The organism is Micromonospora sagamiensis (assembly GCF_014680085.1).
In the GTDB taxonomy this organism is placed as follows: Bacteria; Actinomycetota; Actinomycetes; order Mycobacteriales; family Micromonosporaceae; genus Micromonospora; species Micromonospora inyonensis.
In genome coordinates this window covers 461372-576714 of record NZ_AP023438.1, presented here as the reverse complement: position 1 = coordinate 576714, position 115343 = coordinate 461372, and the positions used below count along the sequence as shown (strand labels likewise).

The window sequence follows — 115343 nt, the reverse complement described above, 5'->3', positions numbered from 1 at the left end:
GACGCGTTCGACCGGGAGCCGCCGGAACCGTCGGCCCTGCTCGCCCATCCCCGGGTGGCGCCGACGCCGCACCTGGGCGCCGCGACGACCGAGAGCGTCCGTCGTGCCTCCGACGCCGCCGTCGACAACCTGCTCGCCGCCCTCACCGCCCTCGGAATCCGGGGTACGTAGGGGCGCTCGCGTCGGGCGACGCCCACCCCGTCGATCATGGAGTTGTGGCGCACGATTCGCGGCTGTTGTCGAGGTTTGGTTGGTACCCGAACTCCATGATCGGCCTTTCCGACGGAGGCCGGCGGGCCAGCAGACACGCCTGCTGGCAGCTCGTTCCCTCGGTGACCAGTCGCGCGGTGACGGTGAACCCGGCCTGCTCCAGCAGCCCGGTGACCCGCTCGGGCGGGTGCCGGTAGGACTCGACGGTGACCGGGTGGCCGTAGGCGTGGTCGCGGCGCACCAGTTCGTCCCCCACGTGGAACCCGAGGAGCAGGTGCCCACCGGGCGCGAGGGTCCGGTGGAACTCCGCGACGACGGTTGGCAGGACCTGCGGCGGGGTGTGGACGATCGACCACCAGGCGACGATCCCGCCGAGCCGCGCGTCGGGCAGCGGCAGGTCGGTCATCGACCCGACCTCGAAACGCAGGGCGGGGTGGGCGCGGCGGGCGACCGCCACCATCGCCGGCGACAGGTCGATGCCGGTGACCGACAGGCCGAGCGCGGCCAGGTGGTCGGTGACGTGCCCCGGCCCGCAGCCGAGGTCGGCGACCGGTCCTCCACCGTCGGCCCGGACCAGGTCGGCGAAGGCGCCCAGCATGCCGCGACCGACCGCGTCCTCCGCGAACCGGGGCGGAACGAGGGCGTGGTAGCTCTCGGCGACGGTGTCGTACAGCACGCGGACGGTGTCGAGGTGGTGGTCGGTCACCGCCCGACGATACTCACGCCCCGCTCCCGCGGACGTCGTCCGGCTGTCTCTCCGGTGGCGGTAGCCGGTAGCCGGGCGGGTCGGCGAGGGCGGCGGTGAGCTGGTCGACGTACTCGGCGCACCAGCGGGCCACGGTGGAACGGTCGTACAGGTCGGTGGAGTACTCCACCACCCCGCGCAGCACCGGCCCGGCGGGCGAGACCACCACCCCCAGGTCGCGGCGGGCGCAGGCCAGACCCAGATCCACCACCTCCGTGTCGAGCCCCGGCAGGCGCAGCGACGGTACGCCCGGGTTCCAGCCGAACAGCGCGGTGCCGACCGGCGGTGGCTCCCCGGGACGCCACTGCGGGTCGACAGCGGAGTAGATCGCGGCGATCGGGGCCGGCTGGTGGCGCAGCGCGTCCAGGAACATCCGGTCGGTGCGGGCCACCAGGTCGGCGAAGGAGACCGCCCCGGCCAGCGGCACCCGCAGCGGGACGACACTGGTGAACAGGCCCACGACCGGTTCGACGTCGGCGGCGTCCCGGTGCGCGTACGGGGCGGCGAGCACCACGTCGGTCGTCCCGGTGAGCCGGCCGAGCAGCAGCGCCCATCCGCTGGCCAGGACGGGCAGGACGCTGCCGGACGGTCCGGCGGCCCGGTGTACCCGCTCGGTGAGGACGGCGGAGAGGTCGAAGGCGTACTCGTCGCCGTCGCCGCTCAGCTTCGCCGGCCGGAGCCGGTCGGTCGGCAGGGACACGCTCCTCGGCGCGCCCACCAACTGCTTTCGCCAGTACCGCCGGACCGGCTCCGGCGTGCCCGCCTCCCGCTGCCGGCGGGCGTACCCGGTGTACCGGAGGCCACCGGCCCGCTCCCGGGGGAGGGGTCGACCGGTCCGCACCGCCGGGTACGCCTCCTCCAGTTCGCGCAGCAGTTGCTGGATCGACCAACCGTCGCCGTTGAGGTGGTGGACGACGAGCATGAGCACGTGCCGGTCGCCGGCCAGCCTCGCCAGCCGGGCCCGCAGCCACGGCCCGTCGTCCGGGAACGGTTCCCGGCCGGTCGTCACGCACCAGGCGTCCACGTCCGACTCGGGCACGTCCGTCACGGGCAGGACCAGCGGCCGGTGGGGGAGCACCTCCTGCGTCAGCGTGCCGTCCCGCTCGACCAGGCGGGTCCGCAGCGCGCCGTGCCGGGCGACCAGGGCGTCCAGGGCCGCGCGCAGCGCCGGCACGTCGAGGTCGCCGGTGAGGGCGACCCGGACCGGCATGTGCACGGCGGCCGGGTTCGGGGCCCGTCGCTGCCCGTGCCACATCAGCTCCTGCTGGTACGTCGCCGGCGCGCTCTCCTCGACCCGTGTGCTCTCCCCGACCCGTGTGCTCTCCTCGACCGGCGTGCTCCCCCCGACCGGCGTGCTCTCCCCGACGGCCGCGGTGCCGGTGAGGGCGGTGGCCATCGCCCGGATGCCGGCGGCCTGGAGGACCCGGTGTACGCCGATCTCGGTGCCGAGCAGCCCGGTGAGACGGTTGGCGAGCCGGACGGCGGCCAGCGAGTGTCCGCCGACGGTGAAGAACGGCGCGTCCAGCGGCAGCCGGGCCACCCCCAGCTCGGCGCACCAGGCGTCGTGGACGAGCCGCTCGACACCTGCCTGCGGGGCCTGGTCGCCGACCGGTGCCTCCGGTGCGGGCAACCGGGCCACGTCGACCTTGCCGGTCTCCCCGAGGGGCAGCGCGCCCAGCAGCACCCATGCCCGGGGCACCAGGTACGGCGGCAGGCGGTCGGCCAGGGCGGCGGTCAACCGGGCCTCGCGGGCGGCCGGCGGTTCACCGTCGCCGGCGGGTACCACGTACGCGGCGAGGTACGGCTCGTCGCCCCGGTCGTACCGGGCGACGACGGTGGCCTGCCGGACGCCGGGCAGCCCGGCGAGCACCCCGGCGGCCTCGCCCGGCTCGACCCGGTGACCGGCGATCTTGACCTGGTCGTCGAGGCGGCCGAGGAACTCCAGGGTCCGGTCGCCGCGCACCCGTACCCGGTCCCCGGTGCGGTACATCCGCGCCCCCGGCACGGGGGAGTACGGGTCGGGCGGGAAGGCGGCGGCGGTCTCCGCCGGCCGGTCGAGGTAGCCCCGGGCCAGCCCGTCGCCACCCACGTACAGCTCACCGGCCGCCCCGGGCGGGACGGGCCGGCCGTGCGGGTCCAGCACGTACAGGCGGTGCGCGGCAACCGGCACGCCGATGTCGATCGGGCCGGTGCCGTCGGCAGGGACCGGCCCGGCGGTGGTGACGATGGTGGCCTCGGTCGGGCCGTACGCGTTGACGACGGTGGCGGGGAACCCGGCCGGCGGCCGGCGGCGCAGCTGGCTGCCCCCGACCACCAGGGTCCGCAGCGTGGCGGGAGGCGGCACGGGCGAGGCGAAGACCAGCTCCGCGAGGGGCGCCGGCAGGAACGCCACGGTGACGCCGTGTCGCGCCCACCAGGCGCAGAGCGCGGCCGGGTCGGCGCGGACCTCGTCCGGTACGAGCTGGACGGCCGCTCCGGCGGCGAGCGCCGGCCAGATCTCGGCGAGGTTCGCGTCGAAGCCGAGGCCGAGCCCGTGGGCGACGACGTCCGCGCCGGCCAGCCCGAGCGCCTCCGCGTGCCAGGCGACGGACCGGACGGCCGAGCGGTGCGGCACCGGCACCCCCTTGGGGCGGCCGGTGGAGCCGGAGGTGTAGACGCACCAGGCCAGGTGCTCCGCACCGGGGCGGGTGCCCGGGGCGGTGCCGGCCGGTGGACGCGCGTCGTCGGCGACCTCCTCGACCAGCAGGCGGGGCGGGTTCGCCGGGTGGTCGAGCGTCGCCGAGGTGACCAGCAGTCGGGCCCCGCTGTCGGCGAGCAGGGCGGCCAGCCGGGCGGGCGGCAGGTCGGGGTCGAGTGGCAGGAAGGCGGCCCCGGCCAGCAGCACCCCGAGCTGCGCCGCGACCAGCTCCGCCCGGCGGGGCAGCAGCACCGCGACCAGGTCGTCCGCGCCGACTCCGGCGGCGGCGATCCGGCCGGCCAGCGCCTCGGCCCGTACCCGCAGGTCCCGGTACGTCCAGCGGGTCCCGCCGTCGACCACCGCCGGAGCGTCCGGCGTCCGGGTGGCCTGCCGGAGGACCAGGTCGTGCAGCCGCTCCGCGGTGGGTGCGGCGTACGGCCCCGCGTACCCCTCGACGGGTTCGGGCAGCCGGGACAGCGGGACGTCCGGTTCCCGGGTCAGCCGGTCGAGCAGCCGGATCCAGTGGTCGAGCAGCCGCCGTACGGTCACCGGGTCGAACACCTCGGTGCGGTACTCGACGTGGCAGCGGACGGTGTCGTCGTGCGACAGGTAGACCATGAGGTCGACCGGGGCCTTGTCCAGCCCCACCGGCAGCGGTTCGGCGGTCACGCCGGGCAGGTCGAAGGCGAACGCCCCGCCGGTCTCGTACTCGACGACGACGTCGAAGAGCGGGTGCCGGCCGGCCTCCCGGTCCGGGGCGACCGCACGGACCAGGGCGTCGAACGGCACGGCGGCGTGCTCGTAGGCGTCGGCGGCGCTGGCCCGGACGCGGGTGAGGATGTCGCGGAAGGTCGGGTCGCCGGTGAGGTCCAGCCGTAACGGCAGCGTGTCGACGAAGAAGCCGACCAGGTCGGCGGTGCGCTCGTCCCGGCCGTCGAATCCGGTGCCGACCACCAGGTCCGGTTGCCCGCTGAACCGGAACAGCGTGACGCCGAAGGCACTGAGCAGCGTGGTGAAGGGGGTGACCCGTTCGGCCCCGCTGAACCGCCGGATCCGGGCGGTCAGCTCGGCCGGGATCTCGGTGAGGACGCTCCGGCCGGCCGGTGTGGGCAGGGCCGGGCGGGGCAGGTCGGAGGGGAGGACGAGGGTGGGCGGCGGCGGGTCGAACCGGTCCCGCCAGTACCGCAGGTCCCCGTCGTCGACCGCGTCGCGGCGGGCGGCGGCGGTCCGGGCCAGCTCCGGATAGCTGACCGGCAGCGCGGCGAACCGCGGGGTGGTGCCGGCCACCCGGGCCCGGTAGGCGGCCGAGACCTCCCGGGTGAGGACGGCGTACGAGCCGCCGTCGGTGGACAGGTGGTGGAACGCCAGCACCAGCACGTGCGCGGTAGCGGAGAAGCGCAGCAGGGTGAACGCGAACACCGGCCCGTCGGCCAGGTCGAAGACCCGCCGGCTCTCCCCGGCCATCGCCTCCGCGACGGCCGGCTCCTCCGCCCGCCCGGTCAGGTCCCGCACCGGCAGCTCGACCGGCACCACCGGCCGGACGACCTGGCACGGTTCACCGTCGACCTCCCGGTAGGTGGCGCGCAGCGGCGCGTGCCGGGCCACCACGTCACCGAGCGCGTCGCGCAGCGCCGCGACGTCCAGCGGGCCACGGAGCCGCACCGCCACCGCCTCGGTGTAGGCGGGCGTGCCCGGATGGAGCTGTTCGACCAGCCACAGCCGGCGTTGGCCGGGCGTCAGCGGAGCAATCTCCTCCCGGCCCACCTGAGGCGGGGTACGTCGGCGCGGCGTGGCCCGGCGCAGCGCGTCGATGAAGGGCAGACCGGCGCGGACGGCGGGGGCGGGCAGGCCGAAGTCCACGAAACAGGCGATCTCGTCGGCGCCCGCGTCGAGCACCGCGTCCAGCACCGGGCGGCAGCTCTCCGGGGTGCCGATCAGCGCCCGCTGCTCGCAGTACCGCCGGTACGCCCGGGACAGCACGAACCGGACGTCCTCGTCCGGGGTGCCGGCCAGGTCGATGCTCAACCCGAGGCTGTTCACCACCTGCCCGAGCAGGCTGAACGACGACCGCAGGTACGCGCAGAACGGGTCGAACGCCTCCTCGCGTACCCGGTCGAGGTCGTCGCCGAGGTACGTGTGCAGCAGCACCACCACCCGACCGCCGGCCGGGTCGAGGCCGTGCTCGGCGCGGGTCCGCCGGTACAGGGCGACGTTCTCGGCGAGCTGGGCGACGTCCTGGGTCATCAGGTTGGTCACCACTCCGACGTCGCGCCGGGCGGCCTCCCGGTAGCTGTCCGGGTTGCCGACGATCGCGGTGAAGAACGGCGGGGCGTCCTGCACCGGCCGGGGGAAGAGCCGGACGTCGACCGGGTCGCCGCTGCCGGACCGGGCGGCGACCGCCTCGCCCCGCCAGAGCCGGCGCACCGTCTCCAGGTGCTCGTACATCACCTGCTTGTGCCGGCCGAAGTTCTCCGGTTGGAAGACGAAGTCGTTGGCGTGCCAGCCGGGTGCGCAGCCGAGCCCGACCCGGCCGCCGGAGAGGTTGTCCACCATGGACCACTCCTCGGCCACCCGGACCGGATGGTGCAGGGGCAGCACCACCGAGCCGGCGTTGAGCCGGATCCGGCTGGTCCGTACGGCGAGCGCGGCGGCGAGCACCGACGGGTTGGGGAAGATGCCCCCGAACGAGTGGAAGTGCCGTTCCGGGAACCAGACGCCGTGGAAGCCGTGGGTGTCGGCGTACTGCGCGGCGTCCAGGATCAGGCCGTACCGGTTGTCGGCGCGCTGGTCGGGGTAGTCGCCGAAGAAGTACAGACTCATGTCGACGGTGTCCCCGGCCACCTGTGGCGCGTCCACCCGCGCCGCGTCCGCCTCGGCCGGGTCTCCGGCGGTCGCCGCTGTCGGTGCGGGCACCGGCACCGCGCCGAGCAGGGTGAGTTGCTGCTGCATCAGGTCGAGTTGGCGATGGACGATCGCGCTCAACTCGTTCCCCGGCACCACCTCGCCGACCGCTCCGCGTCCCACCGTCTCTCCCGGCCGCGCGTCACCCCCTTGAGCCACGCCAGGTGCGGTAGGTGGGGGTGTCCCGGCGATGATTCGCTCGGCGAGTCGGCGCGGCGTGTCGACCGTCTCGAAGAGTTCCCGGATCGGGACCCGCACCCCGTGGGCATGGTCGATCTCCCGGGACATGCTGATCAGCAGCAGCGAGTCCGCGCCGAGGGCGAAGAAGGTCTCGTCAGGGCCGACCGCCGTGACGTCCAGCCCCAGCTTGCCGGCGGTCAGCGCACGGACCCAGTCGAGCACCGTCTCGTCGACCATCGGCTCTCCGGCCACCGGGGCGGAGCCCTCGGTGGCGGTGACGGGGGCCGGGGTGGTGGTGTTGGGTGCGGCGTCCTGTCGAGCTGCCCGCACCGTCGGGGCAGGGCTGCCCGGTGCCGGGGCCGGGTTGGGGTCGATCCAGTACCGGCGGCGCTGGAACGGGTACCCGGGCAACGACACCCGACGTCCGCCACAGTCCTCGGTGAGCGCTGTCCAGTCGACCGGCGCACCGGCGCAGTACAGCTCCGCCACGGCCTGCCAGACGCCGTCGACCGGGTCGAGTCCGCGCCGCTGGGAGGGCACCCAGGTCCCCGTGGACCGGGCCGCCCGGGCCATCCGGGTGAGCGCGGCCTCCGGTCCTGCCTCCACGAACGTCCGGCAGCCCTGGTCGACGGCCGTCCGGACGGCGGCGTGGAACTCGACCGTCCCGCGCGCCTGCCGGTACAGGTGCTCGGCGTCGGGCCGCCAGCCCGGCTCGCGGACCCGCCCGTCGACGGTGCTGACCACGGGCACCCGGACCGGTCGCAGGTCGACCCGTCCGGCCAGGGCGTACAGCCGGTCCCGCAGCGGTTCGATCGCCGCGCAGTGGAAGGCCCGGGTCACCGGCAACCGCCGGGTCGACAGCCCGCGCCGCGCGGCCCGGGTGGCCACGGCGTCGACCTGGTCGGGCGGCCCGGCCAGGACGTGCCGGTCGGGACCGTTCACTGCGGCCACCTCGACGGGGTGACCCGCGACCAGTTCGTCGACGACCACCCGCTCGGCGAGCACCGCCAGCATCGCGCCCGGCCCCAGCTCGTCCTGCATGAGCCGGCCGCGCCAGGCGGCGAGGCGTACCGCGTCGGCGAACGGGAGCGCGCCGGCCACGGCCAGGGCGGTGTACTCGCCGACGCTGTGACCGAGCACGTGGTCGGGGGTGAGGCCCCAGGAACGCCAGAGTTCGGCCAGGGCCAGCCCGACGACGACCAGCACCGGCTGGGCCAGGTCGGTGTCGACCCCGGCGGGGCCCGGGACCTCCCGTAGCCGGGCGACGAGATCGCCGCCGACCGCGTCCCGGTACGCGGACGCGGCCTCCGTCAGGACGTCCCGGACCACCGGGAACCGCTCGGCGAGCGGCAGCAGGACCGGCCGCAGGTCGCCCTGCCCGGGGAAGGCCAGGGTGAGTGGCCCGGTGACCGCCGACCCGGTGACCAGTGTGTCCGGCGTGCCGGTGCCGGCGACGAAACCGTCCAGGGCCGAAGCGAGGGCGGTGGGGGAGCCGCCCCGTGCGACGAGGCGGTGGCGCAGGTGCCGGCGACCCCGTCCCACGGTGGTCACCAGGTCCGCCAGCGCGAGGTCCGGGTGGGCGCGCAGGTGGTCCCGGTGGCGGGCAGCGAGCGCGGTGAGCGCCGCCGGGTCGGCCGCCGAGAGCGGCAGCAGTCCGGGGGCGGTACGCGTGCCGGCGGCCGGCGGGGCGACCTCGGCCGGTGGCTGCTCGACGATGACGTGGGCGTTGGTGCCGCCGACGCCGAGGGCACTCACCGCAGCCCGACGTGGCACGTCGGAGACCGGCCACCCGGTACCGGTGGTGGTGACGGTGAAGGGGGTCAGGTCGACCGCCGGCCGGGTGAAGTTGACCTGCGGGGGGATCCGGCCGGTCCGGACCGCCAGCACCGCCTTGACCAGTCCGGCCATGCCGGCGCAGCTGTCCAGGTGGCCGATGTTCGCCTTCACCGACCCGAGGAACGGCCGGGCCGACGCGTACGCCTCGGCGAGCGCGTGGTGTTCCACCGGGTCACCGAGGGCGGTGCCGGTGCCGTGCGCCTCGACGTAGCCGACGGACGCGGCGGGCACGGCGGCGTCCCGCAGCGCCTGCCGGATCACCTCGACCTGGCCGGTCACGCTCGGCGCGGCGAAGCCGACCTTGCCGGCACCGTCGTTGTTCACCGCCGAGCCGAGGAGCACCGCGTACACCGGATCACCGTCGGCGACGGCACGGGCGTACGGCTTGAGCACCACCGCCGCGACCCCGTTGCCGCCGACCGTGCCGTCGGCGGCGGCGTCGAAGGGCCGGCACCGGCCCCGTGCGGAGAGGATCGAGCCGGGGGTGTGCCGGTAGCCGGTGACCTGGGGGACGTGCACGGCGGCGGCACCGGCCACCGCGAGGTCGGCGTCCCCGGTGAGCAGTGCCCGGGCCGCCAGGTGCACCGCGACCAGGGACGTGGAGCAGGCGGTCTGCACGGTGATCGCCGGCCCGGTCAGGCCCAGCCGGTACGCCACCCGGGTGGCGAGGAAGTCCGGCTGGTTGCCCAGCGCCGCGCCGACCACCGTGGCCGGGTCGTCGGCGCGGGTGGCCGCGTCGAGGTTGTTCCGCAGGTAGGTGTGGTGGGTGTAGAGGTTCATCCCGCCACCGGCGAAGAGCCCGACCCGGGCCCGGTCGGCGTCACCGGCGTACCCGGCGTCCTCCAGCGCGTGCTGGCAGGTCTCCAGGAACAGCCGGTGCTGCGGGTCGAGCAGCTCGGCCTCGCGGGCGCTGATGCCGAAGAAGCCCGCGTCGAAGCCGGCGACGTCGTCGAGCACACCGCTGGCCCCGACGAAGTCGGGGGCGTCCGCGCCCGGCACGCGCGCGGCGGCCAGTTCGTCGGGGGTGAAGAAGCGGACGCTCTCCACCCCGGCGAGGAGGTTCGACCAGAATTCGTCGACGCTGGCGGCACCGGGGAAGCGGGCCGCCATGCCGATGATCGCGACCCGGTGGTCCCGGTCGACCGGGACCGGGCCGGTGGAGGCGGCGGGGGCGGTGTCGGCGAGGTGCCGGACGAGTGCGTCGACGGTCGGGTGCGCGAAGAACGTCGGCGGTGGGACCGGCCGGCCGAGGGCCTGTTCGAGCCGGGCCCGGAACCGGACGATCTCCACCGAGCCGATGCCGAGTTCCCAGAACGGCCGGTCGGTGTCGACCGGACCGTCGAGCAGGTCGCCGAGCGCGTCCAGGACCGCCCGGCGCACCGCCGCCCGGGACGGCGGCGCAGCCGGATGTGGGGACGTGGCCGGGTGCGGCGGCGGTGCGGCGGCCGGTGGGGGAGCGGCCGGGGCGGGTGGTGTGTCGGCGGCCGGGGTCGCCTGGTGCTGGTCGGTGTCGACGTCACGGGCGGTGAAGCGGCGGCGCAACGCGTCCCGCTGGATCTTCCCCCCGGTGGTACGCGGGAACTCTCCGGCGGGCACCGCGACGACCCGGGCCGGCGCGGTGCCCCAGCGCCGCGCGACGGCGGCGGTGACGTCCCGCGCCACCTCCCGTGCCGACCGGCCCGCCTCGGGATCCGGCACGTGGAAGACGACCAGCGCCTCGGTCCCGGTACGGGGATCCGGTACGCCGCAGGCGGCGACCAGCCCGGCGGCGACCCCCGCCACCTCCCCGGCGACCTGCTCGACCTCGTGGCAGGGCAGGTTGTGCCCGTTGATGATGATCAGGTCCTTCTCCCGGCCGGTGACGGTGATCCCGCCGTCCACCATGTACGCCAGGTCGCCGGTGTCCCACCAGCCGCCGGGTCGCAGAGCGGCGCGGGTCGCCTCCGGGTCGGCGAGGTAGCCGGGGGTGAGCCGGGGCGAACGGACCTGGAGCCGTCCGATCCGCCCCTCGGGCAGCACCTGGTCGTCCCCACCGACCACCCGCAGGCTGGCACCGGGGGCGGGCACGCCGACGGAGAGGAAGTCGACGCAGTCGGCCGGGTCGTCGTCGGTGGTGGCCCACACCAGATCGCCGTCCAGGCTGGCGGCGCGGACCCGTTGCCGGCAGCCCGGCTCCCCGAGGGACGCGAAGGTGATCCCGGTGCAGGTCTCGGACATCCCCCAGGCCGGGGTCATCGCGGCGGCCGGCACCCCGGTCGCCGCCACGAACGCGTCGAAGGTCTCCGGCCGGCACTGCTCGCCGCCGCTGACCATCCGCCGTACGTGCGGCAGGTCCCACCGGCGGTCCGGATCGCGGGCCACCGCGTCGGCCACCAGCCGGAGCCCGAAGTTCGGCGACCAGCTGTGGGTGACCCGGTGCCGGCGCATCAGTTCCAACCAGCGCAGCGGATCGGCGAGCACCCGCTCGGTGTGCACGTGGACGCTGGTCGCGCCGAGGAACACCCCGCCGAGGTGGTAGAGGAGCAGCCCGGCGACGTGGTCCACCGGCAGCCAGTTGAGCAGCACGTCACCGGGGCGGACGTCGAGCATCTCCCGCGCGCCGACGGCGTACTGGGAGAGGCCGAGATGCGTCAACGGGATGATCTTCGGGGTACCGGTGCTGCCGGAGGAGAGTTGCAGCAGGGCCACCTCCTCCGGCGCGGCGCGGTGGTCGGCGTCCGGCACCGGCCGGTGGCCGTCGGCCAGCTCGGTCACGGTGACCACCCGCCCACCCGGCGACAGGCGGCGCAGTCCGGCCGCGTCGGCGGTCCCGGCGACGACGACCGGCTCACCGAGCGTCCGCCAGGCGTGCCGGAGCGCGTCGAGCGCCGGGGAGGAGTCCCCGGTGCCCTCGGGAACGGCGGCGGTGGTCAGCGGCGCCACTCCGGCCAGCACGCAGCCGAAGAACGCCGGCCAGTACTCGACGGCCGCGCCGATGCGCAGGATCGCGTACCCGCCGGGGGCCACGCCCCGGGCCCGCAGTCCGTCGCGGACCGCGCGGGCCCGGTCGAGCAGGTCGGGGTGGGTCAGGAAATCGGTGCCGCCGTCGGCGGCGACCAGGTGGAGGCCGGCGTCCGGGAACCGCTCCGCCGCGCGGGCCAGCGCCTCACCCAGGGTCCGCGGATGCTCCGGGTCGTCGGGCAGGTCACCCCCGTGGCTGACGGCGGGACGGCGGCCGGACGGGTGGGGAACGGTCACGGGGCTACCTCGGCTGGTGGTCGGCGTGCTGCGGCCCGGAGGCGGACGTGGACGACGAGGAAGGCGAGCGCGGCGGCCAGCGCCAGCCCGTGGGCGACCCCGACGACCGGGAGTGGCGGGAACCGGTCCAGCAGCACGGCGCAGATGATCATGCCGAGTCCGAAACCGGCGTTCTGCGCCGCGCTGGCGAAGCCGAACAGGCGGGCGCGCAGGTCGGCGTCGACCGCCTGGAGACGGGTGGTGTAGTTGATCTCGGCGTACCCGTCGGCCGCGCCGGCCGCCAGGGTCACCGGGACCAGCAGCCAGACCGGCAGGCCGGTGAAGGCGAGCACGAAGCAGACCGACATCAGGCAGGTGGCCACGCCGAAGGGCAGCTCCGTCGGGCCCCGTCCGACCCGTCGCGCCCGCCGGGCGGCCCAGCGGCCGGCGAGCAGGCTCCCCGCCGCCCAGGCGGTGGTGAAGACGGCGGCGAACGTGGCGGGGGAGTCGGGCCGGACCAGGGTCGCGTACACCGGCAGCCCGACGTTGTGCGACGCGGAACCGAGGGCGTCCGCGGCGCGTACCGCGATCATCGCCGGCACCACCGGGGCGACGGCCCGCAGCAGGCCGAACCGACCGGGTGCGCGGCCGTCGACGGCGGGACGCCCGGCGGTGGCCGGCCGGCCGATGGCGGCGGTACGCCGGGCCACCGGCAGCAGGAGCAGGGCGGAGAGCAGGTAGGTGGCGGCGTCCACCAGGAACGCCACGTGGTAGCCGAGCCATCCGACGAGCACGCCCGCCGAGGCGAACCCGAGCAGCATCCCCACCGAGCGCAGCGTGACCACCAGGCCGTTGGCCCGGGTCAACCGGTCCGGACCGACCATGGTGGGCAGGTGCGCACGCATCGCCACGCCCCAGAGCGTCTGGCCGGCACCGAGCGCCACCGCGAGTCCGTACAGGACGGTGGTCCGCGCGTCGGCGGGGGCCGTGACGAGCAGGACGAGCATGCCGGCCGAGACCAGGTCGGCGCCGATCATCAGGTACGGGCGACGGTGGCGACCGGCGAGCCGCCCGGCGACCGGCCCGGTGAGGAACCCGGCGGTCAGGCGGACGGCCATGAAGGCGCCGGTCTGCACCGTGGAGCCGGTCAGGTGCAGGACGAACAGGCCCAGCGCCACCAGGTTCAGGAAGCTGCCGAAGGTCGACACGGCGTGTGCGGTGGCCACCAGCCGCAGGTCGCCCCACGCCCGGTCCACTCCCGTTGCCTTGCCCAAGACCGGCCCGCCCCCCATGTGCGTGTGGGACATGATGCCGCGTCCGGTGAGCCACTTCAATGCCTCGATCACGGGTTGTACGCGCAGTCAGCCCATCGACACGTTCCCGGTCGGGGCTGGATTCCGATCCCCCGGCGGAATGCCGCGCCGGGCGGGTGCCGAACGTGGGTGACGGTCCCTGATGGATGCATGTCACAATCGCCGCGTGACATCGCCTCCGTCGCCAGGCATGCCCGATTGGCCCGGTGCGACTCCTGCGGAACCCGGCTCGGTGGCACCGCCCGGCCACGGATATCCGCCACCGCCACCGACCTATCCCGCCCCCGGTGTTCCGGGAGCACCGGTGCCTGGCATGCCGCCATTCCCGCCGGCGGCACCGAAGAGCAAGGCACCCCTCGTCATCGGTCTGGTCGCCGCTCTGCTGGTGCTGTGTCTGCTCGGGATCTGTGCAGTCGGGGTACGCGCGGCGATGGTCTACAACTCCGCACGGGAGTCGCCGGGTGGATCGGCCGGCGTCGCCCAGCCCGGTCCGTTGCGCACGACACCTCCACCTCCGTCGGTCGGGGACACCTACTCGCCGCCGGAGCCGATCCCCACGACCAGCGCGCCGGCACCGCTGCCGGCCCGGATCGGGCAGTGCGTCAGCGTCAGCGCGACCGGCTCGTTCCAGGGGATCGGCAACTGCAACGGCACCATGGGCACCTACCGGGTGGTGTCGGTGGACGCCGCCCAGAACGCCTGCGCCGACCCCCGGTCCGCGTACACCACGGCGAACGGTTACCGGCTGTGCCTGGAGCTGCACCTGGTCCGTAACCGTTGCTACAGGTTCCCGAACGGTAACGGCTGGGTCGTCGGCGCCCCGAAGTGCAAGGCGAAGGGCACGGTGCACGTCATCGACATCGTCCCCGGCGCCTCGAACGGTGACCGGTGCACCCGGGACTACCGGTGGAACCGCTGGTACCGGTTCACGAACCCGACCGTCGTCTACTGCGTCATGAAGTACTGACGACCCGCGCCGGGCGGGGCGGAGGGCTGCCTCAGTCGTCCCGCCCCAACTCCCAGAACGTGACCGCCGCCGCGGCGGCGACGTTCAGGGAGTCGACACCCCGGCGCATCGGGATCACGACCCGTACGTCACTGGCCCGCATCGCCGCCTCGGTCAGCCCGGCACCCTCCGCGCCGAGGAGCAGGGCGGCCCGCCGTCGCTGCTGCTCAGCCAGCCGCTGGATCGGCACCGCGTCCGGGGACGGGGTGAGCGCCAGGACGGTGAACCCGGCCGCGCGTACGTCGGTCAGGGCCTGTGGCCAGGGATCGAGTGTGGCGTACGGGATCGCGAACACCTCACCCATGCTGACCCGCACACTGCGGCGATACAGTGGATCGGCGCAGGTCGGGGAGAGCAACACGGCATCGATCCCCAGAGCGGCGGCGCCCCGGAAGATGGCGCCGAGATTCGTGTGGTTGTTCACGTCCTCGAGGATCGCGACACGGCGCGCACCGGCGAGGATGTCCGACGCCGACGGTAGGGGCCGCCGGTGGAAGCTTGCCAGCACACCCCGGTGCACGTGGAAGCCCGTCACCCGCGCCAACACGTCCGGCGCGGCGGCGTACGCGGGGGCGTCCAGGTCGAGCAGGTCCGCGAGTTGATCGGCTCGTTTGCCATCGAGCAGGAACGAACGCGGACGGTAGCCGGCGCGCAGGGCACGACGCAGGACCAACTCACCCTCGGCGATGAAAAGCCCGTGCGGGGGTTCCCAGCGGGTACGCAGTTCGACGTCGGTCAGGGCGTGGTAGTCGCCGAGGCGGGGGTCGTCGGGGTCGGTCACGGTCACGAGCGGCACGGGCCGATTCTCCCGGAGCGGCCGACGAGCCCGCGTACCAGGGCGGCCGATCCGGCCGACCGGTCCCGCCCCCGTCAGTGCTGCACAGGAGGCGGTGTCACGCAGGGTAGCGTGTCGCCCGTGTTCCCTACCGTCCGTGAGGTTCTGGCGCTGGACCCGGTCCGGCACGGTGCGCCGCGCCTGGTCGCCGGGGAGCGGGCGGTGGACCGGCGGGTGCGCTGGGTGCACGTCGCCGAGGTACCCGACATCGCCACCCTGCTGCGCGGCGGCGAGCTGGTCCTGACCACCGGCATCGGACTGCCCGCCGACGACGCGGGCCTGCGCGCGTTCATCGACACGCTCGCCGAGGTCGAGGTCTCCGGCCTCGTCGTCGAGCTGGGCCGCCGGTACTTCGGCGGGGTGCCCCGCGTGATGGCGGCCGCCGCCGCGCGACGCGGGCTGCCCCTGGTGGAACTGCGCCGGGCCACCCCGTTCGTCCGGATCACCGAGGCGGTGCACGCGCTGATCGTCGACGCCCAGCTGCACGAGCTGCGCGCCACCGAGGAGATCCACCAGCGGTTCACCGAACTCTCGGTCTCCGGGGCGGGTCCGCAGGAGGTGGTCCGGCAGGCCGCCGAGCTGGCCGGCTGCCCGGTGGTGCTGGAGAACCTCGCCCGCCAGGTGCTCGCGTACGACCCGGCGGGGGAGAGCGCCGAGCTGCTGCTGGACGGCTGGGAACAGCACTCCCGACGGATCCAGCCCGCCGGGCGGACCGCGTACGACGCGGACAGCGGCTGGCTGGTCACCACGGTCGGCGCGCGGGAACAGGACTGGGGTCGGCTGCTGCTGCGCTGGCCCGGCGGGGAGGCGGCCACCGCACCGCCCGGCGGGACCACCCCGCCGACCCGGTTGACCATCCTGGTCGAACGGGCCGCCTCCACCCTCGCCCTCGGCCGGCTGATCCGCCGGGACGCCGAAGGACTGGAACGGCAGCTGCACCGGACCCTGCTCACCGCCCTGCTCGACCACTCCCGGCCGGTCGACGAGGTGGCCCTGCGGGCCCGTGCGCTCGGGGTCACCCTCGACCGGCGACACCTGGTCGGCGTGGTCGTCCGGCACCGCGCCGACCACGAGGACGGTCCGGAGGAGGCCGGCCCGGCGCGGCTGCGCGACCTGGCCGAGGCGGTCGGTCAGGCGCTGCGGGAGGCGAAACTGACCGCGCTGACCAGCGCGCTGGACGACCAGGCGGTCGGGGCGCTGCTCGCGCTCGCCGACCCGGCGGCCGAGGCGAAGGCGCTCGCCGCGTTCGCCACCGCGCTGCGCCGGGTACGCGTCGACGCCCGTCCCGCCCCCGGCACGCCCGGCGCGGTGATCGTGGCGGCCGGTTCCGGGGTGGGCAGCCTCCGCGAGGCCCACCGGTCGCTCGTCGAGGCCCGGCAGGTCGCCGACGCCGCCCGCCGGGACCGGCGGGACCTGCCGGTGTTCCGGCTGCCGCACGTGGGCCTGGCCGGGCTGTTGCACCTGCTGCGGGAGGATCCCCGGGTGCAGACCTTCGTGGAGCGGGAACTCGGGTCACTGCTGGCGTACGACGCCCGGCACCCCCGGGACCAGTTGCTCGGGACACTCCGTGTCTATCTGGAGCAGGGCCGGAACAAGTCCGCCGGGGCGGCCGCCGCGCACCTGTCCCGGCCGGCGTTCTACGAACGGCTGGCCCGGATCGCCCGGATCCTCGACGTCGACCTCGACTCGGTCGACGCCTGCCTCTCGCTGCACGTCGCCCTGCTCGCCCTGGACGCCGTCCGCACCCGCTGACGACCGTCCCTGGGGCTGATCACGTCAGTGCGTCGAGGGCCTTGGCGTACGCCGGGGGGACGAAGTTCGGCCCGCCCGGGGTGAACACGTCAGAGTCCGCCGCCGCCGACCAGGCGGTGCCCGGGACCGCCTCGACCAGGGCGCGGACCACCGGCGCGTCCCGCCACTGCTCCTGCTCGGCCAGCAGGCTCAACGCCACCACCGACTCCTCGACCTCGCCGACGCACTCGAACGGCTTGTGTCCGTCCACGCCGAGCAGTTCCCGGTAGCCGGGGATCTGCGTGTCGTCGGCGAGCAGGTCGCCGCCGAAGATGTGGGTGATCCGCTCCCGGGGCACGAACGGGGCGAGGGCGAGGAAGACGAACCGGCACTTCGGGCAGTTCCGGCACCAGCGGGCGCTCGGGTCGTGCAGCTTGAACGCGGCGTTGCAGCTGGTCACCACGTCGTCGTACCGGGTGAAGGCGGCGAACAGGCGGGCGATGTGCAGCTCCGACAGGGAGCGCAGCAGCGAGAAGTACGGCTCGGTGAGCCCGGCGTGCTCGGCGAGCGCGGCGCGGAGCAGCCCTTCGGCCTCGACCCCCTTGGACCACTGGTGGTTGATCTCGTGTCCGTTCCAGACCAGGTTCGGGTCGGAGGCGGAACGCTCGTTCGACATCACCACCGGCCCGAGTCCGTGCAGGACGGCGGTGGCGACCGCGATCAGCGAGTTGATCGCGGTGACCGGGATGTGCCCGTTGCGGGCGCCCGCCTTGTTGAGGGCGAACAGCGTCGGGTCGAGCCGCCGCCGGGCTGCCAGCGGGGTCAGCCCGGACGCCGCGTTCACCGCGTCGATGACGTGGTTGGGGTTGACCGAGAAGGGCACCGGGTCCATGCCGGCCCGGCGCAGCGCCTCCAGGCTGACGATGGAGTCCTTGCCACCGCCGACCGCCGAGAGGGGACGCCGGTCGGTGGTGTCCACCGTGGCCGCCGGCGGCACCGAGCCGGTCGGGATCTCCGGGGTCAGCTCCAGCACGTACGGCAGCTGGTTGCGGTAGGCGTACTCGGCGAGGCCCTTGGTGTAGACGGCGGTGAGCCAGCCGGCGGCGGCCGGGTCGAGCGGCGCGGGCGCGACCAGGCGGGGCGGGGCGGCGGCCTTGTAGTAGCTCACCCCGGCGGCCAGGTGCAGCAGGTCCAGCACCCGGTCGAGGGCGGCGAGGGTGGCCTGCGACGGCGGCTCCGGCGGTGGCGGAAGGGTGATCACCTCGGTGAAGCGCAGCTCGCCGTCCGGGCCGGTCAGCGCGTAGTCCAGCCGTACCTCACCGGTGGCCGGGTCGATCGAGCGGGACGGGAAGGTGAAGGCGTCCATCCGCCGGAGCTGTTCGTTGGGCACACGCCATACTAGGCCGTGACAAATGAGCCCGTACCCGGCTGGAGGAGATCCCCTGTGCGCCTGTCTGACCTGCGCGGACGTTCCGTCGCCGTCTGGGGCACCGGCCGGGAGGGCCGGGCGGCGGTGACCGCCGTCGCCGCCCACGGCCCGGCGGAGCTGGTCGCGGTCGACGACAGCGCGAACTTCCTCTCGCTGGACTGGTCCGGCCCGCTGGCCGAGGCCGCGCCGCTGGTCACGGGGGAGGAGGGCTTCGCCCGGCTGGCCGCCGCCGACGTGGTGGTCCGCTCGCCGGGTGTGCCACAGACCCACCCGTGGCTGGTCGAGCTGCGCCGCCGGGGGGTCACCGTCACCGGCGGCAGCGCGCTCTGGATGGCCGACCACGCCGCCCGCACCGTCGGGGTCACCGGCAGCAAGGGCAAGAGCACCACCTCCAGCCTGATCAGCCACCTGCTGACCGCACTCGGCCGGCCGAACGTCTTCGGCGGCAACATCGGGGTGCCCCTGCTCGACCTCCCCGAGGCCGAGCTGTACGTGCTGGAGCTGTCCAGCTACCAGTGCAGCGACCTGACCGACTCGCCCCGGGTCGCGGTGGTCACCGCGCTGTTCCCCGAGCACCTCGACGCGCACGGCGGCGAGCGGGAGTACTACCGGGACAAGCTCAACCTGCTCGCCCACGGGCCGGAGACGGTGGTGGTCAACGGCACCGACGAGCGGCTCGCCGCCGAGTTGGGCGACCGTCCGGCGGTGCGCGCCGGCCGCCCCGACGGCTTCCACGTCGCTCCCGGCCCGGACGCCACGCCGTGGTTCCACGCCGCCGACCGGCCGCTCTTCCCGCGTACGAGGCTGCCGCTGGTCGGGCGGCACAACGAGGGCAACCTGTGCGTGGCCCTGGCGGTGCTCGACGCGCTCGGCGTGGACGTGCCGGCCCAATCCGACGAGGTCGCGGCGGCGGTCGCCGCGTTCCGGGGACTCGCCCACCGGCTCACCGAGATCGCCGACCCGTCCGGGCTGACCTTCGTCGACGACACCCTCGCCACCAGCCCGTACGCGGCGATGCACGCGATCGACGCGTACGAGGCCCGCCCGTTGACGGTGATCGTCGGCGGCACCGACCGGGGCCTGGACTACACCCCGCTGCGGGAGCACCTGGCCGAGCGGGAGATCACCGTGATCGGCATCCCGGACAGCGGTCCCCGGATCGTCGAGGCCCTCGCCGGGCTGCCCCGGGTGCGTACCGAACTCGCCGACGACCTGGTCGCGGCGGTCCGGCTGGCCCGCAAGCTCACCCCCGCCGACGGGGTGGTGCTGTTGTCACCGGCCGCGCCCAGTTACGGCCGGTTCCGTAACTTCGAGCACCGCTCCGAGGTCTTCGCGGAGGCCGTCCGAGACACCGCCTGACCTGCCCTTTCCGCCCTCCGGCATGATGGGCGCGGTCGGGCGCCGGGAGACCCGGCGGTTCCGGCGGGAGGGGGACGATGTGGGGGTCGCGGTGGTCGACCAGGACTGGCCGAAGGCCCGGCGGGCGGTGCTGGCCGACGCGGCCGGGGTCGGGGTGGCGGTCGGTGCGCTGGGGCTGTCGTTCGGGGCCCTGGCGGTGGTGTCCGGGTTCTCGGTCTGGCAGGCGTGCGCGCTGTCGCTGCTGATGTTCTCCGGGGCGTCACAGTTCGCGGTGATCGGTGTGCTGGCGGCCGGCGGCGGAGCGTTCACCGGCGCGGCCACGGCCACCCTGCTGGGCGTGCGCAACGCCCTGTACGGGCTCAATCTCTCCTCGCTGCTGCGGGTACGCGGCCTGCGCCGGCTGTTCGGGGCGCAACTCGTCATCGACGAGAGTTCGGCGATGGCCATGGCCCGTGACGAGCCCCGGCAGGCCCGGCTGGCGTTCTGGGCCACCGGCGTCTCGGTCTTCGTGCTCTGGAACCTGGCCACCCTGGCCGGGGCGTTCGGTGCGCAGGTGCTGCCCGACCCGGAGGCGCTCGGGCTCGACGTGGCCGCTCCGGCGGCGTTCCTCGCCCTGCTGATGCCCCGGTTGCGGGACCGGCGGCTGTGGGCGGTCGCCGTCGCCGCCGCGGCGACGGCCCTGCTCACCGTTCCGGTGCTGCCCGCGGGTCTGCCGGTCCTGGCGGCCGGACTGGTCGCGGTGGTCGTGGCCCTGCGTGGCCGGCGCGACCGTCCCGGCGCTGCCGCACGCGGCGCGGATCAGCGCGAGGGTGCCGAGGTCGCATCGGTGCCGGGCGCGGGTCGGGGTGGTGACCGCTGATGTGGACCGCGATCCTGCTCGGCGCCCTCGGCGTCTACCTGCTCAAGCTCGTCGGCCTGGCTGTGCCCCGGTCGGTGCTGGAGAAGCCCCGGGTGGAGGAGGCCTCCGCCCTGCTCCCGGTGGCCCTGCTCGCCGCCCTCGTCGCCGTGCAGACCTTCGCCACCGGGCCGCACCTGGTGCTGGACGCGCGGGCGGCCGGCTTCGCGGTCGCCCTGGTGGCCGTGCTGCTGCGCGCGCCCTTCCTGCTTGTGGTCGCGCTCGGCGCGGGCACCGCCGCGCTGCTGCGCCTGCTCACCTGAGCCGGTGGACGCCGACCTCAGGGCAGGTCGAACGGGGGCGCGGCAGCCGGGGTGAACTCGGCCACGATCTCGTCGCCCTCGGCCGCGTCGGTCGGCGTGAAGCCCGCCGACTCGTAGAGCCGTCGTGCGGCGGTGTTCTCCGGGTGGTACGACAGCCGGATCACCCGGCACTCCGGCTGCCCCGCCAGCCACGCCGTGACGGTCCGCAGCACGGCACGCCCGAGTCCCCGGCCCTGCTCGGCGGCGTCGATCAGCATGCCCCCGAGCCAGTACGAGCCGTCCTCGTCGTCCACGCCCCACATGACGTGCCCGACGACGGTGTCGTCGGCACAGACCGCCAACGACGTCCAGACGTCCTCGCGCGTCGAGAGCAGCAGGTAGCGGGCCGCCAGGGCGGCGACGAAGGCACGTTGGTCGTCCCGGGGCGCGACGTCGGCGACGGCACGCCAGTTCCCGTCGTCGACGTCGCGCAGGGTGACGCGTCGTCCGGTCCGGTCGTGGAGCCCGTGGTCGATCATCGGCCGATGCTAGGCCCGGTCGGGTGGCGTCCGCGAGCCTTATCCGGCCCGCTGCCACGCTCCGGCCGGCACGGGGGACGTCTCATCGGCCCGGCACCTGCCCGACGGGCGGTTGCCGCCGACGGTCGGCGGCGGCCCGGTCCGGCGGCGGCCACGGCCGGATCCGCGCCCTGAGCATCTGCCTGAGCCGCGACACGCCTCCACGCTAATTGTCCGGGATTCACGTACGGTGCTTTGTCGCGGAGCGGAGCAGCCGCAGCAGACCCGCCCCCACCAGGTACGCCACCAGCGCGGCGACCGGCAGGCCCAGTGGCTCGGGCGCGTCCTTCGGGGTCACCGCGTTGACCACGAGGGCGGCGACCACGGCCCCGAACCCGACCCCCGTCAACCCGCCCCGGACGCGTCCGCCCGCGTCGCCCCCGCCGGCCCGGTGCCGCGCGCCGGCCGGGCCGCCGCCGCGCCGGCCGGCGCGGGCCTCCACCGGGCCGAAGATCGCGACCAGCGCCGCCAGCACCACGACGAGCATCAGCAGCCACGGCACCCGCCAGGCCAACCAGGCCGGCGAGTCGACCGGCGGGGTGGGCAGCAGGCCGACCGCGTCGAGCCCGCCGACCAGCAGGATCGCCGCACTCAGGTGCCAGAGGAAGACGGTCAGCACCACCGCGTTCACCGCGATCACCGCCTGCCACGGGCCGGGACGCCGCAGCCAGCGTTCGGCCGGGGCGCGGAGCACCATGATCAGCCCGAGCTGGGCGGTGGCGAGGACGAGCAGCGCCAGGCTCGGCGGCGCGGCGTTGTCCAGCCGCTCGCCCGGGACGTTGAGCATGCTCACCGGGTACGGACCGACCGTGGTCAGCAGCACCAGCACGGCCACCCCGCCGAGCAGCAGCGCCCAGCCCACCCGTGGAGACGGTGGTAGCCGGCGCAGTGGCCGGTCGACGCCGCGCCGGGCGTCGTACCAGGCGTAGCCGAGCTGGTGCACGGCCAGCCAGCCGAACAGGTAGTTGCCGAGGGCGAGGGTGGCCGGACCGGTGGCCCGACCCAGGTCGCCCAGCGCCACCAGGGCCGCCAGCGCCACCGGCACGGCCAGCCCGAAGCGCTCGTGCAGGGCGTACGTGAGCGGGGTGAGCGGGACGACCAGCAGGTACGCGGAGAGGAACCACAGCGGTACGGTGGCGAACCACACCACCGTACGCACCGCCGAGGGCTCCGCTCCGGCCAGCCGGCCGACCAGGGCCCCGCCGGCGAGCACCAGGACCAGCAGGGTGGTCGGCCGGACCAGCCGGGCGCTGCGGTCGAGCAACCAGTCGGTGGCGTCGCCACCCCGGGACCGGCGGGCGGCCAGCGAGGCGGCGTTGGCGTAGCCGCCGACGAGGAAGAAGACCGGCATCACCTGGGCCAGCCAGGTCAGCGGGTACGCCCAGGGCAGCTCCGGCAGGGCGGAACGCGCGGTCGGGCGGCCCGCCGCGTCGTGGCCGAGCACGGTGACCGTCCAGTGGCCGAGGACGACCATGGTGATCGCCACGGCCCGGAGCAGGTCGACGTGGCGTTCCCGGTCGGCCGGCGTCCGCTCCGCGAGCTGCCGCAGGCGGCGCATGGCGTCAGGCTATGCCACCGGGGACGGCTCCGGTGCGCCATCGGCCCCGGCAAACCCGCCGCCGCCGGTCGGTACCGACGACCCCGGGACCGCATCTGCTGCGCCGCCGGTATGCCGCGAACACCCGTATCGCGACCTCGTACCGTCACGGCCGGGTGTTCCTCGCCGGAGACGCCGCCCACGTGCATCCCGCGGTCGGCGCGCCCGGACTCAACCTCGGGTTGCAGGACGCGGCCAACCTCGGCTGGAAACTCGCCGCGCAGGTGTACGGCTGGGCGCCACCCGGACTGCTCGACAGCTACCACACCGAGCGCCATCCGGCGGCGGAACGGGTCACCATGCACACCCAGGCCCAGCTGGCGCTGATGTCCCCCGGACCCGCGATCACCGCCCTGCGCCAGGTCGTCACCGAACTGCTCGAAACCCCCGGTGTCACCGGACAGATCACCGACCTCCTGGCCGGTTCGGACGTCCGCTACCGGATGCACGCCGGCGCACCTCATGCACTGACCGGCCGCTTCGCCCCTGACCTCGCCCTCCATGTCGGAACCCGCGCCACTCGCCTCGCCGAACTCATGCGTCCGGGCCGGCCACTCCTGGTGGACCTCACCGACGGAAGCCACCTCGCCGACCTGAGCAACGCCTGGCGTGACCGCGTGGACCTCGTCACCGCCCGCGCAACGACACCGAGCTCCGCCGATGCCCTTCTCGTCCGCCCGGACGGCTACGTCGCGTGGGCCCTCGGCCCGGACGGCACCGACGGCCTCCCTGAGGCGCTGGCGACCTGGTTCGGCAGGCCCCAACGCCCTGACTCACGCACCGCAGCGGGCGGTGCACCGGCCCGACAGACGTCCTGACAACCGGTCCACCCCAGGCTGTGTGTCCTCTGCCGCTGCCTTCACAAGAGCGGCAGTCCAGGGTCGACCAGCAGCCCGTGCAGCGCCTCGGGATCCGTCACCCCGGGCAGGTCGCGGGCGGCGAGCCAGGCGGCGGCCGCCGCGCCGTCGCCGGCCCGGCGCAGGGGTGCCTCCGGCCAGCGGCGGCGCAGTTCGGCCTGGAGCGCGCTGGCCAGCGGGGTGTCCCCGGTGAGGAGTCCGCCGCCGAGGACGAGCGGCTCGGTGGCGCCCGGTGGGCGGATCCGCGAGGCGCTCTCCGCGAGGTGCCCGGCGGCCTCGCCGACGAGGGCGACGGCGGTCGGCTCGTCGCGCCGGGCGGCGTCGACGACCAGCGGGGCCAGCCGGGCCAGCTCGACCGGGGGACGTCGGGTGACCGCCTGCACCAGCGCGTCGACGGTGTCCCGGGGGCGGGGCGCGATCTCGGCGTGCCCGAGCAGTTCGGTGAGGACGCGGACGCCGAGGGGCCCCGGCCGATGGGCCCGGTCCAGGTCGGCCAGCACCCGCCGGACCGCCTCGCGGCCCAGCCAGAAGCCGGAGCCGGCGTCGCCGAGCAGCCACCCGTGTCCGTCCGCGACCCGGTCCAGCCGCAGTCCGCGTACCCGGGCGGCGATGGCCCCGGTCCCGGCGATGAGCACGGTGCCGTCCGGGTCGGGGCTGCCGGAGGCGTAGGCGATCAGGGCGTCGCTGTGCACCGTGTACGGGCAGTGCAGCCCGACGTCGTGCCAGGCCCGGTCGAAGGCGTCCCGCCCGGCGGGGTCGGCGAGGAGCCGCCCCGCCCCGGCCAGCCCGATCACCCCGGCGGTGACCCCGGCCGGGTCGGTGCCGGCCAGCGCCGCGTGCAGGGCGGTGCGGAGTTCGGCGGCGGCGCGGTCGGCGCCGTGGCTGGTGGGGTTGCCGCCGCCGGCACGTCCGGTGCCCAGACGTTCACCGGTGGTGGTGACCACGGTGGCCCGGGTGGAGGTGCCGCCGACGTCCAGGCCGACCACGACGCTGGCGGACATGCCGATGAACCTCCGGATGGTCGTGGCGGGGCGATTCATGCTGGTCGACCCGCAGGCGGCTGGCAAGGGGCGACCGGTCCACGGAGCGTGTGGTCCGGGTAACAGTTTGAAAACTTCGCCCACGGTCTTGACACGGAGGGCCCTTTAGTAAGAACTTTTACCACTAACAGTTAACACTCTTTTCGGAAAGGTGGGCTCCGATGGTCGGTCACGAGGTGGACGCCACCGCGGCCGCGGTGGTCGACACCGACGGGCCCGACCGCCGGGCCCCGCTCGGGGTCGCCTCCGACGGTGTGCTCGCCCGCGTCCGCACCGGCGCGGACGAGCTGACCGGGGCGCTGCGCCGGGTCGCCGAGCACGTGCTCAGCGACCCGGAGGCGGCGGCCCGGGCCACCATCGTGGAACTCGCCGAACGCAGCGGCACCTCACCGGCCACGGTCACCCGGTTCTGCCGGGCGATGGGCTTCGAGGGCTACGCCGACCTGCGGCTCGGCATCGCCGCCGAGACCGGCCGGGCCCGCTCCGCCGGTTGGACGGTCGACATCGGCCGGGAGATCCAGCCCGGCGACCCGCTCGAACGGGTGCTCGGGCAGATCATGGCCGCCGACACCCGGGCCATGCACGACACCGCCGCCCGGCTCGACCTGGCCGAGGTGGAACGGGCCGCCGTCGCCATCGCCGGGGCCGACCGGGTGAACATCTTCGGGGCCAGCGGCAGCGCACTGGTCGGCGAGGAGATGCAGTTCAGCCTGCACCGCATCGGCGTGGCCGCGTGGGCCTGGAACGACGTACACGAAGGGCTGGCCAGTGCCGCGCTGCTGCGCCCCGGCGACGTGGCGCTGGGCATCTCGCACACCGGGCAGACCCGGGAGACCATCGAGATGCTCGCCGAGGCGGGCAGCCGGGGCGCGACCACCGTCGCGCTGACCGGTTTCCCCCGCTCACCCCTGGCCGAACTGGCCGACGTGGTGCTGCTCACCGCCAGTCAGGCCACCACCTTCCGTCCCGACGCGTTGTCCGCCCGCCACCCCCAGCTCGTCGTGCTCGACCTGCTCTACGTGGCGGTCGCGCAACGCACCCACGACCGCGCCCACGCGGCGTTCCGACGTACCGCGCAGGCGGTCGACGGGCACAAGGCCGCGCGGGGGGCCCTGCCATGACCCACGTCCGGTGCCCCACCGGGCCGGCCCGCCGCACCGACTGACCCGACCCGGGGGCGATCGACCGTTCGTCCCGATCCGATTTCCACGCCAGGCCCGATCCGACTCCCATGTCAAGGAGAGACGACGATGTCCGTTACCCCCGAGCTTCCGGCCGAGCTGAGTCGCCGTACCGTGCTGCGCCGCGCCGCCGCCGCGGGCCTGCTGGCCACCCCGGCCGTCGGCCTGCTCAGCGGCTGCGTCGGCGGCGGCGACGACGAGCCGGTCGAGCAGGCCGCCGGCGAGAAGTCCGCCGCCAACCCGCTGGGCGTCAAGGAGGACGCCCCGCTGGAGGTGGTCATCTTCAACGGCGGACTGGGCACCAAGTACGCCACCGACGTGCACATCCCGTCGTACAAGAAGGCGTTCCCGAAGGCGGAGGTGAAGCACTCGGCCACCGAGGAGGTCGGCACCGTCCTCCAGCCCCGGTTTACCAGCAACACCCCGCCGGACATGGTCAACAACGCCGGCTCCAAGCTGCTCGACCAGGGCGCGCTGGTGCAGGCCGGCCAGGTGCAGGACCTCACCGATCTCTTCGACGCCCCGTCGCTGGACGACCCGTCGAAGAAGGTGCGGGACCTGCTCGTCCCCGGCACCGTCGAGCAGGGCACCTTCAACGGCAAGCCGTTCGTGCTGAACTACGCCTTCACCGTCTTCGGACTCTGGTACGACGCCGCCCTGTTCGAGAAGAACGGCTGGACCGCGCCGAAGACCTGGGCGGACTTCACCGCTCTCTGCGACAAGATCAAGGCCGCCGGGATCACCCCGTACTCGTACGCCGGGGCGAACGCCGCCTACTACCAGTACCTGGTCCTGCTCACCAGCGCTGCCAAGATCGGCGGGCCGGACGTCCTCAAGAACATCGACAACCTGGAGGACGGCGCCTGGCAGGCCGAGCCGGTCAAGCAGGCCGCTGCCGCGTGGGCCGAGATCGGCGCGAAGTACGGCAACAAGGCGCACCTCGGCCTGAAGCACACCGAGGTCCAGCTCCAGCAGAACCAGGGCAAGGTCGCCTTCTACCCGAGCGGGTCCTGGCTGGAGAACGAGCAGGCCAAGGACACCCCGCCCGGCTTCAAGTACGCGGTGATGCCGGTGCCGAGCGTGACCGCCTCCGACGCGCTGCCGCAGACCGCGATCTACGCGGCGGCCGGCGAGATGTACTTCGTGCCCGCCAAGGGCAAGAACCCGCGCGGTGGCATGGAGTACCTGCGGCACATGCTCTCCAAGGCCGGGGCCAAGGGCTTCACCGAGCTGACCAAGGTGCTCACCGTGGTCCAGGGCGCCGTCGACGGCCTCGACATCTCACCCGGCCTGACCAGCGGCAACGCCATGCTCGGCGCCGCCGGCAAGGACTACTTCAGCTACCGCTTCGACACCTGGTACAAGAAGCTCGACGACGAGGCCCGCGCCGCCACCAACGAGCTGATGTTCTCCGGGGGCTCCGCGCAGAAGTTCTGCGACCGGATGCAGAAGGCCGCCGACGCGGTGAAGAAGGACTCCTCGATCGAGAAGTTCAAGCGGTGACCCGGGCGTAGCGAGGCGAGCGGAGACGAGACAACCATGCGGCATGGCAGGTACCCGTTCATCATCGGCTTCCTGGCGGCGCCGGTCGCGATCTACGTGACCTTCGTCCTCGGGCCGTACGCCCAGGCCTTCTACCTCGCGACCACCAACTGGCGCGGGGTCAGCGCGAACCCGGAGTTCATCGGTCTGGAGAACTTCAGCCGACTGCTGGACGACGACGTCTTCTGGAAGGCCATCCGGCACCACGGGCTCCTGTTGCTCGCCCTGCCGCTGCTCACCATCGCCATCGCGCTCTTCTTCGCCTTCATGCTCAACGTCGGCGGAGGGAGCCGGGGCGGCGTGATGACCGGGGTCCGGGGGTCGAGGTTCTACCGGGTGGTGTTCTTCTTCCCCCAGGTCCTGGCCGTGGTCATCGTCGGGGTCATCTTCAGCCGGGTCTACGCCCCGGACGACAGCGGCCTGCTCAACGGTGCGCTGGGCGCGGTCGGCATCGACCCGGTGCTCTTCATGGCCGATCCGGACATCGCGCTCTGGTCGATCATCGCGGTGCTGGTCTGGCAGGCGGTCGGCTTCTACGTGGTGCTCTTCTCCGCCGGCATGTCCTCGGTGCCGAAGGACATCTACGAGGCGGCCACCATCGACGGGGCCGGGCGGGCGGCGATGTTCTTCCGGGTGACCCTGCCGTTGCTCTGGGACACCCTCCAGGTGGCCTGGGTCTACCTGGGCATCGCCGCCTTCGACGCGTTCGCCATCGTGCAGGTGCTCTCGGTCGACCAGGGTGGCCCGGACGGGGCCACCACCGTGCTCGGCATGGAGATCTACCGCAACGCGTTCAGCTACTCCCAGTTCGGCTACGCCTCGGCGATGGGCGTGGCGCTGTTCTTCCTGACGATCACGTTCGCGGCGCTCACCCTGCGCGTCAGCAAGCGTGACACGATCGAGCTGTAGAGGCGGCACCGATGACCACGGAGATCGCACCCAGCGCGCCGGCCGCCCCGGCCGGGTCCGCCCCGGCGGGCCGTAAGCACAACGCCACCCGCCGGCAGCGCTCCGAGGTGGGGCTGCTGACCGGGCTGGGCCACCTGGCCCTGCTGGTCTGGGCGATCCTGGTGATCGCCCCGCTGCTCTGGACGGTTCTCGCCTCGTTCAAGAGCAACACCGAGATCTTCCTCGGCAACCCGTTCGCGTTGCCCGGGGAGTTCGGCTTCGGCAGCTACGCCCGCGCGTGGAGCGAGGCGAACGTCGGGCGGTACTTCCTCAACAGCGTGTTCGTGGTGACGCTGAGCACCGCCGGCACCATGCTGCTCGGTGCGATGGCCGCGTACGTACTGGCCCGCTACCCGTTCCCGGGCAACCGGGTGATCTACTACCTGTTCGTCTCCGGGCTGGCGTTCCCGGTCTTCCTCGCCCTGGTGCCGCTGTTCCTGGTGGTCAACAACCTCGGGCTGCTCAACACGTACACCGGGCTGATCCTGGTCTACATCGCGTACTCGCTGCCGTTCACGGTGTTCTTCCTGGCCGCGTTCTTCAAGACGCTGCCGCAGTCGGTGGCCGAGGCAGCGATGATGGACGGCGCCTCGCACACCCGACTGTTCTTCCAGGTCATGATGCCGATGGCCCGGCCCGCTCTGGTCAGCATCGCGATCTTCAACATCATCGGGCAGTGGAACCAGTACCTGCTGCCGGTGGCGTTGATGCAGGGCGAGGGGGCGGACCGCAAGTGGGTGCTCACCCAGGGCATCGCCAGCATCTCCACGTCCGCCGGCTACCAGGCCGACTGGGCGGCGCTCTTCGCGGCACTCACCCTCTCCATCCTGCCCATGATCATCGTGTACGCCTTCTTCCAGCGGCAGATCCAGTCCGGCCTCACCGCCGGTGCCGTCAAGTAGGACCCGCCCCGCCCGCCCCGTCCGCCCCGCCTGCCCCGTCGATCATGGAGTCCGGGCACCAGTCAAACCACTGCAATGGCCGCGAATCGTGCGCCACAACTCCATGATCGACGGGGCGGGGCGTCGAGGCAGCACCATCCGTGCCACAGCCGAACCGGGTCTGGTCCCACCTGACACGTGACGGTTGGCCCAGCCGCCGAACGGCGTCAGCCGCAGTTGGTGCCGCGCTTGCCGCCCTCGGTGCCGCTGATGCGGCCCATCCAGTCGACGCACCTGCCCGCCGCGGACAGGTAGATCGGGCCGGCGTACGACGTGTAGTAGCCGCCGTCGTAGGCCGTCCAGTGGCTCCCGACCGGGTGAATCGCGAGGCCCGCCTCGACGAGCACCGCCGAGCCGGTGGTGTTCCGCTTGGCGACCACGCAGTTCCTGCCGGTGGCCGAGCTGTAGGTGAGGAACACGGTCCCCTTGGTGCCGATCGCGGCGGAGTTCACGACGCCGTAGCCGGAACCGCACTCGCCGCCGTAGGTGGCCGCGTACGCCGGGGTCGCCACGGTCAACGCTCCGGCCATCATCGCGGCGGCGGCGGTGACGGTTGCGGCGGTGGTCCTGACGAGCTTCATGGGTTTCCTCCGTGTCTGCTGAGGTGGTCTCAGCGAGGGTCGCTGCCCGGAGACCTCAGCGTTCCCAGGGCTGTACTGGCCTGTTGACGCGGTAGTGCAACGCGATGTTCTCGGGGGCATGAGTGAGCTGTTCTCCCACCGCGTCGACCAAGAGAACCCAGTATCTGGGAAGACGTGCTGTCGGTGGCAGACGATGTCTTCTATCGGCCAGGCCGCTTGACCCGGTGGGGTGCGCTGTCGCAGATCCTGACTGCCGTCAATGTCGCTTCGGTGGATGTCCGGACCCCGCGGCCCGGACGTTGCTCCTCGGTGGGCCACGGTCGCGTCCGCCGTGCCCTGCGCCGGTACCGCTTGGCCACTCCGTCTCCCGGAACATCGATCTTGACTAATCCCATTCACGGCAGGTGCCGGCACCAAACCGGTGTCGGTGGGTGGGGGCAGGATGGGGGCGTGCTGGTCGCGGTCACGGCGGGGGAGGGCGGTGGGGGCGTGCTGTGCCCGCTGCGTCCCGACGGGCAGCCGGCCGGGCCGCCCGAGCCGGTCGACGACCTCGCCGCCGCCGTCGCCGCGCGGGAGGCCACCGACCGGCCCCGCTGGGTCTGGGCGTCCGGCGCGACGCTCTATCCCGTGCTGCGGCGCGCCGGGGTTCGGGTCGAGCGCTGCCACGACGTCGAGCTGACCGAGGCGTTGCTGCTCGGCCACGCCGGCCGCTGGGGCGAGCCGCGCTCGCTGGCGGCGGCCTGGGCCCGGCTGACCGGAGCGCCGGTGCCGTCCGATCCGCCGCCGCGCCCGGCCGCGCCGCCCGGCGACGGCCAGGGCGCGCTCTTCGACGCGCCGTCCGGCCCGCCCGGTCCGGGCATCGAGGCGTTGACCCGGGTGTACGCCGACCAGCTCGCCCGGATCGCCGCGACCACCCATCCGGGCCGGTTCCGGCTGCTGGTGGCCGCCGAGTCGGCCGGCGCGCTGATCGCGGTGGAGATGGCGGCGGTCGGCCTGCCCTGGCGGGTCGACGTGCACGACGCCATCCTCACCGAGCTGCTCGGCGAGCCGTCCCCGGTGGGCGGGCCGCCGCGCCGGCTGGCCGAGCTGGCCACCCGGATCGCCGACGCGTTCGGGCTGCGTCAGCTGCACGCCGACTCCCCGGCCGAGCTGCTGCGCGCCTTCGCCCGGGCCGGCATCGACCTGCCGAACACCCGGGCCTGGGTGCTGCGCGGGGTGGAGCATCCGGCGGTGCCGTTGGTCCTGGAATACAAGGAGCTCTACCGGATCTGGACGGCGCACGGCTGGGCCTGGCGCGACGCCTGGGTACGCGACGGCCGCTTCCGCCCCGAGTACGTGCCCGGCGGCGTGGTCTCCGGCCGCTGGGCGACCCGGGGCGGCGGGGCGTTGCAGATCCCGAAGGTGATCCGCCGGGCGGTGGTGGCCGACCCGGGCTGGCGGTTCGTGGTCGCCGACGCCGGTCAGCTGGAGCCCCGGGTGCTCGCCGCGGTCTCCGGCGACCGCCGGCTGGCGGCGGCCGGCGGGGCGGGCGACCTCTACGCCGCCCTGGCCCGGGACGCCTTCGGCGGGGACCGGGGCCGCGCCAAGCTCGCCCTGCTCGGCGCGATGTACGGGCAGACCGGCGGGGCGGCGGTCCCGGCGCTGGCCGCCCTGCGTCGGCACTATCCCACCGCCTTCGGGTACGTCGAGGCGGCGGCGCGCACCGGCGAGGCCGGCGGACTGGTCCGCTCCTGGCTGGGCCGGACCTGCCCGCCGCCCGGGTCGACGGGGTTCGCCGAGGAGGGGCCGGGGGAGGAGCCCGGGGGTGACCCGCAGAGTCCCCGGGCCCGGGCGGCGCGGTCGCGGGGGCGGTTCACCCGCAACTTCGTCATCCAGGCGACCGCCGCCGAGTGGGCGTCCACCCTGCTCGCCATGCTGCGGACCGCGCTGGCCGGCACCGACGCGGAGCTGGTCTTCTTCCAGCACGACGAGGTGGTCGTGCACTGTCCGGCGGATCAGGCGGACGTTGTCGTCCGGGCGGTGGGCGACGCCGGCACCCGGGCGGGGGCGCTGCTGTTCGGGGACACCCCGGTCCGGTTTCCCCTGGACCTGTCGGTGGTCGGCTGCTACGCCGACGCCGACTGACCGTCGGGCGGGTGCCGGGTGCCGGGTGCCGGGTGCCGGGTGCCGGGTGCCGTGGTGACGGGCCGGCGGTCAGTGCCAGTTCTGGTGGTCGAGCACGCGACAGACCAGCACGGGCCCACCGGTCCGGGCCGAGAGCTGCTCCGCGTCGCGGACGGCGAACCGCTCCGGCCAGCTCGCGCCCAGCATGAGGTGTCCGGCTGATCCGGCCGGCGGCAGGATCAGCTGGTACGGCTGGAACGGCCTGCTGATGGTCCGGCGTTCCCCGGGCGGCCACTCCTTCAGCCGTCGGCCCCGGGACACGAGGGCGGCCCGTTCCAGCAGGGTGAGGGTGGTGTAGCCCATGGGTATGGCGCGGAGGAGTTCGCTGCCGTCCGGCAGATGGCCGGCGGGGAACACCCGCGAGGGTTGCCCGTGCGCCCAGTACAGCCAGCCGGCCCAGGGCAGGCCGGGGTCGAAGGGGTCGCCTCCGCCCTTCGGCCAGTCGACACCCCGGTACCCGGCGGCGGGTACGGGTCCGGCTGCGCCGATGTCGTCGTGCACGCGGTGACTGTAGTGGGCGAGTGCCAGGGCCCGGCGGGGGTGCTGGCGGGTCGACAGGGGCCAACCTGCCTGCGTTGTACTAAATATCCTATTCGCCCCCGCCACCGATCGGCCCGGGCGGTCGTTGCACCCGGTGTGCGAATCGCAGGAATGATCATCGCCGCAGGCGGGGGACGGCGGATCGGTGGACCCGAGGCGCTGCTGCGTCTCGGAAAGCGACCCCTGGTGGACCGGATGATCGACACGATGACCGAGGCGGGCTGCGCCCCGACCGTGGTCGTCCTCGGCGCGGCCGCCGACGAGGTGCGCCGGACCGCCGACCTGGACGGGGCGACGGTGGTGGTCAACCGGGCCTGGGGGACCGGGGTCGGGTCCTCCATCCGGGCCGGTCTCGCCGCGCTCACCGACGACGCCATCGAGGCCGTCGTGGTGGTCCCGGTGGACATGCCCGGCCTCACCGTCGAGGCGGTACGCCGGGTGGTCGCCCTGCCGTACCCGGACGTGCTGGTCTGCGCGACCTACGGCGGGCTGCGCGGCTACCCGATGCTCTTCGGCCGCCGGCACTGGCCCGGCATCGCCACCCTGGCCCGCGCGGACGTCGGCGCGCGGCCGTACCTGCTCGCGCACAAGGATCTGATCGTCGACATCGCCTGCGACGCGGTGGCCGACGGCAGTCGGGTCGACTCCCCGGAGCTGATGACGCTCTACGGCCTCACCGTCCCGCCGCAGCGGATGGGTGCCTGAGGCCGTCCGCTGGGCGGTGCCGCTGGTCGTCGTCCTGACGGTGGCCGCCTGCACCCGCCGGCCGCCGCCGGCCCCGGCGCCGTCGCCCACCCCACCCGCCTTCGCCAGCGAGATCCGGCCGGTGACCGGGGCGGACGTGGCGGGCAGTTGGCGGCCGGGCTGCCCGGTCGCCCCGGACCGGCTGCGGCTCGTCCGGCTGACCCAATGGGACTTCGCGGGACAGCCGCGCACCGGCACCCTGGTCGTGCACGAGGCGGTCGCCGCCGACGTGGTCACCGTCTTCGACGCCCTCTTCCGGCACCGGTTCCCGATCCGGCAGATGCGGCCGGTGGACGTCTACGGCGGGGACGACGCCGCGTCGATGGCGGCCGACAACACCTCCGGGTTCAACTGCCGCCGCGCGGTGACCGAGGGGGCGGCGAGCTGGTCGACCCACGCGTACGGGCGGGCGATCGACGTCAACCCGGTGGAGAATCCGTACCTGCTCGGCGACCGGGTGCTCCCACCGGCCGGCGTCGCGTACGTCGACCGGGGCGCGTACCGGCCGGGGATGGCGGTGCCGGACGGCGCGCTCGTCCGGGCCTTCGCGGCGGTCGGATGGTCGTGGGGTGGTGTCTGGTCCAACCCCGACTACCAGCACTTCAGCCGCGCAGGCTGACGTCCGGCCGCCCCGAGCGGAGTCGCCGGCCCCCGGTGCCGCGACCGTCCGCATCGATTTTCCTGATTGCAAGTCTTGACATCGATAGATGTTTTTACCATTATTCCAGAATCCTGTAAGCGCTTTCAGTCCTCGCTCTCGCCGCAGTTCGCGGCCCGGTCCGGGTCGCCTGTCGAGGGCGGTCCCCCGGGAGGACGAACCAATGGCGAAGTGGACTCGATCCCTGGTCGCGCTGGGCCTGGCCGCCGTCGTGATGGCCGCCGGCTGCGGACGTGACGACAGTGACGGCCCGACGGGTCCGGGCCGGAGCATCGGCGACGGCCCGGCCACCGGAGAGATCACGGTGTGGGCGATGGGCACCGAGGGCGAGAAGCTCTCCGTCCTCGCCGACGCCTTCATGAAGGAGAACCCGGACGCCAAGGTCACGGTGACGCCGATTCCCTGGGACGGGGCGCACGACAAGATCGCCACCGCGATCGCCGGACGGCAGACCCCCGACGTCAGCCTGGTCGGCACCACCTGGATGGGGGAGTTCGCCGGCACCGGCGGGTTGGACCCGACCCCGGCCGACCTGGTCGACAAGGATGCCTTCTTCCCCGGCGCCTGGGACACCACGGTCGTCGACGGCACGTCGCACGGCGTTCCGTGGTACGTCGAGACCCGGCTGCTCTACGTCAACAAGGCCGTCGCCGCCCGGGCCGGGATCACCAACGCGCCGACCACCTGGGAGGAGCTGAAGTCGGCCCTCACCGCGCTGCGCACCCGGGGCGGGGCGAAGTGGGCCGTCTCCCTCCCGCCGGGCGGCCCCGGTTCCTGGCAGGCCGTCCTGCCCTTCGTCTGGCAGAACGGCGGGGACGTGCGCGCCGACGGGGCGTTCACGCTGGACCGCCCGGAGACCGTCGAGGCGCTCACCTACTACCGGTCCTTCTTCGACGAGGGGTTGGCCCCGAAGGACCTGGCGCAGGGTGCCCTGGAACCCGGGTTCGTCAAGGGCGAGATCGGTGCCTTCGTCTCCGGCCCCTGGCACATCGGCATCCTCAAGGAGCAGGGCGCCGGCGACAACTTCCAGCTCTGGCACATGCCCCGCCGCAAGGCGGCCACCTCCTTCGTCGGCGGCGGCAACCTCGCCGTCTTCTCCGACGCGAAGAACCGCGCGGGCGCCTGGAAGTTCGTCTCCTACCTGTCCCGGCCGGACGTGCAGGTCACCTGGTACCGGACGGCGAGCGACCTGCCGTCGGTGAAGCGGGCCTGGGAGGACCCGGTCCTGCGGGACGACCCGCAGCTGCGTGCCTTCGGGGCGCAACTCGAGGACGCCAAGTCGCCCCCGGCGATCGCCACCTGGGAGCAGGTCGCCGCCGGCCTGGAGAGCGAGATCGAGCGCCTCACCCGGACCGGCGTGAGCCCGCAGGACGCGGCCCGGGAGATGCAACGGAAGGCGACCGCGATCGGCGCGGGGTCCTGACGTGAAAGTCCGCTCCCCGTCCGGGCGGCGGGCACCCGCGCGACGGCCCGGCAGGACCCTCGCCGGCTGGGGCTTCGCACTGCCGTTCGCGATCCCGTTCACGATCTTCATGGTCGGCCCGGTGCTCGTCTCGCTGGCGATGAGCTTCACCGACATCCGCAGCGCCGACCTGCGTGACCCGCTCGCGGTGGAGCTGGTCGGCCTGGACAACTACCTGCGGCTGCTCGACGACGAGCTCTTCGGCCGGGCGGTGCGCAACACCGCCGTGGTGGTCCTCGCCGGGGTGCCGCTGACCGTGGGGCTCGGTCTCGCCGTGGCGCTCGGGCTCAACTCCGGCCTGACCCGCTTCACCGCGCTCTTCCGGGTGGGCTACTACCTGCCGGTGGTCACCAGCATCGTGGCCATCTCGGTGGTCTGGCGGTTCGTCTACCAGCAGGACTCCGGGCTGCTCAACGGGGCGCTGGGGCTGGTCGGCGTGGACGGTCCGAACTGGCTGGCCGACACCACGCTGGCCCTGCCCGCCCTGATCGTGATGATCGTCTGGCGGGGCCTGGGCTTCCAGATGGTGATCTTCCTCGCCGGCCTCCAGGCCATCCCCGCCCACCTGTACGAGGCCGCCCGGCTCGACGGGGCCAGCACCTGGCAGCAGTTCCGCCACATCACCCTGCCGTCGCTGCGGCCCACGCTGCTGCTCTCCGCGGTCATCGGGACCGTCGGCCTGATGCTCGTCTTCGAGGAACCCTTCGTGATGACCCGGGGTGGTCCGCTGCACTCGACCCTCTCGGTCTCCCAGTACGTCTACAGCCAGTTCGGCTTCGGCAACTACGGCTACGCCTCCGCGATGAGCTACGTGCTCTTCCTCGCCGTCGCGGTGCTCGGCGTGGGCTGGTTCCGCCTGCTGCGAAGCGACGGGTGAGGAGGAACGGTGGCCCTGCCCACGTACGCCCCGCACCGACGGCGGCGCACCCCCGCGCCGGCGGCGTCCGTCCCGCGTCCGGGCCGGCGTCGGGACCGGCTCGTGGCGGGCCTGCTGCACCTGCTCCTCGGGGGCGGACTGCTGCTCATGATCGGCCCGTTCGTCTGGATGCTCGTCTCGTCGTTCAAGCCCGAGGCCGAGGTCCGCCGGGTGCCCCCGACCTGGTGGCCGGAGGCGGCGACCCTGGCGAACTACCGGGAGCTGTTCAGCCGGCTCGACTTCCCGCAGTACTTCGCCAACTCGGCGCTGGTCGCCGTCGGGGTGACCGTCGGCAACGTGCTCATCTGCGCGGCCACCGGCTACGCCCTGGCCAAGCTCCCCTTCCGGGGCCGGGGCGGGCTCTTCGCCGCCGTGGTCGGCACCGTCATGGTCCCGCCGGTGGTGTGGTTCATCCCGGTCTTCGTCCTGGTCAGCAACCTCGGCATGGTCAACACGTACGCCGGACTGGTGCTGCCGAACATCGCCCAGGCCATCAACGTCTTCCTGATGCGGCAGTTCATGCTCTCCATCCCGGACGACCTGCTCGAGGCGGCCCGGATCGACGGCGCCTCCGAGTGGCGCGTCTTCTGGCGGATCGTGCTGCCGCTCTCCGGAGCCCCGATGGCCACCGTCGGCATCCTGACCTTCCTCGGCTCGTGGAACAACTTCCTCTGGCCGCTCGCGGTGGCGACCACGGAGGACAAGTACACGCTGCCGGTCGCCCTGGCCCTCTACAGCGTCGGGCAGAACCAGTCCCGGTACGGCCTGCTGCTGGCCGGCTCGGTCGTGGTGGTGCTGCCGGTCCTGCTCGTGTTCCTGGTCCTGCAACGCCACTTCGTGCGGGGCATCGCCACCACCGGCCTGAAATGACCCCGTACCCCCCTTGAGCGGAGGTTCGCGATGAGACGCAGGTCCGTACTGACGCTGGCGGCCGGAGTGCCGGCGGCGCTGCTCACCCCGGCTGCCGCCCGCGCCGGCACCCCCGCCGGGGTTCCCGCCCCGCCGCTCGCGGACCCGACCCGACGGCTGCTGCTGCGGTACGCCGAGGACACCTGGCGTTCGATGACCGCCATGGTCGACCCCGGCACCGGGCTGCCGGCGGACAACGTCGACGCCGACCTCAGCGCCACCAGCCGGTCCCGGTACACCTCGCCGACCAACATCGGCTGCCTGATCTGGTCGGCGGTCGTCGCCCGCGAGTTGGGCCTGGTCTCCCGGGGCGAGACCCGGCGTCGGGTCCGCGCCGCGCTGGAGGCGCTGACCCGCCTGGAACGGCACCCGTACTCCGGGATGTTCTACAACTGGTACGACCCGGCCACCGGGCAGCTGCTGCGCACCTGGCCGGTGGACGGCTCGACCGTGCACCCCTTCCTGTCCAGCGTGGACAACGCCTGGCTCGCCGCCGCGCTGATCGTCGCCGGCAACGACGACCCGGCGCTGCGCGCGTCGGCCGGGCGGCTCCTCGCCGGGATGGACTTCGGCTTCTACTACGACGCGAACGCCCGGGGCGCCGACTTCGGCGCCGGCCTGCTGCGCGGTGGCTTCTGGCCGGAACGCCCGCCGAACGGCGGGGTCGAGGACAACTACCGGGGGCGGGGCCCGAACGTCTGGTACACCGGCCACCACTACGGCACGCTCAACAGCGAGACCCGGATCGGCAGCTACGTCGCGATCGCGCTCGGCCAGGTGCCCCGCGAGCACTACTTCGCCATGTGGCGCACCTTCGAGCCGAACTGCGACTGGTCGTGGCAGGAGATGAAGCCGGTCGGCGAGTACCGCGAGCTGCTCGGCATCCGGGTCTTCGAGGGCGCGTACCGGCACCGGGGGCGGCAGTACGTGCCGAGCTGGGGCGGCTCCATGTTCGAGGCGCTGATGCCGGACCTGCTCGTGCCGGAGGCCCGGTGGGCCCCGGACAGCTGGGGCCGCAACCACCCGGTGTTCGTCCAGGGGCAGATCGACCACGGCCTGCACGAGGCCCGGTACGGGCACTGGGGCTTCTCGCCGTCGTCGAACCCGGCCGGCGGCTACCGGGAGTACGGCGTCGACCCGATGGGCCTGGACCCCGACGGCTACCCCAGCGACCAGGAGCGCACCCGGGTCAACCTCGGGTTCGACGGGTGCCGTGACGCCGAACCGCTCCCGGCCGGCTACGGCGACGGCGTGGTGACCCCGCACGCGGTCTTCCTCGCCCTGCCGTACGCGCCGGGTGAGGCGGTGGACCAGCTGGCCCGGCTCCGCGCCGACTTCGACTGCTACGGCCCCGGCGGCTTCCACGACGCGGTGGCGGTGCGCAGCGGCGCCGTCGCCCACCGGCACCTCGCCCTGGACCAGGGCATGCTGCTGGGCGCGTTGGGCAACCTGCTCGCCGGGGACGTGCTGCGGCGTCGGTTCGCCCACGGCCTGGCGACCGAACGGCTCCGCCCGCTGCTCGGGATCGAGGAGTTCGCCGTACCGGCCGGGTGACCGCCACCCGAGGGGGGACGCATCCGGGGCTGACGGCACACCACCACGAGGGAGAGGACGAGGATGGGCAACGAGCAGGTGGCCATGACGGCCGGGAACGCCCGCGCCGACTGGGCGGCCCGCATCGGCCTGCGCCGGCAGGGCGGTGGCGACCGGGACCCGCTGCCGCCGCCGACCGGGCTGCGCGCCACCGGTGGGCGGGGGCAGGTCACCCTCGACTGGGAGCCGGTCCCCGGCGCGGTCGGCTACCTCGTCCACCGGTCGGACCGGCCGGACGGGCCGTACCTGCCCCTGGACCACCAGGGCGGTGACGTGCTGGCGGTGCCGCACCCGCCGTACGCGGACACCACCGGTGAGCCGGGCCGCACCTACCACTACGCGGTGGCCGCGCTCGCCGACGTGGACGTGTGCGGGCAGCCGGGAGCCGGCGTCGCCGGGGCGTCGACCCCCGAGGGCCCGGCCGCCGTCCGGGTCACCGTCGACGCCGCCGGCTCCGACGGACCGGTGCACCGCCCGTGGCGACGCATGATCGGCTCCGAACGCCTCAGCCACCTGCGCTGCGCCGACACCACCGGTGGACGGCCGATCGGCGTGGAGTTCGCCGAGGCCCTGTCGATCGCGCGCCGGGAACTGGGCGTCGGGTCGGTCCGCGCGCACGCCATCCTGCACGACGACGTCGGGGTCTACCGGGAGGTCGACGGCGAGCCGGTGTACGACTTCTCCCGCGTCGACGAGATCTACGACGCACTGCTCGGCCTCGACCTGCGTCCGGTCGTGGAGCTGTCCTTCATGCCGGCCGACCTGGCCCGCGACCCGGCCAGGACGGTGTTCGCCTACGGCGCGATCATCTCCCCGCCCCGGGACTGGGACCGCTGGGCGGACCTGGTCCGCGCCCTCGTCACGCACCTGGTCGACCGGTACGGGCTGGCCGAGGTCCGCCGCTGGGAGTTCGAGGTGTGGAACGAGGCGAACCTGGAGGTGTTCTGGGCCGGCACCCGGGAGGAGTACCTGCGCCTGTACGAGGTGTCCGCCCGTGCCGTACGGGACGTCGACGCCGCACTGCGGGTCGGCGGCCCCGGGTCGGCCGCCGCCGCGTGGAACGGCGCGCTGCTGGAGCACGTCGCCCGTACCGGCGCCCCGATCGACTTCCTCTCCACCCACACCTACGGCAGCCCGCCGCTGGACCTGCGCCCGCTCTGCGTGGCCGCCGGCCGGCCCGACCTGGAGCTGCTCTGGACGGAGTGGGGCATCACCCCGACCCACTTCAACCCGGTCACCGACGGGGTGTTCGCCGCGACGTTCCTGCTGCGGGGCATGCGCTCGGCCGCCGGCCGGATCGAGGCGCTGGCCTACTGGGTGGTCTCCGACCACTTCGAGGAGCTGGGCCGGCCGCCCCGCCTGTTCCACGGCGGCTTCGGCCTGCTGACCGTAGGTAATCTCCGCAAGCCCCGGTTCTGGGCGCTGGCCGCGCTCGACCGGCTCGGCGACGACCAGTTGCCGGTGACCGTCGACGGCGACGGGGCGGGCTCCCTGGTCGAGTCGTGGGCGGCCCGGCACCCCGACGGCCGGGTGCACGTGCTGGTCTGGAACGGCACGCTGGACCAGTCGAAGGCGGGCGGGGCGCCGGTGCTGGACCGGGACGTACACGTCGACGTCGGTGGGCTGGCCGACCGGCCGTACCGGGTGACGCACCGGCGGGTCGACGCCACCCACTCCAACATCGAGGCGATCTGGGCGCGACTCGGCGGCGGGGACTGGCCCGACGACGTCCAGTGGTCGCTGCTGCGGGCGGCCGACGGCCTCGACCGGTACGAACCGGACACCGAGACACGTCCGGCCGGGGGTGTCCTCGAATGGGCCTTCCCCCTGCCCATGCCGGGTTTCTCGCTGCTGGAACTCGTGCCGCTCGACTGAACGTACGGCGACGGCTCCCCGGTCCCGGTGACCGCCGCGCCGGCGGCTGGTCCGGCGGCCACCGTGACCGGGGCGGACCTGGCCGGACGCCGTAGCCTGGACGACGGGAGTGTGCGACGAACCGGAGTGCTGGGTGACGAAACCGGAGAACGAGGCGGTCGGACGGGCGGACGGCCCGCACCGCCGTCGCCCGACGGTCTACCAGGTGGCGGAGCGGGCGGGAGTGTCGATCGCCACGGTCTCCCGTGCCCTGCGCGCCGACGAGCCGGTGGCACCGGAGACCCGGCGACGGGTGCTGGCCGCCGCCCGGGCCCTGAACTGGTGGCCGAGCCGGGCCGCGCAGACCCTGGCCGGGGAGGCGCACGACGCGGTGGCGATCATCATGCCCGACCTCGCCGGTCCCTACTACGCCCAGGTGGTCGCGGGGTTCGAGTCGGAGGTGGTCGGGCGGGACAGCGTGGTCATGGTGCTGGCCACCCACGGCCGGGCCGCCTCCGAGCGCCTGGTGCGTGATCTCGCGTCCCGGATCGACGGGTTGGTCGTCATGGGCGAGAGCGTCCCGGAGCCGACCCTGCACGAGGTGGTCGCGCAGGTGCCGGTGGTGCTGCTGGCCCGGCCGGCGTTGCCCGCGGTCACCACGGTGAGCTGCGAAAACGTCCAGGCGGCGGAGGCGCTGACCCGGCACCTGCTCGACCACGGGCGGCGTCGGCTGCGCTTCGTCGGCGACCCGGAGGGCACCCCGGACGTGCAGGAACGGTGGACCGGGTTCGGCCGGGCGCACGCCGTGGCGGGCGTGCCGCTGACCGCCGGACCGGTCGCCTGCGAGCGCCTCGAAGCGGAGAGCGGCTACCGGGCGGGCCTGGATGTCCTCCGTGACCCGGAGGTGGACGCCGTGTTCTGCGCCAACGACGAACTCGCCTCCGGGGTCTACCGGGCCGCCGCCGAGGTCGGGCGGACCGTCCCCGGGGACCTCGCGGTCACCGGCTGGGACGACGTGACCCTCGCCGCCCACCTGTCGCCGCGCCTGACCACGGTGCGTCAGCCGATGCGTGAGCTGGGGGCGGCCGCCGCGCGGCTGCTCTTCGAGCAGATCGGTGGAGCGCGGACCCCGGCTACGGTGCAGCTCGACACCGAGATGGTGATCCGGGCCAGCTGCGGCTGCCCGGCCTGAGCGGGGTAGCCGTCACCGTCGGTCGGCCGGGAGCAGGCCGGCAAGCAATTCCTCGACGCGGGCCCTGATCCCGTCGCGGATCGGACGGACGGCGTCGACGCCCCTGCCGGCGGGGTCGTCGAGCTTCCAGTCCTCGTAGCGCTTGCCCGGGAAGACCGGGCAGACGTCGCCGCAGCCCATCGTGATGACGACGTCGGAGGACTCCACGGTGTCGTACCCGAGCAGTTTGGGCTTCTGGTCGGTGATGTCGATGCCGACCTCGCGCATGGCCTCGACGGCGGCGGGGTTGATCCGGTCGGCGGGGGCGGACCCGGCGGAGCGCACCTCGACGCGGTCCCCGGCGAGGTGGCGCAACCATCCGGCGGCCATCTGGGAACGGCCGGCGTTGTGGACGCAGACGAACAGGACGCTGGGCTTGTCGGACACCGGGGCTCCCTATCGGTTGGTGGCGGGGAAGAGGCGCTCGCGCAGGGCGAGGCTGACGTACACGAGCGCGACGAGCACGGGGACCTCGATGAGCGGGCCGACCACCCCGGCGAGGGCCTGGCCGCTGGTCACGCCGAAGGTCCCGATCGCCACGGCGATGGCGAGTTCGAAGTTGTTGCCGGCGGCGGTGAACGCGAGCGTGGTGGTGCGCTCGTAACCCAGGCCGATGGCGCGGCCGAGGGCGTAGGAGCCGGCCCACATGATCGCGAAGTAGGCGAGCAGTGGCACCGCGATCAGCGCGACGTCCCACGGCCGGTCGGCGATGGCGTCGCCCTGGAGCGCGAACAGGATGACGATGGTGAACAGCAGGCCGTAGAGGGCGACCGGGCCGATCCTCGGCAGGAGCGACGACTCGTACCAGGCGCGGCCCCGGGCGTGTTCGCCGAGGCGACGGGTCAGGTAGCCGGCCAGTAGGGGGACGCCCAGGAAGACCAGCACGTTGCCGGCGATCTCCCAGCCGGAGACCTCCAGCCGGGCACCGTCGAGGTGGAGCCAGCCCGGCAGCACCGAGAGGTAGAACCAGCCGAGCAGGCCGAACGCGAGGACCTGGAACACCGAGTTGAGCGCGACGAGGACGGCGGCGGCCTCCCGGTCGCCGCAGGCCAGGTCGTTCCAGATGATGACCATGGCGATGCAGCGGGCGAGCCCGACGATGATCAGGCCGGTGCGGTACTCGGCGTGGTCGGCCAGGAAGATCCAGGCGAGGGCGAACATGACGGCCGGGCCGAGCACCCAGTTGAGCAGCAGCGACGACAGGAGCAGACGCCGGTCGCCGGTCACCGTGTCGAGCCGGTCGTAGCGGACCTTGGCGAGGACCGGGTACATCATGATCAGCAGGCCGATGGCGATGGGCAGGGAGATGCCGCCGATCGCCACCGCCTCCAGCGCGGTGTCCAGACCGGGCACGAGCCGGCCGAGCAGCAGCCCGGCGGCCATGGCCAGGCCGATCCACAGGGGCAGGAACCGGTCCAGGCGGGACAGGCGCGCGACGACGGCCGGTGGCGCGTCGCCGCTGGTGGTCGCGGTGTGGGTCATGTCAGCAGGTCCTGAGGGTGTCGGAGGTGGCCCGGGCGTGGGCGGCGAGGTCGGCGAGGTGCAGGGCGGCGCCCTGGAGGGCTTCGGGGACGAGCCGGTAGTAGGTGAACCGGCCGCGCGGCTCGGCGACCACGACACCGGCCTCGCGCAGTTGCCTGAGGTGCCCGGACACGTTCGGCTGCTTGGCATCGGTGTCGGCAACCAGCTGCGAGGTGGTGGCCGGACCGTCGGCGAGGATCTGCACGATCCGCGCCCGCAGCGGGTCGGCCAGCAGTCGCACGACATCAGGGTTGGCTGATATCAGCGTAGCCTGATCTGCGGGTGGACGGCTGTCGTCCGCCGGGAAGGGGCCGGGAACGCCGGAGGGGGTCGGCGTCGGCGCGGCGCCGGTGAGCAGGTTGCCCAGCAGGGCGAGTGCTTCCCGGCGGACCCGGTAGTGGACCCAGGTGCCGCGCCGCTCGGTGTCGACCATGCCGGCCTCGCGGAGCACCCGCAGGTGATGCGAGATGGTCGCGCTGGTGACGTCGAACGCGCCGGTCAGGTCGCAGACGCAGATCTCCGGGGTCGAGGCGATCAGCGACAGCAGGCGGAGCCGGACCGGATCGCCGAGCGCCTTGAACAGGGGGGCGAGTTCACCGGCGACCTGCGGGGCGAGCGCCTGTGCCCCCAGTGGGGGGCAGCAGTCCCGCGTCACCGTGGTCTCGCGCACGGAAGGAGCCGACATGCGCCTAGCTTGACAGTCATCTAACCAAGATGCAAGCAGCGCGTGTTCGTTCGACAGGAATCAAGGGATCGGCGGCCGCTGAAGCGGTCTCCGGCTCAGACCTCGGTGGTGAAGCGGTCCAGCACCGAGGGGGCGACCAGGCCGATGGCGGCGAGGACGGAGATCACGGTGAGCACCGAGCGGACCACCACGACCTCGGTCTTGCTGCCGGCGCGCAGCGCGATGCCGTTGGGCAGGCCGATCATCGTCCACATCCGGCGCTTGATCGGGATGGGCCAGAGGATCGGCACCCCGGCCTTGGTGACCATGTCGCCGAGGATGTGCACGAAGCAGCCGACCCCGACGGCGAGGCCGATCAGCGGGTACCCCCGGTCGCCGGGCAGGTTGGCGAAGGTGTACCAGGCGGCGGCGGCCGAGGTCAGCGTGACGATCACCCAGCCGGCCCGCTCCGCCCACCGGTCGAACAGGCCGCGCAGCGCCAGACCGATCATGAAGAACAGGATGCCGACCACGGCCCACTTGCCGTACGCGGTGCAGAGGGCGGTGGTGCCCCAGCCGACCAGCACGGTGAACGGGAGGGTGTGGGTCAGCGTCCGGTGCCCGTTGCTGCGTTTCGGGTCGCGGCTGAGCTTGGTGGCGTAGTAGACGCCGAGCGACAGCTTCTCGATCACCTCGGCCACGAAGAGCGAGAAGACCCCGAAGGTGCGGGCGACGGTCGCGCCGCCCTGGTTACGGGTCACCTTGCCGGAGAGGTCGAGGTCGGGGAAGAGGGCACCGCCCGCGCAGACCGCCGTGCCGACGGCGAGCGCCAGGGTGGACTGCTCGTAGCCGGCGAAGTGCTCCAGCGCCAACGAGCCGCTCAGCCACACCGCCGCGCCGGACAGCGCGTGCGACGGTCCCATCATGTCGGTCGTCCTCCCCGGAGATCGTGATCGACAAGTTACGGCACCCGGGTGACAGTATGGCTGTCGGGTTCTCGTCCGTCGTCAGTGGAACGGTCGCTCCGACCGGGTCCCGGGGTGGGTTGGGTTGACGGTGTCGCCCAGCGCGCCGTACGTTTCAGCAACCTATCGATTGGCGTCGCTGATTGTTCGCCCGGTTGCCGGGTCCACGTGGCCGACGGCGGGTGCGACCGGCCTGCTCCGGAGCTTGGGATGCCGGCCGGGTCGGGTCACGCGGCGGGGGCCGTCAGATCCAGGGAGGGATCCATGAACAACGACAGTGTCGCCCACCGGCGGGTGAACCGCCGTCGACTCCTGGCGGGCGCGGCGGGGATGACCGCCGCCGGAGCGCTCGCCGGGCCCTTCCTGGGCTCGTCCGTGGCGAATGCCGCAGGGGACGGCCACGGCCTGCGCATCGTCGACCGCAACGAGAACGGTGGCCGGTTGCAGTACTACCGGTTCGCCACCGACGCCATCGCCTGGGACCCGGCGGTCAACGTCCTCCTGCCGGACGGCTACCACACCAGTGGCAAGCGCTACCCGGTGCTCTACCTGCTGCACGGCGGGAACGCCGACTTCCGGACGTTCCACATGCACGAGAACATCATCAACCTGACCGCCGGTCGGGAGATCATCGTCGTCATGCCGGACGCGTCGACCGGCTGGTACTCGAACCCGGTGCACAGCAACACCGGCCCGCGCAACTGGGAGACGTTCCACATCGCCCAGCTGCTGCCGTGGATCGAGTCGAACTTCCGGACGTTCCCGGAGTACAACGGCCGGGCCGTGGCCGGCTTCTCGATGGGCGGGTTCGGTGCCCTGAAGTACACCGCGAAGTACTACGGGCACTTCTGCTCGGTCAGCTCCCACTCCGGTCCGGCCAGCCTGCGCCGCGACTTCGGCCTCGTCGTGCACTGGGCCAACACCACCTCGGCCGCGCTGGACCTCGGCGGTGGCACCGTCTACGGCGCGCCCTTCTGGGACGAGGCCCGGGTCACCGCGGACAACCCCGTCCAGCGCATCGAGAGCTACCGCAACAAGCGCATCTTCCTGGTTGCCGGCACCTCACCCGACCCGGTCAACTGGTTCGACTACGTCAACGAGACGCAGGTCCTCGCCGGTCAGCGGGAGTTCCGGGCCGCACTGGGCCGGGCCGGCATCCCGCACGAGTGGCGGGAAGCGCCCGGCGGGCACTTCTTCCGCCACGACCTCTTCGTCCAGGACCTCAACGGGATGCTGGGACGCCTGCGCCGCGCCGGCTGACGTCGTGGACGGTGCGGCGTCCCCGCCGGCTCACGACGTACGCGGCGGGAAGCGCAGGATGCGGTCGTCGGTCGCCGCCGGGGAGCCGCGCCCGTCGCGGTTGCTGGTGGTGACCCAGAGCCAGCCGTCCGGCCCGTACTCCACGGTGCGCAGCCGGCCGTACGTGCCGAACAGTTCGGCCACCGGCGTGCCCGCGCCACCGGAGGTGCTCAGCGGGACGGTCCACAGCCGGGTCCCGCGCAGTGCGGCCACGAACAGCCGGTTGCCGGCGACCGCCGCGCCGCTCGGGGACGCCTGCGAGGTCGACCAGACCAGCAGTGGGTCACGGAACCGGGGGTCGTTGGCCCGGCCCTCGACGATCGGCCAGCCGTAGTTGCCGGCCGGGACGATCACGTTGACCTCGTCCCAGGTGTTCTGCCCGAACTCGGTGGCGAGGAGCCGCCCCTGGGCGTCCCAGGCCAGACCCTGCACGTTGCGGTGGCCGAGGCTGTAGACCAGGGAACCGGGGAACGGGTTGTCCGAGGGGACCGAACCGTCCGGGCGCATCCGCAGGATCTTGCCGTTGCGGCTCTGCGGGTTCTGGGAGGTGGAGGTCTGCCCCGCGTCGCCGACTCCGGCGTAGAGCATCCCGTCCGGGCCGAAGGCGATCCGGCCACCGTTGTGGATGCTGGCCCGGGCCAGTCCGGTGAGGATCGGCTGCTGGGTCTGCGGGGTGGTGAGCCGGAAGCGGACGATCCGGTTGTCGGTCGAGGTGGTGAGGTAGACGTAGACGTAGCCGTCCTGGGCGTGCGTGGGGGAGACCGCGAGGCCGAGCAGCCCGCCCTCGCCACCGGGAGCCACCCCGGCGATCTGGGTCACCGGCGTGGGTGCCTGACCGGGCCGTACCCGGATCACCTGACCCGAGTTCCGCAGTGCCACCAGGGCGGAGCCGTCGGGAAGGAAGTCCATCCCCCACGGAACCGTCAGGTTGCTGGCGACGACCTGGGGGCGGGTGAAGTCGAAGTCGCCGAGGGCCTGGGCCGTGGCGCTCGGCTGTGGCACCTGCTGCGCCGGGTCGGCGAGCGCCGCCGCGCCGGCCCCGGTCACCGCGACACCGATCGCCGTCGCTGCCACGATCATCGAACGGACTCTCACGACAAACACCCCAATCTGTCAGCGATTGCGGTCAATATATATCGCACTCCGTGATCAAATCGACACGGACGGCGCAGCCGTGACGACTTGCTCACAGCCGGTTGGCGGGGCTCGCCCATCGCGACCCGACACCGCATAGCATCGCTACTGATCGATTCCTCTTTCCGGCTGCGGGACAGCGGGGACCGCAACGAGGATCGATCGGGAAGGCAGGACATGCGGACACCACAGGTCAACCCGCGCCGGTACGGCAGCGCACGTCGCCTCGGCGCGCTGGCCCTGGCCGTCGCGGTCGGGACGGCGTCGCTGGTCGGCGTCGGCGCACCGGCGGCGGCCGAGCCGGTGACGATCCTCGGCGTCCGTGCGTCGAACGCCATCCCGGGCAGCTACATCGTGGTGCTGAAGGACAGCATCGTGCTCCGGGACAGCGGCATCCTGATCCCGGACGGCCGGATGCCGCGCGGCACCCTGTCCGCGCCGGTTCGGCGGGCGGCTCGGGACGCGGTGGACCGGTCGGCGAGGACCTTCGCCGACCGGTACGGCGCGCTGGTGGGTCACCGGTACAGCGCCGCGCTGCGGGGCTTCACGATCCGGTCCAGTGAGGCCACGGCCCGGCGCATCGCCGCCGACGAGTCGGTGGCCTTCGTGGAGCAGAACCGCCGGACGCGACTGGACGACACCGTCACGGCCGCGCCCGTCACGACGCTGGGCACCCAGCCGAACCCACCGTCCTGGGGGCTGGACCGGGTGGACCAGACCAGTCTGCCGTTGAACAACACGTTCACCTACCCGTCCTCGGGCGGCCAGGGCGTGCACGCGTACGTCATCGACTCCGGCATCCGACTCACCCACCAGGACTTCGGCACCCGGGTCGTCAACGGCATCGACGTGGTGGACGGTGGGACCGCCGACGACTGCTACGGGCACGGCAGCCACGTCGCCGGCACCCTGGGCGGCACGACGTACGGGGTGGCCAAGAGCGTCACCCTGGTCGCGGTACGCGTCTGGGCGTGCGATGCCACCGGCAGCATCGCCACGACCACCCAGGCGATCGACTGGGTCACCGCGAACGCGCAGCACCCCGCCGTGGCGAACATGAGCTTCGGCAACTCGACCACGCTCAACCCCGGTGCGTACGAGGCCGCGACCACCGGCCTGATCAACTCGGGCGTGACCGTGGTCGCGTCCGCCGGCAACGACGGCGGGGACGCCTGCGTGAAGACGCCGGCCTTCATTCCGGCGGTGCTCACCGTCGGGTCCACCTGGCCGGACGACGGGGCGGCCTGGCTGAGCAACCACGGCCCGTGCGTGGACCTGTTCGCGCCCGGCCAGAGCATCGTCTCCGCCGGCCACACCACCGACACCGCGTGGACGACGAAGACCGGCACCTCGATGGCCGCGCCGCACGTGGCCGGTGCCGCCGCGTTGATCCTCGCCGCGAACCCGTCCTGGACCCCGGCGCAGGTGCACGCCCAGGTGATCGCCGACGCCACCCCGGGCGTGGTCTTCAACACCCGACCCGACACGACCAGCCGGATGCTGTACGTGCCCTCCTGAGCCCTGCGGCCGTCCCGTCCCGACCACTCCTGACCCAGAAGGGGCACCAGCGCCCCCGCTCGGCCGTCGACAAGCCCTGGCCGGCGGGGGCGCTTCGTCGTCTGGGGCTGGCGTCCGGCCGAGCACCGGCCACGAGTCTGGCCGCCGTCGCAGGGTCAGCTGGTCGACTGCGCCTGGACCCACACCTACGACCGGCTCGGTCGCCTGATCGCGACCGACGATCCCGACGCCGGTGACCAGACCTTCGGGTACGACGCCAACGACCAGCTCGTCACCTCGACGGACGGCCGTGGTGAGGTGCTGCACCGCACCTACGACCCGCTGGGTCGACTCGTCGAGCTGCGGGACGACAACGCCACCGGTGCCCGGCGTGCCTCCTGGCTGTACGACACCATCGCCAAGGGCTACCCGACCTCGGCGACGCGGCACCACACCTCCGGCACCTACGTCCGCCAGATCGCCGGCTACACCGACCTGTACCAGCCGACCGGGGTCACCGACACGATCCCGGCCAGCCAGGGTCTGCTCGCCGGCACGTACACCACCGGCTACGGCTACCACCCGGACGGCACCCTCGCCACCACCACGCTGCCCGCGAAGGGCGGCCTGCCGGCGGAGACGGTGACCGGCAGCTACACCGACCAGGGCTACCTGGCCGGGGTGAGCGGCCTGGACACCTACCTGGCCAGCGCGCAGTACCACTGGCACGGCGCGCCCAAGCAGCAGACTCTCGGCAGCGGCACCAAACGAGCCCGGATCACCACCACGATCGAGGACGCCACCGGCCGGCTCACCAAGTCCGAGGTGCACACCGAGAACCAGACCACCCCGGACAGCTGGGATGAGAAGCTCACCGAGCAGTACAGCTACGACGCCGACGGCAACGTCACCGGCATCGCCGAGACCAGCGGCTCGACGGTCGTGGCCAACCAGTGCTTCGGCTACGACTATCTCCAGCGCCTGACCGAGGCGTGGACCACCACCGCCGGCACCTGCCAGGCCACCCCCAGCCAGGCGATCGTCGGCGGGGCGGACGCCTACTGGCACTCCTACACCTACGACGCCGCGGGCAACCGGACCACCGACACCCGGCACAGCGGCAGCGGCGACACCACCCGCACGTACACCTACCCCACCCCGGGGTCGGCCCGCCCGCATGCCGTCACCAGCATCACCACCAGCGGCGGCGGACCCACGACCAGCTACACCTACGACAACGGCGGCTTCCAGGCCACCCGTACCGGCGGTGGCACGCCCAACCAGACCCTGACCTACGACGCCGAGGGCCTGCTCGCGCAGCTCACCAACGGCACCACCGTCCACACCTACCTGTACGACGCCGACGGTGGGCGGCTCATCGTCGACAACCCGGGGACCGAGAAGATCCTCTACCTCGGGGAGACCGAGTACCGGCTGAGCCACACCACCGGGCAGGTCACCGCCACCCGCTACTACCCGAACGCGGTACGCACCACCACCGACGGCCTCACCTGGATGGCTGCCAACCACCACGGCACCACCCAGTTGGCCATCAACTCCGGCGACCTGAGCGTCACCCGGCGGCGGATGACCCCGTTCGGCGAGAACCGAGGCGCACCGCCGGGCACCTGGCCGGACGACAAGGGCTTCGTCGGCGGAACCCTCGACCCGACGGGTTACACCCACCTCGGGGCCCGCGAGTACGACCCCGCCACCGGCCGGTTCCTCTCCGTCGACCCCCTCGTCGACTACGGCGATCCGCAGAGCCTGAACGGCTACTCGTACGCCGGCAACAACCCCGTCCGCTACTCCGACCCCGATGGCCTGCGTCGCGTCGAGCACGGCGGGGTCGGTGGCGGTGGCGGAGGCGGACGGGGCGGCATCGGCGTCACCTTCGCTGTCGGCCGGTCCAGGACGATCCGAGCATCCGCCGGGACGAAGGTCGGCTACACGGGTGCCCGTGGCAGCAGCAGAGTCAAGGCCCCAGGTTCCGCTGCCCGAAGCGAGCGAGGCATCATGCGCGACCGGGCCATGCGAAAGAGGTCCGGTGGGCAGAACGGGGCCAAGACAAACAGCAAGGGCAGGACTCCCAACAAGGGAACCACGAGCAAGGGCACCAAGGGGAAGAGCCCTACCAGCAAGGCCAAGCGCAAGAGCAACACCACGACTAAGAGCACGAGTAAGAAGGGACGCAACAGCGGCTCGGGCAAGGGCAAGAAGGGGCCGTCGTCTCGGCCCAAGTCGACCCCTCCCAAGAAGGAAGTCCAGACCATCAAGCCCCGGGACGGCAAGCAGGACGTGCCCGAGCCGGCTTCCAACGCCCAGGAGTTCGGGCAGCGGGTCCAGGACATCCTCGGTCAACGCGTCCATGACGGGGGCAGTGACGTCGTTGGCTTGGCCGGTACCATGGGAAAGGCTTCGCAGTTGTCGCCCGGTACCGCGACGCCACGCGGTCCGCCCATGGCTGGCCCCTCTTGGAGCAACCATCATGCGGACGGCGAATTCGTTGCCGATTCGAACGCGGCAGGAGCAGTGATTTCGATGATTTGGGTGGCAGTGCAAATCGCTGTTCGATGGCGCAAGTAGGTGCCGACGTCGGGGGAGGTGTACGGCATGGGTGAGCAAGGCAATGCATCCAAGGCTCCGCAACGCTGGCCAGGCACTTCCCTCCCCCCGAGACCGACGACGATCAGCACAATGCAGGGGCGAATGATCCGGGCCGAGATTCTCGGTGACTTCTCCGAGGCCGATCGCTTGAGAGATCTGCTCCGCGAGGACGACTCAGATCTGGAGGTCCTATCCTGTGCGTTTGTGGCTGCCGTGCGGCGGCGTTTCGAGGGGATAGGCGATCTCCGAGAGGTCGCCGGATTCGTCGCCAAGCTCGGCGCGGTGCTTGGTGCTGACGTGCCACGCCGCGAGACCGAGGCGCTGGTGCGTGTCGTCATGGGGGAGGGGCACCTGCTCGACTCGGTGGAGGCCGAGGCGGCTGGCACTGCGATATGGGCTGTTCTGCTAGGCGTCGTGAAGGATCTGGAACTCTCGTCGACTGACGTCGACTCGTTGATTCTTGAGGCGGAGTGGTACGCAGAAATGATCGATCAGCTCGGGGCGCTCGACGTTCTAAGATCGACATCGTCGGAGGTGCACCCCGCATGGTGGCGCCTCCCGCACAGTTGGTGAGCTGACGGCGGTGACCCGCTGACATGGCGAGTGGGATTAGGTGGCATTGTGGGTAAAAAGCCAAAAAGGGGCTTGTTTGGAGCGCGGCGGCCGTCCCCGCAGCCGCAGACACTGATGGGGCAGTTCCTTCGGGCCGTCATGCTGCGCTGGGACGAGCAGACTCAGCTGCACGTCGAGGTGAAGAAGTATGGGTCGAAAGACGGCAACGAACTGACCCGGGCGACGTTCGAGGTCGCGGTCCGGCGGTATTTCCCGCCAGACGTCGATCTGCGGGTGATCAGTGGGTTGGTGTACGAGATGCGTCAGGTCTTTGGGGAACACGTGCCGGTCCTGGAAACGGAGATGCTGATCCGTTCGGCACTTGGTGAGGACGTTCCCACCGACGACATCACGCTCAAACCAGAGATGATGGCCAGGACCTTCACGCTCATGGGGCTGACCGACAAGTGGAGCCGGGACGTGTCGACGGTGAACAGCGTCCTAGCGGAGGCGGAGGAACTCGTCCGCCAGCGGGGTTTCGATCCCACCCCGGCGCCGTAGCTCCGTCGACCCTTTGTAGCTACACGGCGAGCAGGTTGCCCTCCGGGATGGCGATCTTCGGCCGTCCGCCGGCCAGAGAAACAGCGGCTTGGCGGGCCCGCAGGGGCAGGTGTTCGCGACGCGCCGAGGCGTAGCTGGCGGCGGTGGAGGCGGCGATGGTCTGCCAGCCGTACCGCTCGCCGACCATGGTGTGGGCGCGGCGGGCGACCCGGCGGGCGAAGACCTCGTCGCCGACGAGCCGGTCGACCGCGTCGGCCAGGGCATCCGGGTTGCTGTGCGGGAAGGTCACGCCGGTCACGCCCGGCTCGACGATCTCGGCCAGCCCGCCGGTGGCGGCCACCGCGAGGGGTGCGCCGGCCGCCGCCGCCTCCAGCGCGACCATGCCGAACGGCTCGTAGAGGCTGGGCACCACGGTGGCGTCGGTGGCGCCGAGCATTGCCGGGAGTTGCGACTCGGTGAGGAAGCCGGTGAAGCGGACCGTCTCCGTCAGCCCCAGACCGTCCACCCGGCTTCGCAGCTCGTCCCGGTACGGGCCGTCCCCGGCGATCACCACGCGCAGACCGGGGTGCCGGCGGCGCAGGTGCGGTACGGCCTCCACCAGGTGCTGTACGCCCTTCTCGTAGACCAGGCGGCCGGCGTACCCGACGAGGGGGCCGTCGGCGGCGAACCGGGCGCGGGCGGCGGTGACCGCGCGGGGGCGGGCCTGCCAGGCGCGGGCGTCCACGCCGTTGGGGACCACGTCGACCCGGCCGGTGGGCACGTCGAAGAGGGTGGTGACCTGGTCGCGCATGTAGCCCGAGCAGGCGATGACGCGGGCCGACGAGGTGCTGAGCCAGTGTTCGACGCCGTGGATGGTGCGGTTCATCTCCTCCGGCAGCCAGCCCTGGTGCCGGCCGGCCTCGGTGGCGTGGATGGTGGTGACCAGGGGCAGGTCGAGGTGCTCGCTGATGGTGACGGCGGTGTGCGCGACCAGCCAGTCGTGGGCGTGCACCACGTCGTACTCGCCGGACTCGGCGGCGCGCAGCGCGGTGCGGGTGAGCGTGTGGTTGAACGCCATGGTCCAGGCGAGCAGGGCCGGGGTGGCCAGGGGGAAGGCCACCGGGTCCTCGGGGGCGCGCAGGATCCGGACGCCGTCGGCGTACTCCTCCAGGGGCGCGCCGTCGGCGTGCCGGGTGACCACGGTGACCTCGTGGCCGGCGGCGGCCAGGGCGACGGAGAGGGCGTGCACGTGCCGGCCGAGTCCACCCACGAGCACCGGCGGGTACTCCCATGAGAGCATCAGCACCCGCTGCTGCCGGGCGGGGTGGATGTCGATCACATCGGCGTTCGGTGACATGCGGCCCCCTGGAGTTGTCCCCTGCGCGCGGCGACGGTATCCGCTGCCCGGATTCCCGTCGCCGCGCCCTGGTCGGGGCCAATCCTGCCGCCGGCTCGATAACCAGCGGCGACATCGCCGTTGCGGCTCTGTAAAGCGGCCCTATCGGGTGCGCCGGCAGCGCAGCAACTCGGCGACCGACCACGCCTGGAACGGGCAGCCGGTCGCGCCGTGCGGCGGCAGGCCGTCAGCCGTTTCGCTGACCGAGCCTAGGCCGTATTCGGTCAAATGTGCCTCAATAGCTACGAAAACCTCATCAACTGAAACCTTGCTCCGCCGGCAGGCGTCCACGTACGGGCCGAGCAGCCACGGCCAGACCGTCCCCTGGTGGTACCCGCCGTCCCGCTCGGCCGGGCCGCCCCGGTGCCGCCCCGTGAAGCCGGGGGAGTCGGGGGAGAGGCTGCGCAGGCCCAGCGGCGTGAGCAGCCCGGCCGCCACCCGCCGCAGCGTCGCCTCGTCCGGCTCCAGCGGCGCGTACGGCAACGACCAGGCGAGCAGCTGGTTCGGGCGGAGCAGGTCGTCGTCGTGGTGCGGTGCCCCGCCCAGCGGATAGGTCGGCGCGGGCCCGTCCACGACGTCGTGCAGCCAGCCCGTCGGGGCGGGGAACCGCTCCCGGAACGCGGTCCTCGCCCGCTCGTGCAGTCGCCGCAGCTCCCCGGCGTCCTGCCCGGCCAGCTCGGTCAGCTCGGCGAGCCCGGCCAGCCCGTTGACCCACAGCGCGTTCACCTCGACCGGCTTGCCGGTACGCGGGGTCACCGGGACCCCGTACACCCGGGCGTCCATCCAGGTCAGCGCGGTGCCGGGGGTGCCGCCCTGGGTGAGCAACCCGTCGGCCGGGTCGACCGCGATGCCGTACCGGGTGCCGGCGAGGTGCGCGTCGACCACCCCGCGCAACGCGGGCAGCAGCTCGTCGGCGAGGTCGGTGTCACCGGTGACGGCGACGTGCCGGGCGACCGCGTGCAGGAGCCACAGCGTCCCGTCGACGGTGTTGTACTCGACCCGCCCGGTGTCGGCGGTGTTCGCCAGCATCCCCTCCGACAGCGTCGCCGCGTACGACCGCAGCAGCTCCCGCCCCTCGGTGGCCCGGTTGGTGCAGAGGAACAGCCCCTCGTACGAGATCATCGTGTCCCGCGACCACGCCCCGAACCACGGGTAACCGGCGACCACGTCGACCGGTGCCTGGTGGGTGCGCACCACGAACGCGTCGGCGGCCAGGGTCAGCGTCGCCTCCACCGCGTCGGCCGGCCGGGCGGCGGCCACCATCCGCCGGTTGCGTCGCCGGGCGGTCGCCACCACCTCGGTCGCCGGTGGCGGCTGGCGGTCGAGCTGGTCGGCCCACGCCAGCACGGACACCGTGTCGCCGGGGCGCTCCAACCGCCCGGCGAACCGGCCCGCGTACCAGAGGTCCTCCTCGCAGGTCAGGCCACGGGCGGCCTCCTCCCGGTGGTGCACGCCCAGCCACCACTGCCCCTCGGGCGTCCAGTCCGGGCCGGCCAGGCGGAACGCGCCCTCGATCACGGCCCCACCGTCGACCGGCTCCATCCGGGGCGCGGGGCCGTCCGCGCGGCGCTCGCCGTGCGCGTCCCGCCAGGTGCAGACCGCCGCCAGCTCCAGGCGCACCGGAGGACCGGACAGCAGCCGGTGCACCACCGCCACGCAGGGCCGACCCGGCAGCATGGCCAGTTCCCGCTCGACCACCACGTCGCCGATCCGCCAGCGCCACCGGGGCAGGCCGTCGACCAGGGCGAAGTGCTCCAGCAGCTCGTACCCGCGCGGGTCGACGTCGCCGGAGGACCACTCGTGGGTGCCGAGGCGCACCTGCGCGCCGGAGGGGAGCAGCACCGACGCGTCCAGGCTGGCCAGCCCGACCCGCCGGGACGCCGGGGTCTCGCCGGCCACCACCAGCAGCCCGTGGTAGCGGCGGGTACGCAGCCCGCTGACGGTGCCCATGGCGTACCCGCCCCGGCCGTCGGGCACCAGCCACTCACGGGCGGCCCCGCCGGTCAGCTCGCCACAGACCTGCGGACCGAAACCGATGTCGATCAACTTTCCTCCAGCAGCGACGTGCAACACGCCACGACGACGGTGGCCGCGGTGGTCAAGTGACCGCGCGGCGTCGAAGATGTGCAGGTGATCACTGACGTGTCCCCTCCCATCCCGCCGTCTCCCGACGCCGAGCGGAGCCGCCTGGCCCAGGCCGACTCGGGGGAGCAGGACTGGCGCGCATGGGGTCCCTATCTCTCCGAACGGGCCTGGGGGACGGTGCGGGAGGACTACAGCGAACACGGTACGGCCTGGGACTATTTTCCCCACGACCACGCGCGGTCCCGAGCGTACCGGTGGAGCGAGGACGGCATGGCGGGCGTCTGCGACGACCGGCAGACGTTCTGCTTCGCGCTGGCGCTCTGGAACGGCCGGGACCCGATCCTCAAGGAGCGGATGTTCGGTCTCGGCGGCGACGGCGGCAACCACGGCGAGGACGCCAAGGACTACTGGTGGTACGAGGACTCCACGCCCACCCACTCCTTCATGCGCTGGCGCTACCACTACCCGCAGGCCGCCTTCCCGTACGACGAACTGGTCGCGGTGAACGCGCTGCGCGGCCGGGACGACACCGAGTACGAGCTGGTCGACACCGGCATCTTCGACGACGACCGGTACTGGGCGGTGACCGTCGACTACGCCAAGGCGTCCCCGACCGACCTGTGCATGCTGATCACCGTGGCCAACCGGGGCGACCGGGCCGCCCAGCTGCACGTGCTGCCCACCCTCTGGTTCCGTAACACCTGGTCGTGGGGCCTGCCCGGCAGCGACCGGATGCCGACCATGGCCGGCGCGGACGGCCGGCTGGTCGGTGAGCACCGGGTGCTCGGTCAGCTCGTGCTCGCCGGGGACGGCACACCCACCCCGCTGCTCTGCGACAACGAGAGCAACGCCGAGCGGCTCTGGGGGCTGCCCGGCCGGTCCCGCTACCCGAAGGACGGCATCAACGACCACGTGGTCGACGGGGCTGACACCGTCAACCCCGACCGCACCGGCACCAAGGGCGCGCTGCACTACGTGCTGGACGTGCCGGCCGGCGGGCAGCGGCAGATCCGGCTGCGACTGACCCGGACCGCGCCGCCGCCCGGTGGCACCCCCGCTCCCGCCCTCGACCTCGGCGCCGGCTTCGAGGCGACGCTGCGGACCCGGCGGTTCGAGGCGGACCGGTTCTTCGCCGGTGTCATCCCGGCCGGGGCGAGCGAGGACGAGGCCCTGGTGGCCCGGCAGGCCATCGCCGGGTTGATGTGGGGCAAGCAGTTCTACCACTTCGACGTGAAGCGGTGGCTCGACGGCGACCCGGGCTCCACCCCGCCACCGGCCGGACGGCGGCACGGGCGCAACAGCGCCTGGTGGCACATGAACAGCTTCGACGTCATCTCCATGCCGGACCCGTGGGAGTACCCCTGGTACGCCGCCTGGGACCTGGCGTTCCACTGTGTCAGCATCGCCCGGGTCGATCCGGGCTTCGCCAAGGAGCAGCTGCTGCTCCTGCTGCGCGAGTGGTACCTGCACCCCAACGGGCAGATCCCGGCGTACGAGTGGGCGTTCGGCGACGTGAACCCGCCGGTGCACGCCTGGGCGGCGCTGAAGGTGTTCGAGATCGACGGCAGCCGGGACCACGAGTTCCTCGCCCGGGTGCTGCACAAGCTGCTGCTCAACTTCACCTGGTGGGTCAACCGCAAGGACACCGGCGGCAGCAACGTCTTCGAGGGCGGGTTCCTCGGGCTGGACAACGTCGGCCCGTTCGACCGGTCGGCCGCGCTGCCGGTGGCCGGGGTGCTGGAGCAGTCCGACGGCACCGGCTGGATGGGCATGTACGCGCTGAACCTGCTCGACATGGCGATCGTCCTCGCCGAGCGGGACCGGGCGTACGTGGACGTCGCCACGAAGTTCTTCGAGCACTTCGCGTACATCGCCGCCGCCGCGTACGACCAGGGGCTCTGGGACGCCGAGGACGCGTTCTTCTACGACGTGCTGCGGCTGGCCGACGGCACGAAGGTGCCGCTGAAGGTCCGGTCGGTGGTGGGGCTGCTGCCGTTGGCGGCGACCACCCGGCTCACCGCGCGGACCCTGCGTCGCCTGCCGGAGCTGAACGCGCGGCTGCGCTGGTTCCTCACCAACCGCCCCGAGTACGCCGACGTGGTCGGCGCCCGCCGGATCGGCCCGGACGGCCAACAGCAGCGACTGCTGTCGATGGTCGGTCCGGAGCAGGTGGTCCGGCTGCTGACCCGGATGCTCGATCCCGACGAGTTCCTCTCCGAGTACGGGCTGCGCACCCTCTCCCGCGCCCACGCCGACCAGCCGTTCTCGGTCACCCTCGGCGGGCAGGAGTTCAGCGTCGGGTACGAGCCGGCCGAGTCGACCAGCGGCCTGTTCGGCGGCAACTCCAACTGGCGCGGGCCGATCTGGATGCCGACGAACTTCCTGCTGATCAGCGCGTTGCGGGACTACGCCGCCTTCTTCGGCGACGACCTCCAGGTCGAGTACCCGACCGGTTCCGGGGTGAAGCGCACCCTCGACGAGATCGCCGACGACCTCTCCGCCCGGTTGATCGCGCTGTTCACCCGGGACGGCTGGGGACGGCGACCGATCTACGGGGCCTGTCAGCTCTTCCAGACCCATCCGGACTGGCGGGACCTGATCGCCTTCCCCGAGTACTTCCACGGCGACAACGGCGCGGGACTCGGCGCGTGGCACCAGACGGGTTGGACGGCCCTGGTCGCCGACCTGATCCTCACCCTGCGCCGCTGAGGGCCGGCGTGCGGCCCGAAACGGGGATGAGCCAGGTCGGTCCGGCTTAGTACGGTGTCCGGGCCGCACGCGGGAGGGGTGGAACGTGGACCATGGACAGCGTCACCACGGCAGGGTGCTCGTCTTCGACGCCGACGACACACTCTGGGAGAACAACGTTCTGTTCGAGCGGGTCATCGACGACTTCCTGGGCTGGGTGGACCATCCCACTCTCGACCGGGCGGAGATCCGCGCCATCCTCGACGACATCGAGCGGGCCAACACGGTGGTCCACGGGTACGGCAGTAAGGTCTTCCTGCGCAGCCTCGCCGAGTGCCTGGAGCGGCTACGGGAGCGTCCGGCCACCGAGCGGGAGCGCCGGGAGATCGACGACCTCGCGGCGGCGCTGGCCCACCACGAGGTGGAGTTGATGCCGGGCGTCGCCGAGACCCTCGACGAGCTGGCCGGGCGGCACGAGCTGCTCCTGCTCACCAAGGGCGACCCGGAGGAGCAGCGGCGCAAGCTGGACGCCTCCGGCCTGCTGCACCACTTCCGCGCCGCGCACGTGGTGATGGAGAAGGACGCCGAGACCTACCGCCGGCTGGCGCGGGACCACCCCTTCGACCCGGCGGTGGCGTGGATGATCGGCAACTCCCCGAAGTCGGACATCCTGCCGGCTCGGGCCGCCGGGATGAGCGCGGTGTTCATCCCGAACGACAACACCTGGGTGCTGGAGCACGACGAGGTGGACCCGGCCGACGACCGGGTGCTGCACCTCACCGCCTTTCCCGACCTGCTCCGGCACTTCTGAATTCCGAGGTGGTGGCGGTTCCCGGCCGGGGACGTGAGATCGTAGAATCGCTGGCCACTTTTTTCAGAAGTGTCACGGGTGCTGTTCCCAACCACGAACAGCGTCGGGGCGGACGATTCTGTTACATCGACCTGCCGGTTTTCGCGGTAGATGTTGATCACCATTTCACACGGTCGGATCTCCTTGTCCGATGAATCGCTCTCTGCCTAGTCTTGGGGCCGCGTTGACGGCTCGTCGGGGTGAGCCGGAGACGCGACAGCAGTCCGGTGGTGGAGCACCGTGGAGCTGAGTGCATGCGGGCCGGCTCGCCACAGGACCCTGCACCGGGTGTCGTGCCACACCCGTGGGTCCGGTAGGCGGAAACCGCTGCCACGCCGGACGGCTGAGGTCAGGACCGGGGAGTTGCGGACCCGGTCCTGACCGATTCTATTTCCGAATCTCCTTTCCGGATTTCCTGTCGCGGCAGCGCGCGACGGTGGCCCTCTTTTCTCGACGCCCATAGTGCGGCCATAGGCGCCTGTGTATACGTCATTCCTACCCTCCACTCGTCGTAACGGGCTGGTGGACGGAGAGTGATGTGAGGGCGAGGGTTCGGGGACCTCTGATCCTGGTGCTGGTGCTGGCCCTGGTGGCCACACTCGGCGGGGTGGTGACCATGGCGGCCCGGGACCGGCCGCAGAGCACGGCGAGTGCCGACGGGCACGACGAGGGCCTTCTGGACCAGCTCGGGAAGGCAGCCCGGAACCTCGTCGACGGCGGTGGCTCCCGGGGCCGGACCGAGCCGGTCACCGCCGGCCTCGCGGTGCACGAGAAGGCCCTGCCGGGAAAGGTGTGGCCGGCGCAGAAGCGCGTCCGGGAGATCACCGACCGGCGTACCGCCACGAGCCGGGTGTACCAGCTCTCCGACGGTCGCCTCCAGGCGGAGATCTCGGCCGCGCCGTTGCACTACCGGGACGCGAAGGGCCGCTGGCAGTCGATCGACACCCGGGTCCGGCCCACCGGACGTGACGGCTACGTGCAGGGCAACACGACGAACAGCTTCACCAGTCTCTTCGGGGACAGTTCCGACGAACTGGTGCGCTTCGAGCAGCAGGGCCGCAGTGTCGAACTGGGCCTGGTGGGCGCGGCGAAGGGCGTCACGCCCCGGGTCGCCGGCTCGACGGTCACCTACCCGGGTGTGGCCGGTGGCGCGGACGTCGTCTACGACGTCACCGCCACCGCGCTGAAGGAGAAGATCGTCCTGCACCGGCCGCCGGGTGGCCCCGCGTCGTACACGTTCACCCTGGACACCACCGGACTCACCGCGCAGCAGCGCGCCGACGGGTCGATCGCGTTCGTTCGTCCGGCCGGTGGTGACCCGGTTTTCGTGATGCCGGCCCCGTTCATGTACGACGACCGGGACGACAGGACGTCGCCACACGGCAAGGTGTGGAGCGACAGGGTCACCCAGACCGTGTCCGGGTCCGGGGCCGCCACGACGGTGACGGTGACCGCGGACGCCGGCTGGCTGGCCGACCCGAAGCGGGTCTACCCGGTGGTCATCGATCCGACGATCCGGATCCAGCCGGTGCCGACCGACGCGCAGGACGTGCAGGTCTACTCGGGTAACCCGACGCACCGGTACCAGACGGACGCCACGACGTGGCCGCTGCGGGTGGGCACGGACACCGGGATCTGGCGGTCGCTGGTGCAGTTCCCGCTGGGCGCGGTTCCGTCCGGCACTGCCATCGACGACGCCCGGCTGGAGCTGTACTACGACCAGACGCACACCTCGTACGAGCACGACGTGCTGATGGAGGCCCGCCGGGTGACCCAGCCGTGGACGGCGGAGACCGCGACCTGGGACAACACGTACCAGAACATCGCGACGCAGCCGGCCGGGAACCTCGTGCAGCTCGACGACGGCGACCCTGGTACGTCGGCCAGCGGCTCCTGGGCCTGGTCCGGAAACGCGGACATGATCAAGCACGCGGTCAAGGGCGACTACCGGTTCAACAAGGACACCATCGCCGGGGACACCCACACCTGGACGCCGACGATCACCGAGACCGGTGACTACAAGGTCGAGGTGCACTACGTCGGTGCGGCAGCCGACCGGTCCGACGCCGCCCCGTACACCGTGCACCACGCGAACGGCACCCATACCGAGACGGTCGACCAGCGGGTCCCGGACAGCAAGGGGGCGTGGAAGACCCTCGGCACCTTCCGGTTCAACGCCGGCACCGCCGGCAAGGTGGTCCTGGGCGACGTGTCGGGCAAGGCGATGATCGCCGACGCGGTGCGGTTCACCCGCTGGGGCGTGGCGAACAAGGCCAGCAACGTCAGCAGCGTGTGGAACTCCTTCGCCGTCCGTGACGTGGTGCAGCAGTGGCTCAACGGCACGCCGAACCACGGCTTCGTCATCAAGGCGGTCGACGAGGACACCAAGGGTCGCGGTGGCCCGATCTACGAGGCGTCGGAGTACGCGTACCAGAACGACCGGCGCGACTACAACCTGCCACGGCTGATCGTCACCTACGGCCGCCCCGGGGTGGCGGTGGACCCGCCGACCACGGTCACCTCCACCGGCGCCCTGCTGACCTGGCCGCAGTACCAGGACCCTTCGTCCGGCACCGGCGACGACGCCGTCGAGTACCAGGTGCACCGCAGCATCTACCAGGACTTCCGTCCGTCGGCGGCGACGCTGGTCGCCCCGGTCGGCACGACCACCCGCACCTACCAGGACACCACCGCGGTGCCCACGGCGGCGGACAACACCGATCCGATGGCCCGCAAGTTCTACTACTACATGGTCGCGGTGAAGACCCGTGACGGGCAGCTCCTGGCCGGGCCGAGTCAGGCGGTGATGCTGCCCAAGGCCGGGCAGATCACCCGCATCTACCGCGACGCGGCGGCGACTGGGGACACCACCGGCACCGGCGGGGTGATCGACACCAACCTGTCGCTGACCCGGCCGGCGGAGAACGTCGACAGCTACGCCGGTGACCCGTACCTCGGGGTGGGGAACAACTCCACCTACTACGGCACCACCCGTAGCCTGGTGAAGTTCCCGACGCTGGCCGGTATCCCGACGACCGCGCGGGTCGTCGACGCGCAACTGCGGATGTGGAACACGTCCCTGTTCCCCGGTGACGTGCAGACCGAGTACGTCGACGTCCACAAGCTGACCCAGTCGTTCGACGAGTCGACGGCCACCTGGGACAAGGCGAACGCCACCACCGCCTGGACCACCCCCGGCGGTGCCTACGACACCACCTGGAAGGCCGGGTTCAACGGGTTCACCAACGACCCGGAGTGGGCCACCTGGACGGTCACCGACCCCGTGACGAACTGGGTCGCCACGCCGAGCAGCAACAAGGGCTTCCTGCTGCGGATGCGCAACGAGGCCACCCAGACCGCCCGGGCCATGCTGCTCTCCGCGGAGGCGCCCGAGCCGCTGCTGCGTCCGACGCTGGAGGTCACCTACCTCGAGCAGAGCGCCCAGTCGACCTACTACGCGCCGACCACCCCGCACCAGATGGCGCCGGCCTCGACGTACACCCTGCCGGTGACCGTGTCGAACCCGACGGGCGCGGCGTTCAGCGCCACCGAGTGGGAGCTGACGTACCAGTGGAAGCGGGCCGACGGCCTGCCGGTGTCCGACGCCGCGATCCACGTGGCGACGCCGCTGCCGGCCGCCGTCCCGATCGCCGGGGCGGTCGACGTCAACGCGCAGGTGAAGACCCCGCCGTCGTCCACGGAGGGAAACAAGCGCACCGACTACGTGCTCGACTGGGAACTCCGCAACAAGGTCACCGGTAAGAAGCTCTCGGAGACCACCCCGATCCAGCCCCTGCCGCAGAACGTCGCCGTCGAGGAGCCGACCTCCGACCAGCTCGGTCTGGAGAAGTTCTACTCGTACGCGGGGAAGAACACCGGCGCCGGCGGCACTCTGATGAACAACCTGTACGCCGGCAACACGGTCTGGTCGTACAACGCGTTCAGCAACCCGTCGCGGGGCCTGTCGACCTTCGTCCGGCTCGCCTACAACTCCCTCGACACCACCGACAGCGTGGCCGGGTACGGCTGGTCGCTCCAGGCGTCGTCGATGATGCGGCTGGGCACCCCGCTGGACTTCCACCCCAACCCGAACCCGACCAAGGTCACCCTGACCGACGGTGACGGCACCAGCCACTGGTTCACCTGGGACAGCGCCACGTCGGAGTGGAAGGCACCGAAGGGGGTGCACCTGCACCTCCAGCGCCTCGTCGTCTGCGACAACAAGACGCAGGAACGACGCGCCTGGCAGCTCACCCGTCCGGACCGCACCCGCTTCTTCTACGACTGCGACGGCTTCCTCTCCAGCGTCGTGGACAACAACGAGAACGAGATGCTCTTCACCTACGAGGAGCGGAAGTCCAACAACAAGCCGACCAAGTTCCTGCGCTACCTCACCGACCCGGCCGGCCGGCGGACCCTGACCATCGACTACTACGCCAAGGGCCAGGCGTTCGATTACATCGACGACACGGACTGGACGCGGCAGTCGGCGACGAACCTGACCAACCCGCACATCATCGACCACGTCTCGCAGGTCACCGACATCTCCGGCCGGAAGCTCACCTTCACGTACACGAACAAGGGCCTGCTGGCCGAGCTGGTCGACGGTGCGGGTTCCAGCGGCACGATGGGTGCGCCGAAGGTGTTCAGGTTCGCCTACGACATGACGCAGGGGAACAAGAACGTCAAGCTGGTCAAGGTCACCGACCCGCGCGGCCACGCCACCGAGCTGGCGTACTACTCGCCGCCACAGGACGACCCGAAGTTCCACTGGGCGACGAAGACCTACACCGACCGGCTCGGCCACCCGACCGGGTTCGCCTACACCGACCCGGACGGGCCGCAGGGCAACACGATCCACACCACGGTCACAGACGCGGAGAACCACACCACCCAGTACCAGATGGACGGCTACGGGCGCCCCGTCCAGACCACCAATGCCAAGAACGAGACGACGAAGCTCGGCTGGGACGACGACCACAACGTCATCCGGCTCGAGGAGGCGAACACGGCCGTCTCCACCTGGCAGTACGACCAGAAGACCGGCTACCCGACGGAGATCAGGGACGCCGAGGCCGTCAGGAACAACACGCCGGGCACGGTCCTGACCTACCAGCGGCAGCTCAACGGCTACGTCGCCGACCTGACCGAGAAGACCAGCCCCGAGGGGCGGAAGTGGACCTTCGGTTACGAGGGTGACGGTGACCTGTCCTGGGTCACGGACCCGATGGGCAACACCACCGCCGACACCGACGACTACCGGACCTCCTACACGTACGACGCGTGGGGGCAGATGCTGACGGCGACCGACGCCAACGGCAACGTCACCGTCAACAACGGCTTCGACGCCAACGGCTACCCGCAGACCATCACCGACGCGAAGCAGAAGTCGACGACCTTCACGTACGACGAGCGCGGGCAGGTCACGACGGTCACCGACGCGTACCAGAAGGTGACCCGGCAGAACTACGACACCTTCGGCCGTCCGCTGGACAACATCGTGCCGGTCAAGCAGGCCGAGGGTCGGTTCGTCACCACCCCCGCCCCGACGTACGACCAGAACGACAACGTCATCGAGGCGTACGCCCCGAACGGTGCGGTGAGCAAGGCGTTCTACGACGAGGCGGACCAGGTGGAGTACACCCTCGCCCCGCTCGACGTCGCGGGTGACCCGCAGCGGAAGACCTCGTTCACGTACGACAAGGTCGGCAACCTCCTCACCACCACCGAGCCGAAGGGCAACCTGACGCCCGATGCCGGTGACTACGTCACCACCAACCACTACGACGTGATCTACCAGATCACCAGCGTCGTCAACGCCGAGGGCGACACGCTCAGCTACGAGTACGACAACGTCGGCAACGTGGTCACGGTGATCGACCCGCGGAAGAACGCGACCGCCGACACCACCGACTACACGACGAAGATGGAGTACGACCGGGCGCACCGGCTCACCAAGACCACCGACGCGCTCGGCAAGTTCACCACCAGCACCTACGACCTCGACGGCCTGGTTACGGCCACGACCGACCAGCTCGGCAACACCACCGAGGTCACCCTCGACCCCCGGGGCAAGCCAACCGAGGTGAGGGTGCCGCACGTCGACAACGCCGGCACGATCACCTACCGGACGACGAAATACGAGTACGACGAGGTCGGCAACCAGACCAGGGTGATCAGCCCGCGTGGTGTGGCGACCACCGACGACCCGGACGACTTCGCCACGGTCACCGTCTACGACGAGCTGAACCGGGTGAAGGAGACCCGCACCGCGTACGACGAGGACGACACCCGCTACACCACGGCGGACGTCACCACCTACTCGTACGACGACGTGGGCCGGCTGGCGAAGACGAGCATGCCGCCGTCCTCGGGTGAGACGGTGCGCAACGACACCACCTACACCTACTTCGACAACGGCTGGGCGGAGAGCAGCACCGACCCGTGGGACATCCTGACCACCTACGACTACAACGAGCTGGGTGGGCAGACCGCGCGGACGGTGACCTCGGCGGGTGGTTCGTCGAACCGGACGATGACCTGGACCTACTACCCGGACGGCAAGCTGAGGACCCGCGCGGACGACGGCGTGCCGGTCGGCAAGCAGGTGGTGCTGGTCGACAACTCCGACTTCAACAACACCACCGCGACGGGCACGTGGACGGCGGCGACGTCGGCCACCGGGAAGTACGGCCACAACTACGCCACCCGCCCGGCGGGCACCGGTGCGAACGTCTTCACCTGGCAGTTGAACGTGCCGCAGGCCGGCAGTTACGAGGTGTTCGCCCGCTACCCGCAGGTCAGTGGCGCGGCCACCGACGCGAAGTACACCGTCGCGCACAGTGGCGGCAACACGGTGAAGACGGTCAACCAGACCACCAACACCGGCACCTGGGTCAGCCTCGGCTCGTACAGCTTCGCCGAGGGCAACACGCACAAGGTTTCGCTGTCGGACCAGGCCGGTGGCACGGTCGTCGCGGACGCGGTGAAGCTGGTCCGCAACAACGCGGGCGAGGCCGACAACGAGAAGGTCGACTACGCCTACCGGTACGACCCGAACGGCAACCTGACCACCATCACCGACTCTTCTCCAGGTGTTTCAATCGACACCTACTCGGCGGTCTACAACGGACTCAACCAGGTGGAGGAGGTGAAAGAAAGTAAGTCGGGAGCGGTTCGGGAGACCATCACATTTACGTACAACGAGAACGGTGCAGCACGAACAGCGGCCTACACCGGACAGTACGTCAGCTACGAATACGGTCCTCGCGACTTCGTGGAAACGGTGACCACCGGCAAGTTCCCTGCGGATCCTGACAGTAACGTCACCAGGTTCACCTACACCGACCGAGGTGAGAAGGCGACCGAGGTCAGGGGAAACGGCAACACCGTCGAGCACACGTATTTCCTCGACGGGCTGCTCAAAACCCAGGTCGAGAAGAAGCCGAACGGGACGCTCGTATCGCAGCACACCTACACCTACGACCCCAACGGCAACCGCACCCGAGACGTCGCGAAGAAGATGAACGCCGACAACCACTCGGCGTACCTGAACACCACCAGTGACTACACCTACGACCCCCGCGACCGCCTGTCCCGGCTGGTGAAGACCGGCGATGGCGCCGACACCGAAACCTACGTGCACGACCCCAACAACAACGTCATCAACCAGACCATCAAGAACGTCACGACGTCCTTCAACTACGACCGCAACCGACTGCTGACGGCGTCCACCGGCGGCGTGACGGCCTCGTACAACTACGACCCGTTCGGCCGGCTGGACACCGTGACCTCGGCGGGCACGGTGATCGAGCGAACCGTCTACGACGGCTTCGACCGCACCGTTGAGTACCGGAAGAAGACCGACGCCGGCACGTCGACGACGAGGTACACGTACGACGCTCTGGACCGGACCACGGCGAAGGTATCGAACGCCGGCGATGCCAGCGAGAAGACCACCATCTTCAACTACCTCGGGCTGTCAAGCGAGGTCCTGACCGAGGAGGTGGGCGGCAGGATCACCAAGTCGTACCAGTATTCGCCATGGGGCGAGCGGATTCTGCAGGTCACGCATGGCGCTGACGGCAACGATGAGGTCGGCTACTACGGCTACAACCGTCATACGGACGTCGAGATCCTGACGAACGAGAGCGGCGACACCATCGCCACGTACGGCTACACCGCCTACGGCAGCAACGATGAGGCGCAGTTCACTGGTGTCGACAAGCCGGACGCGGCCAACCCTCTCAAGGAGCCGTACAACGCCTACCGCTACAACGGCAAGCGTTGGGACCAGAGTTCTGCCATCTACGACATGGGGTTCCGCAACTACAGCCCTGGTCTCAACAGGTTCCTGTCCCGAGACAGTTACAACGGCGCACTTGCCGACATGCAGCTTGGTACTGACCCGTGGACCGGGAGTCGGTACACCTTCGGCGGCGGTAACCCGATTTCCATGATCGAAATAGATGGTCATGATTTCGGCGACATCCTTGGCGGTGTAAAGGACGGCTTTGTTGAATTCGTTGCTGCCCCGTTCCAGGAGGTGGGGCGGCGCTACACCGACGTCTACGACACCTATCAGGAGGACGGTGTCGGTGCAGCCGCAGGCAAGGGCGCAATCTACCTATGTACGCCTTGCGAGGCATATCGAGCCGGTGAAGGCGCTGTCGGAGCCGTCAAAGAAACGTACGGTGCCTGGACGAATGGCAGTACTCGGGACAAGGCTCGGACGACGACCACGCTTGTCTTGGGCGTCGCCACCCTCAAGGGTGGTGTCAAAGCGGCCGGCGGTAAGCCAAAGCCTGTTCCCTCGCCGAGGGGTGAAGCAGGGAAACGTACGGCTGCTGTGGAGGTCTTCCCTCCCACCCCGGGAGCGTCGCCCGCGGCGAGCCTGGCCAAACTGGAGCAGGATCTTCCTCAGTTCGCATTGGATAATCGCGGGGGCAGAAAAACTGCCAAGCGAGCGTATGTCGGCGCAGTCAACACGCGGACCGGCGAAACGGTGCTCGCCTCGTCAGGTACTTCGCCAAGTGGCTGCGCAGCCTTCTGTGCCGAAGGCAATGCCGCCAGAGCCATCCATGCCGGCCCTGACGAGGTCATATTTACCGGAGCGGTTGAGGTTGTTAACGGTCCAAATGGATACGTGGTTCAACCCAAGCCAGTTTGTGTAAAATGCCAAGATGACTACTCGAGATCGAACTTCGTGCCAGGCGTACAGTATGCCCCGGATGGGCGATGGTCGCGACCCTGGTGGAAGTTCTGGTAGGTTCCTTTCCTGGCTGCTTGACCGTACCGTGTGACGGTGGCCCGCATTTCAGGGGTCACCGTCACGCGGCCCCATCGACAGTGCTGAGCCTGCTGCCAGTCATGGTGGGGTGTGAAAGAAGTGCAAGTGTGGGACGATGAAATTCTCGATCGAGACTTCTCGCGCAATCTAGAGCGAATTGCTGCAGGAGTGCTGGTTTCTGCCTCGGCGCATCTGAGGAAGTGGCAATTCTGGTGGAATGACGCAAGAATAAGGAAGGTGTAGGTTGATGAAGATTGTCGAGCTCGAAATTGCGCGACAGGACTGGAAATCTTATAGATGTGGATGCGGAAAGCTCGGCTCCCATATTGCAAAGGACTTGCTCGCCCTGGCGCGCGCCCAGTATGAGAGTGAGGTTCGCTTCGACGTGGCCGGCGGGCATGTCATGGTGCCCGAGGTTCTCTCGGAACTGGCGTTGCCGGTGCTTTCCGTGGCCCTGGCGGCCCTGGCGGACGACATCAGCGTGCCAGCGCGTCATCAGTTCCTGGATGCATTGCTGGGAATCCTCTCGGCGGACACGCAGACGTTTGAGGCGGCGCAACAGGGGAGGGATCTTGTAAGCGAATGCCGTGCTGCGGCGCAGTCCGGCGTCTGGCTTCTGTACCGAGAGGTTTTCTTTGGGGCATCCTGCGGGGCGTCGACCATGGCCTACGAAATTCTCGCCCTCATCGAGGACGATCCTGATCGACTTAAGCGCGTGCAGGCGTCTCCCGATGCGCAGTTGTACCCCGATGTGCGAAATGCAGAGTTGTAGCTGGTGTCCTTCGGTGAGACGGTGCGGTCGTGTGTCGTCTTCTGGGATCCCTCGTGGGGGCAGTACCGGGAGTACTGCTTTGCTGTCGCGATGCCTGTCGCCGGCCGCCAGGCTGATGTCTGCGGGGCGTGCGCGAGTCGTCTACCGGTAGTAGTCCAGGACGTCGCCAACTCCCGGGTGTGGTCGAACCCGCTGCAGCGGGTTCGACCACACCCGATCTGCGCGCAGGCGGCGTAGCGCTGCGGCGCGGCGACTTTAGCGGCGTGCACCCAGGTGTAGGTGTTACATCGACACGCCGAAACTTGTCATTGACATCAATCACTTCACGATGCCTGGCGGCGGTCTTGTTCGCTTTTTGCGGCTTGCCTAGTAGTGCTTTGTCATGATCGGGGTTGGTCTCGGGGTTTTCGTCTGGTGGGGAAGCGGGTTTTGCAGGTGGGGCAGGCGCCGGCCAGGCGGACGAGGTGGGCTTGTAGTTCGCGGAGTACGGCGTAGGGGGTCAGGCCGGCGCGGGGGCTTTTGGGTCGAGGCGTTGCAGGGTGCAGAAGGCGTGGGCGGCGGAGACGAGGGTGACGTGGTGGTGCCAGCCCTGCCAGGTGCGGCCCTCGTAGTGGTCCAGGCCGAGGCCGGTCTTCAGTTCGCGGTAGTCGTGCTCGATACGCCACCGGAGTTTCGCCCACCGGATGAGGGTGCGTTTCGCCGTGGTGGCCGGCAGGTTCGACAGCCAGTACTTGGTGGGTGCCGACCGGTCGGCCGGCCATTCGGCGATCAGCCACGCCTCGGGCAGGTCGTGGTCGCGGTGGGCGGCCAGCAGGACCCGGCCGGCCGGACGGACGCGGAGGAACACGAACCGGGAACGCATCTTCACCGGCCTGCCCGCGCGGGTACGGGAACCGCCCCGCCAGGTGATCGTCCGGGCCGCGTCGACGCCGACGGATGCGATCAGGTCTCTGACCGAGACCGCCGGCTCCCGGTAGCGCTGTTTCGGTCGCTGTCCCACTCCACGGTACGGCGGTGCGGTCCGCGCCGCCGTCTGCGGATACACACTGATCGTGGTGGCCACCTGCACCACATAGGACAGGCCCCGCTCGGTCAGGCCGAGGCGGAACTCGCCGCTGTCGCCGTACCCGGCGTCGGCCACGATCAACGGCGCCGTCACACCCCACCCGGTCACCTCGTCGATCATGTCCAGCCCGAGGCGCCACTTCTCCCGGTGTCCGACATCGTCGGGGATCTGCGCCCGGGCGCGTCGCCGCTCGACATCGTCGGTGGCCTCCGGTGAGGCGGGATCCCACGACCCGGGCAGGAACAGCCGCCAGTCGACCGGACACGACGCGACATCGGTGACCAGGTTCAGACTCACCCCGATCTGGCAGTTGGTGACCTTCCCCGCCGTGCCGGTGTACTGCCGGGCCACACCCGGCGACGCCGATCCGCACTTGAGCCACCCGGTGTCGTCCAACGCCCACGCCGCCGGCCCGATCGCCGCGTCCATCCGCCGGGCCAGACGGCGACGCACCGGCTCCACCGCCCACGGACTGTTCGTCACAAAGTGGTTCAACGCCTGATCGTGCACACCCTCCAGCCGGCCCGCCATCGGCTGCACCGACTTACGCCGCCCGTCCAACATCAGCCCCTGCAGATACTGCCCCGCACGATCACACCACCCCGCCCGGGTCAACGACCCGAACACATCCCCGGTGAACTCGACCAACACGTCGCCAAGACGCTCCACCTCACGAACATCCACACCGGATGCAACGAGACGATTCCCGAACAGCTATCAAGCTATACCGAAACGCGACAAAGTACTACTAGGCCGTCTTCAGGTACGACACGGGCATTAACCGGGACAGCGCGGCCCCGGGCGTCGTCGGACCGATCATCCGATCGTAAGCGCTGACGAGATCTCCAGCAGGTCCGCAGGCGAGTGCCCGGCTGGCCCCTCTGGGTTGCGCCGACTGTAGGGGTCATTGCAGACGAGGGCACCATAACCTTGCCGGCGCCAGTGCGGCCACCCCTCAGAGGTCGGTTCGAGGATTTTTGAGTTGATCTATGCTGTGCGTCCGGTTGAGGGTCTTTGATCGGGTCCGCCGTTGATAGCCGGCCCTCAATGGCGTGGAATGTGAATCGCGGTCGTGACCTTCGGGCCGGGGCGGCGTTAGCCCGGTCATGGGTGATCGGAAGCCGTACCCCAGTGACGTCACCGACGCGCAGTGGGCGCTGATCGGGCCGTTCCTGCGGGCGTGGAAGGCCAAGCGGGTCTCGGTGTCGGGGCATCAGGGTGACTACGACCTGCGGGAGATCGTGAACGCGATCCTCTACCAGAACCGGACCGGTTGTCAGTGGGCGTACCTGCCGCACGACCTGCCGCCGAAGTCGGCCACCTACTACTACTTCGCGCTGTGGCGTGACGACGGCACGGACCAGGCGATCCATGATCTGCTGCGTTGCCAGGCCAGGGAGAAGGCCGGCCGGGCGGAGGATCCGACCGCGGTCGTGTTGGACAGCCAGTCGATCCGGGCCGCGAACCATGTCCCGGCCGCCACGACCGGCAAGGACGTCGGCAAGAAGGTGCCCGGCCGCAAGCGCGGCCTGGCCGTGGACACCCTCGGTCTGATCATCGCGGTCGTGGTGACCGCCGCGTCGGTCACCGACAACGCCATCGGCATACGGCTGCTCGACAAGGTCGTCGAACACACCCCGACGGTCGCCCGGGCCTGGGTCGACGCCGGCTTCAAGCAGGACTTCGCCCTGCACGGCGCCGTCCTCGGGGTCGACGTCGAGGTCGTCAAACGATCCGACTCCCGCCCCGGGTTCGTACCGGTACGCAGACGGTGGATCGTGGAACAGACCTACGGCACCTTGATGCTGCATCGTCGTCTCGTCCGCGATTACGAGAGCCGCCCGGAATCGGCGGTGTCACGGACGTTGTGGGCGTCGATGGTGACCATCGTGCGTCGGCTGACCGGCACCAGCACCCCGTCCTGGCGGCACCGGTGAACCTCACCGTGATCCTTGACCTGATCACCGCACGCGAAACCACCGCCGGTCAGGCCGCCGACCGGCTGCGCGAGCAGATCACCGCCCTCACCGCCGACCTCGCCCGCGTCGAGGGCGAACTGGCCGCACTGACGACCACCCGCACCACCCTGCGCGCCCTCACCGCCGCCGAGTTCACCGCCGACGACCCGACGATCGCCAGCGCCCCCTACCAGCAGATCCTGGACGTCCTCACCACCGCGCCCGCCGGCATGCGAGCCAAAGCCATCTGCATCGCACTCGACGTCGAGCCCTCACCGAACCACGTCGAGAGCACCCGCGCGAAGCTGAAACGAATGGTCAACCGCAACATCCTGACCGAAGACGAACCCGGCGTATTCACCCTCACCTCGAAACGGACCTAACCCTTCGAACCGCCCTCTCAGAGGAGGTCTGATTCACGTATTTTGCGAGTGATGCCGCCTTCAGATGTCTCGCCAGGTTGGGGTGGTTTCGTTGGTGATGCGTTTGGTGAGGTTGTCGATCATCGCGATGCGGATCATGCTGGCGGAGTTGTCGGGTAGGGCTTCGTAGTCGCGGGCCAGGCGGCGGTGCAGCATGATCCAGCCGAGGCTGCGTTCGACGACCCATCGCCGCTTGACCACCGAGAATCCCCTGACCTGCGGGTCTTTGGTGACGACCTCGACGTCGATGCCGAGGGTGGCGCCGTGCTCGATGACCTTGTTCTTGAAGCCCGCGTCGACCCAGGTCTTGGCCAGGGTCGGGTAGGTGGCTTTGGCCTGTTCCAGCAGGCCGTTGCCGACGGTGTTGTCGCTGGCGCTGGCGGCGGTGACGACGACCGCGAGGAGCAGGCCGAGAGTGTCGGTGACGATGCCGCGTTTGCGTCCGACGATCTTCTTGCCGGCGTCGATGCCCTGCGTGGCGATAGGTGCGTTGGTGGAGGTCTTCACGCTCTGGGTGTCGATCACGGCGGCCGATGGTTGTGCGGCGCGTCCGGCTTTGGTGCGGGCCAGGCCGGTGAGCTGGTAGTTGAGCTGGGTGAAGATGCCGTCGGTGGTCCAGGCGGTGAAGTAGCCGTAGACGGTCTGCCAGGGCGGCAAGTCGTGGGGCAGGTAGCGCCAGGCGATGCCGGTGCGGTTGACGTAGAGGATCGCGTTGAAGATCTCCCGCAGGTCGTGGGTGGCGGTGCGCCCGCCGACACCGGCGTCGGTGCGGGCCTGACGCCAGGCGGCAAGGCGTGGTGCGATCAGCGCCCAGCGGGCGTCGGACAGGTCGGAGGGGTACGCGGGTCGCTCGGCCATGCCGTAGGTCTACTGTGGATGTGCGGTGGTGGATCGCACCTGCAGTCCGACGATACGATGGCTTTTCTGAACCAGACACGTTCTGCGGAACGAAGCCGCCATATCGAGGCGGCATCGGTCGGGGCAAATAGGGTCGATAGTCCGTGAGTCGGCTGCTCTGCTGGCCTGGCATCCGGCGGGCCGAATGCCGCCAATCGCACGCAGACAAGATCAAAACGCCCTGTGAGGGCTCCCCAGTTGGAGTGGGCTTGAGAAGGGATTTGATGTCAATGGAGATTGTTGAACTTGAGATCGCGCGTCGAGACTGGAAATCCCTTCGATGTGGGTGCGGGAAACGGGCAACTCACCTCGCAGTGGATTTGCGGGAGTTAGCACTCGCGGAGCATGAGCACGATGTTCGATTCAACGTGTCCAGTGGCCACGTCATGCTGCCTTCGGTCCTTATGGAGCCGGCGCTACCGGTAGTTTCGGTAGCTTTGGCGGCTCTGGCAGACAACATCTCCGTGCCGGCTCGCCACCAGTTCCTGCAGACATTGAGCTTCATCCTCTCGGCTGAAACCCAGACATTCGAATTGGCGGGCCAAGGCAGAAATCTTGTCGATGAATGCCGGATGGCGGCCCAAGAGGGCATCTGGCTTCTGTATCGGGAGGTCTTTGCCGGGGCAACTGTGGGAGCATCGAGCATTGCCTTCGAAATCCTGACATCTATCGACGAGGACCTTGACCGGCTCAAGCATGTGCAACGCGCCTCAGGCGCACAACTGGCCCCGGATGTACGGAGTGTCGATTTGTAAACAATTCCTTCTGGGTTTCGGATTTGCAGACGACATGCTGCATCGCAAGGCTGGGGCCGTGCTTCCCGAATGACGCAGTGGTACGGCATTGCCCGGCGTCCGCGGCGGCGTACCCGACGCTCGTTATCGCTCTTCCTGCTGAGAAGATCGGTTCGTCGAGGCGTACGCCCCGAACGGCGCGGTGAGCAAGGCGTCCTACGACGAGGCGGACCTGCTGGGTGGGCAGGCCGCGCGGGCGGTGATGTCGGCGGGTGGTTCGTCGAACCGGACGATGACCTGGACCTACTACCCGGACGGCAAGCTGAGGACCCGCGCGGACGACGGCGTGCCGGTCGGCAAGCAGGTGGTGTTGGTCGACAACTCCGACTTCAACAACACCGCCGCGACGGGCACGTGGACGGCGGCGACGTCGGCCACCCGGAAGTACGGCCACAACTACACCACCCGCCCGGCAGGTGTCGGTGCGAACGGGCGCCGCCCTTCAAGGGGGCCGGCGCCTGTCTGTGGCAATCGTTGTTATGGGTTCGCCTTACCGTGTGGAAAATCGCTGTCGGTACTGGATTGTAGGTTGCCTGGCGCGAGGCGCAAAACTGTTGCTGTGAATCAATATTCGTGGAGGGTGTGGCCAAATGGTCGAAGACCAAGTTGAGCGCGGACCGGGCGGCCTTTGGCGCTTGCTGGCAGGAGTTCTTGCCGGCGTGGCGACTGTGGCCGTGGTGACTGTCCTGGTTGCCGCTTACAACCCGTGGCACTACGTGCATCTGATCCCATTCGGCCAGACACCAGTCGTCGTGTACGTACTGCTCTTCTCTCCGATCATGCTCGGCTTCGCAGTTCGCCTACTTTTGGGAAAAATGCGAGTGGTGTGGACGGTGGGCGTCGTAGCGACCTTGACGGTTTTTACGTGTGTAGCTGGTTACCAGATTATAACTCTGGAGTCTTTGCAAGAAGTAAAACCGGACGCTAGGCGTACCGTCGTGGCGGTGTCGCCAGATGGGGCGTTCGATCTAGTTGAGATTTCCTACGTGCATTGGGGTGCTCAGTATGAGATTTTCCGGATTCGGTCGCTGGCCGGTCTGACGAGCCGGGAGGCGGCCCAAGACCTCGCCTGTTTCGGAATGACAATTGGTGGTTACAGGCCGGAAAACACCTTTGTGGGTGCTCGCTTCGTGGGCGAACACAAGGTCGAGGTGCGTACTGAGGCTGAGCCATGGACAACCACCTTCGATCCAAACACCCTGATGGCTGCTGAAACCGTGTCCCATGGCTGCAAATAATAGGCGCGCCTGCACCAAAGACGGCAATCTGTTCGAGGCGACGATGGCGAACAATTCGGAGTGGCGTGCGGCATGTTGAACATCGCAGCATTGGAGGTAGTGCTTCCCGCAATGGCGTCGTGCCGGGCGCCGTCGACGCGGGCCGTGGACGGGTGCTGAGGGCGCTTCAGCCGGGATCGAGGGTGGGGCGTATCGGTGGTTACTGTGTCAGTAGGGACTGGGCGGTTGACTTGCTGATGATCAGACTGATCTCGCGGATGGCACTGTTGACGAGGACGCCTTCACACCGTGGGTCGGTCGCGGCCATCCGGAGGAGAACCTCGCCGGGCAAGCCTGCGTTGAATCGGGGACCGAAGTTACGTAGTGCTGCCTCGGGATCGGCGTATGCCAGCACGCGGGGCCGTCCGTCGCCGTGAGTTGTCTTGCCTGCGCCAAGGTTGCCGTCAGCGATGAAATGCCCATGCATGGCATGGGTGGGTACCCCGGTGGCTATAATGCCGACCGTGGATGTCCGGAAGAGACTGAGAAAGCGTTCGAAGCTCTCCGGGGTCTTGGTTTCCGCGTGCTCAGACATGACATCGGATAGTGGGGTGTCGTTCACATTGCGGACGATAACCTGCTCGCCATGTGGGCAACAAGCCCGGACGTGCGTAGTGCCGACTTGCAGGGCGGGGGCACCGGGATTGACGAGTGGGCTGGTGGGGCGAGAACTCCTTTGTGTGTCCGGGTAGCCTGCCGCGGTGCCGCTGACGTTTCCCTCGCATCTCGCTCCGGTGCTGCCGCTGAAGCTCTGGTTTCCCCGGTGGTTCGACGGGATCGCGCTGGCCGCCGGGTCCGTCGCGCCAGACGTCGCCTACCTCGCGCTGGGAACGCGGGCCGAACTGCCCGATACCCACTCGCTGCCCGGCCTGATCTGGTGGTGTCTGCCCGTGGCGTTGGTCTACGCCTGGATCGTGCGTCGGGCGGCTTCAGCCGTCGCCGCCTATCTGCCGGGTAGGTGGTCGGCCATTGGTGGCATGGGGAAGGTTCGCCACGCCTGGTGGCTCACGATCGCATCCGCGCTGGTCGGCGCGGCCAGCCACCTCGGGTGGGACTGGCTGACCCACACGGACGGTTGGCTCCAGGCCCTGTTCGGAGTCGACTGGCACGAGGCCACGGGGATCGCCTGGTGGACGGTGTCCGATCCGCTGAGCACCGTCCTCGGTGCCGGCGTCGTCGTTCTGGTGATCGTGCGCCGTCCCGACCTCTTCATGGTGGGCGAGGGGCAGCGGCCGGTTCGGGCTGGCCGGTCTTGGCTGGTGGTGGTGCTGTCGTTCGTCGTGGGCCTGGTGGTTCTGCCCTTTCTGCCGGCTGCGGGGCAGCCCGCCGCCACCGGGGTGCGGTTGCTGCACCTCGTCGGGTGCTCCCTGCTCGCCGGTGTCCTCACGGAAAGGGCAAGGAGGCGGCGACGGAGCGAGTTCGGCGACTCAGCCTGAGCTGGGAGCGTTTCCCGGGGGCATCGGTGTTACATCGACACGCCGACCATTTATATTGACATCAGTCACCTCCTCGCATTTCTGGTGGCCTTGTTTGCTTTTCGCTGCTTGCCTAGGGTGGAGGGCGCGCTCGATGTTCAACGGGGGAGCGGTGACATGCAACTTCAGATTCGACTGCTGGGCACCGTGGAGCTGAGCGTTGACGGCCAGTCCGTCACGGTGGGCGGTGCCAAGCAACGGGCGACACTCGCCGCCCTGGCCCTGGAGGCCAATCGTCCGGTGCCACTGGACCGGCTGGCCCGGATGGTGTGGGGCGACTTTCCGCCCGCGTCGGCGGTGGCGAACCTGCGTTCGCACGTCTCCGCGCTCCGCCAGTCCCTCGGCGAGCGGATCATCGCCCGTTCCCACGCGTACGAACTACGGCTCGCCGGACCCGAACTGGACGTGACGGAATTCCAGCGCCTGGCCGGGGAGGGACGGGCCAGTCTCTCCTCCGCAGACCCGGTGACCGCGGTCCGGCAGCTCACCGAGGCACTCGCCCTCTGGCGCGGGCCTGCCGGCTCCGGACTGCCGACCGGCACGGCGTTGGACAACCGGTGGGCGACCCTGGAGGAGCAGCGGCTCCAGGTCTTCGAGGAACTGACCCAGGCCCGGCTGGACCTCGGCGAGCACGCCGACCTCCTCGCCGGACTCCGTCAGCACCTGGCCGCCCACCCGCTCCGGGAGCGCGCCTGGGCGCAGTTGATGCTGGCCCTTTACCGCTGTGGCGACACCCCGGCGGCGCTGACCACGTACCGGGACGCCCGGTCGGTCCTCGACGAGCAGCTCGGTCTCGAGCCGGGCGAGGAGCTGGTCGCCCTGCACCGGGCCATGCTCGACCGGGCACCCGACCTGACGGTGCCGGCGGGCGCGATGCCCGCCCCGACCGGCGAGGCGCTACCGGTCGGAAGGGGCGCTCCGGTGCCCAGGGAACTTCCGGCGGATCTGGTCAACTTCGTCGCGCGTACCGCTGAGGTCGCGGCCGTGGTGGCGGCCGTGGTGGCGGCCGTGACCGGCGGGACGCCGGCCGCCGTGGTCGTCTCCGGGCCTGTCGGCTACGGCAAGTCGGCCCTCGCGGTACGCGCTGCCCACGCGGTGGCTGCCGACTTCCCGGACGGTCAGGTCTTCGTCGACCTGGGCTACCGGCCGACGGTGGGTGCGGAGGAGGTGCTCGGCCGGGTGCTGCGGGCCCTCGGCGTCGCGCCCGCCGACGTCCCCGCGTGCGCCGACGAGCGGGTCGGCCGGTTCCGCTCGCTGGTGGCCGACCGGCGGATCCTCCTGGTGGTGGACGGGGTCACCCAGGCCGCCCAGGTACGCCCGTTGGTGCCCGCCGGTCCCGGCCCGGCGTTGATCGTGGCCGGGCAGCGGCACCTGCCCAGTCTCGACGGGGTGCCGCAGGTGACCGTCGACGGCCTGTCGCCCGGCGAGGCGCGGGCCCTGCTCGCCGCCCTCGTGGGCCGCGACCGGCTGGACGAGGATCCCCGGGCCACGGCCGAGCTGCTGCGGATCTGCGCCGGGTCGCCGCTGGCCGTGCGGATCGTCGGATCGCGCCTGGCTGGCCGGCCGGAGTCGCCGGTCACGGCGTTGGTGGAGCGGCTTCGTGACGGCCGGCACCGGCTCGACTGGTTGACCTGTGACGACCTGTCGGTGCGGGAGCGGCTGGCCGCCGCGTGTGCCGCCGTCCGGGCCGGGGACGAGGTGGCCGGCCGGCTCGTCGCGGTGCTGGGCGGTGCGCCGGACGAGCTGGCGCTGCCGGACCGGTCGGCGGCGCGACTGGGCGTCTCCCCGGCGCGGGCGCGACGGGCGTTGGAGGAGCTGGTCGACACGCATCTGGCGTGCCGGGCCGGGTCGGACGGCTACCGGCTACCGGCCCTGGTACGCGAGTACGCGGTGGAGGTGGCCACGGTGCCCCGGCAGCGGAGGCACGACCGGCGCGGGGAGCCGGTGCTGGCCCTGCCGGTCGCCGCTGCCCGGTGCCGGGCTCAGCCCACGTCGATCGAGGGCTGAGGGGCAGCCGGCGGCTGTCGGAGGGCTGAGGGTCAGCCGGCGTCGCCGCGGACGATCGCCACGGCCACCCGGCAGAACTCGTCCATGTCCGGGTTGAAGCCGGCGGCGATGTCCGGGTGCAGCCCGGCGCGGGTCTCGTCCAGCAGTCGCTGGCAGACCTGCTCGACCGGCTCGCCGGCGTAGTCGGCGCTCACCCGTTCGGTGGCCGCCTGCAACGCCGAGGTGAGCTGTTCCTCCAGCGGCCCGCGTAGCTTCTGCTGAACCGGGTCCAGCCCTCTCGGGTCGAGGGTGACGTGTGGCTCCGACATCGGCGCTCCCTTCGTCGGCGTCCGCGGTACCCCACCGCGGGCGTCGGTCAAACCACGGTCGGTATCTCGGCGACCCGTACCCGGTAGGAGAAATCCTCCGCCGGCTCCTCGGTGTACGCCAGGCGACGGATCTGCCGGTCGTCGGTGTAGAGGGCGACGTCCACCAGCACACCCAGGTGGGCGAGGCCGATGGCGGAGACGCGCTTCTTGTCCGCGAGGACGGCGCAGACCCCGCCGAGCAGGGCGCTGGCGTCCGCGGTGCGGTGCCCGGGTGGGCAGCGCAGGGTCAGGTCGATCTCCACCGGCCCGGTCAGCGGTGTCCAGCCGGTGCGTTGCGCGGCGGCGCAGGCGGCCTGGAGCAGGGTGCGTACCCGGGTGGCCTGCCGGTGACCGGCGGCGAGGATCGAGAGGGCCTCGGCCCGGACCGGAGGCAGGCCACTCACCTCGAACGTCAGGGCGAGAGCGCGGGTGTCCTGCACGACGGCACCTCCTCTGCTGGGATCCTGCCCAACCGGAGGCGCGCGGGATGGACGATTCCGCGATCGTCCACCGTTCGGGGCGGCGAGGGGCGCCGCTCAGCGCTGCGGGGCGAAGGCGCAGAACTCGTTGCCCTCCGGGTCGGTCAGGATCCACCAGTCGATGTCGTCGTCCGGTTCGCGCAGCAGGGTCGCCCCGGCGTCGAGCAGCGCCGTGCAGTCGTCGCCGGTGAGGTCGACGTCCCAGTGCAGCCGGTTCTTGACCGACTTCGGTTCGGGCACCGGGGCGAAGACCCAGTACTCCCAGGGGAAGCCGGCAGCGCCGACGACCGAGGCGGCCCCGTCGCCGTCGTGGTCGACCCGTCCGCCGAGCACCCCCGCCCACCAGGTCGCCTGGGCGGTGGCGTCCCGGGCGTCGACGACCAGCTCGAACGGGCCGGGCGTGCTCCCGAACGGACCGGGCGCGGTGTCCGGCCGCGGCGCGAAGGCGCAGAACTCGTTGCCGTCCGGGTCGGCGAGCACCCACCAGGCGACCTCGTCGTCGGGCTCCCGGAGTAGCCGCGCCCCGGCCGCCAGCAGGCCGGCCGGATCGGGCCGGTCCATCCGCAGGTCGAGGTGGGCACGCGTCTTGCCGGTACGCGGTTCCGGGACCCGGTTGACCCAGATCGACTCCGGTCCGGGTCGGCCGTCGACCCGGGTGTCCCCGTCGCGCAGGTCGACCAGGTCGCCGCCGAGGATCCGGGCCCAGAAGTCACCGAGGGCGTGCGGGTCGACGGCGTCCAGGCAGAGGTCCTTGAACCGGGCGAGCGACGGCTCGCCTCCGGAAACCCGCTGCGGGGCCCGGCCGGGGGCGGCGGTCACCGCCGGCCCCGCTTGATCTCGTGGAAGGTGGGCATCCGCACCAGCGGGAGCAGCGAGTCCCACAGCAGCAGGGCCTCGTCGGTGCCGGGCACCTCGGTCACGATCGGCCCGTGCACGCCCCGCTCGGCGTCCGGCAGGGTCAGCACCGGCGAGCCGATGTCCGGGCCCGCCGAGGCGTACGCCAGCGCGTGCGACTGCCGTACCGCCTCGTCCCAGCGGTCGTCGTCGAGGGCTGGCGCGTCTGCCTGGAGACCGGCCGCGTCGACCGCCCCGGTGACCGCCGGGTCGGCCAGCGGGCTGCCGACGTCGTGGCTACGCGCGCCGAGTTCGGCGTAGAAGCGGGCGATGTCGTCGCCGCGTCCCTCGGCGCGCAGCGCCTCGACCAGCCGCAGGGCCCGGCTGGAGGCGGCGAGCGCCTCGGCGAACCGCGGGGCGACCCGCCCCTCGTTGAGGATGGCGAGGCTGAACGCCCGCCACTCGATCCGCAGGTTGCGTGCCTGACCCACGGTCACCAGCCACCGGGAGGTGCGCCAGGTGTGCGGGCAGGCCGGGTCGAAGAAGAAGGTGACGTCCATCGGCCGAGCGTAGACGCCTCCGGAACACCCCGCAGGTCTGAGGTTTCGTCCGCTCCTGTCCGGTTATCGGGGGACCGGGATCACTCAGGTTTCGCTACGCGGCGTTACGGGCAGTGAGGGGCCACGAAACGCCCGCGGGGCGACCGGCGATCCGCAACCGCTGCCGTCCCGCATCGTCTCGCCGCGCGCCGGGGCGCGGTTTCTTCCCCGGTACGGCCGTAGGAGAGGGGGAGGGGCGAATGAGCGAGCCTGACGGTGCCGGCGTCCGGCGCCGGTCCCGGGGCCGCGCGGTGGCGGTGGCCACCGCGTTGACGCTGCTGGTGCCGACCGCCGCGTGCAGTTCCGGCGGGGACGGCGGACCGCCGACGATCAACCTGTACTACCCGCCCGAGCAGAACCTGCAGAAGGTGGTCGACGACTGCAACGCCCAGGCGCAGGGCCGGTACCGCATCGCGTACCAGGTGCTGCCCCGACAGGCCGACGAGCAGCGGGTGCAGATGGTCCGGCGGCTCGCCGCGCAGGACAGCGGCATGGACGTGCTCGGCCTCGACGTGACCTGGACCCAGGAGTTCGCCAGCGCGGACTGGATCCGGGAGTGGACCGGCGAGGACCGGGCCGAGGTCGAGCGGGGCACCCTGGAGGGCCCGCTCGCGACGGCCCGCTACGAGGACAAGCTCTTCGCCGCGCCGAAGAACACCAACGTCCAGCTGCTGTGGTACCGCGCCGACCTGGTGCCGCAGCCGCCGAGGACCTGGGACGAGATGATCGAGCAGGCCCGCGCGCTGAAGGACCAGGGCAAGCCGTACCAGGTGCTCACGATGGGCGCGCAGTACGAGGGCCTGGTCGTCCTCTACAACACCATGGTCGCCAGCGCGGGCGGCGAGATCGTCAGCTCCGACGGCGAGAAGGCCGTGATGGACGCCGGCGCGGTGCGCGCCCTGGAACAGCTCAAGCGGCTGGCCACCTCGGGGGTGGTCTCCGCGTCGTTCAGCAACGCCACCGAGGATCCGGTCCGGTTGGAGTTCCAGTCCGGCAACGGCGCCTTCCAGGTCAACTGGCCCTTCGTCTACCCGGCGTTGCAGGAGGCCGACCCGGAGCTGGCCAAGCAGGTCAAGTGGGCCCGGTACCCGGGCGTCGACGCGAACACGCCGAGCCGGGCCACCATCGGCGGGATCAACATGGCGGTCAGCGCCTACTCGAAGTACCCGGAGGAGTCCTTCGACGCGGCCAGGTGCATCCGCAACGAGCAGAACCAGAAGTTCTCCGCCGTGAACGACGGGGTGCCCCCGACCATCGAGGCGGTCTACGACGACCCGGAGATGGCCGAGGCGTACCCGATGAAGGAGACGATCCTGGAGGAGCTGAAGGAGCCGGCGACCCGTCCGCTCACCCCGGCCTACCAGAGCATCTCCACGGTGATGTCGGCGATCCTCTCCCCGCCGTCCGCCGTCGACCCCGAGCGGACCGCGAACGAGCTGCGTGGGGCGGTCTCCGACGCCCTGGAGTCGAAGGGGGTGCTGCCGTGAACCGGCACCGCGAGCGGCGGCTCGGTGCCGCCGACGGTCGGGCCGCGCTGAGCGAGAACAAGCGGGCCGAGCGACGGTTGGGCTGGCTGCTGTGTGCCCCAGCGGCGCTGGTCATGGTCGCGGTGACCGCGTACCCGATCCTCTACTCGGTGTGGCTGTCGTTGCAGCGCTTCGACCTGCGCTTCCCCGACGAGCGGGAGTTCGTGGGGCTGGAGAACTACGCCACCGTGCTGACCAACGAGTTCTGGTGGACGGCGTTCGGCGTGACCATGCTGATCACGGTGGTCACGGTCGCCGTCGAACTGGTGCTCGGCATGGGGCTGGCGATCCTCATGCACCGGACGCTGGTCGGCCGGGGCATCGTCCGGACGTCCGCGCTGATCCCGTACGGGATCGTGACGGTGGTGGCCGCGTTCTCCTGGCGGTACGCCTGGACGCCCGGTACCGGCTACCTGGCGAACCTGTTCGGCGAGGGCGCCCCGCTGACCGAGCGGGCCAGCTCGCTGGCGATCATCATGCTCGCCGAGATCTGGAAGACCACCCCGTTCATGGCGCTGCTGCTGATGGCGGGTCTGGCGCTGGTGCCGGAGGACCTGCTCAAGGCGGCCTCCACCGACGGCGCGACCGCCTGGCAGCGGTTCACCAAGGTGATGCTGCCGGTGATGAAGCCGGCGATCCTGGTCGCCCTGCTGTTCCGCACGCTCGACGCGTTCCGGGTCTTCGACAACATCTACGTGCTCACCGCGGGCGGCAACGAGACCTCGTCGGTGTCGATGCTGACCTACAACAACCTGATGCGGGGGCTGAACCTCGGCATCGGGTCGACGATGTCGGTGCTGATCTTCCTCACCGTGGCGGTCATCGCCTTCGTCTTCGTGAAGCTGTTCGGTACCGCTGCTCCCGGCAGCGACGAGGGGGAGAGGCGCTGAGATGGCCGACACCACCACCCGCGCGAAGCTGCGTTGGGGCCTGCTGGACGTCATCGTCGTCGTCTTCGCGCTGATCCCGGTGCTGTGGATCGTGTCGCTGTCGTTGAAGACCCCGGCGACGCTCACCGACGGGAAGTTCATCCCCCGGGAGTGGACCCTAGAGAACTACCGGACGATCTTCCAGACCGACCAGTTCGTCCGGGCGCTGGTCAACTCGATCGGGATCGCCCTGATCGCCACGTTCATCGCGGTGGTTCTCGGCGCGATGGCCGCGTACGCGATCTCCCGGCTGGACTTCCCGGGCAAGCGGCTGCTGGTCGGGGTCTCCCTACTGATCGCGATGTTCCCGCAGGTGTCCCTGGTGTCGCCGCTGTTCGAGATCGAACGCCAGCTCGGCATCTTCGACACCTGGCCGGGGCTGATCCTGCCGTACATCACGTTCGCGCTGCCGCTGGCGATCTACACGCTGTCGGCGTTCTTCAAGCAGATCCCGTGGGACCTGGAGAAGGCGGCGAAGATGGACGGCGCGACGCAGGGGCAGGCGTTCCGGCGGGTCATCGCCCCGCTCGCCGCGCCGGGACTGTTCACCACGGCGATCCTGGTCTTCATCTTCTGCTGGAACGACTTCCTCTTCGCCGTCTCGCTGACCTCCACGGAGCGGTCCCGGACGGTGCCGGTCGCGCTCTCCTTCTTCACCGGCGAGTCGCAGTTCGAGGACCCCACCGGGGCGATCTGCGCCGCCGCCGTGCTGATCACCATTCCGATCATCCTCTTCGTCCTCTTCTTCCAGCGCCGCATCGTCTCCGGCCTGACCAACGGCGCCGTCAAGGGATAGGTGAACTCCTCGTGGCTGACATCGTGCTCGACAAGGTGAGCAAGAAGTTCCCGGACGGCACCGTCGCCGTCGCGGACATCGACCTGGAAATCGCCGACGGCGAGTTCGTGATCTTGGTCGGTCCCTCCGGCTGCGGCAAGTCCACCACCCTCAACATGATCGCCGGGCTGGAGGACATCAGCTCCGGTGAGCTGCGCATCGACGGGCAGCGGGTCAACGACAAGGCTCCCCGGGACCGGGACATCGCGATGGTGTTCCAGTCGTACGCGCTGTACCCGAACATGACGGTCCGGGAGAACATGGCCTTCCCGCTGCGGCTGGCGAAGCTGGACAAGCAGACCATCGACCAGAAGGTGCAGGAGGCGGCGAAGGCCCTGGAGCTGACCGCCCTGCTGGACCGCAAGCCGGCCAACCTCTCCGGTGGCCAGCGGCAGCGGGTGGCGATGGGCCGGGCGATCGTCCGGCAGCCGAAGGCGTTCCTGATGGACGAGCCGCTGTCGAACCTGGACGCCAAGCTGCGGGTGCAGATGCGCACCGTGGTCTCCCGCCTACAGAAGAAGCTCGCCACCACCACCGTCTACGTCACCCACGACCAGACCGAGGCGATGACCCTCGGCGACCGGGTAGTGATCATGCGGGGCGGGGCGATCCAGCAGGTCGGGCCGCCGCAGGAGCTGTACGACCACCCGCGCAACCTCTTCGTCGCCGGGTTCATCGGCTCGCCGTCGATGAACTTCCTGCACGCGGCGGTCGAGGACGGACGACTGCGCACCGCGCTCGGCGACCTGCCGATCGGCGACCGGGTCCGGCGCGAGCTGGAGGGCGGCAACGCCCCTCGGGAGCTGATCCTCGGTATCCGGCCGGAGCACTTCGAGGACGCCGAACTGGTCGACGACGACACCCGCCGACGGGGCATGGAGTTCGAGGCTCCGGTGGACATCGTCGAGTCGATGGGTTCGGACAAGTACGTCTACTTCACCGTCGAGGGGGAGCGGGCCAGCGCGGCCGAGCTGGAGGAGTTGGCCGCCGACAGTGGCGCGGACTTCGCCGGTGCCGGCTCCAGCCTGGTGACCCGGCTGTCGGCCGAGTCGACCGTGGCCGAGGGGGAGAACCGGCGGGTCTGGTTCAACCTGGAGAAGATCCACCTGTTCGACCCGACCAACGGGCGCAACCTCACCCTGCACGAGGGGCGTTCGGGGGGTGCGCTCGGCGGCTGAGGTGCCTGCAGGGGCCCCCTGCTCACGCTTTTTGGTGAGCAGGGGGCCCCTCCTCACACCCGACTGGGGGCGCGAGGTGCCGGCGTCGGTCAGGCGCGCCGGCGACTTGCCTGCGGGATCTCGGCGTCGATCCGCTCGCGGCGTACCCGCTCGTCGATCGGCTGGTCCTCGACGACCTCGTCCCGGGCCAGCCGGACCCGCTCGACCGGGATCTGGTCCTTGCGGACCACCGGGTGCTCACGCCGCAGCGTCAGCTCCCGCTCCGCCTCGCCGATGTCCGGGCGCGCGTCCCGGTCGGCCGAGGTGATCGGCGTGCGCTCCACCCGCACCTCGTCGTGCTCGACCGGCACGGTGGTGTGCACGTCCTCGGTGACGACGTACTTGCGCAGTCGGGCGGTGCCCGCCGGCTCGCTCTCCGTGCCGACCCGCAGCCGCTCCTCGGAGCGGATGAGGTCCTGCTGGTCGTGCGCCGCACGACGCCCCTGCGGTCCCGGCTTGGGCGGCTGCGGCTTCGGCTTCGGCGCCGACTGCTGGCCCATGCCGTAGTGCGTGTAGAGCTGGGCGATCTGGTCGGCGCCCAGTGGTTCGTCGGTGCCGGCGTCGACCGTCGGCGCGCTCTTGACGGTCGCCTTGTCGTACGGCACCGACAGACGGCCCTCCTGCATCCGGGCCGTGGTGAGCGGGGCCATCGACTCGTGATGCCCCATGACACCCGTTTTCACGCTGACCCAGGTGGGCTCCCCGGCGGCGTCGGCCCACACCTGGCCCACGCTGCCGATCCGGGCGCCCGACCGGTCCTGGACGTCCTGGCCGTACAGCGAACGGATCTGCTGTTCGGTGAGATTCACTGGTCGTCCTCCTCTCGGGTTCAGGGCCCGGTTACCCGGCGGCCCCCGGCCCACACCCGCCGACGCCGCCGGATCGGGCCGCACCCGCCGACGCTGCCGGATCGGGCCGCACCCGCCGACGCTGCCGGATCGGCTCCGCCGGTGGCGTCGGAGCACCGGGACCGGACGCATAAGCGCCACCGCAACGGGGATCCGCCGCGCCGAGAGGCTTGCGGTGAACACGAGGAAAGGACAGACATGACCACGTCCAAGCGACCCGTCCGTGGCGCTCCCCGACCGCCCGACCACCCGATGCAGGCCCAGCCCACGGCTGGCGTGAAGACCAGCGCTGCGGCGACGTTCGCCCTGGTCTTCGGTGTTTCCGCGCTGATCAGCGTGCTGACCGCCATCCTGGCGACGGTCGGCCTGGTGCTCGGCATCATCGGCATCGTCCTCGGTGTGGTCGGGTTGCGGATGGCCACGCGACCAGGAGTGACCGGACGCGGGGTCGCGATCGGCGGCCTGGTGCTGAGCATCCTGGCCGTGCTGCTGGCCCTGGCGCTGGCCGCCGGGATCAGTACGTTCCTCAACAACGAGAACGCGGTCGACCGCCTCGAACGGCGGGTCACCGACCTGCGCGACGATCTGCCCCGCTGAGTCGACGTCGCCGGGGCGTGGGGGCACCCACGCCCGGCGGGGCGTCCCCGGCACGCCCGCCCCGGCGACCGGCACTGTGGTCCCGCTGTCGGGCACGGGATAGGTTGCCTCCTGTGACCGCTCCCCGTCCGACGCCGCCGCTCGGGGCCCGGCCCCCGGTCGACCCCGACGCCGAGCCGTCCAGTCGTCCCGGCCTGCCCGTCTGGCCCCTGTACCTGATGTTCGGGCTGGCGCTGGTCTGGTGGCTGCTCGGCGGGCTCTACCTGCTCTGGGCGCCGTTGGCGGTGGTGCTGGCGGCGGTCCTGCTGGTCCACGGCCGGGTACGCCTGCCCACCGGGTCCGCGCTCTGGATGCTGCTGGTGGCGCTCATGGCGCTCAGTTTCCTCCGGCTCGGCGGCAACGGACTGGTCGGTTACGTGCTGCGGTTCGGGTTCGTGGTGGCGGCGTTCATCGTCTACCTCTACGTCTACAACGCCGCCCGGAACGGGGTGTCGTGGCAGGCGTTGTTCCATCCGTTCTGCCTGTTCTGGCTGACGGTGGTGGCTCTGGGCTGGCTCGCGGTGATCGCCCCGAAGCTCTCCCTGACCACCCCGGTCGAGATGCTGCTGCCCCGCAGCATCTCGGGGGAGCGGATGGTGCAGGCGTTGACCCACCTCAAGGCCACCGAGCACAACCCGTTGAGTCGTAACCCGTACTACCGGACGGCAGCGCCGTACCCGTACACCAACAACTGGGGCACCGGATTCGCGGTGATGGTGCCGTGTGTGCTGGCGTACATCACGTCGTTCCGGCGCGGGCTGATGCGGACCGCGCTGATCGTGTCGCTGCCGTTGGCGCTGGTGCCGGCCTTCCTCACCCTGAACCGGGGCATGTTCGTCGGGGTGGGCATCGGGCTGTGCTACGTCGGCGTGCGCGCGTTGCTCCGTGGCGACGTGCGCATCATCGCCTCGATCGCGGGGGTGGCGGTCCTGGCCGTCCTGGTGACGTTCTTCGTGCCGGTCGGCGACCTGATCAGCAACCGGGTGGAGAACACCGACTCGACCACCGACCGGTTGGACATCTACCGCCGCACGCTCGTCGCCGTCGCGGAGTCACCGCTGCTGGGGTACGGCGCCCCGCAGTTCGTGGACACCATCAAGGTGGCGGAGCCACTCGGTACGCAGGGCCAGATCTGGCTGATCATGTACAGCCACGGGATCCCCGCGTTCCTCGCGCTGGTGCTGTTCTTCGTCGTCGTGGCGCGACGGCTGGCCACCGCCGTCTCGCCGGGGGGTGTCTGGCTCAGCGCGGTGCCCGTGGTGGCGTTGGGGGTGACCCCGTTCTACGGCTACACCGACATCAACCTGTCCGTGATGTTCTTCGCGATCGGTCTGGCGATGGCGGCTGTCGACGGCCCGGTCAACCGGCCCACGCTCTGGTCGACGCGGACCTGAGCGGGCGCGGTGACCCTGGGCGCCCCCTGATCGCGCTCCGCCAGCACCGGGCTGACGGAGCGCGATCCCCCGTTCAGGTTCGCCGACGCGCGGTTGGCGGGTGACGTTCACCGGCATCGATGGAAAAAGCATCGCGCCGGAGGGACCGGACGGCTGCCGCGCGGGTCGGAACTTGCGCAAAACTTGAGCACAAATCCATCGATGAAGGTCAAGGCCGGTGCGGGTGTTCAGAGTGGCCGGTACATCACCAGCAGGTCCGCGTAGCGGCCGTCGGGCAGGCGGAAGCCCTCCGGCACCCGGCCGACCACCTCGAAACCGAGCGACCGCCACAGCCCGACCGCCCGGGTGTTGGTCGCGACCACCGCGTTGAACTGCATCCCCCGGTAGCCCTCGGCACGGGCCAGGTCGAGCACGTGCGCGCCGAGGGCGCGGCCGACCCCCCGACCGGCGGCGGCCGGGTCGACCATGAAGCTGGCGTTGGCCACGTGCGCCCCCGGCCCGGCCTGGTTCGGCAGGACCTTCGCCGAGCCGAGCACCGTGCCGTCCGGGTCGACCGCGACGACCGTCCGGGCCGGTGGTGGCGGCATCCACAGCTGCCGGGCCCGCTCCTCGGTCACGTCCCGGGGCCAGGTGTAGGTGTCCCCGGCCGCGACGATCTCCCGCAGGAAGGGCCAGATCCCCGGCCAGTCCCCGGGGTCGGCGTCCCTGATCAGCATGGCGACGAGCATGCCAGCCCGGCCCGGGGATCCGCACGGCGTTTTGCGCCGCGACCACCGGGTAGTCGCCCGCGCGGATCAGCAGAAGGAGGGCCCAGATGGACGGCCGGATCAAGGCAGCGGTGATCTACTACAGCGCGACGGGCATCACGTACCAGATGGCGCAGGCGGCGTGCGAGGCCGCCGGTGAGGCCGGTGCCGAGGTGCGGCTGCGGAAGGTGCGTGAGCTGGCGCCCGAGGAGGCGATCCGGTCGAACTCCGGCTGGCACGCCCACCACCTGGAGACCCAGGACGTGCCCGAGGTCCAGCTCGACGACCTCTCCTGGGCCGACGTCCTGATCTTCGGCTCACCCACCCGGTACGGCATGATCGCCGCGCAGCTGAAGCAGTTCATCGACACCAGCGGCCCGCTCTGGGCGCAGGGCGCGCTGGCCGACAAGGTCTACACCGGGTTCTGCACCACCGCGACCGCGCACGGGGGCCAGGAGGCCACGCTGCTGTCGCTGTACACCGTCTTCTACCACTGGGGCGGGATCGTGGTCACCCCCGGCTACACCGATCCCAGCCAGTTCGTCGCCGGGAACCCCTACGGCGCTTCGCACACCAGCAACAACGGCGAGACCGCCCCGGACGACGTCGCGCTGACCGCGACGGCGCTGACCGCGAAGCGGGCGGTGCAGGTGGCTGCCCGGCTGCGCCAGGGCACGGCGGGATGACCGGTGACCGGTGGCCCGGACGGGGGCTCTCGACCCGTCCGGAACCACCGGTCGGGTCCTGCCCTACCCCCGTCGCGGCGAAGTATGCGCCGGTGCCGGCAGCAGGTGCCCGAGCAGGTCGGCCAGCACCGTCAGGCCGTCGGTGCTGAGGACCGACTCCGGGTGGAACTGCACCCCGGCCAGACCCGGGCCGCGCACCGCGTGCACGGCACCGTCCGCCCGGTCCCGGGCCACCTCCACCGGCCCGTACGCGGTGTCCAGCCGGTCGGTGTCGGCCAACGCGGTGAACGTCGAGTAGAACCCCACCCGTGCGACCGTGCCGAACAGCCCCACCTCCCGCTGGAGCCCCTGGTAGGGGGCTTCGCGGCGGTGCAGCTGGAGCCCGAGCAGGCCGCAGAGGAGCTGGTGGCCGAGGCAGACCGCCAGGGTCGGGCGGCCGGCGTCCAGCAGGGTGCCCAAGGTGGCCCGCAGCGCCACCATCTTGTCGCCGTCGGCGCGCGGGTCACCCGGGCCGGGTCCCACCACCACGAGGTCGTGGCCGTCGACCGGGCCGGGCCGGTGCCAGGGGCGCAGCTCGACGGCGAGGCCGAGCGCGGTGAGCTGGTGGGCGAGCATCCCGGTGAAGGTGTCCTCACCGTCGACGATCAACGCCCGGTGGCGGGGCGGGGCCGCCGCCGGGGCGCGCTGGTCCAGCCAGAATCGGGCCAGCCGGCCGTTGCGGGCGGCCAGCGCGGCGCGGACGTCGGGGTCGTCGGCGAGGCGGGCCACCGGCTCCGGGCCGGGTGTCGGGGCGTCCGGGCGCAGGCCGAGCGCGGCGAGCACCCCGGCGGCCTTGGCGTACGTCTCGGCCACCTCACCCGCAGCGGTGGAGTGGCGCACCAGCGTGGCCCCGACCGGCACCCGCAGCTCGCCGTCAGCGGTGAACTCGGCGGTGCGGATGAGGATCGGCGCGTCCAGCGTCTGCCGCCCCTCGGCGTCCCGGCCGAGCAGCGCCAGCACACCGGCGTAGTAGCGGCGGCCGGTGCGCTCGTGGCGGGCGATGACCCGGCAGGCGTTCTCGATCGGGCTGCCGGTGACGGTCGGCGCGAACATCGTCTCCCGCAGCACCTCCCGGACGTCCCGGGTGCCCCGGCCGGCGAGCAGGTACTCGGTGTGCGCGAGGTGGGCCATCTCCTTCAGGTACGGCCCGACCACCTGCCCGCCCCGTTCCGCCACGGTGGCCATCATCTTCAGTTCCTCGTCGAGCACCATGTACAGCTCCTCGACCTCCTTGTCGTCGGCGAGGAACCGCAGCAGCGCGTCCCGGTCGGCGACCCCGCCGGAGTACCGGAAGGTGCCGCTGATCGGGTTCATCATCACCAGCCCGTCGTCGACGCTGACGTGCCGTTCCGGGGTGGCGCCCACCAGGATCCGGGTGCCGGTGTGCACCAGGAAGGTCCAGTACGCGCCCCGTTCGGCGACCAGCAGCCGGCGCAGTGCGGCCAGCGCCGCCACCAGGGGCGGCCCCTGCACCCGGGCCCGCAGGGTGCGGTGGACGACGAAGTTCGCCCCCTCGCCGCGCCCGATCTCGTCGCGCAACACCCGGTCGACGATCGCGGCGTACTCGTCGTCGTCGAGGTCGAACGCCGCCCCGGAGGTGACCACCGGAGTGTCCGGCAGGGCGCGCAGTGCCTCGGTCAGGGTGCTGCGCCCCTGTCCGGTGATCTCCAGGCACTCCAGCGGCGTGCCGTCGTCGACGCAGGCGAAACCCCGTTCGGTGATCTGCCGGTACGGGACCAGGGCGAGGGTCCGGGGGCCGGGGCCGTCGTCGGGCAGCGGGATGTCGGCGAGCCGCCCGACCGGGCGTACCGGCCCGGTGAACAGCTCGAGGTGGTCGCCGCCCGCGCGGCGCAGGAGCGCGAAGGGGCCGGGATCACCGCCGGCGGCCACGACAGCGGTCAGGGTGGTGAGGTCGGTCATCGGGGTGGGCTCCTCGGGCCGGGGGCCGCCGGTGGGCGTCCGGGGCCGGTGGGAGCACCGGTGGCCGCCTCGGGGGCGGCCACGTGGGAAGTTACCCGCGCTCGGGGACCGCCAGGTCGGCGGGCCACCAGGAGGTCAGGTGCGCGGTCACGTCCGTCAGCCTACGCGGTGACGGCGTCGCCGGGGAAGCTCGGACTTCCCCGGCGGGACGTGGTCAGGCGTCGGCGGGCGGCCGGGCGGGTACGGTGACCGGCGATGAACATTCTCGCTCTGGACCTGGGCACCTCGTCGGTGCGCGGGCTCGTGCTCGACGAGCGGACCGCCCCGCTGCCCGGCGCGCTGGCCCGGCGCAAGATGCGACTGGCGGTCGACGACGACGGCGCGGGCACGCTGGACGGCCCCGGCTACCTGGCCTGCCTCGTCGAGTGTCTGGACGAGTTGCAGGCCGCCGGGCACCTGCGCGACGTCAGCCTGGTCGCGGTGAGCGCGCAGTGGCACTCGGTGCTGCCGCTGGACGCCGCCGGTGCGCCGCTCGGGCCGGTGCTGACCTGGCTGGACACCCGCCCGGAGCCACCCGCGGACCGGTCCGGACCGGCCGACGCCGAGGCGTTCCACCAGCGCACCGGCACCTGGTGGCACCGCTGCTACTGGACGGTGCGCCTGCCGTGGCTACGGGACCGGGTGCCGGCGGTCCGGTTCGTCGGGCTGGCCGAGTACGTCCTCGGCGCACTGCTCGGCGAGGTGCCGATGTCCGTGTCGCAGGCGTCCGGCACGGGCCTGCTCGACCTGCGCACCCTCGACTGGGACGCCGAGGCGTGCGAGCTGGCCGGCGTGCGGGGCGGGGAACTGCCGGCGCTGGCCCCGGCCGGCTGGCGGGGTGGGCTGCTGCCGGAGTTCGGCCGGCGCTGGCCGGGGCTGGCCGGTGCGGCGTGGAGCGCGCCGATCGGCGACGGCGCGGCGTCCAACGTCGGGTCGGGCTGTGTCGACCCCCGCCGGGCCGCGGTCACGGTCGGGACGTCCGCGGCGGTGCGACTGATCCAGTCGGCCCCGGCCGGCGTACCGCTGCCGCCCCTGCCCGGCGGGCTGTGGCGCTACCGGGTCGACCACGAGCACGTGGTCACCGGTGCCGCCTACTCCTCCGGTGGCAACCTGTTCGCCTGGGCGAACCGGGAGCTGCGGCTGCCGGCGGGCGCGGAGCTGGACGCCGCCCTGGACCGGGTCCCGCCCGACGGCGGCGTGCCGGCCGACCCCCGCTTCGGCGGCGACCGGCCGCCCGGCCTCGCCCCGGCCGCCTCGGGGAAACTGCATGGCCTGGCTTTCTCGACCACCGCCGTGGAGATCCTGGCCGGGTTGATGGTCGGGGTCTGTTCTCGGGTCGCCGACGACCTCGCCGCGATCGAGTCCACCGTGGACCACCCGGTGGAGGTGGTGCTCGGTGGGGGAGCGGTGACCGCGTCGCCCTGGTGGCGGCGGGCTTTCGCCTCCGCGCTGGCTCCCCGCACGGTCCGGCACGAACCGAACCCGGAGATCGGCGCGACGGGGGCTGCCCTGGTCGCCCTCGGCCGGTTGGCGGATCCGGCCGACCCTACGGGCATCGGCCGGACGGATGATCAGCCGTCACCGGGGCCGGCAGGAGGATTACGTCCCTGAGTCTGTCGTCAGGCTGGACCGTTGACAGTAGGTTCTGGCCTGGTTGGATGGACTCCGCTCCCCGGCTCGCGGCGGACGCGAGGTACGTAGGAGGCGTGTGTGGGGACCGGCCCGGACCCGGCGGACAGCGCGGTGTCGAACCACCGGCGACGCCGACTCGACGTCCGGGTGGTACCACACCGGCGTCGGTCCCCGTTCCGCCTGCGGGACTGGCGGATGGGGACCAAACTGGCCACTGTGCTGATCATCCCGTCGGTGGCGTTCCTCGTGCTGGCCGGCGTCCAGACCCGGGGTCTGGTCGGTCAGGCCGGCGTGCTCAACGAGTTCGCCGAGCAGGTGACGATCGGTCGGGAGATCACCGACATGGTGCACCAGCTCCAGCAGGAGCGGGACCGCTCCGCGGGCGAGCTGGCGGGGACCCGCGTGAACGGGGCGGAGACGGTGCGCAGCGACCCGGTGGCCACGCTCAAGCCGTTGCAGGCCGCGACGGACGCGGCGATGCAGCGGCTCCGGCGGGCCGCCGAACCGCTGGCGGACTCCGACGCGGCGTGGCGGGTGACGTACTCGGAGGTCCTGGAGGCGTACGAGCAGGTCGCCTACATCCGATCGGCGATCGCCCCGGGGGTGCTCAGCAGCGAGACGATCCTGGGCAACTACAACCGGCTCATCGACGAGCTACTCAGCCTCCTGGCCGAGCCGTCGCCGGGTCCGGACGCGCCCGCGCTCAGCGACGCCGTGCTGCGCTACGTGCAGCTCGCCCGGGTCAAGGAGCTGGCCTCCCGGATCCGGGCCCAGCTCTACGTCGCCGGCCGCGCCGGCCGGTACGGGGTGGAGGACCAGGTCCTCCTGACCGACCTGCGGGCCCAGCAGCTCACCGCGCTGGGTGCCTTCCGGGTGGCGGCGACCCCCGACCAGATCCGCCGCTACGACCAGACCTCGCTGGACCCGGCCTTCGTGTCGGCGACCCGGCTTGAGGAGCAGAGTCTGCCGGTGGGCGGCGCCGATCCGGCCGTCCTGCCGGCGACCCAGTGGTGGGCGGCCAGCGAGCAGCGCCACGAGCTGCTGCGGCAGGTCGAGGCGGGAGTGCTGGAGGACGCGGTGACCCAGGCCGCCGAGGCGCGCGGGGCGCAGCTGCGGCAGACCCTGCTGGTGCTCGGCGCGATCGTCGCGGTGCTGCTGGTGGCACTGCTGATCTCGATGCTGATCGGCCGGTCGATCGCCCGGTCCATGCGGTTGCTACGCGGCCAGGCGCTGCGGATCGCCCAGCTCGAACTCCCCGAGACGCTGGAACGCCTGCGGACGGTCACCGGTGGGGTGCCCGAGATCGAGGTCGCCCCGGCGGTGGTCCGCTCGCTGGACGAGATCGGTGAACTGGCCGAGGCGTTCGTCGCGGTGCACCGCAGCGCGGTCAGCGTCGCGATGGAGCAGGCGACGATGCGCCGCAACGTCAACGCCATGTTCGTCAACCTGGCCCGGCGCAGTCAGGTGCTGGTCGAGCGGCAGTTGGAGCTGCTGGACGAGTTGGAACGGGAGGAGAGCGACCCGGACCAGCTGGAGAACCTGTTCAAGCTGGACCACCTGGCCGCCCGGATGCGTCGTAACGACGAGAGCCTGCTGGTGCTCTCCGGCTCGGACTCGCGCCGCCGGTGGAACCAGCCCGTCGGGTTGGACGCCGTGCTGCTCGCCGCCGGTGCCGAGATCGAGCAGTACCAGCGGGTGCGGCACGAGTCCGTGGCCGACCTGTACGTCGTCGGGCACGCGGTGGGGGAGCTGGTGCACCTCCTGGCCGAGCTGCTGGAGAACGCCACCGCGTTCTCCCGGAAGGACACCGTCGTGCGGGTGAACGCCCGCGCGGTGGCCGGCGGCGCGGTCGTCGAGATCGCCGACGAGGGGCTGGGCATGAGCCCGTCGGCGCTGGCGCAGACGAACCGGCTGCTGGCCAGCCCACCGCTGGCCGACGTGGCGGCGTCCGAGCGGATGGGGTTGTTCGTGGTGGGGCACCTGGCCGCCCGCCACGACATCGAGGTGCGGCTCTGCGACGGACGGCGGGAGGGGCTGGTCGCCCGGGTGACGCTGCCCGCGGTGCTGTTGGCGTCGGCTCCCGAGCGGGACGTGCACGCCCCGGCGTCGCGGCGGATGCTGACCGCCGCGGTGGCCGGCGCGGCGGGCGCGGCTCCGGTGGCCCGGCGCACCGGCCGGGGTGCGGGTGCGGGTGCGGCCCTGCGCCCCACCGGCCCCAGCGGACCCAGCGGCACCGCCGGCACCGACCCGGGGGCCGAGCCCCGGCCGGCCGAGCTTCCGGTCGCCGGGCGGCGGCCGGACCCGTCGACCGGGCCACGACCGGTGCCCACGCGGGCCGAGGACGTCCTCGCCCCGGCGAACGGTGCGGCGGCGTCGGGAACGAGCAGCTGGTGGTCGCGGAAGGGGCCGCCGGCCGCCACCTCGGGCGTCGGGACGCCGACACCGCCGGCCACTCCGGTGACCGGCGGGGTGAACGCACGCGGCCTGCCGGTGCGGGTGCCGATGGCGCAGCTCGCCGCGGTGACCCGGTCGGCGCAACCGGCCGCGCCCCCGCCCCGGCACGATCCGGATCCGGAGGCGGTCGGCGGCATGCTGTCCCGGCTCTACCGCGGGGTGCGCCGGGCCGAGGCCGAGGACGACACCAGGGAGATCACCATGCCGGACGACACCCGGGAGATTCCCGTGCCGCCGACCGGCGTGCGCAGCGAAGGGGAGCAACATTGATGACGCTGAGTCAAGAGGCACGTGATCTGAGCTGGCTGGTCAGCGCGTTCACCGAACGGGTGCCCGGTGTCGCGCACGCGATCGTGGTCTCCTCCGACGGGTTGCTGGTGGCGATCTCCGACCACCTGCCCCGGGACAACGCCGACAAGCTGGCCGCGGTGACCTCCGGACTGATGAGCATCACGGCCGGGGCGGCCCAGATGTTCGACGGCGACATCGTCAAGCAGACGGTGGTGGAGATGGGCCGGGGCTACTTCCTCGTCATGCAGATCCGTGACGGCTCGATCCTGGCCACCCTGGCGGCGGGGGACGCGGACATCGGCGTGGTCGGGTACGAGATGGCCCGGCTGGCCAAGCAGGCCGGCGAGATGCTGACCCCGGCACTGCGGGCGGAGTTGCAGCAGGCGCTGCCGCGCTGACGGGCGGTGGGCCGGCGTCGGTGGGTGCCGTACGCCGGCCCGTGGCCGTGGGCCGGGGTGACCACGACGGGCCCGTCGCCTGTTCCGCCGGGCCCGTCCCCGCGACACGCGTTCAGATCGCGTTGTCGGCGATCACCTGGCGGTACCAGTGGGCGCTGCGCTTGGGGACCCGGCGCTGGGTGGCGTAGTCGACGTAGATCAGGCCCCAGCGCTGGGCGTAGCCCTGCTCCCACTCGAAGTTGTCCATCAGCGACCACACGTGGTAGCTCTCCAGCGGTACCCCGGCCGCGATGGCCCGGTGGGCGGCGGCGAGGTGGTCACGGAGGAACGAGACCCGACCGGCGTCGTCGACGGTGCCGTCGGCGGCGAGGGCGTCGGGGGTGGGCAGCCCGTTCTCGGTGACCGTGATCGGCACCGGGCCGTAGTCGCGGGTGACCCGGGTGAGGATGTCGTACATCCCGTCGGGGAAGATCTGCTGCCAGGCGGCCACCGAGGTGGGCCAGCGCCGTTCGGTTCCCCCGGTCGCGGTGACGTAGATCGGGGTGTAGTACTGGACGGCCAGCAGGTCCACCGGGCTGGAGATGGCCGCCAGGTCGCCGTCGCGGATGCCACGGGCGAGTCGGCTGTCGGGGCCGAGGTCGGCGAGGACGTCGGCCGGGTAGCTGCCGGTGAAGATCGGGTCGAGGTAGAGGCGGTTCTCGTACCCGTCGTAGAGGCGGGTCGCCTCGGCGGTGGCGACCGAGTCGTCGGCCGGGTAGCACGGGTGCAGGTTGAGCGCGGGGCCGATCCGGCTGCGGCTGCCGGTGTCGCGCAGCTGCCGGACGGCGAGGCCGTGGGCGAGCTGGAGGTGGTGGGCGACCATGTAGGCGGCATCGGTGTCCCGCCGGCCGGGGGCGTGGTGACCGATGATGTAGCCGTTCTGCACCACGGTCTTCGGCTCGTTCACCGTCAGCCAGGTGGGCACCTGTGCGCCGAGGGTGTCGAAGACGGTACGGGCGTAGTCGGCGAAGCGGTGGGCGGTGTCCCGGTTCTCCCAGCCGCCGGTGTCCTGGAGGGCCTGCGGCAGGTCCCAGTGGTAGAGCGTGGCCATCGGCGTGATGCCGCGTTCGAGCAGGCCGTCGACGAGGCGGCGGTAGAAGTCGAGACCGCGCTGGTTGGGCGCGCCGGTGCCGTCGGGCTGGACGCGTGGCCAGGCGATGGAGAAGCGGTAGCTGCGCAGCCCGAGGTCGCGCATCAGGTCGAGGTCGGCGGGGTAGCGGTGGTAGTGGTCGGCGGCGACGTCGCCGGTGTCGCCGCCGTGGGTGCGGCCGGGCGTGCGGCTGAAGGTGTCCCAGATCGATTCGCCCCGGCCGTCGTCCTTGGCCGCGCCCTCGATCTGGTACGCCGAGGTCGCCGCGCCCCAGCCGAAGTCCGGTGGGAACTCCAGGCCGAGCCGGGCGTCGGCCGCCGTGTGCGGCGTGGGGTGGGTGTCGGTGAGCGTGGCGGTGCCCGGTGCGGGATCCGGGAGGGGGACGTCCCCGGCGGGCTCGGTGGCCGCCGGGGCGACCGGGGTCGCGGTCAGCTCGGCTCCGGCGGCGACACCGGCGGGGGCGGCGCCCTGCGACGGGCGCTGCGTGACTATCGACATAGGACGTTCTCCTCGTGGATGGGGCCCCGCCACCGAGCGGCCGGGAGCGCTCCCAGCATAGGGTAGGGTGAGCCGGCCGCGCTGCGCCTGACGGCTCCGGTGCTGGTCGCGGCAGGTGGGGGCGGGGCGGGGATCGCGGCGTCGCGGATCGTGCGGGAACCGATCCGGGCGGCAACAGCGAACGAGGCCGTCCGGGCGGCGCGCGCGCCAGTCCCGTCGGCCTCTTTTCCCTACGTGGGTGGGGGTCTAGTGTGTGGGGACGGGGAGGGCAACCCCCGTCCCCACATCTGGTGCATGTGCACGTACGAGCGGAATGGGCGTCCTGTCGTACGTGCCGCGCGGGAGCCGGGCCACGCGAGTGGCTCTGGTTCCACCTCCCTTCACAGTGGATGAGATCCGGCTGTCGGCGGAGTCCGGGCTGGCCCGCCGTCAGCCGTCGGGCTGTGCCGGACCATTCCCGGGAGAACGGTCCGGAGTGGACGAGTAGTGCGTGAGCATCATCGATGGAAGCGCTCCCATCGATGATGCCGACTGTAACGCCCGTCACCGCTTTGTGAAAGCCCCAAAATGAGATCGAAACATTTTGGGGCGCCCACCTGCGGCGATGCGTGCCGGCCACCGGCCGTTCACTCCCGGTCTTGTTACGGGAGCGCTCCCATGCCACACTGCGACTACGCGGAGCCAGAACGCGCGAGCGGGTCGCCGAGGGCAGCCGGTCACCGACCGGACGGCACCCCGACGACGGGACGGGCGACTCGCTCGCCGTCCCCGTAGCCCGGTCCGGGCGGGCCGACCCCATCACCGCGCCTCCCACCCCCGCGCACCTGTCGCGTGGAGGCGCCCGCCGCGGGCCCCACCGGCCCCGGCCTGGTCCGAGGAGACATCGCGCTCATGAGACAACTGGCCAGACGTCGCCGCCTGGCGATGCTCGCCGCCACCACGCTGGCCATCGGTGGGGTCGCCCTGCCGGCCGGCGTCGCGCAGGCCGCTCCGGCCTGCGACGTGGTCTACGCGACCAGCGACTGGAACAACGGCTTCACCGCCAACGTCACCATCAAGAACCTCGGTGACCCGATCAACGGCTGGACGCTCAAGTTCAACTTCCCCTCCGGTCAGCAGCTTCTCCAGGGCTGGTCGGCCAGGTGGAGCCAGTCCGGCACCGAGGTGACCGCCACCAACGAGTCGTACAACGGCAGCCTGCCGACCGGCGCGTCCACCAGCATCGGCTTCAACGGCAGTCACACCGGGACCAACACGAAGCCCACGTCGTTCTCGATCAACGGGGTGACCTGCGGCGGGGTCGGCAACCCGCAGCCGCCGACGGTGGCGCTGTCCGTGCCGGCCGGGCCGTTCGAGGCGCCGGCCGACGTGCCGCTGAGCGCGACCGCCAGCGACCCGGACGGCACCATCAGCAAGGTCGAGTTCTACCGCAACGGCCTGCTGGTCAACACCGACACCACCGCGCCGTACGGCTACACCCTGGAGGACCTGCCCGCCGGCAGCTACACCGTCCAGGCCAAGGCGTACGACAACGCCAACCTGACCGCGACCGCCGAGAAGGCGTTCACGGTGTCCCCGGGCAGCGGCCCGGTGCTGGTGGCCACCCCGTCGGCGGTGAGCGTGAACGAGGGCGGCAGCTCCACGGTCAACCTCAAGCTCAGCGGCCTGCCGTCGGCGAACGTGCCGGTGACCCTCGCCCGCACCGGTGACACCGACGTGTCCGTCGCCCCGACCTCGGTGACGCTGACCCCGAGCAACTGGAACACCGGCGTCAACGTCACGGTCAGCGCGGCGGAGGACTCCGACACCGCCGGGGGCACCGCCACCATCACCGCCTCGGCGACCGGCTACGCCCCGCTGGCGATCACCGCGACCGAGATCGACAACGACACCCCGGGCGGTGACAACACCTGGGTGGCGCGCTTCCTCGAGCAGTACGGCAAGATCAAGAACTCGGGGTACTTCAGCCCCGAGGGCGTGCCGTACCACTCGGTCGAGACGCTGATCGTCGAGGCGCCCGACCACGGGCACGAGACCACCAGCGAGGCGTTCAGCTTCTGGCTCTGGCTGGAGGCCAACTACGGCCGGGTCACCCAGAACTGGGCCCCGTTCAACAACGCCTGGACGGTGATGGAGAAGTACATCATCCCGTCGCACGCCGACCAGCCCACCGCGGGGGCCCCGGGCACCCCGCAGTACGCCGCCGAGCACGACCTGCCCAGCCAGTACCCGTCCCAGCTCGAGCCGAACGTGCCGGTCGGGCAGGACCCGCTGCGCAGCGAACTCCAGGCCGCCTACGGCACCGGTGACATCTACGGCATGCACTGGCTGCTCGACGTCGACAACGTCTACGGCTACGGCCGCTGCGGTGACGGCACCACCAAGCCGGCGTACATCAACACCTTCCAGCGGGGCACCCAGGAGTCGGTCTGGGAGACCGTCCCGCAGCCGTCCTGCGACACCTTCAAGCACGGCGGCCAGTACGGCTACCTGGACCTGTTCATCAAGGAGCAGAACGCCCCGGCCAAGCAGTGGAAGTACACCAACGCGCCGGACGCCGACGCCCGTGCCGTGCAGGCCGCGTACTGGGCCCTGACCTGGGCCAAGGAGCAGGGCAAGGCGGCCGACGTGGCGGCCACCGTGGCCAAGGCCGCCAAGATGGGCGACTACCTGCGCTACGCCATGTTCGACAAGTACTTCAAGAAGATCGGCAACTGCGTCGGGGCCTCCACCTGCCCGGCCGGCAGCGGCAAGGACTCCGCGCACTACCTGATGTCCTGGTACTACGCCTGGGGTGGTGCGTACGAGACCAACCAGAACTGGTCGTGGCGGATCGGCTCCAGCCACAACCACTTCGGCTACCAGAACCCGTTCGCGGCCTGGGCGCTGACCAACGTCAACGAGCTCAAGCCGAAGTCCCCGACCGCGACCACGGACTGGGAGAAGAGCTTCGAGCGGCAGCTGGAGTTCTACACCTGGCTCCAGTCCGCCGAGGGCGGCATCGCCGGTGGCGCGACCAACAGCTGGGGCGGCAACTACGGCCAGCCGCCGGCCGGTACGGCCACCTTCTACGGCATGTACTACGACGTCGACCCGGTCTACAACGACCCGCCGTCGAACCAGTGGTTCGGCATGCAGGCCTGGTCGATGCAGCGCATCGCCGAGCTGTACCTGGTCACCGGCAACACCAAGGCCAAGGCGCTGCTCGACAAGTGGGTGCCGTGGGCCATCGCCAACACCACCGTCGGCGCGAACTGGTCGATCCCGTCGGACATGAAGTGGACCGGCCAGCCGAACAACTGGAACCCGACCAGCCCGCAGCCGAACACCAACCTGCACGTCGAGGTCACCGTCAAGGGCCAGGACGTCGGCGTCGCCGCCGCCTACGCCCGGACGCTGATCGCCTACGCGGCCAAGTCGGGCAACGTGGCGGCCAAGAACACCGCCAAGGGCCTGCTGGACGCGCTGCACGCGGCCAGCGACGCCAAGGGCGTCTCGATGCCGGAGAAGCGCGGCGACTACCGGCGCTTCGACGACGTCTACGACGCCAGCACCGGCCAGGGCCTCTACATCCCGCAGGGCTGGAGCGGCAGGATGGCCAACGGTGACGCCATCGCCCCGGGCAAGAGCTTCGTCGACATCCGGTCCTTCTACAAGAACGACCCCGACTGGCCGAAGGTCGAGGCGTACCTGAAGGGCGGCCCGGAGCCCACGTTCAACTACCACCGGTTCTGGGCGCAGGCCGACGTCGCCATGGCGTACGCCGACTACGGCCACCTGTTCCCGAACGGCTGATCCACCGGGCGGGCGCTCCGGCGCCCGCCCGAGCCACCGACTCTCCCGGGTGGACGGTGTCCACCCGGGAGCAGGACCGGGCCGACGAGGGGATCAGCGGCCCGGTCCATGCGGGACGCCCGACTTCCACACCTCGGGCGGTGGTGGGCCGGCCGGTCGGCACAGCGCCGGCCCACCACACCCGTCCCGAGGCGTCGTCTCCTTCCCGCGAGGCGGAAAACCTGCCGGATGCGGGGGGACAGGAAGCCCGCGACGGAGTACCGTAGGTCGCGGAGAGGCCGCTCCCCCCGTGGCGGCCTCTCCCTTTTCGGTTACCGGTCTCCTCACGAGCCCCTGACCGCGAGATCGTCGCCCGGTCCACCGCGGACCGGGGACGACGTTCAGGGACGGGGTGGGTCCGCGTCCGGCGGTACGACCGGGTGCCGCAGCCCCGGATGCCCGGCCGGCAACGACCGGCGCACCACGAACCAGCTCGCCGCCAGCACCGCGGCCACCAGTGGCCAGGACAGCACCACCCGGGCGACCACCAGCGCGACCACCTGCCCACCGAGGTACAGCGGCAGGAAGACGGCCACCCGCAGCGCGTACGACGCCGCCCACGCCCAACTGCCCCGACCGTACGCGCGCAGCAGCGCCGGGTCGCGCCGCCAGCGGGTCCGCTGCCCCAGCGCCACGCCGACCAGCACGCCGAGCAGCGGCCAACGCACCACGATGCTGACCACCCAGGCCAGCGCGCTGGACACGTTGGCGAGCACCTGGAGCAGGAAGAAGTCGGTCGCCCGCCCGGTCCGCAGGGCGATCAGCGCGGCCACGCAGACCGCGAGCAGCCCGATGAGCACCGACCGGGGCCGGTCGCCCCGGCGCAGCCGCCACCCGGCGACCGCCGCCCCGGTGAGCAGCGCCGCGATGACTCCGCCCCACAGCGAGTCCCCGCCCAGCAGCCATCCCACGCCGAAGGCGAGCGGGGGCAGGGTGGCGTCCACCGCGCCCCGGCGCCCGCCGAGCAGGTCGGCCAGGGACTCCGGCCCCGGCTGGTCAGGCGCGGGCGGCCGATCGGTCTGTGGTGTACCGGTCACCGTCACCTCCTGCTCGACACCGTCCCAACTTAGCGCCGAGCCGTCGTCGGCCCACCGGTCGGGCCGGCCGTACGAGGCGCTACCGTGTCCGGGTGCGAGGGTCGGCGAGGGTCTGGACCGGGGCGTGGCTGGTGCTGCTGGCGGTCATGCACGTCCTGGCGCTGCTCGCGATCTGGCGGCTCGCCCTGCACACCCAGACCGGCCAGTGGCTGGACACGGTCGCGCTGACCGGTAACCAGATCGGGCAGGACCGCATCGACGAGCCCGTCGACCGGGTGCTCAACGCGGTGTCCGTGGTGTCCCTGCTGGCGGCCACCGCGGTGATCGGGTTCATCGCGCTGCTGCGCCGGCGGATCGCCCTGGCGCTCACCGCCACCGCGCTGATCGTCGGCGCGAACGTCACCACCCAGCTGCTCAAGCGTGGCCTCGACCGGCCCGAGTACGGCATCGACCCGCAGCGGGCCGAGGTCGGCAACAGCCTGCCCAGCGGGCACGCCTGCGTGGCCGCCTCGGTGGCGGTCGCGCTGGTCCTCGTCCTGCCCCGCAAGGTCCGGGTGCTCGGTGCGTTCCTCGGCGCCGGATACGCCGCCGTGAACGGGGTCGCCACCCTCTCGGCCGGCTGGCACCGCCCCAGCGACGCGGTCGCCGCGTTCCTGGTCGTGGGCGGCTGGGCGGCTCTCGGCGGGCTGCTGCTGCTGTTCACCCAGCGGGAGCAGGCCCAGGTCGAACCGGCCGACTCACACCGCACGGCGGCCCTGGTGCTGGGCATCGCCGGCCTGGTCGCGATCATCGTCGCGGTGGTCGCGCTGGCCTGGCTCGACGGCCAGCCCGAGGCGCCGGTGGGCGATCTCAGCCGGCGGCCCCTCTTCGTCGGGTACGCCGGCAGCGCCGCCGGCATCGTCGGAGCGATGGGTGTGGTGATGGCGTTGGTGCTCGCCTCGGTGCACCGGCTGGTGCCCCGGGTCAAGGGCTGACCACCGCCGGGCCGACCCGCCCGGCGGTGTCGCGGATGGATGCGAATCAGCGGTAGAAGGTGCCGACCGTCGTCCCGCTGGCGATCTCCTGGCCGGCGAGCGCGCGGTGCACGTCCGGCGCGTGCGGGGTCGCCGGCAGCTCCAGCTCCCGGTCCAGCGCGTACAGGCGGAAGAAGTACCGGTGCGCCTCCTCACCCTGCGGCGGGTGCGGCCCGGACCAGCCCGTCTCGCCGAAGTCGTTCGGCCACTCCCGGCCGCCCACCGGCACCGCGCCCTCGTCCGTCCCGCCGGAGGCGGGGTCGATCCCGGTCACCAGCCAGTGCAGGAACGGTGTCCTCCCGGCGTCCGGGTCCTCCACCAGCAGCACCAACTCCCGCGTCGAGTCGGGGACCTCGGCCCACTGCAACGGCGGCGACACGTTGCCGCCGTCCCGGGAGAACCGCCCCGGCAACAGGTCGTGGTCGTTGAACGCCGTGCTCCGCAGCATGATGCCGGCCATCGCACCTCCCCTTCCTCGTCCGGCCGCGGGTACCCGCCAGATCCGCGCCGAAACGGCGTGAGAGGGTACGCCGGTGACCCTGGTGCAGGTGGCGTTCCGCGACGAGTGCGCGCAGCTCGGCGCGGTCCTGCGCACCCTCGACGACGCCGACCTCGACCGGCCCACCGGCTGCCCGCCCTGGACCGTCCGGGAACTCCTCGCGCACGTACGCACCGGCGTCGGCCGGCTCACCGGCATGCTCGCCGCTCCCGCCCCGCCCCGGGCGGAGGTCGGCGCCGCCGACTACTTCGGGGCGGCCAAGTTCACCCCGTCGGTGGACGCCGACCGGGTCGCCGACGCCCGTCGGGAGGCCGCCGCGCTGCCCGACCGCGACGTCCTGGCCGCCGACTTCGACCGGGCCTGGCGGGCCACCGACGCCGCCGTCCGTGCGCAGCCGCCCGGACGGTTGGTCCGCACCCGGCACGGCGACGCGATGACCCTGGCCGACTTCCTGACCACCCGGGTGGTCGAGGTCGGTGTGCACGGCCTCGACCTGGCCGCCGCGCTGGGGCGTACCCCCTGGTTGACCCCCACCGCGGCGGAGGTCGTCGCCGGGCTGCTCACCGGCGGCCGGGAGATCCCCGCAGGTCTGGCCTGGGACCGGTTGACCCTGGTCGACCGGCTCGCCGGGCGCTCCCCGCTGACCGAACCGGAACGGGCCCTGCTGGCCGCCGCCGGGTTCCGGAGGCTCCCTTTCGCCGGCTGACCGGCCCGGTCGGTGCCGTTCAGGGGCCATGGAGGGATCTTGCCGTCACCGGGGGTTCGGCGGGACGATCGTCCGGTGACGAATCGATGGGGTATGACGGTCCCGCTCACCGGTGTGCCGCTGGCCGACCACGCCGCGGTCTACGCGGCCCTGGACCGGGCCGGGTTCACCGACGTGTGGTCCGCCGAGGTCAACGGCACCGACGCGGTCACGCCGCTGGCGCTCGCCGCCGCCTGGCAACCCCGGTTACGCCTCGGCACGGCGGTGACGCCGGTGTTCACCCGGGGGCCCGGGCTGCTGGCGATGAGCGCGGCGTCGCTGGCGGAGGCCGCACCCGGACGGTTCAGCCTCGGCATCGGCGCGTCCTCGCCGACGGTGGTGCGGGACTGGAACGCGGTGCCCTTCACCGAGCCGTTCCGGCGCACCCGGGACATGCTGCGCTTCCTGCGGGCGGCACTGCGCGGCGAGACGGTCGACGAGGTCTACGACACGTTCACCGTCCGCCGGTTCCGGCTGGAACGGCCGCCCGCCGTGCCGCCGCCGGTCCTGATCGCCGCCCTGCGGCCGGGGATGCTCCGGCTGGCCGCCGCCGAGGCCGACGGGGTGATCCTCAACTGGCTGGCCGCTGACGACGTGCCCACCGTCGTCGCCGCGGCCGGTGAGCGGCGGCCCGGTTTCGAGGTGGCCGCCCGGATCTTCGTGTGCCCCACCGAGGACGCCGACTACGCCCGTACCCTCGGCCGCCGCCTGATCACCAGCTACCTGACCGTCCCGGCGTACGCGGAGTTCCACCGCTGGCTGGGCCGGGAGCCGGTGCTCGGCGGGATGTGGCGGGCCTGGGCGGCGGGCGACCGGCGCGGCGCGGCCGCGGCGGTGCCCGACGAGCTGGTCGACGCGCTGATCCTGCACGGTTCGCCGGAGGCATGTCGGGCCGGCGTGCGCCGGTACGCCGAGGCCGGTGTGGACGTGCCGGTGCTGGCCCTGCTGCCCACCCCGGAGCTGACCGCCGGGGGTGCGCCGGCCCTGGCCACCCTGGTCAGCCGGCTCGGCCCGCCATCCTCGGGTGCCGCCGGGGCCGGGCGGGCGGGGAGCTGACGTGCGGCTGACCGACCGGATCGTGGTGGTCACCGGCGGGGCCGGGGGGATCGGGGCGGCGCTGGGCCGGCGCTTCGCCGCCGAGGGGGCCACCGCCGTCGTCCTGGCCGACCTGGACGCCGACCGGGTGCGGGCGGTGGCCGACGGCATCGGCCCGGCCGTCCACCCCGTGGCCGTGGACGCCGCCGACGCCGAGCAGGTGACCGCCCTGGTCGCCGACGTCGAGCGGCGGTACGGGCGGATCGACCTGTTCTGCGCCAACGCCGGGGTGGCCACCGGCCAGGGGCTGGACGCCCCGGACGCCGACTGGGAGCGGGCCTGGCGGGTCAACGTGCTGGCGCACGTGTACGCCGCGCGGGCCGTGCTGCCGGGCATGCTCGCCCGGGGTGAGGGCCACCTGCTGCACACCTGCTCGGCGGCGGGAGTGCTGACCGCGGTGGGGGACGCCCCCTACACGGCGACGAAGCACGCGGCGCTCGGCTTCGCCGAGTGGCTGTCGATCACCTACCGGGACCGGGGGATCCGGGTCAGCGCGCTCTGCCCGCAGGGCGTGGACACGCCGATGCTCGCCGACGGGCTCGCCGCCGGTCACCTCGGCGCGCGGGTGATCGCCGCCTCCGGGGCGGTGCTCACCCCGGACCAGGTCGCCGACGTCACCGTGGCGGGGCTGGCCGAGGAGCGGTTCCTGATCCTGCCGCACCCGGAGGTCGCCGACTACGCCCGGCGTCGCGCCGAGGACCCGGACGGCTGGCAGGGTGCGTTGCGCCGGATGGTGGCCCGCCTCGGCCCGGACGCGTGAGGGTGAGCGAACCGGGGCGGGTCCGTGCCCGCCCCGGCCGGGCGGCGTCGATCGCCGGCCGACAACACCCTCCAAAGCGACGTGGCGGGCGGTCAGGGAGCCGGCCGGGGTGGGCGACTCCGGCCGGCCTGGCCGGTACCCGACGGGTCAGCGGCGCCAGCGCAGCGGACCGGGGTGGACGGACCAGAGCAGCCGCCGCCAGCGGGGCTGCGCCGCGCGCAGCTCGCGCACGTAGTCGGTGGCGATCCGCCCGGCACGCGTGGCCGCGCCGTCGTCGGTCCCGTCCGGGGCGAACGTGACCTGGTTGACCAGCGCCGCCAGCTCCTCCACCGACGACGCGGTCGGCACGACCGTGGGGCCCGTCGCCCCGGTTCCCGGGCCGAGGTGCGCGGTCCCGGTTTCCAAGCCGGGACTCGTCGCTCCGGTCTCCGAGCGGGGACCTGTCGCCCCGGTTCCCGGGCCCGGACGCGCGGTCCGGGTCTCCGGGGTCAGGGCCGGGGTCGCCGCGCCGTCCCCGGTCGGGGGACGGTCGACCACCAACCGGCGGGCGTGCGCGGCGACCTCGGTGGCGGCCAGGTCCCCGCCGACCGGCTGCCCGGCGAGCCGTAGCGCGTCGGTCACCTCCCGCCAGGCGCCGGCGATCCGGTGCGCGGGGTCACCCCGGTCGAGACGCCGTCGGGTCAACGCGCGGCGTGCCGCGACCAGCGCCGCCAGCACCGCCGCGACGAGCAGGAGCAGCGCACCGGACCCGCCGCCGACCAGCAGCCCCACCGGTGTGCCCGTCGACTCCCGACGGGGTGACGCGGCCACGGCCGGGGGAGTGACGGTCGGTTCGACGGTCGGCTCCGGCACCTCCGACGGGGGCGGATCCTCCGGGGTAGGCCGGAAGTCCTCCTCCACCGGCCGCGGATCGTCGTCCGGCCGGGGCAGCGGGTCGAACGGCACCCAGCCCAGTCCGTCGAAGAGCACCTCCGGCCAGGCGAACGCGTCGGCGGCGCGGACCGGCCCGCTGCCCGGGGTGCGGAACCCGACCACCACCCGGGTGGGCAGCCCGGTCAGCCGGCCGAGCACCGCGAACGCGGCGGCGAACTGCTCGGAGGTGCCCCGCTGCCCGCCGGCGTTGCGGGGTCCGAACAGGAAGAAGTTCAGATTCGGGTACGCGTGCCCGCTCGGCGCGTCGGCCACCACCCGGTAGTGCTCGGCGAGGAACTGCTCGATCGCCGCCGCGCGGGCGTACGGGGCACCGTTCTCCTCGGCGAGTTGGTTCGCCAGCCGGCGCATCGGGTCCGGTGCCCCGTCGGCGACCCGCAGCACCCGGGCCACCGCCCCGCCGGCCGGCACGTCGGCGGTGGCGAGCAGGTTGAACTCGGGGCGCTCCCGCACCGAGGTCACCGTGTACCGCAGTCCCGGCGTCAGGCCCTCCGGGTGGATCAGCGTGCCGGTCGACGGGTCGTAGGCCACCCGCGCCCCGCCGACCTCGCGCGGGGTGGCGACGGCCGGCAGGAGCCGTCCGCTCAGGTCGGCCACGGTGATCTCCTGCCGGACGGTGTCCAGCCGGCTCCCCGCCGCCGGCTCGACCGCCGGCAGGACCCGGCCGGCGTTGCGGTACGTCGCGCCCACCCGCCAGGTCACCCCGTCGTAGTCGCTGAGCACCGCCAGCCGCAGCCGCACCTCACCGCCCGCCCCCGAAGCCGGCCCCGACACCTCCAGCAGCTTCCGCTCCGGGTGCAGCGCCCACCCGGAGATCCGGATCAGCGGGTTCTCGTCCAGCGTCTCCACCCGTGGCGGCTCCACGTACCGGCGGGGATCCACCGGCCGGTCGTCGACCTGCCCGGCCACCACCGGAGCCAGCAGGGCCACCAACCCCACCACCACGGCCAGCCCGGCGGCGGTGGTGACCGTCCGGGTCGTCCGCAACGCCGCCCGCGTCCCGGCCGGCAGCTCACCGTCGGTCTCCGGCGGCGCGGTCCCGCCCGGGACGGCCAGCCCCAGCGCGGCCAGCCCGGCGAAGGCCAGCGTCGGCCAGAGCGCCGGTCCGGCGTTCGGGCCGACCACGTAGACCGCCCCGGCGTAGAGCAGCGTCGGCGGCAGGTAGCCCAGCAGCACCCGCCCGGCGCGGACCGCCACCTCCGCCCCGGCGAGCCCAGCCAGCCAGGCGGCGACCAGCGGCACCAGCACGGTGTCCGGGGTCGGCTCCACCGGGATCATCGCGGTCAGCAGCCGGGCGACACCGTTGCCGGCCGCGTCCACGACGATCCGCCCCAGACCGCCCGGCAGTTCGGCCCGCTGGGCCGCCACCCGTAGCGCCACCGCCGCGTAGCCGGCCAGGGCCAGCACCGACAGCGGCGCGACCAGCCAGGACCGCAGCCGGCGGGCGGCGACGCTGACCAGCACCGACCCGACCGCCGCGCCGAGCACCAGCCGGGTCAGCAGGTCGCCGGCGTACACCCGGCCCAGCACCACCCCGGCCAGACCGATCATCCCGACCAGGACCAGCGGCAGCGGCACCGCCCGCAGCACCCCCCGTGCGGTCACCACCGGCGCACCCCGTCCCACTCGGCGGCGAACGCCGCGCCGTCGGCCGCGTCGATGACCACCAGGCCCGCCGCGTCCGCCGGGGTCGCGTCCGCCGCGCCGAGGACCGCGACCACCACCGAGGGGTACGCCCCGCGCAGCGCACCCACGTGCCCCAGGCCGGCCCGGCCACCCGGCCCGGTCAGGAAGACCAGGGTGTCCCCGGCCCGCTGCTGCCGCAGCCGGGCGGTCGCGTCCGGCAGCGACCCGGCGGCGAGGCCGGCGCTGGTGAGCCGGTCCAGCGGATGCCCGTCCGGGTCGTCGTCCGGCACCACGGTCAGCAGGGTCACCGGCAGGTCCTCGCGGATCGCGGCGGCCACCACGGACGCCGCCGCCTCGCAGCCGGACTCGAAGCTCTCCGCCGTGCCGTCGGCCCGGTCCGGGTGCGCGTCGACCCGGTTGTCCAGCAGCACCACGATCCGGGGCAGGCTGGTGTCCACGTTCTCCCGGACCATCAGCTCACCGACCCGGGCGCTGGTGCGCCAGTGCACCCGCCGCAGCTCGTCGCCGACCACGTACTCCCGCAGCGAGTCGAAGGTGATCGAACCGTGCGGCACCCCGTCCACCCGACCGTCGAGACTGCGGCCGGCCCCGGTGGGCACCGCGGTCAGCGGGTGGATGCGCGGGTGCACCCACACCGGCACCGGGTCACCGTAGGAGCGGGAGAGCGCGACCAGGCCGAGCGGGTCCCGGCGGATCACCCGCAGCGGGCCGATCGGCACCACCCCGCGCCGCGTGGTGGGCACGTCGTAGGTGACCGTGGTGTCCCGGCCGGGACGCAGCCGCAGCAACGGCACTGGGATCGCCCGCCCGCCGCACCGGTCCTCGGCGACCAGGCTCGCCGCCCGCAGCCGCCCGGTGTTGCGGACGGTCACCGACATCCGGGCCGGCTCGCCGCGGGCCACCCGGTCCGGGTCGGCGTGCCGGGTCACGGCCAGTCTCGGTCGCCGGGCCGCGACGACCAGGGCGTAGCCGACGGCGGTGCCGGCCGCCGCGCCCAGCACGGTCAGCTCCGGGTACGCGAAGGCGAAACCGGCGGCCAGCAGGGCGACGGCGGCGACGAGCAGCCCGACCCCCCGGGCAGTGATCCCCATCCGCGACGGGTCAGCCCTGCGCCGGGACGGTCTGCCCGGACGGCAGCGGCACCGGCACCGAGGCGACCGCCTGGCGGAGCACCTCGGCGGCGTTCACGCCGCGCACCTGCGCGTCGGAGGAGAGCAGCAGCCGGTGGGCGAACACCGGACCGGCGAGGGTCTTCAGGTCCTCCGGCATGATCCAGCCCCGCCCGTCGATCAGCGCGTACGCGCAGGCCGCGCGGGTCAGCGCGATCACCCCGCGCGGGCTGACCCCGACCCGGACGTGCGGATGGTTACGGGTGGCCGCGGCGAGCCGCACCGCGTACGCGTACAGCGGTTCGGCGATGTGCACCCGCTGCGCCATGCCGATCATCTCGGCGATCGCGGCGGTGTCGGTGACCGCGGGCAGCGCCTCCGGCGAGCGGACCGTCGCGCCGCGCAGGACCTCCACCTCCACCGCCTCGTCCGGGTAGCCCACCGACAGCTTGACCAGGAACCGGTCCAGCTGCGCCTCGGGCAGCCGGTACGTGCCGTCCATCTCCACCGGGTTCTGCGTCGCCACCACCAGGAACGGCTGGGGCACCGGGTGACGCACGCCGTCGACGGTGACGGTGCGTTCCTCCATCACCTCCAACAACGCCGACTGGGTCTTCGGCGACGCCCGGTTGATCTCGTCGGCGATGACGATGTTCGCGAACACCGGCCCGGGATGGAACTCGAAACCCCGGGTCGCCTGGTTGAAGATCGTCACCCCGGAGACGTCCGAGGGGAGCAGGTCCGGGGTGAACTGGATGCGCCGCCACTCACCGGTGACGGTCGCGGCGATCGCCCGGGCGAGCGTGGTCTTGCCCACCCCCGGGACGTCCTCCAGCAGCACGTGCCCCTGGGCGAACAGGGCGGTCAACGCCAGCCGCACCACCTGCGGCTTACCCAGCACCACCGAGTTGACGTTCTCGGCGAGCCGGGCGGCCAGCGCGGCGAAACGCTGCACCTCCGGTTGGGTGAGCGGCTGGTGGGTCTTCACGGTCCGTGGTGCTCCTTGCCGTTCGGCGCGGTCAACAGGTGGGCAGGACTTCGATGTCGTCCCCACCCTCGAGATTCAGCCAGGCCCAGGGGATGTAGTTCCTCCCCCCGTAGTTGATCCGCACCCACCAGGTGCTCGCCTTCTGGTCGTTGTAGACGTAGGAGTCGACGTGCTCGCCCTTGACCTTGCAGAACGCCTGCCAGCGGGTGCCCGGCTTCGCCCAGCCGACCTGCCGGTCGTTGTCCTGCCGGGGCACCGCGAACACCTCGTTGCCGTTGCGCTCGCCGGGACGCTCCGCGTCGCAGTACGTGCGCTGGTCGGGGGCCGAGCCGTTGTGGCAGGTCGCGATGCCGTACAGCGGGTCGGTCTTCTGAGTGCTGGTGGCGGTCCCCTTCCCGGCCGCGTTGGTCGCGGTCACCGTCACCGGGTACGACGTGCCCGGCGCCAGCCCGCCCACGATCAACGTGCCGCACGGCCCCTCGGAGGGCTTCTCGCCCGGGACGCTGGCCGTGCAGGTGGCCTTCCCACCGCCCGCGTCCACGGTCACCTTCACCGTGACCGTGGTGGCCGTGGCCGACCCGCCGGTGACCGTCACCCTCGGCGGGGCGACCGTCCGCGCGGTGGCGGTCGCCTCCGCGCCCGGACCGGCCTCGTTGACCGCCCGCACCGTCACCGTGACGTTCTGCCCGTCGCCGAGGCCGTCCACCGTGGCCCGGGTGTCGGTCACGTCGCGGCGCTTTCCGCCGACCTCGACCTGGTACGCCGTCACCGGGCGGCCGTTGGCCTCGGCCGGGTCCCACTCCGCCACGATCGTGCCCGGCTTGTCCGGCACCGTCGCCGCCCGCAACTGCCCGGGACGCTCCGGCGCGGTGAACGGCACCACCGTGTTGCTCACCCCGGACGCCTTCGACCCGGCACCCCGGTCGTTGACCGCGACGACGGTGAACGCGTACTGCCGGCCGTACTCCAGCTCACCGGCCGGCACCACCAGCTCGGTGTCCTTCGTCTCACCGGCGGGCGCGTTCGCCCCGGCCGACGCGGCGGTCACCACGTAGCGGGTGATCTTCGCGCCCTGGCCGTTCGCGGCCGTCCACCGGACCTGCACCGTGCCGTCCGGTCGCTCCTTCGCGGTCACCCCGGTCGGGGCGTCCGGCACCTCCGCCGTCGGCACCACCGGGTTGCTCGTCCGTGCCGGGCCGGCGCCCTTCGCGTTGACCGCGTGCACCCGGAACCGGTACGTCTCCCCGTTGGTCAACCCGGTGATCTCCACCGCGCGCTGGTTGGCGCCGACCTCGACCCGCTGCCCGGCTCCCTCGACCACGTAACGGGTGATCGTGGCGCCGTTGGCGGCGGCCGACCGCCAGCTCACCCGGGACGACGCGTCACCGGCGGCAGCGGTCACCCCGTGCGGCGCGCTCGGCTTGCCGACCTTCGGCTTCTTCGGTGGGGGAGGGGGTGGGGGAGCCGGCGGCGGGTCGCCGCCGAGCACGTCGTTGGCGTACTTGTCGACCTCGCTGACCTGGTGCTTGTCGTCCACCACCCGGGCGGTGGAGGAGTCCGGCGCGTTGATGAACAGGTGGTTCTCCCGGACCTCCAGCTCCAGTGGCCCCCGGGTGCCCCGACCGGAGATCGTGTCGACCAGCTTCCCGTCACCGTCGAAGGTGTAGATCGTCCCGCTGGTCTGGTCCGGACAGTAGAACCGGCCCGCCCACGCCACCGCCGGGCGCAGCCCGTCGCCGCTGCCCGGCACGGTGAACTCCCGGACCTGCCCGTCGTCGCCGACCACGTGGACGGTCCGCGTGTCCGGGACGGTCACCGGCACCCGGGGGCCGCTGGTCCGGGTCGGCAACGTGCCCGGCCCGGTAGCCGGCAGCGGAACCCGGCGCACCGAGTCGCCGCGTACCGTCACCAGCGCACCGGCCGTCCGGTCGAGCACCGCCACCCCGTCGTCCAGGGTGGAGACCACCAGCTCGTGGCTGCCGTCGGCGACGTCGTGGGTGGTCACCTTCTTGGGGCTCAGCCCGCCCTCGCTCGCCGCCGTGGCCGGCTTTTCCGGCAGCTCCGCCGGGGTGACCGCCGAGACCGTGCCCTCGCTCGGCACCGCCACCCACAGCCGCCCCTTGCCGTCGAACGCCCCGCCGGTGATGCCCGGCGGGTAGCGCACCGGCTCACCCACCGGCACCAGCGACCGCGGGTCGAGCTGCCGCACGATGCCCTGCACCGCGTCCACCACGAACGCCGCGTCCTCGTGCAGCGCCACGTTCACCCCGAGGCCGGGGGTGGTCCGGGTGGTCGCGGTGATCTGGAGGGTGGCCAGGTCCAGCGAGCTGACCTGACCGGTGTTCAGGTCCCGCAGGACCAGCAGCCGGTCGGTCTGGGCGACCTGCATCGGGTGCCGCTTCGCCTGCGGCACCTCCACCCGGGTGTCCACCTTGGCGGTGATCCCGTTGACCCGGGCCAGCTCGCTGCGGGCGGTGCTCCACAGCCACGAGGAGGCGTCGTAGTTCGCCACGGCGTTGTCGGCGTAACCGAGATTGAGCACGGT

84 protein-coding genes and 2 pseudogenes (2 of these 86 running past the window's edge) are annotated in these 115343 nt (G+C 72.0%); 51 read left to right on the top strand and 35 right to left on the bottom strand.

Going from position 1 to position 115343, the window contains the following annotated elements; translation table 11 throughout:
* Positions 1-171, top strand: the end of a protein-coding gene (locus IGA62_RS02125; protein ID WP_198501193.1) for an NAD(P)-dependent oxidoreductase. 765 nt of this gene lie to the left of the window's left edge; only the last 171 of its 936 coding nucleotides appear in the window; the start codon falls outside the window, past its left edge; it ends in the stop codon at positions 169-171.
* 34 nt (positions 172-205) lie between these two features.
* Here IGA62_RS02125 and IGA62_RS02120 read toward each other — a convergent pair whose 3' ends face one another.
* Genes IGA62_RS02120 through IGA62_RS02110 form a run of 3 tightly spaced genes read right to left on the bottom strand, consistent with a single transcriptional unit; the run spans position 206 to position 13111 of the window.
* Positions 206-916, bottom strand: coding sequence for a class I SAM-dependent DNA methyltransferase (locus IGA62_RS02120; protein WP_145816698.1), 711 nt, complete (start codon positions 914-916; stop codon positions 206-208).
* Between the two features lie 13 nt (positions 917-929).
* Entirely contained in the window at positions 930-11786 is a 10857-nt protein-coding gene (locus IGA62_RS02115; protein WP_190289247.1) for a non-ribosomal peptide synthetase/type I polyketide synthase, read from the bottom strand.
* A complete protein-coding gene (locus tag IGA62_RS02110; protein WP_145816702.1) occupies positions 11783-13111 on the bottom strand; it encodes an MFS transporter in 1329 nt (442 codons plus the stop codon). The genes IGA62_RS02115 and IGA62_RS02110 overlap by 4 nt, the downstream gene beginning before the upstream one ends.
* Positions 13112-13391: 280 nt before the next feature.
* Between IGA62_RS02110 and IGA62_RS02105 the strand changes: the two genes are divergently transcribed.
* A complete protein-coding gene (locus IGA62_RS02105; RefSeq protein ID WP_145816704.1) occupies positions 13392-14045 on the top strand; it encodes a hypothetical protein in 654 nt (217 codons plus the stop codon).
* 31 nt (positions 14046-14076) lie between these two features.
* Here the strand turns inward: IGA62_RS02105 and IGA62_RS02100 are convergent, their stop codons facing one another.
* Positions 14077-14931, bottom strand: a complete 855-nt coding sequence (locus IGA62_RS02100; RefSeq protein WP_377465246.1) for a TrmH family RNA methyltransferase — start codon at positions 14929-14931, stop codon at positions 14077-14079.
* Between the two features lie 69 nt (positions 14932-15000).
* Here IGA62_RS02100 and IGA62_RS02095 point away from each other — a divergent pair, with 69 nt between their 5' ends.
* Positions 15001-16671, top strand: coding sequence for a PucR family transcriptional regulator (locus tag IGA62_RS02095; protein ID WP_446685886.1), 1671 nt, complete (start codon positions 15001-15003; stop codon positions 16669-16671).
* A 19-nt stretch (positions 16672-16690) separates the two neighbouring features.
* Here IGA62_RS02095 and IGA62_RS02090 read toward each other — a convergent pair whose 3' ends face one another.
* Positions 16691-18040, bottom strand: a complete 1350-nt coding sequence (locus tag IGA62_RS02090; protein ID WP_145816710.1) for a hypothetical protein — start codon at positions 18038-18040, stop codon at positions 16691-16693.
* Between the two features lie 54 nt (positions 18041-18094).
* On the opposite strand from IGA62_RS02090, the gene murD reads away from it, so the two are divergent.
* The 3 genes from murD to IGA62_RS02075 are packed head-to-tail and all read left to right on the top strand — an operon-like array spanning position 18095 to position 20596.
* Positions 18095-19438: a UDP-N-acetylmuramoyl-L-alanine--D-glutamate ligase gene (murD, locus tag IGA62_RS02085; protein WP_145816713.1), complete on the top strand. Its 1344-nt coding sequence runs from the start codon at positions 18095-18097 to the stop codon at positions 19436-19438.
* 22 nt (positions 19439-19460) lie between these two features.
* On the top strand, positions 19461-20297 hold the full coding sequence (locus tag IGA62_RS02080) for an AzlC family ABC transporter permease (protein WP_232624857.1): 837 nt from the start codon (positions 19461-19463) through the stop codon (positions 20295-20297).
* Positions 20297-20596, top strand: a complete 300-nt coding sequence (locus IGA62_RS02075; protein ID WP_145816715.1) for an AzlD domain-containing protein — start codon at positions 20297-20299, stop codon at positions 20594-20596. Before IGA62_RS02080 ends, IGA62_RS02075 begins: the two co-directional genes overlap by 1 nt.
* Positions 20597-20613: 17 nt before the next feature.
* On the opposite strand, the gene IGA62_RS02070 is transcribed toward IGA62_RS02075, so the two are convergent.
* Positions 20614-21114, bottom strand: coding sequence for a GNAT family N-acetyltransferase (locus tag IGA62_RS02070; RefSeq protein ID WP_145816718.1), 501 nt, complete (start codon positions 21112-21114; stop codon positions 20614-20616).
* Positions 21115-21334: 220 nt separating this feature from the next.
* The gene (locus IGA62_RS02065; protein ID WP_145816720.1) at positions 21335-22711 is read right to left on the bottom strand and encodes an acyltransferase family protein; all 1377 of its coding nucleotides are present in this window, start codon (positions 22709-22711) and stop codon (positions 21335-21337) included.
* Between the two features lie 11 nt (positions 22712-22722).
* Here IGA62_RS02065 and IGA62_RS30535 point away from each other — a divergent pair, with 11 nt between their 5' ends.
* Positions 22723-23568 (top strand): FAD-dependent monooxygenase, encoded by an 846-nt coding sequence (locus tag IGA62_RS30535; RefSeq protein WP_145816723.1) that lies wholly within the window; start codon positions 22723-22725, stop codon positions 23566-23568.
* Between the two features lie 41 nt (positions 23569-23609).
* Here IGA62_RS30535 and IGA62_RS02055 read toward each other — a convergent pair whose 3' ends face one another.
* Positions 23610-24608, bottom strand: coding sequence for an N-acetylglucosamine kinase (locus IGA62_RS02055; RefSeq protein ID WP_145816725.1), 999 nt, complete (start codon positions 24606-24608; stop codon positions 23610-23612).
* A gap of 200 nt (positions 24609-24808) precedes the next feature.
* On the opposite strand from IGA62_RS02055, the gene IGA62_RS02050 reads away from it, so the two are divergent.
* The 4 genes from IGA62_RS02050 to IGA62_RS02035 all read left to right on the top strand — a co-directional run bounded on the left by IGA62_RS02050 (position 24809) and on the right by IGA62_RS02035 (position 29220).
* The gene (locus IGA62_RS02050; RefSeq protein ID WP_145816727.1) at positions 24809-25768 is read left to right on the top strand and encodes a MurR/RpiR family transcriptional regulator; all 960 of its coding nucleotides are present in this window, start codon (positions 24809-24811) and stop codon (positions 25766-25768) included.
* 129 nt (positions 25769-25897) lie between these two features.
* Positions 25898-27331: an N-acetylglucosamine/diacetylchitobiose ABC transporter substrate-binding protein gene (gene ngcE / locus IGA62_RS02045; RefSeq protein WP_145816729.1), complete on the top strand. Its 1434-nt coding sequence runs from the start codon at positions 25898-25900 to the stop codon at positions 27329-27331.
* 36 nt (positions 27332-27367) lie between these two features.
* Positions 27368-28279 carry a carbohydrate ABC transporter permease gene (locus IGA62_RS02040; protein ID WP_145816731.1) on the top strand — a complete coding sequence of 304 codons (912 nt, stop codon included), beginning with the start codon at positions 27368-27370 and terminating at the stop codon, positions 28277-28279.
* Positions 28280-28290: 11 nt separating this feature from the next.
* Positions 28291-29220, top strand: coding sequence for a carbohydrate ABC transporter permease (locus IGA62_RS02035; RefSeq protein ID WP_145816733.1), 930 nt, complete (start codon positions 28291-28293; stop codon positions 29218-29220).
* Between the two features lie 206 nt (positions 29221-29426).
* On the opposite strand, the gene IGA62_RS02030 is transcribed toward IGA62_RS02035, so the two are convergent.
* Positions 29427-29840, bottom strand: a complete 414-nt coding sequence (locus tag IGA62_RS02030; RefSeq protein ID WP_145816735.1) for a spore-associated protein A — start codon at positions 29838-29840, stop codon at positions 29427-29429.
* Between the two features lie 450 nt (positions 29841-30290).
* Between IGA62_RS02030 and IGA62_RS02025 the strand changes: the two genes are divergently transcribed.
* The gene (locus IGA62_RS02025; RefSeq protein WP_145816737.1) at positions 30291-31964 is read left to right on the top strand and encodes a bifunctional 3'-5' exonuclease/DNA polymerase; all 1674 of its coding nucleotides are present in this window, start codon (positions 30291-30293) and stop codon (positions 31962-31964) included.
* Between the two features lie 69 nt (positions 31965-32033).
* On the opposite strand, the gene IGA62_RS02020 is transcribed toward IGA62_RS02025, so the two are convergent.
* Entirely contained in the window at positions 32034-32504 is a 471-nt protein-coding gene (locus IGA62_RS02020) for a hypothetical protein (RefSeq protein ID WP_145816739.1), read from the bottom strand.
* A 150-nt stretch (positions 32505-32654) separates the two neighbouring features.
* Here IGA62_RS02020 and IGA62_RS02015 point away from each other — a divergent pair, with 150 nt between their 5' ends.
* From IGA62_RS02015 to IGA62_RS01980, 8 genes are all read left to right on the top strand, one after another.
* Positions 32655-33248, top strand: coding sequence for a nucleotidyltransferase family protein (locus tag IGA62_RS02015; RefSeq protein ID WP_145816741.1), 594 nt, complete (start codon positions 32655-32657; stop codon positions 33246-33248).
* A complete protein-coding gene (locus tag IGA62_RS02010) occupies positions 33241-33906 on the top strand; it encodes a M15 family metallopeptidase (protein ID WP_145816743.1) in 666 nt (221 codons plus the stop codon). Before IGA62_RS02015 ends, IGA62_RS02010 begins: the two co-directional genes overlap by 8 nt.
* 202 nt (positions 33907-34108) lie before the next feature.
* The gene (locus tag IGA62_RS02005; protein WP_145816745.1) at positions 34109-35368 is read left to right on the top strand and encodes a sugar ABC transporter substrate-binding protein; all 1260 of its coding nucleotides are present in this window, start codon (positions 34109-34111) and stop codon (positions 35366-35368) included.
* 1 nt (position 35369) lies between these two features.
* Positions 35370-36284 (top strand): carbohydrate ABC transporter permease, encoded by a 915-nt coding sequence (locus IGA62_RS02000; protein WP_145816747.1) that lies wholly within the window; start codon positions 35370-35372, stop codon positions 36282-36284.
* A 9-nt stretch (positions 36285-36293) separates the two neighbouring features.
* Positions 36294-37193: a carbohydrate ABC transporter permease gene (locus tag IGA62_RS01995; RefSeq protein ID WP_232624856.1), complete on the top strand. Its 900-nt coding sequence runs from the start codon at positions 36294-36296 to the stop codon at positions 37191-37193.
* A gap of 30 nt (positions 37194-37223) precedes the next feature.
* Positions 37224-38786 carry a glucoamylase family protein gene (locus IGA62_RS01990; RefSeq protein WP_145816749.1) on the top strand — a complete coding sequence of 521 codons (1563 nt, stop codon included), beginning with the start codon at positions 37224-37226 and terminating at the stop codon, positions 38784-38786.
* Positions 38787-38849: 63 nt separating this feature from the next.
* A complete protein-coding gene (locus IGA62_RS01985) occupies positions 38850-40700 on the top strand; it encodes a GH39 family glycosyl hydrolase (RefSeq protein ID WP_232624855.1) in 1851 nt (616 codons plus the stop codon).
* Positions 40701-40833: 133 nt separating this feature from the next.
* Entirely contained in the window at positions 40834-41871 is a 1038-nt protein-coding gene (locus IGA62_RS01980) for a LacI family DNA-binding transcriptional regulator (RefSeq protein ID WP_186499769.1), read from the top strand.
* Between the two features lie 12 nt (positions 41872-41883).
* Here the strand turns inward: IGA62_RS01980 and IGA62_RS01975 are convergent, their stop codons facing one another.
* The 5 genes and pseudogenes from IGA62_RS01975 to IGA62_RS01960 form a co-directional block, all read right to left on the bottom strand.
* On the bottom strand, positions 41884-42297 hold the full coding sequence (locus IGA62_RS01975) for an arsenate reductase ArsC (protein ID WP_145816752.1): 414 nt from the start codon (positions 42295-42297) through the stop codon (positions 41884-41886).
* Between the two features lie 9 nt (positions 42298-42306).
* On the bottom strand, positions 42307-43392 hold the full coding sequence (arsB, locus tag IGA62_RS01970; protein ID WP_145816754.1) for an ACR3 family arsenite efflux transporter: 1086 nt from the start codon (positions 43390-43392) through the stop codon (positions 42307-42309).
* Between the two features lies 1 nt (position 43393).
* Positions 43394-43666, bottom strand: a pseudogene (locus IGA62_RS29890) (ArsR/SmtB family transcription factor); the annotation flags it as partial.
* 90 nt (positions 43667-43756) lie between these two features.
* A pseudogene (locus IGA62_RS29885) lies at positions 43757-44116 on the bottom strand (ArsR/SmtB family transcription factor); the annotation flags it as partial.
* 95 nt (positions 44117-44211) lie between these two features.
* Positions 44212-45021 (bottom strand): metal-dependent hydrolase, encoded by an 810-nt coding sequence (locus IGA62_RS01960; protein WP_145816758.1) that lies wholly within the window; start codon positions 45019-45021, stop codon positions 44212-44214.
* A gap of 303 nt (positions 45022-45324) precedes the next feature.
* On the opposite strand from IGA62_RS01960, the gene IGA62_RS01955 reads away from it, so the two are divergent.
* On the top strand, positions 45325-46320 hold the full coding sequence (locus IGA62_RS01955) for an alpha/beta hydrolase (protein WP_145816760.1): 996 nt from the start codon (positions 45325-45327) through the stop codon (positions 46318-46320).
* Positions 46321-46350: 30 nt separating this feature from the next.
* Here IGA62_RS01955 and IGA62_RS01950 read toward each other — a convergent pair whose 3' ends face one another.
* A complete protein-coding gene (locus IGA62_RS01950; protein ID WP_145816763.1) occupies positions 46351-47439 on the bottom strand; it encodes a PQQ-dependent sugar dehydrogenase in 1089 nt (362 codons plus the stop codon).
* A 231-nt stretch (positions 47440-47670) separates the two neighbouring features.
* On the opposite strand from IGA62_RS01950, the gene IGA62_RS01945 reads away from it, so the two are divergent.
* The 4 genes from IGA62_RS01945 to IGA62_RS01930 all read left to right on the top strand — a co-directional run bounded on the left by IGA62_RS01945 (position 47671) and on the right by IGA62_RS01930 (position 52710).
* Complete coding sequence (locus IGA62_RS01945) at positions 47671-49011, top strand: S8 family peptidase (RefSeq protein ID WP_145816766.1); 1341 nt, start codon at positions 47671-47673, stop codon at positions 49009-49011.
* A gap of 297 nt (positions 49012-49308) precedes the next feature.
* A complete protein-coding gene (locus tag IGA62_RS01940; RefSeq protein WP_145816767.1) occupies positions 49309-51576 on the top strand; it encodes an RHS repeat-associated core domain-containing protein in 2268 nt (755 codons plus the stop codon).
* Between the two features lie 123 nt (positions 51577-51699).
* Positions 51700-52170: a hypothetical protein gene (locus IGA62_RS01935; protein ID WP_145816769.1), complete on the top strand. Its 471-nt coding sequence runs from the start codon at positions 51700-51702 to the stop codon at positions 52168-52170.
* A gap of 114 nt (positions 52171-52284) precedes the next feature.
* The gene (locus tag IGA62_RS01930) at positions 52285-52710 is read left to right on the top strand and encodes a hypothetical protein (protein ID WP_145816772.1); all 426 of its coding nucleotides are present in this window, start codon (positions 52285-52287) and stop codon (positions 52708-52710) included.
* A gap of 19 nt (positions 52711-52729) precedes the next feature.
* On the opposite strand, the gene IGA62_RS01925 is transcribed toward IGA62_RS01930, so the two are convergent.
* Positions 52730-54046, bottom strand: coding sequence for a glycosyltransferase family 4 protein (locus tag IGA62_RS01925; RefSeq protein WP_145816773.1), 1317 nt, complete (start codon positions 54044-54046; stop codon positions 52730-52732).
* A gap of 141 nt (positions 54047-54187) precedes the next feature.
* Positions 54188-56131: an amylo-alpha-1,6-glucosidase gene (locus tag IGA62_RS01920; protein ID WP_145816775.1), complete on the bottom strand. Its 1944-nt coding sequence runs from the start codon at positions 56129-56131 to the stop codon at positions 54188-54190.
* Positions 56132-56227: 96 nt separating this feature from the next.
* Between IGA62_RS01920 and IGA62_RS01915 the strand changes: the two genes are divergently transcribed.
* The 4 genes from IGA62_RS01915 (at position 56228) to IGA62_RS01900 (ending at position 69769) form a co-directional block, all read left to right on the top strand.
* Positions 56228-58879, top strand: coding sequence for an MGH1-like glycoside hydrolase domain-containing protein (locus tag IGA62_RS01915; protein WP_186499770.1), 2652 nt, complete (start codon positions 56228-56230; stop codon positions 58877-58879).
* Between the two features lie 115 nt (positions 58880-58994).
* Positions 58995-59669 carry an HAD family hydrolase gene (locus tag IGA62_RS01910; RefSeq protein WP_145821857.1) on the top strand — a complete coding sequence of 225 codons (675 nt, stop codon included), beginning with the start codon at positions 58995-58997 and terminating at the stop codon, positions 59667-59669.
* Between the two features lie 577 nt (positions 59670-60246).
* Positions 60247-68976 carry a golvesin C-terminal-like domain-containing protein gene (locus IGA62_RS01905; protein ID WP_145816779.1) on the top strand — a complete coding sequence of 2910 codons (8730 nt, stop codon included), beginning with the start codon at positions 60247-60249 and terminating at the stop codon, positions 68974-68976.
* A gap of 268 nt (positions 68977-69244) precedes the next feature.
* Positions 69245-69769 (top strand): hypothetical protein, encoded by a 525-nt coding sequence (locus IGA62_RS01900; protein ID WP_145816780.1) that lies wholly within the window; start codon positions 69245-69247, stop codon positions 69767-69769.
* A 499-nt stretch (positions 69770-70268) separates the two neighbouring features.
* On the opposite strand, the gene IGA62_RS01895 is transcribed toward IGA62_RS01900, so the two are convergent.
* The gene (locus IGA62_RS01895; RefSeq protein WP_186499771.1) at positions 70269-71519 is read right to left on the bottom strand and encodes an IS701 family transposase; all 1251 of its coding nucleotides are present in this window, start codon (positions 71517-71519) and stop codon (positions 70269-70271) included.
* Positions 71520-71941: 422 nt separating this feature from the next.
* Here IGA62_RS01895 and IGA62_RS01890 point away from each other — a divergent pair, with 422 nt between their 5' ends.
* Positions 71942-72772 (top strand): IS5 family transposase, encoded by an 831-nt coding sequence (locus IGA62_RS01890; protein WP_145816785.1) that lies wholly within the window; start codon positions 71942-71944, stop codon positions 72770-72772.
* Complete coding sequence (locus tag IGA62_RS01885) at positions 72769-73176, top strand: hypothetical protein (RefSeq protein WP_145816787.1); 408 nt, start codon at positions 72769-72771, stop codon at positions 73174-73176. Before IGA62_RS01890 ends, IGA62_RS01885 begins: the two co-directional genes overlap by 4 nt.
* 60 nt (positions 73177-73236) lie before the next feature.
* Here IGA62_RS01885 and IGA62_RS01880 read toward each other — a convergent pair whose 3' ends face one another.
* On the bottom strand, positions 73237-74073 hold the full coding sequence (locus IGA62_RS01880) for an IS5 family transposase (protein ID WP_145816788.1): 837 nt from the start codon (positions 74071-74073) through the stop codon (positions 73237-73239).
* Between the two features lie 269 nt (positions 74074-74342).
* On the opposite strand from IGA62_RS01880, the gene IGA62_RS01875 reads away from it, so the two are divergent.
* From IGA62_RS01875 to IGA62_RS01865, 3 genes are all read left to right on the top strand, one after another.
* The gene (locus tag IGA62_RS01875) at positions 74343-74867 is read left to right on the top strand and encodes a hypothetical protein (protein WP_145816790.1); all 525 of its coding nucleotides are present in this window, start codon (positions 74343-74345) and stop codon (positions 74865-74867) included.
* 181 nt (positions 74868-75048) lie between these two features.
* Positions 75049-75516 carry a hypothetical protein gene (locus IGA62_RS01870; RefSeq protein ID WP_145816792.1) on the top strand — a complete coding sequence of 156 codons (468 nt, stop codon included), beginning with the start codon at positions 75049-75051 and terminating at the stop codon, positions 75514-75516.
* On the top strand, positions 75497-76144 hold the full coding sequence (locus IGA62_RS01865) for a hypothetical protein (RefSeq protein WP_145816794.1): 648 nt from the start codon (positions 75497-75499) through the stop codon (positions 76142-76144). Before IGA62_RS01870 ends, IGA62_RS01865 begins: the two co-directional genes overlap by 20 nt.
* 199 nt (positions 76145-76343) lie before the next feature.
* On the opposite strand, the gene IGA62_RS01860 is transcribed toward IGA62_RS01865, so the two are convergent.
* Entirely contained in the window at positions 76344-76745 is a 402-nt protein-coding gene (locus IGA62_RS01860) for an SseB family protein (RefSeq protein ID WP_145816796.1), read from the bottom strand.
* Positions 76746-76884: 139 nt separating this feature from the next.
* Between IGA62_RS01860 and IGA62_RS01855 the strand changes: the two genes are divergently transcribed.
* Both IGA62_RS01855 and IGA62_RS01850 read left to right on the top strand, forming a co-directional pair.
* Positions 76885-77619 (top strand): DUF4184 family protein, encoded by a 735-nt coding sequence (locus IGA62_RS01855; protein WP_145816798.1) that lies wholly within the window; start codon positions 76885-76887, stop codon positions 77617-77619.
* A 156-nt stretch (positions 77620-77775) separates the two neighbouring features.
* Entirely contained in the window at positions 77776-79665 is a 1890-nt protein-coding gene (locus IGA62_RS01850) for an AfsR/SARP family transcriptional regulator (protein ID WP_145816800.1), read from the top strand.
* Positions 79666-79697: 32 nt separating this feature from the next.
* Here IGA62_RS01850 and IGA62_RS01845 read toward each other — a convergent pair whose 3' ends face one another.
* From IGA62_RS01845 to IGA62_RS01830, 4 genes are all read right to left on the bottom strand, one after another.
* Positions 79698-79973: a hypothetical protein gene (locus IGA62_RS01845; RefSeq protein ID WP_145816802.1), complete on the bottom strand. Its 276-nt coding sequence runs from the start codon at positions 79971-79973 to the stop codon at positions 79698-79700.
* Between the two features lie 47 nt (positions 79974-80020).
* Positions 80021-80452, bottom strand: a complete 432-nt coding sequence (locus IGA62_RS01840) for a RusA family crossover junction endodeoxyribonuclease (RefSeq protein ID WP_145816804.1) — start codon at positions 80450-80452, stop codon at positions 80021-80023.
* A 96-nt stretch (positions 80453-80548) separates the two neighbouring features.
* Entirely contained in the window at positions 80549-81310 is a 762-nt protein-coding gene (locus IGA62_RS01835; protein ID WP_145816806.1) for a VOC family protein, read from the bottom strand.
* On the bottom strand, positions 81307-81885 hold the full coding sequence (locus IGA62_RS01830; protein WP_145816808.1) for a DsbA family protein: 579 nt from the start codon (positions 81883-81885) through the stop codon (positions 81307-81309). Before IGA62_RS01830 ends, IGA62_RS01835 begins: the two co-directional genes overlap by 4 nt.
* A 239-nt stretch (positions 81886-82124) precedes the next feature.
* On the opposite strand from IGA62_RS01830, the gene IGA62_RS01825 reads away from it, so the two are divergent.
* Genes IGA62_RS01825 through IGA62_RS01810 form a run of 4 tightly spaced genes read left to right on the top strand, consistent with a single transcriptional unit; the run spans position 82125 to position 86392 of the window.
* Positions 82125-83411 (top strand): ABC transporter substrate-binding protein, encoded by a 1287-nt coding sequence (locus IGA62_RS01825; RefSeq protein WP_145816810.1) that lies wholly within the window; start codon positions 82125-82127, stop codon positions 83409-83411.
* Positions 83408-84340 (top strand): carbohydrate ABC transporter permease, encoded by a 933-nt coding sequence (locus tag IGA62_RS01820; RefSeq protein WP_145816812.1) that lies wholly within the window; start codon positions 83408-83410, stop codon positions 84338-84340. Before IGA62_RS01825 ends, IGA62_RS01820 begins: the two co-directional genes overlap by 4 nt.
* 1 nt (position 84341) lies before the next feature.
* On the top strand, positions 84342-85175 hold the full coding sequence (locus IGA62_RS01815; protein WP_145816814.1) for a carbohydrate ABC transporter permease: 834 nt from the start codon (positions 84342-84344) through the stop codon (positions 85173-85175).
* A gap of 11 nt (positions 85176-85186) precedes the next feature.
* Positions 85187-86392, top strand: a complete 1206-nt coding sequence (locus IGA62_RS01810; RefSeq protein ID WP_145816816.1) for an ABC transporter ATP-binding protein — start codon at positions 85187-85189, stop codon at positions 86390-86392.
* An 89-nt stretch (positions 86393-86481) separates the two neighbouring features.
* On the opposite strand, the gene IGA62_RS01805 is transcribed toward IGA62_RS01810, so the two are convergent.
* Positions 86482-87240, bottom strand: coding sequence for a YsnF/AvaK domain-containing protein (locus IGA62_RS01805; RefSeq protein WP_091460485.1), 759 nt, complete (start codon positions 87238-87240; stop codon positions 86482-86484).
* A gap of 237 nt (positions 87241-87477) precedes the next feature.
* On the opposite strand from IGA62_RS01805, the gene IGA62_RS01800 reads away from it, so the two are divergent.
* On the top strand, positions 87478-87876 hold the full coding sequence (locus IGA62_RS01800; RefSeq protein WP_145816820.1) for a DUF4190 domain-containing protein: 399 nt from the start codon (positions 87478-87480) through the stop codon (positions 87874-87876).
* A gap of 113 nt (positions 87877-87989) precedes the next feature.
* On the top strand, positions 87990-89309 hold the full coding sequence (locus IGA62_RS01795; protein ID WP_232624854.1) for an O-antigen ligase family protein: 1320 nt from the start codon (positions 87990-87992) through the stop codon (positions 89307-89309).
* A gap of 227 nt (positions 89310-89536) precedes the next feature.
* On the opposite strand, the gene IGA62_RS01790 is transcribed toward IGA62_RS01795, so the two are convergent.
* Positions 89537-90025, bottom strand: a complete 489-nt coding sequence (locus IGA62_RS01790; RefSeq protein ID WP_198501192.1) for a GNAT family N-acetyltransferase — start codon at positions 90023-90025, stop codon at positions 89537-89539.
* Positions 90026-90123: 98 nt separating this feature from the next.
* Between IGA62_RS01790 and wrbA the strand changes: the two genes are divergently transcribed.
* The gene (wrbA, locus tag IGA62_RS01785) at positions 90124-90741 is read left to right on the top strand and encodes an NAD(P)H:quinone oxidoreductase (RefSeq protein WP_145816824.1); all 618 of its coding nucleotides are present in this window, start codon (positions 90124-90126) and stop codon (positions 90739-90741) included.
* 63 nt (positions 90742-90804) lie between these two features.
* On the opposite strand, the gene IGA62_RS01780 is transcribed toward wrbA, so the two are convergent.
* A complete protein-coding gene (locus IGA62_RS01780) occupies positions 90805-92700 on the bottom strand; it encodes a chorismate-binding protein (protein WP_145816827.1) in 1896 nt (631 codons plus the stop codon).
* A 255-nt stretch (positions 92701-92955) separates the two neighbouring features.
* Between IGA62_RS01780 and IGA62_RS01775 the strand changes: the two genes are divergently transcribed.
* From IGA62_RS01775 to IGA62_RS01765, 3 genes are all read left to right on the top strand, one after another.
* Positions 92956-94350, top strand: a complete 1395-nt coding sequence (locus tag IGA62_RS01775; RefSeq protein WP_145816829.1) for a gluconokinase — start codon at positions 92956-92958, stop codon at positions 94348-94350.
* Between the two features lie 216 nt (positions 94351-94566).
* The gene (locus IGA62_RS01770) at positions 94567-97095 is read left to right on the top strand and encodes a sensor histidine kinase (protein WP_232624853.1); all 2529 of its coding nucleotides are present in this window, start codon (positions 94567-94569) and stop codon (positions 97093-97095) included.
* Positions 97095-97514 (top strand): roadblock/LC7 domain-containing protein, encoded by a 420-nt coding sequence (locus IGA62_RS01765; protein ID WP_244948702.1) that lies wholly within the window; start codon positions 97095-97097, stop codon positions 97512-97514. Before IGA62_RS01770 ends, IGA62_RS01765 begins: the two co-directional genes overlap by 1 nt.
* Positions 97515-97626: 112 nt before the next feature.
* Here IGA62_RS01765 and IGA62_RS01760 read toward each other — a convergent pair whose 3' ends face one another.
* On the bottom strand, positions 97627-99141 hold the full coding sequence (locus IGA62_RS01760; RefSeq protein ID WP_145816836.1) for a GH1 family beta-glucosidase: 1515 nt from the start codon (positions 99139-99141) through the stop codon (positions 97627-97629).
* 900 nt (positions 99142-100041) lie between these two features.
* Between IGA62_RS01760 and IGA62_RS01755 the strand changes: the two genes are divergently transcribed.
* Positions 100042-102936 (top strand): glycoside hydrolase family 48 protein, encoded by a 2895-nt coding sequence (locus IGA62_RS01755; protein WP_186500228.1) that lies wholly within the window; start codon positions 100042-100044, stop codon positions 102934-102936.
* Between the two features lie 380 nt (positions 102937-103316).
* On the opposite strand, the gene IGA62_RS01750 is transcribed toward IGA62_RS01755, so the two are convergent.
* Positions 103317-104012 carry a DUF3159 domain-containing protein gene (locus IGA62_RS01750; protein WP_145816840.1) on the bottom strand — a complete coding sequence of 232 codons (696 nt, stop codon included), beginning with the start codon at positions 104010-104012 and terminating at the stop codon, positions 103317-103319.
* A 146-nt stretch (positions 104013-104158) separates the two neighbouring features.
* On the opposite strand from IGA62_RS01750, the gene IGA62_RS01745 reads away from it, so the two are divergent.
* The gene (locus tag IGA62_RS01745; protein WP_186500235.1) at positions 104159-104986 is read left to right on the top strand and encodes a phosphatase PAP2 family protein; all 828 of its coding nucleotides are present in this window, start codon (positions 104159-104161) and stop codon (positions 104984-104986) included.
* Between the two features lie 46 nt (positions 104987-105032).
* On the opposite strand, the gene IGA62_RS01740 is transcribed toward IGA62_RS01745, so the two are convergent.
* Positions 105033-105485 (bottom strand): YbhB/YbcL family Raf kinase inhibitor-like protein, encoded by a 453-nt coding sequence (locus IGA62_RS01740; protein ID WP_145816844.1) that lies wholly within the window; start codon positions 105483-105485, stop codon positions 105033-105035.
* A gap of 73 nt (positions 105486-105558) precedes the next feature.
* Between IGA62_RS01740 and IGA62_RS01735 the strand changes: the two genes are divergently transcribed.
* The 3 genes from IGA62_RS01735 to IGA62_RS01725 all read left to right on the top strand — a co-directional run bounded on the left by IGA62_RS01735 (position 105559) and on the right by IGA62_RS01725 (position 108124).
* A complete protein-coding gene (locus IGA62_RS01735) occupies positions 105559-106230 on the top strand; it encodes a maleylpyruvate isomerase N-terminal domain-containing protein (protein ID WP_145816846.1) in 672 nt (223 codons plus the stop codon).
* A gap of 93 nt (positions 106231-106323) precedes the next feature.
* Positions 106324-107325, top strand: coding sequence for an LLM class F420-dependent oxidoreductase (locus tag IGA62_RS01730; protein ID WP_145821859.1), 1002 nt, complete (start codon positions 106324-106326; stop codon positions 107323-107325).
* 1 nt (position 107326) lies between these two features.
* Complete coding sequence (locus IGA62_RS01725) at positions 107327-108124, top strand: SDR family oxidoreductase (protein WP_145816848.1); 798 nt, start codon at positions 107327-107329, stop codon at positions 108122-108124.
* A 147-nt stretch (positions 108125-108271) separates the two neighbouring features.
* Here IGA62_RS01725 and IGA62_RS01720 read toward each other — a convergent pair whose 3' ends face one another.
* The 4 genes in view from IGA62_RS01720 to IGA62_RS01705 are tightly spaced (at most 50 nt apart) and all read right to left on the bottom strand, a layout consistent with a single transcriptional unit that may run on beyond the window.
* Positions 108272-110605, bottom strand: coding sequence for a DUF3488 and transglutaminase-like domain-containing protein (locus IGA62_RS01720; RefSeq protein ID WP_145821860.1), 2334 nt, complete (start codon positions 110603-110605; stop codon positions 108272-108274).
* A 50-nt stretch (positions 110606-110655) separates the two neighbouring features.
* The gene (locus IGA62_RS01715) at positions 110656-111792 is read right to left on the bottom strand and encodes a DUF58 domain-containing protein (protein ID WP_145816849.1); all 1137 of its coding nucleotides are present in this window, start codon (positions 111790-111792) and stop codon (positions 110656-110658) included.
* Positions 111793-111802: 10 nt separating this feature from the next.
* Positions 111803-112798 (bottom strand): AAA family ATPase, encoded by a 996-nt coding sequence (locus tag IGA62_RS01710; RefSeq protein WP_145816851.1) that lies wholly within the window; start codon positions 112796-112798, stop codon positions 111803-111805.
* Between the two features lie 31 nt (positions 112799-112829).
* Positions 112830-115343, bottom strand: the 3' portion of a protein-coding gene (locus IGA62_RS01705) for a fibronectin type III domain-containing protein (RefSeq protein ID WP_145821861.1). It continues 60 nt past the right edge of the window; the window shows 2514 of its 2574 coding nt (coding positions 61-2574); its start codon lies off the right edge, out of view — the gene reads right to left on this strand; its stop codon occupies positions 112830-112832.

Excerpts from the sequence above, each read along its gene's own strand:
- IGA62_RS02105 (WP_145816704.1), top strand. The coding sequence starts at position 13,392 with ATGCCGCCATTCCCGCCGGCGGCACCGAAGAGCAAGGCACCCCTCGTC.
- IGA62_RS02080 (WP_232624857.1), top strand. The coding sequence starts at position 19,461 with ATGATGGGCGCGGTCGGGCGCCGGGAGACCCGGCGGTTCCGGCGGGAG.
- IGA62_RS02075 (WP_145816715.1), top strand. The coding sequence starts at position 20,297 with ATGTGGACCGCGATCCTGCTCGGCGCCCTCGGCGTCTACCTGCTCAAG.
- IGA62_RS02070 (WP_145816718.1), bottom strand. The coding sequence starts at position 21,114 with ATGATCGACCACGGGCTCCACGACCGGACCGGACGACGCGTCACCCTG.
- IGA62_RS02065 (WP_145816720.1), bottom strand. The coding sequence starts at position 22,711 with ATGCGCCGCCTGCGGCAGCTCGCGGAGCGGACGCCGGCCGACCGGGAA.
- IGA62_RS30535 (WP_145816723.1), top strand. The coding sequence starts at position 22,723 with ATGCCACCGGGGACGGCTCCGGTGCGCCATCGGCCCCGGCAAACCCGC.
- IGA62_RS02055 (WP_145816725.1), bottom strand. The coding sequence starts at position 24,608 with ATGTCCGCCAGCGTCGTGGTCGGCCTGGACGTCGGCGGCACCTCCACC.
- IGA62_RS02050 (WP_145816727.1), top strand. The coding sequence starts at position 24,809 with ATGGTCGGTCACGAGGTGGACGCCACCGCGGCCGCGGTGGTCGACACC.
- ngcE (WP_145816729.1), top strand. The coding sequence starts at position 25,898 with ATGTCCGTTACCCCCGAGCTTCCGGCCGAGCTGAGTCGCCGTACCGTG.
- IGA62_RS02040 (WP_145816731.1), top strand. The coding sequence starts at position 27,368 with ATGCGGCATGGCAGGTACCCGTTCATCATCGGCTTCCTGGCGGCGCCG.
- IGA62_RS02035 (WP_145816733.1), top strand. The coding sequence starts at position 28,291 with ATGACCACGGAGATCGCACCCAGCGCGCCGGCCGCCCCGGCCGGGTCC.
- IGA62_RS02030 (WP_145816735.1), bottom strand. The coding sequence starts at position 29,840 with ATGAAGCTCGTCAGGACCACCGCCGCAACCGTCACCGCCGCCGCCGCG.
- IGA62_RS02015 (WP_145816741.1), top strand. The coding sequence starts at position 32,655 with ATGATCATCGCCGCAGGCGGGGGACGGCGGATCGGTGGACCCGAGGCG.
- IGA62_RS02005 (WP_145816745.1), top strand. The coding sequence starts at position 34,109 with ATGGCGAAGTGGACTCGATCCCTGGTCGCGCTGGGCCTGGCCGCCGTC.
- IGA62_RS01990 (WP_145816749.1), top strand. The coding sequence starts at position 37,224 with ATGAGACGCAGGTCCGTACTGACGCTGGCGGCCGGAGTGCCGGCGGCG.
- IGA62_RS01985 (WP_232624855.1), top strand. The coding sequence starts at position 38,850 with ATGGGCAACGAGCAGGTGGCCATGACGGCCGGGAACGCCCGCGCCGAC.
- arsB (WP_145816754.1), bottom strand. The coding sequence starts at position 43,392 with ATGACCCACACCGCGACCACCAGCGGCGACGCGCCACCGGCCGTCGTC.
- IGA62_RS01960 (WP_145816758.1), bottom strand. The coding sequence starts at position 45,021 with ATGATGGGACCGTCGCACGCGCTGTCCGGCGCGGCGGTGTGGCTGAGC.
- IGA62_RS01955 (WP_145816760.1), top strand. The coding sequence starts at position 45,325 with ATGAACAACGACAGTGTCGCCCACCGGCGGGTGAACCGCCGTCGACTC.
- IGA62_RS01950 (WP_145816763.1), bottom strand. The coding sequence starts at position 47,439 with ATGATCGTGGCAGCGACGGCGATCGGTGTCGCGGTGACCGGGGCCGGC.
- IGA62_RS01945 (WP_145816766.1), top strand. The coding sequence starts at position 47,671 with ATGCGGACACCACAGGTCAACCCGCGCCGGTACGGCAGCGCACGTCGC.
- IGA62_RS01935 (WP_145816769.1), top strand. The coding sequence starts at position 51,700 with ATGATCCGGGCCGAGATTCTCGGTGACTTCTCCGAGGCCGATCGCTTG.
- IGA62_RS01930 (WP_145816772.1), top strand. The coding sequence starts at position 52,285 with ATGGGGCAGTTCCTTCGGGCCGTCATGCTGCGCTGGGACGAGCAGACT.
- IGA62_RS01925 (WP_145816773.1), bottom strand. The coding sequence starts at position 54,046 with ATGTCACCGAACGCCGATGTGATCGACATCCACCCCGCCCGGCAGCAG.
- IGA62_RS01900 (WP_145816780.1), top strand. The coding sequence starts at position 69,245 with ATGAAGATTGTCGAGCTCGAAATTGCGCGACAGGACTGGAAATCTTAT.
- IGA62_RS01890 (WP_145816785.1), top strand. The coding sequence starts at position 71,942 with ATGGGTGATCGGAAGCCGTACCCCAGTGACGTCACCGACGCGCAGTGG.
- IGA62_RS01880 (WP_145816788.1), bottom strand. The coding sequence starts at position 74,073 with ATGGCCGAGCGACCCGCGTACCCCTCCGACCTGTCCGACGCCCGCTGG.
- IGA62_RS01875 (WP_145816790.1), top strand. The coding sequence starts at position 74,343 with ATGGAGATTGTTGAACTTGAGATCGCGCGTCGAGACTGGAAATCCCTT.
- IGA62_RS01865 (WP_145816794.1), top strand. The coding sequence starts at position 75,497 with ATGGTCGAAGACCAAGTTGAGCGCGGACCGGGCGGCCTTTGGCGCTTG.
- IGA62_RS01850 (WP_145816800.1), top strand. The coding sequence starts at position 77,776 with ATGCAACTTCAGATTCGACTGCTGGGCACCGTGGAGCTGAGCGTTGAC.
- IGA62_RS01845 (WP_145816802.1), bottom strand. The coding sequence starts at position 79,973 with ATGTCGGAGCCACACGTCACCCTCGACCCGAGAGGGCTGGACCCGGTT.
- IGA62_RS01830 (WP_145816808.1), bottom strand. The coding sequence starts at position 81,885 with ATGGACGTCACCTTCTTCTTCGACCCGGCCTGCCCGCACACCTGGCGC.
- IGA62_RS01825 (WP_145816810.1), top strand. The coding sequence starts at position 82,125 with ATGAGCGAGCCTGACGGTGCCGGCGTCCGGCGCCGGTCCCGGGGCCGC.
- IGA62_RS01815 (WP_145816814.1), top strand. The coding sequence starts at position 84,342 with ATGGCCGACACCACCACCCGCGCGAAGCTGCGTTGGGGCCTGCTGGAC.
- IGA62_RS01800 (WP_145816820.1), top strand. The coding sequence starts at position 87,478 with ATGACCACGTCCAAGCGACCCGTCCGTGGCGCTCCCCGACCGCCCGAC.
- IGA62_RS01790 (WP_198501192.1), bottom strand. The coding sequence starts at position 90,025 with ATGCTGATCAGGGACGCCGACCCCGGGGACTGGCCGGGGATCTGGCCC.
- wrbA (WP_145816824.1), top strand. The coding sequence starts at position 90,124 with ATGGACGGCCGGATCAAGGCAGCGGTGATCTACTACAGCGCGACGGGC.
- IGA62_RS01780 (WP_145816827.1), bottom strand. The coding sequence starts at position 92,700 with ATGACCGACCTCACCACCCTGACCGCTGTCGTGGCCGCCGGCGGTGAT.
- IGA62_RS01775 (WP_145816829.1), top strand. The coding sequence starts at position 92,956 with ATGAACATTCTCGCTCTGGACCTGGGCACCTCGTCGGTGCGCGGGCTC.
- IGA62_RS01770 (WP_232624853.1), top strand. The coding sequence starts at position 94,567 with ATGGGGACCAAACTGGCCACTGTGCTGATCATCCCGTCGGTGGCGTTC.
- IGA62_RS01765 (WP_244948702.1), top strand. The coding sequence starts at position 97,095 with ATGACGCTGAGTCAAGAGGCACGTGATCTGAGCTGGCTGGTCAGCGCG.
- IGA62_RS01760 (WP_145816836.1), bottom strand. The coding sequence starts at position 99,141 with ATGTCGATAGTCACGCAGCGCCCGTCGCAGGGCGCCGCCCCCGCCGGT.
- IGA62_RS01745 (WP_186500235.1), top strand. The coding sequence starts at position 104,159 with ATGCACGTCCTGGCGCTGCTCGCGATCTGGCGGCTCGCCCTGCACACC.
- IGA62_RS01740 (WP_145816844.1), bottom strand. The coding sequence starts at position 105,485 with ATGGCCGGCATCATGCTGCGGAGCACGGCGTTCAACGACCACGACCTG.
- IGA62_RS01730 (WP_145821859.1), top strand. The coding sequence starts at position 106,324 with ATGACGGTCCCGCTCACCGGTGTGCCGCTGGCCGACCACGCCGCGGTC.
- IGA62_RS01720 (WP_145821860.1), bottom strand. The coding sequence starts at position 110,605 with ATGATCGGTCTGGCCGGGGTGGTGCTGGGCCGGGTGTACGCCGGCGAC.
- IGA62_RS01715 (WP_145816849.1), bottom strand. The coding sequence starts at position 111,792 with ATGGGGATCACTGCCCGGGGGGTCGGGCTGCTCGTCGCCGCCGTCGCC.